Annotated in this window: 95 protein-coding genes, 3 tRNA genes, 1 other RNA gene and 4 pseudogenes (2 of these 103 cut by a window edge); 59 read left to right on the top strand and 44 right to left on the bottom strand. The window is 60.1% G+C overall.

Annotated elements, in window-relative coordinates:
* From JWU58_RS23810 to JWU58_RS23800, 3 genes are all read left to right on the top strand, one after another.
* Nucleotides 1-1,173 carry the 3' portion of an FGGY-family carbohydrate kinase gene (locus JWU58_RS23810; RefSeq protein ID WP_206421074.1) on the top strand. The gene continues 378 nt to the left of window position 1, outside the view, so only the last 1,173 of its 1,551 coding nucleotides appear in the window; its start codon lies off the left edge, out of view; it ends in the stop codon at nucleotides 1,171-1,173.
* A 158-nt stretch (nucleotides 1,174-1,331) separates the two neighbouring features.
* Nucleotides 1,332-1,577: a FitA-like ribbon-helix-helix domain-containing protein gene (locus tag JWU58_RS23805; protein WP_122699393.1), complete on the top strand. Its 246-nt coding sequence runs from the start codon at nucleotides 1,332-1,334 to the stop codon at nucleotides 1,575-1,577.
* Nucleotides 1,574-1,993: a type II toxin-antitoxin system VapC family toxin gene (locus JWU58_RS23800; RefSeq protein ID WP_160767809.1), complete on the top strand. Its 420-nt coding sequence runs from the start codon at nucleotides 1,574-1,576 to the stop codon at nucleotides 1,991-1,993. Before JWU58_RS23805 ends, JWU58_RS23800 begins: the two co-directional genes overlap by 4 nt.
* 417 nt (nucleotides 1,994-2,410) lie before the next feature.
* On the opposite strand, the pseudogene JWU58_RS27635 reads toward JWU58_RS23800, so the two are convergent.
* From JWU58_RS27635 to JWU58_RS23755, 11 genes and pseudogenes are all read right to left on the bottom strand, one after another.
* Nucleotides 2,411-3,007, bottom strand: a pseudogene (locus JWU58_RS27635) (methyl-accepting chemotaxis protein); the annotation flags it as partial.
* 261 nt (nucleotides 3,008-3,268) lie between these two features.
* Nucleotides 3,269-3,415: pseudogene (locus JWU58_RS27630) on the bottom strand (HAMP domain-containing protein); the annotation flags it as partial.
* A gap of 117 nt (nucleotides 3,416-3,532) precedes the next feature.
* Nucleotides 3,533-4,297, bottom strand: a pseudogene (locus JWU58_RS27625) (methyl-accepting chemotaxis protein); the annotation flags it as partial.
* Between the two features lie 180 nt (nucleotides 4,298-4,477).
* On the bottom strand, nucleotides 4,478-5,065 hold the full coding sequence (locus tag JWU58_RS23790; RefSeq protein WP_206421072.1) for a GNAT family N-acetyltransferase: 588 nt from the start codon (nucleotides 5,063-5,065) through the stop codon (nucleotides 4,478-4,480).
* Between the two features lie 484 nt (nucleotides 5,066-5,549).
* Nucleotides 5,550-5,938: a transfer-messenger RNA gene (ssrA, locus tag JWU58_RS23785) on the bottom strand.
* A gap of 98 nt (nucleotides 5,939-6,036) precedes the next feature.
* Nucleotides 6,037-6,315, bottom strand: coding sequence for a hypothetical protein (locus JWU58_RS23780; RefSeq protein WP_076565773.1), 279 nt, complete (start codon nucleotides 6,313-6,315; stop codon nucleotides 6,037-6,039).
* A 129-nt stretch (nucleotides 6,316-6,444) separates the two neighbouring features.
* Entirely contained in the window at nucleotides 6,445-9,255 is a 2,811-nt protein-coding gene (locus tag JWU58_RS23775) for an FAD-binding and (Fe-S)-binding domain-containing protein (protein WP_206421071.1), read from the bottom strand.
* Nucleotides 9,252-9,923, bottom strand: a complete 672-nt coding sequence (locus JWU58_RS23770; RefSeq protein WP_206421070.1) for a LutC/YkgG family protein — start codon at nucleotides 9,921-9,923, stop codon at nucleotides 9,252-9,254. Before JWU58_RS23770 ends, JWU58_RS23775 begins: the two co-directional genes overlap by 4 nt.
* A complete protein-coding gene (locus JWU58_RS23765; protein ID WP_041477924.1) occupies nucleotides 9,920-11,377 on the bottom strand; it encodes a LutB/LldF family L-lactate oxidation iron-sulfur protein in 1,458 nt (485 codons plus the stop codon). The genes JWU58_RS23770 and JWU58_RS23765 overlap by 4 nt, the downstream gene beginning before the upstream one ends.
* Entirely contained in the window at nucleotides 11,374-12,198 is an 825-nt protein-coding gene (locus JWU58_RS23760; protein WP_016771777.1) for a (Fe-S)-binding protein, read from the bottom strand. The genes JWU58_RS23765 and JWU58_RS23760 overlap by 4 nt, the downstream gene beginning before the upstream one ends.
* Before the next feature lie 149 nt (nucleotides 12,199-12,347).
* Complete coding sequence (locus tag JWU58_RS23755) at nucleotides 12,348-14,042, bottom strand: lactate permease LctP family transporter (protein WP_016771776.1); 1,695 nt, start codon at nucleotides 14,040-14,042, stop codon at nucleotides 12,348-12,350.
* Nucleotides 14,043-14,305: 263 nt separating this feature from the next.
* Here JWU58_RS23755 and JWU58_RS23750 point away from each other — a divergent pair, with 263 nt between their 5' ends.
* The gene (locus JWU58_RS23750; RefSeq protein ID WP_206421069.1) at nucleotides 14,306-15,073 is read left to right on the top strand and encodes an FCD domain-containing protein; all 768 of its coding nucleotides are present in this window, start codon (nucleotides 14,306-14,308) and stop codon (nucleotides 15,071-15,073) included.
* 135 nt (nucleotides 15,074-15,208) lie between these two features.
* Here the strand turns inward: JWU58_RS23750 and smpB are convergent, their stop codons facing one another.
* Nucleotides 15,209-15,691 (bottom strand): SsrA-binding protein SmpB, encoded by a 483-nt coding sequence (smpB, locus tag JWU58_RS23745; protein WP_007953781.1) that lies wholly within the window; start codon nucleotides 15,689-15,691, stop codon nucleotides 15,209-15,211.
* A gap of 119 nt (nucleotides 15,692-15,810) precedes the next feature.
* Between smpB and JWU58_RS23740 the strand changes: the two genes are divergently transcribed.
* From JWU58_RS23740 to JWU58_RS23730, 3 genes are read left to right on the top strand one after another with little or no spacing between them, the layout of a single operon-like run.
* Nucleotides 15,811-17,214, top strand: a complete 1,404-nt coding sequence (locus JWU58_RS23740; RefSeq protein ID WP_016771774.1) for a sodium-dependent transporter — start codon at nucleotides 15,811-15,813, stop codon at nucleotides 17,212-17,214.
* Between the two features lie 7 nt (nucleotides 17,215-17,221).
* On the top strand, nucleotides 17,222-17,656 hold the full coding sequence (locus JWU58_RS23735) for a type II toxin-antitoxin system RatA family toxin (protein WP_016771773.1): 435 nt from the start codon (nucleotides 17,222-17,224) through the stop codon (nucleotides 17,654-17,656).
* On the top strand, nucleotides 17,649-17,963 hold the full coding sequence (locus JWU58_RS23730; protein WP_016771772.1) for an RnfH family protein: 315 nt from the start codon (nucleotides 17,649-17,651) through the stop codon (nucleotides 17,961-17,963). The genes JWU58_RS23735 and JWU58_RS23730 overlap by 8 nt, the downstream gene beginning before the upstream one ends.
* 61 nt (nucleotides 17,964-18,024) lie before the next feature.
* Here the strand turns inward: JWU58_RS23730 and JWU58_RS23725 are convergent, their stop codons facing one another.
* Nucleotides 18,025-18,552, bottom strand: coding sequence for an outer membrane protein assembly factor BamE (locus JWU58_RS23725; protein WP_016771771.1), 528 nt, complete (start codon nucleotides 18,550-18,552; stop codon nucleotides 18,025-18,027).
* 97 nt (nucleotides 18,553-18,649) lie between these two features.
* Here JWU58_RS23725 and fur point away from each other — a divergent pair, with 97 nt between their 5' ends.
* Nucleotides 18,650-19,054, top strand: a complete 405-nt coding sequence (fur, locus tag JWU58_RS23720) for a ferric iron uptake transcriptional regulator (protein WP_016771770.1) — start codon at nucleotides 18,650-18,652, stop codon at nucleotides 19,052-19,054.
* A 76-nt stretch (nucleotides 19,055-19,130) separates the two neighbouring features.
* Here the strand turns inward: fur and recN are convergent, their stop codons facing one another.
* Nucleotides 19,131-20,804: a DNA repair protein RecN gene (gene recN, locus JWU58_RS23715; protein ID WP_206421068.1), complete on the bottom strand. Its 1,674-nt coding sequence runs from the start codon at nucleotides 20,802-20,804 to the stop codon at nucleotides 19,131-19,133.
* A 240-nt stretch (nucleotides 20,805-21,044) separates the two neighbouring features.
* Here recN and grpE point away from each other — a divergent pair, with 240 nt between their 5' ends.
* The 8 genes from grpE to JWU58_RS23675 all read left to right on the top strand — a co-directional run bounded on the left by grpE (nucleotide 21,045) and on the right by JWU58_RS23675 (nucleotide 31,518).
* Nucleotides 21,045-21,611, top strand: a complete 567-nt coding sequence (grpE, locus tag JWU58_RS23710; RefSeq protein ID WP_039759570.1) for a nucleotide exchange factor GrpE — start codon at nucleotides 21,045-21,047, stop codon at nucleotides 21,609-21,611.
* Nucleotides 21,612-21,713: 102 nt separating this feature from the next.
* A complete protein-coding gene (gene dnaK, locus JWU58_RS23705) occupies nucleotides 21,714-23,630 on the top strand; it encodes a molecular chaperone DnaK (protein ID WP_042608859.1) in 1,917 nt (638 codons plus the stop codon).
* A gap of 297 nt (nucleotides 23,631-23,927) precedes the next feature.
* A complete protein-coding gene (gene dnaJ / locus JWU58_RS23700; protein WP_016771767.1) occupies nucleotides 23,928-25,052 on the top strand; it encodes a molecular chaperone DnaJ in 1,125 nt (374 codons plus the stop codon).
* Nucleotides 25,053-25,061: 9 nt separating this feature from the next.
* Entirely contained in the window at nucleotides 25,062-25,865 is an 804-nt protein-coding gene (gene dapB, locus JWU58_RS23695) for a 4-hydroxy-tetrahydrodipicolinate reductase (RefSeq protein WP_123443366.1), read from the top strand.
* A gap of 258 nt (nucleotides 25,866-26,123) precedes the next feature.
* A complete protein-coding gene (gene carA / locus JWU58_RS23690; protein WP_016771765.1) occupies nucleotides 26,124-27,260 on the top strand; it encodes a glutamine-hydrolyzing carbamoyl-phosphate synthase small subunit in 1,137 nt (378 codons plus the stop codon).
* 124 nt (nucleotides 27,261-27,384) lie between these two features.
* Nucleotides 27,385-30,606, top strand: a complete 3,222-nt coding sequence (carB, locus tag JWU58_RS23685) for a carbamoyl-phosphate synthase large subunit (RefSeq protein WP_016771764.1) — start codon at nucleotides 27,385-27,387, stop codon at nucleotides 30,604-30,606.
* Between the two features lie 2 nt (nucleotides 30,607-30,608).
* Complete coding sequence (greA, locus tag JWU58_RS23680; RefSeq protein ID WP_038861135.1) at nucleotides 30,609-31,085, top strand: transcription elongation factor GreA; 477 nt, start codon at nucleotides 30,609-30,611, stop codon at nucleotides 31,083-31,085.
* A gap of 28 nt (nucleotides 31,086-31,113) precedes the next feature.
* Complete coding sequence (locus JWU58_RS23675; protein WP_130927366.1) at nucleotides 31,114-31,518, top strand: MFS transporter; 405 nt, start codon at nucleotides 31,114-31,116, stop codon at nucleotides 31,516-31,518.
* A gap of 9 nt (nucleotides 31,519-31,527) precedes the next feature.
* Here JWU58_RS23675 and JWU58_RS23670 read toward each other — a convergent pair whose 3' ends face one another.
* Nucleotides 31,528-31,836 (bottom strand): YhbY family RNA-binding protein, encoded by a 309-nt coding sequence (locus tag JWU58_RS23670; protein ID WP_016771761.1) that lies wholly within the window; start codon nucleotides 31,834-31,836, stop codon nucleotides 31,528-31,530.
* Between the two features lie 101 nt (nucleotides 31,837-31,937).
* On the opposite strand from JWU58_RS23670, the gene rlmE reads away from it, so the two are divergent.
* From rlmE to JWU58_RS23590, 16 genes are all read left to right on the top strand, one after another.
* Nucleotides 31,938-32,567, top strand: a complete 630-nt coding sequence (gene rlmE / locus JWU58_RS23665) for a 23S rRNA (uridine(2552)-2'-O)-methyltransferase RlmE (protein WP_016771760.1) — start codon at nucleotides 31,938-31,940, stop codon at nucleotides 32,565-32,567.
* 202 nt (nucleotides 32,568-32,769) lie between these two features.
* On the top strand, nucleotides 32,770-34,677 hold the full coding sequence (ftsH, locus tag JWU58_RS23660; RefSeq protein WP_016771759.1) for an ATP-dependent zinc metalloprotease FtsH: 1,908 nt from the start codon (nucleotides 32,770-32,772) through the stop codon (nucleotides 34,675-34,677).
* An 8-nt stretch (nucleotides 34,678-34,685) separates the two neighbouring features.
* Nucleotides 34,686-35,537 carry a dihydropteroate synthase gene (folP, locus tag JWU58_RS23655; protein ID WP_206421067.1) on the top strand — a complete coding sequence of 284 codons (852 nt, stop codon included), beginning with the start codon at nucleotides 34,686-34,688 and terminating at the stop codon, nucleotides 35,535-35,537.
* A 16-nt stretch (nucleotides 35,538-35,553) separates the two neighbouring features.
* Nucleotides 35,554-36,891, top strand: a complete 1,338-nt coding sequence (gene glmM, locus JWU58_RS23650; protein WP_130887754.1) for a phosphoglucosamine mutase — start codon at nucleotides 35,554-35,556, stop codon at nucleotides 36,889-36,891.
* A gap of 65 nt (nucleotides 36,892-36,956) precedes the next feature.
* The gene (tpiA, locus tag JWU58_RS23645; RefSeq protein ID WP_056782873.1) at nucleotides 36,957-37,712 is read left to right on the top strand and encodes a triose-phosphate isomerase; all 756 of its coding nucleotides are present in this window, start codon (nucleotides 36,957-36,959) and stop codon (nucleotides 37,710-37,712) included.
* A gap of 4 nt (nucleotides 37,713-37,716) precedes the next feature.
* Complete coding sequence (secG, locus tag JWU58_RS23640) at nucleotides 37,717-38,100, top strand: preprotein translocase subunit SecG (protein ID WP_016771756.1); 384 nt, start codon at nucleotides 37,717-37,719, stop codon at nucleotides 38,098-38,100.
* A 22-nt stretch (nucleotides 38,101-38,122) separates the two neighbouring features.
* Nucleotides 38,123-38,208: transfer RNA gene (locus tag JWU58_RS23635), tRNA-Leu, on the top strand.
* Between the two features lie 97 nt (nucleotides 38,209-38,305).
* Nucleotides 38,306-38,382: transfer RNA gene (locus tag JWU58_RS23630), tRNA-Met, on the top strand.
* Nucleotides 38,383-38,521: 139 nt separating this feature from the next.
* Nucleotides 38,522-38,980 (top strand): ribosome maturation factor RimP, encoded by a 459-nt coding sequence (gene rimP, locus JWU58_RS23625; RefSeq protein ID WP_125927170.1) that lies wholly within the window; start codon nucleotides 38,522-38,524, stop codon nucleotides 38,978-38,980.
* Between the two features lie 47 nt (nucleotides 38,981-39,027).
* Entirely contained in the window at nucleotides 39,028-40,509 is a 1,482-nt protein-coding gene (gene nusA, locus JWU58_RS23620; RefSeq protein ID WP_024011569.1) for a transcription termination factor NusA, read from the top strand.
* Nucleotides 40,510-40,536: 27 nt separating this feature from the next.
* The gene (gene infB, locus JWU58_RS23615) at nucleotides 40,537-43,065 is read left to right on the top strand and encodes a translation initiation factor IF-2 (protein WP_206421066.1); all 2,529 of its coding nucleotides are present in this window, start codon (nucleotides 40,537-40,539) and stop codon (nucleotides 43,063-43,065) included.
* A 159-nt stretch (nucleotides 43,066-43,224) separates the two neighbouring features.
* Nucleotides 43,225-43,626, top strand: coding sequence for a 30S ribosome-binding factor RbfA (rbfA, locus tag JWU58_RS23610; RefSeq protein ID WP_016771753.1), 402 nt, complete (start codon nucleotides 43,225-43,227; stop codon nucleotides 43,624-43,626).
* Nucleotides 43,627-43,630: 4 nt separating this feature from the next.
* Nucleotides 43,631-44,548 (top strand): tRNA pseudouridine(55) synthase TruB, encoded by a 918-nt coding sequence (gene truB / locus JWU58_RS23605; protein ID WP_024011571.1) that lies wholly within the window; start codon nucleotides 43,631-43,633, stop codon nucleotides 44,546-44,548.
* A gap of 143 nt (nucleotides 44,549-44,691) precedes the next feature.
* The gene (gene rpsO / locus JWU58_RS23600; RefSeq protein WP_016771751.1) at nucleotides 44,692-44,961 is read left to right on the top strand and encodes a 30S ribosomal protein S15; all 270 of its coding nucleotides are present in this window, start codon (nucleotides 44,692-44,694) and stop codon (nucleotides 44,959-44,961) included.
* Nucleotides 44,962-45,165: 204 nt separating this feature from the next.
* The gene (gene pnp / locus JWU58_RS23595; RefSeq protein WP_024011572.1) at nucleotides 45,166-47,271 is read left to right on the top strand and encodes a polyribonucleotide nucleotidyltransferase; all 2,106 of its coding nucleotides are present in this window, start codon (nucleotides 45,166-45,168) and stop codon (nucleotides 47,269-47,271) included.
* Between the two features lie 291 nt (nucleotides 47,272-47,562).
* Nucleotides 47,563-47,635: transfer RNA gene (locus JWU58_RS23590), tRNA-Thr, on the top strand.
* Nucleotides 47,636-47,654: 19 nt separating this feature from the next.
* Here the strand turns inward: JWU58_RS23590 and JWU58_RS23585 are convergent.
* The gene (locus JWU58_RS23585) at nucleotides 47,655-47,996 is read right to left on the bottom strand and encodes a type II toxin-antitoxin system HicB family antitoxin (RefSeq protein WP_016771749.1); all 342 of its coding nucleotides are present in this window, start codon (nucleotides 47,994-47,996) and stop codon (nucleotides 47,655-47,657) included.
* Nucleotides 47,993-48,244 (bottom strand): type II toxin-antitoxin system HicA family toxin, encoded by a 252-nt coding sequence (locus JWU58_RS23580; RefSeq protein WP_081489836.1) that lies wholly within the window; start codon nucleotides 48,242-48,244, stop codon nucleotides 47,993-47,995. Before JWU58_RS23580 ends, JWU58_RS23585 begins: the two co-directional genes overlap by 4 nt.
* A 355-nt stretch (nucleotides 48,245-48,599) precedes the next feature.
* Here JWU58_RS23580 and JWU58_RS23575 point away from each other — a divergent pair, with 355 nt between their 5' ends.
* Nucleotides 48,600-48,899 carry a DUF6388 family protein gene (locus tag JWU58_RS23575; protein WP_024011573.1) on the top strand — a complete coding sequence of 100 codons (300 nt, stop codon included), beginning with the start codon at nucleotides 48,600-48,602 and terminating at the stop codon, nucleotides 48,897-48,899.
* 87 nt (nucleotides 48,900-48,986) lie between these two features.
* Here the strand turns inward: JWU58_RS23575 and nadC are convergent, their stop codons facing one another.
* On the bottom strand, nucleotides 48,987-49,835 hold the full coding sequence (gene nadC, locus JWU58_RS23570; RefSeq protein ID WP_016771747.1) for a carboxylating nicotinate-nucleotide diphosphorylase: 849 nt from the start codon (nucleotides 49,833-49,835) through the stop codon (nucleotides 48,987-48,989).
* Nucleotides 49,836-50,101: 266 nt separating this feature from the next.
* Here nadC and JWU58_RS23565 point away from each other — a divergent pair, with 266 nt between their 5' ends.
* From JWU58_RS23565 to JWU58_RS27615, 5 genes and pseudogenes are all read left to right on the top strand, one after another.
* Complete coding sequence (locus tag JWU58_RS23565; protein WP_206421065.1) at nucleotides 50,102-52,279, top strand: DUF1631 domain-containing protein; 2,178 nt, start codon at nucleotides 50,102-50,104, stop codon at nucleotides 52,277-52,279.
* Between the two features lie 64 nt (nucleotides 52,280-52,343).
* Nucleotides 52,344-52,904, top strand: coding sequence for a 1,6-anhydro-N-acetylmuramyl-L-alanine amidase AmpD (gene ampD, locus JWU58_RS23560; protein ID WP_125927175.1), 561 nt, complete (start codon nucleotides 52,344-52,346; stop codon nucleotides 52,902-52,904).
* A complete protein-coding gene (gene ampE, locus JWU58_RS23555; protein ID WP_076565795.1) occupies nucleotides 52,901-53,740 on the top strand; it encodes a regulatory signaling modulator protein AmpE in 840 nt (279 codons plus the stop codon). The genes ampD and ampE overlap by 4 nt, the downstream gene beginning before the upstream one ends.
* Before the next feature lie 243 nt (nucleotides 53,741-53,983).
* Nucleotides 53,984-55,075 (top strand): annotated as a pseudogene (locus tag JWU58_RS27620) (methyl-accepting chemotaxis protein); the annotation flags it as partial.
* The gene (locus JWU58_RS27615; RefSeq protein ID WP_371915159.1) at nucleotides 55,052-55,981 is read left to right on the top strand and encodes a methyl-accepting chemotaxis protein; all 930 of its coding nucleotides are present in this window, start codon (nucleotides 55,052-55,054) and stop codon (nucleotides 55,979-55,981) included. The pseudogene JWU58_RS27620 and the gene JWU58_RS27615, both read left to right, overlap by 24 nt.
* Nucleotides 55,982-56,105: 124 nt before the next feature.
* On the opposite strand, the gene JWU58_RS23545 is transcribed toward JWU58_RS27615, so the two are convergent.
* Nucleotides 56,106-56,882, bottom strand: a complete 777-nt coding sequence (locus JWU58_RS23545; protein ID WP_125917895.1) for a TatD family hydrolase — start codon at nucleotides 56,880-56,882, stop codon at nucleotides 56,106-56,108.
* A gap of 3 nt (nucleotides 56,883-56,885) precedes the next feature.
* Entirely contained in the window at nucleotides 56,886-57,881 is a 996-nt protein-coding gene (cra, locus tag JWU58_RS23540) for a catabolite repressor/activator (RefSeq protein WP_024011578.1), read from the bottom strand.
* A gap of 305 nt (nucleotides 57,882-58,186) precedes the next feature.
* Here cra and ptsP point away from each other — a divergent pair, with 305 nt between their 5' ends.
* From ptsP to JWU58_RS23520, 4 genes are all read left to right on the top strand, one after another.
* Nucleotides 58,187-61,048, top strand: a complete 2,862-nt coding sequence (gene ptsP, locus JWU58_RS23535) for a phosphoenolpyruvate--protein phosphotransferase (protein WP_206421064.1) — start codon at nucleotides 58,187-58,189, stop codon at nucleotides 61,046-61,048.
* Nucleotides 61,048-61,989: a 1-phosphofructokinase gene (gene pfkB, locus JWU58_RS23530; RefSeq protein ID WP_206421063.1), complete on the top strand. Its 942-nt coding sequence runs from the start codon at nucleotides 61,048-61,050 to the stop codon at nucleotides 61,987-61,989. The genes ptsP and pfkB overlap by 1 nt, the downstream gene beginning before the upstream one ends.
* 11 nt (nucleotides 61,990-62,000) lie before the next feature.
* A complete protein-coding gene (locus JWU58_RS23525; protein WP_122747375.1) occupies nucleotides 62,001-63,734 on the top strand; it encodes a PTS fructose-like transporter subunit IIB in 1,734 nt (577 codons plus the stop codon).
* Between the two features lie 172 nt (nucleotides 63,735-63,906).
* Nucleotides 63,907-65,448, top strand: coding sequence for an alkaline phosphatase D family protein (locus JWU58_RS23520; RefSeq protein WP_206421062.1), 1,542 nt, complete (start codon nucleotides 63,907-63,909; stop codon nucleotides 65,446-65,448).
* Nucleotides 65,449-65,566: 118 nt separating this feature from the next.
* On the opposite strand, the gene JWU58_RS23515 is transcribed toward JWU58_RS23520, so the two are convergent.
* Together JWU58_RS23515 and JWU58_RS23510 are read right to left on the bottom strand one after the other, a co-directional pair.
* Nucleotides 65,567-68,095, bottom strand: a complete 2,529-nt coding sequence (locus JWU58_RS23515) for a PepSY domain-containing protein (RefSeq protein WP_206422221.1) — start codon at nucleotides 68,093-68,095, stop codon at nucleotides 65,567-65,569.
* 235 nt (nucleotides 68,096-68,330) lie between these two features.
* Nucleotides 68,331-70,646, bottom strand: a complete 2,316-nt coding sequence (locus JWU58_RS23510; RefSeq protein ID WP_206421061.1) for a TonB-dependent receptor — start codon at nucleotides 70,644-70,646, stop codon at nucleotides 68,331-68,333.
* A 207-nt stretch (nucleotides 70,647-70,853) separates the two neighbouring features.
* On the opposite strand from JWU58_RS23510, the gene JWU58_RS23505 reads away from it, so the two are divergent.
* Nucleotides 70,854-71,534: a Fe2+-dependent dioxygenase gene (locus JWU58_RS23505; protein WP_206421060.1), complete on the top strand. Its 681-nt coding sequence runs from the start codon at nucleotides 70,854-70,856 to the stop codon at nucleotides 71,532-71,534.
* Entirely contained in the window at nucleotides 71,531-72,280 is a 750-nt protein-coding gene (locus JWU58_RS23500; RefSeq protein WP_206421059.1) for a tetratricopeptide repeat protein, read from the top strand. Before JWU58_RS23505 ends, JWU58_RS23500 begins: the two co-directional genes overlap by 4 nt.
* A gap of 164 nt (nucleotides 72,281-72,444) precedes the next feature.
* Here JWU58_RS23500 and JWU58_RS23495 read toward each other — a convergent pair whose 3' ends face one another.
* The 5 genes from JWU58_RS23495 to JWU58_RS23475 all read right to left on the bottom strand — a co-directional run bounded on the left by JWU58_RS23495 (nucleotide 72,445) and on the right by JWU58_RS23475 (nucleotide 77,668).
* The gene (locus JWU58_RS23495) at nucleotides 72,445-73,608 is read right to left on the bottom strand and encodes a type III PLP-dependent enzyme (protein ID WP_125917903.1); all 1,164 of its coding nucleotides are present in this window, start codon (nucleotides 73,606-73,608) and stop codon (nucleotides 72,445-72,447) included.
* A 635-nt stretch (nucleotides 73,609-74,243) separates the two neighbouring features.
* Nucleotides 74,244-75,401: an osmoprotectant ABC transporter ATP-binding protein OsmV gene (locus JWU58_RS23490; protein ID WP_016771732.1), complete on the bottom strand. Its 1,158-nt coding sequence runs from the start codon at nucleotides 75,399-75,401 to the stop codon at nucleotides 74,244-74,246.
* The gene (locus JWU58_RS23485) at nucleotides 75,398-76,051 is read right to left on the bottom strand and encodes an ABC transporter permease (protein WP_206421058.1); all 654 of its coding nucleotides are present in this window, start codon (nucleotides 76,049-76,051) and stop codon (nucleotides 75,398-75,400) included. The genes JWU58_RS23490 and JWU58_RS23485 overlap by 4 nt, the downstream gene beginning before the upstream one ends.
* Nucleotides 76,052-76,064: 13 nt before the next feature.
* Nucleotides 76,065-76,958, bottom strand: a complete 894-nt coding sequence (locus tag JWU58_RS23480; RefSeq protein WP_016771730.1) for a glycine betaine ABC transporter substrate-binding protein — start codon at nucleotides 76,956-76,958, stop codon at nucleotides 76,065-76,067.
* 20 nt (nucleotides 76,959-76,978) lie between these two features.
* The gene (locus tag JWU58_RS23475; protein ID WP_166554532.1) at nucleotides 76,979-77,668 is read right to left on the bottom strand and encodes an ABC transporter permease; all 690 of its coding nucleotides are present in this window, start codon (nucleotides 77,666-77,668) and stop codon (nucleotides 76,979-76,981) included.
* 357 nt (nucleotides 77,669-78,025) lie between these two features.
* Here JWU58_RS23475 and JWU58_RS23470 point away from each other — a divergent pair, with 357 nt between their 5' ends.
* The 3 genes from JWU58_RS23470 (at nucleotide 78,026) to JWU58_RS23460 (ending at nucleotide 82,088) form a co-directional block, all read left to right on the top strand.
* Nucleotides 78,026-79,609: a peptide chain release factor 3 gene (locus JWU58_RS23470; RefSeq protein ID WP_016771727.1), complete on the top strand. Its 1,584-nt coding sequence runs from the start codon at nucleotides 78,026-78,028 to the stop codon at nucleotides 79,607-79,609.
* 925 nt (nucleotides 79,610-80,534) lie between these two features.
* Nucleotides 80,535-81,665 (top strand): MFS transporter, encoded by a 1,131-nt coding sequence (locus JWU58_RS23465; RefSeq protein WP_241196138.1) that lies wholly within the window; start codon nucleotides 80,535-80,537, stop codon nucleotides 81,663-81,665.
* Between the two features lie 159 nt (nucleotides 81,666-81,824).
* Nucleotides 81,825-82,088, top strand: a complete 264-nt coding sequence (locus tag JWU58_RS23460) for a hypothetical protein (protein ID WP_071174375.1) — start codon at nucleotides 81,825-81,827, stop codon at nucleotides 82,086-82,088.
* Between the two features lie 207 nt (nucleotides 82,089-82,295).
* Here JWU58_RS23460 and JWU58_RS23455 read toward each other — a convergent pair whose 3' ends face one another.
* From JWU58_RS23455 to JWU58_RS23420, 8 genes are all read right to left on the bottom strand, one after another.
* On the bottom strand, nucleotides 82,296-83,276 hold the full coding sequence (locus tag JWU58_RS23455; RefSeq protein ID WP_016771723.1) for a peptide ABC transporter ATP-binding protein: 981 nt from the start codon (nucleotides 83,274-83,276) through the stop codon (nucleotides 82,296-82,298).
* Nucleotides 83,276-84,244: an ABC transporter ATP-binding protein gene (locus JWU58_RS23450; protein WP_016771722.1), complete on the bottom strand. Its 969-nt coding sequence runs from the start codon at nucleotides 84,242-84,244 to the stop codon at nucleotides 83,276-83,278. The genes JWU58_RS23455 and JWU58_RS23450 overlap by 1 nt, the downstream gene beginning before the upstream one ends.
* A gap of 10 nt (nucleotides 84,245-84,254) precedes the next feature.
* Nucleotides 84,255-85,181, bottom strand: a complete 927-nt coding sequence (locus JWU58_RS23445) for an ABC transporter permease subunit (protein WP_016771721.1) — start codon at nucleotides 85,179-85,181, stop codon at nucleotides 84,255-84,257.
* Nucleotides 85,182-85,192: 11 nt separating this feature from the next.
* Nucleotides 85,193-86,203: an ABC transporter permease subunit gene (locus JWU58_RS23440; RefSeq protein WP_016771720.1), complete on the bottom strand. Its 1,011-nt coding sequence runs from the start codon at nucleotides 86,201-86,203 to the stop codon at nucleotides 85,193-85,195.
* A 73-nt stretch (nucleotides 86,204-86,276) separates the two neighbouring features.
* Nucleotides 86,277-87,872, bottom strand: a complete 1,596-nt coding sequence (locus tag JWU58_RS23435; RefSeq protein WP_073473823.1) for an ABC transporter substrate-binding protein — start codon at nucleotides 87,870-87,872, stop codon at nucleotides 86,277-86,279.
* A 77-nt stretch (nucleotides 87,873-87,949) separates the two neighbouring features.
* The gene (locus JWU58_RS23430; protein WP_206421056.1) at nucleotides 87,950-89,365 is read right to left on the bottom strand and encodes an OprD family porin; all 1,416 of its coding nucleotides are present in this window, start codon (nucleotides 89,363-89,365) and stop codon (nucleotides 87,950-87,952) included.
* A 176-nt stretch (nucleotides 89,366-89,541) separates the two neighbouring features.
* Nucleotides 89,542-91,140 carry an ABC transporter substrate-binding protein gene (locus tag JWU58_RS23425; protein WP_024011591.1) on the bottom strand — a complete coding sequence of 533 codons (1,599 nt, stop codon included), beginning with the start codon at nucleotides 91,138-91,140 and terminating at the stop codon, nucleotides 89,542-89,544.
* A gap of 299 nt (nucleotides 91,141-91,439) precedes the next feature.
* Nucleotides 91,440-93,065, bottom strand: coding sequence for an ABC transporter substrate-binding protein (locus tag JWU58_RS23420; RefSeq protein ID WP_016771716.1), 1,626 nt, complete (start codon nucleotides 93,063-93,065; stop codon nucleotides 91,440-91,442).
* A 1,181-nt stretch (nucleotides 93,066-94,246) separates the two neighbouring features.
* On the opposite strand from JWU58_RS23420, the gene JWU58_RS23415 reads away from it, so the two are divergent.
* Nucleotides 94,247-94,609 carry a DUF6124 family protein gene (locus JWU58_RS23415; protein ID WP_206421055.1) on the top strand — a complete coding sequence of 121 codons (363 nt, stop codon included), beginning with the start codon at nucleotides 94,247-94,249 and terminating at the stop codon, nucleotides 94,607-94,609.
* Between the two features lie 197 nt (nucleotides 94,610-94,806).
* Here JWU58_RS23415 and JWU58_RS23410 read toward each other — a convergent pair whose 3' ends face one another.
* Nucleotides 94,807-95,523 (bottom strand): SIMPL domain-containing protein, encoded by a 717-nt coding sequence (locus JWU58_RS23410; protein WP_137215511.1) that lies wholly within the window; start codon nucleotides 95,521-95,523, stop codon nucleotides 94,807-94,809.
* Nucleotides 95,524-95,774: 251 nt separating this feature from the next.
* Here JWU58_RS23410 and JWU58_RS23405 point away from each other — a divergent pair, with 251 nt between their 5' ends.
* The 4 genes from JWU58_RS23405 to JWU58_RS23390 all read left to right on the top strand — a co-directional run bounded on the left by JWU58_RS23405 (nucleotide 95,775) and on the right by JWU58_RS23390 (nucleotide 100,347).
* Nucleotides 95,775-97,037 (top strand): ATP-binding protein, encoded by a 1,263-nt coding sequence (locus tag JWU58_RS23405; protein ID WP_016771713.1) that lies wholly within the window; start codon nucleotides 95,775-95,777, stop codon nucleotides 97,035-97,037.
* A complete protein-coding gene (locus JWU58_RS23400; RefSeq protein ID WP_003221630.1) occupies nucleotides 97,030-97,590 on the top strand; it encodes a response regulator transcription factor in 561 nt (186 codons plus the stop codon). Before JWU58_RS23405 ends, JWU58_RS23400 begins: the two co-directional genes overlap by 8 nt.
* Before the next feature lie 96 nt (nucleotides 97,591-97,686).
* Nucleotides 97,687-99,414, top strand: a complete 1,728-nt coding sequence (locus tag JWU58_RS23395) for an ABC transporter ATP-binding protein/permease (RefSeq protein ID WP_016771712.1) — start codon at nucleotides 97,687-97,689, stop codon at nucleotides 99,412-99,414.
* 186 nt (nucleotides 99,415-99,600) lie between these two features.
* Nucleotides 99,601-100,347, top strand: coding sequence for a FadR/GntR family transcriptional regulator (locus JWU58_RS23390; RefSeq protein WP_024011597.1), 747 nt, complete (start codon nucleotides 99,601-99,603; stop codon nucleotides 100,345-100,347).
* Nucleotides 100,348-100,351: 4 nt separating this feature from the next.
* Here JWU58_RS23390 and JWU58_RS23385 read toward each other — a convergent pair whose 3' ends face one another.
* Nucleotides 100,352-100,699 (bottom strand): hypothetical protein, encoded by a 348-nt coding sequence (locus JWU58_RS23385; protein ID WP_016771710.1) that lies wholly within the window; start codon nucleotides 100,697-100,699, stop codon nucleotides 100,352-100,354.
* A 192-nt stretch (nucleotides 100,700-100,891) separates the two neighbouring features.
* Nucleotides 100,892-101,272, bottom strand: coding sequence for a hypothetical protein (locus JWU58_RS23380; protein ID WP_016771709.1), 381 nt, complete (start codon nucleotides 101,270-101,272; stop codon nucleotides 100,892-100,894).
* 298 nt (nucleotides 101,273-101,570) lie between these two features.
* Between JWU58_RS23380 and kdgD the strand changes: the two genes are divergently transcribed.
* The 5 genes from kdgD to JWU58_RS23355 all read left to right on the top strand — a co-directional run bounded on the left by kdgD (nucleotide 101,571) and on the right by JWU58_RS23355 (nucleotide 108,124).
* Nucleotides 101,571-102,482 carry a 5-dehydro-4-deoxyglucarate dehydratase gene (gene kdgD / locus JWU58_RS23375; RefSeq protein WP_016771708.1) on the top strand — a complete coding sequence of 304 codons (912 nt, stop codon included), beginning with the start codon at nucleotides 101,571-101,573 and terminating at the stop codon, nucleotides 102,480-102,482.
* Nucleotides 102,483-102,553: 71 nt separating this feature from the next.
* Complete coding sequence (locus tag JWU58_RS23370; protein ID WP_016771707.1) at nucleotides 102,554-103,999, top strand: aldehyde dehydrogenase family protein; 1,446 nt, start codon at nucleotides 102,554-102,556, stop codon at nucleotides 103,997-103,999.
* Nucleotides 104,000-104,099: 100 nt separating this feature from the next.
* Complete coding sequence (locus JWU58_RS23365; RefSeq protein ID WP_051600602.1) at nucleotides 104,100-105,461, top strand: MFS transporter; 1,362 nt, start codon at nucleotides 104,100-104,102, stop codon at nucleotides 105,459-105,461.
* 11 nt (nucleotides 105,462-105,472) lie between these two features.
* A complete protein-coding gene (gene garD, locus JWU58_RS23360; RefSeq protein ID WP_016771706.1) occupies nucleotides 105,473-107,026 on the top strand; it encodes a galactarate dehydratase in 1,554 nt (517 codons plus the stop codon).
* A 156-nt stretch (nucleotides 107,027-107,182) separates the two neighbouring features.
* On the top strand, nucleotides 107,183-108,124 hold the full coding sequence (locus tag JWU58_RS23355) for an AEC family transporter (RefSeq protein ID WP_123443388.1): 942 nt from the start codon (nucleotides 107,183-107,185) through the stop codon (nucleotides 108,122-108,124).
* A 100-nt stretch (nucleotides 108,125-108,224) separates the two neighbouring features.
* Here the strand turns inward: JWU58_RS23355 and JWU58_RS23350 are convergent, their stop codons facing one another.
* From JWU58_RS23350 to gatC, 6 genes are all read right to left on the bottom strand, one after another.
* Nucleotides 108,225-108,605 carry a carboxymuconolactone decarboxylase family protein gene (locus JWU58_RS23350; protein WP_206421054.1) on the bottom strand — a complete coding sequence of 127 codons (381 nt, stop codon included), beginning with the start codon at nucleotides 108,603-108,605 and terminating at the stop codon, nucleotides 108,225-108,227.
* Complete coding sequence (locus JWU58_RS23345; protein WP_277425675.1) at nucleotides 108,602-109,678, bottom strand: calcium/sodium antiporter; 1,077 nt, start codon at nucleotides 109,676-109,678, stop codon at nucleotides 108,602-108,604. The genes JWU58_RS23350 and JWU58_RS23345 overlap by 4 nt, the downstream gene beginning before the upstream one ends.
* Before the next feature lie 31 nt (nucleotides 109,679-109,709).
* Nucleotides 109,710-110,081 (bottom strand): septal ring lytic transglycosylase RlpA family protein, encoded by a 372-nt coding sequence (locus tag JWU58_RS23340; protein ID WP_024011604.1) that lies wholly within the window; start codon nucleotides 110,079-110,081, stop codon nucleotides 109,710-109,712.
* 218 nt (nucleotides 110,082-110,299) lie between these two features.
* Entirely contained in the window at nucleotides 110,300-111,745 is a 1,446-nt protein-coding gene (gene gatB, locus JWU58_RS23335; RefSeq protein WP_016771702.1) for an Asp-tRNA(Asn)/Glu-tRNA(Gln) amidotransferase subunit GatB, read from the bottom strand.
* 10 nt (nucleotides 111,746-111,755) lie between these two features.
* Nucleotides 111,756-113,207, bottom strand: a complete 1,452-nt coding sequence (gatA, locus tag JWU58_RS23330; RefSeq protein ID WP_024011605.1) for an Asp-tRNA(Asn)/Glu-tRNA(Gln) amidotransferase subunit GatA — start codon at nucleotides 113,205-113,207, stop codon at nucleotides 111,756-111,758.
* A 16-nt stretch (nucleotides 113,208-113,223) separates the two neighbouring features.
* Nucleotides 113,224-113,511 carry an Asp-tRNA(Asn)/Glu-tRNA(Gln) amidotransferase subunit GatC gene (gene gatC / locus JWU58_RS23325; protein ID WP_024011606.1) on the bottom strand — a complete coding sequence of 96 codons (288 nt, stop codon included), beginning with the start codon at nucleotides 113,509-113,511 and terminating at the stop codon, nucleotides 113,224-113,226.
* Nucleotides 113,512-113,722: 211 nt separating this feature from the next.
* Here gatC and mreB point away from each other — a divergent pair, with 211 nt between their 5' ends.
* A complete protein-coding gene (mreB, locus tag JWU58_RS23320; protein ID WP_002555108.1) occupies nucleotides 113,723-114,760 on the top strand; it encodes a rod shape-determining protein MreB in 1,038 nt (345 codons plus the stop codon).
* A gap of 140 nt (nucleotides 114,761-114,900) precedes the next feature.
* Nucleotides 114,901-115,343: the beginning of a rod shape-determining protein MreC gene (gene mreC, locus JWU58_RS23315; protein WP_083387093.1), read on the top strand. It continues 661 nt past the right edge of the window; the window shows 443 of its 1,104 coding nt (coding positions 1-443); the start codon lies at nucleotides 114,901-114,903; the stop codon falls past the right edge of the window.

Genomic DNA, 115,343 nt, shown 5'->3' with positions numbered 1-115,343 from the left:
CAAGCGACGGTGGATTATTTCCGCGCCCAGGCCGAGGCCAACTGGATCGCCCGGCATCAGCCCGAAGTGTGGGCGGCGACCGATAAGTTTCTGCTGCTCTCGGGCTTTCTCACTCATCGCCTGTGCGGGCGCTTCGTCGATTCCGTCGGCTGCTGCGTCGGTTATCTGCCCTTCGACTTCAAACGGCTTAAATGGGCGGCGCCGCGCGACTGGAAATGGCAGGCACTGGCGGTGCGCCCGGAGCAGTTGCCGAGCCTGCACAAACCCGGCGAAACCCTCGGCTACATCACGGCCGAAGCCGCCCGCCACACCGGCATTCCCGAAGGCCTGCCGCTGATTGCCGCCGGCGCCGACAAGGCCTGCGAAGTGATCGGCTCCGGCGTGGTCGATGCGCGCACCGTGTGCCTGTCTTACGGCACCACCGCGACCATCACCAGCACCCGCTCGCGTTACCTGGAAATCGTCCCGCTGATCCCGCCGTATCCCTCGGCCGTGCCCGATCAGTACAACTGCGAAGTGATGATCTATCGCGGCTACTGGATGGTCAGCTGGTTCAAGAACGAATTCGGCCTGCGCGAGATGCAGCAGGCAAAAGCCCAGGGCATCGAACCGGAGCAACTGTTCGACGCGCTGGTCAACGCGGTGCCGCCGGGCTCGATGGGTTTGATGCTGCAACCCTACTGGTCACCGGGCATCCGCGAACCGGGCGTGGAAGCCAAAGGCGCGATGATCGGCTTCGGCGACGTACACACCCGCGCACACATCTACCGAGCCATTCTCGAAGGCCTGGCCTACGCGCTGCGCCAGGGCATGGAGAACATCGAACGACGCTCAAAGGTCTCGATCAAACGCCTGCGCGTCGCCGGCGGCGGCTCACAAAGCGACGCCGCCATGCAACTGACCGCCAACATCTTCGGCCTGCCGGCAGAACGCCCGCATGTATATGAAGCGTCCGGGTTGGGGGCGGCGATATGCTGCGCGGTGGGGTTGGGACTGCACAAGGATTTCCCATCGGCCATTGCGGCGATGACTCGGGTGGGGGCGGTTTTCACACCGCAGCCTGAGGCGCAGGAGGTTTATGAGCAGTTGTACAGAGAGGTGTATTTGCGCATGTACCGGCAGCTCAAACCGCTGTACCAAAGCATCCGCAAAATCACCGCGTATCCCGAATAGTCCTGACACCCTAGACCCCTGTGGGAGCGAGCAGGCTCGCTCCCACAGGGGTATTGCGGTGTGCCAGTGCTGACGATGCCGCTCGGCGGGCCTGACTCCAATCAAACCTGAATATGCTAGCCTGCAATCGATGATTTCATTGATTGCAGGAGGGCGACATGGCCAGCATCACCATTCGAAACCTTGACGAGAAGCTCAAGGAGCAGTTGCGCATTACCGCTGCACACAACGGACATTCCATGGAAGAAGAGGCTCGGCTGATTCTGGGCCGAGCGCTCACCACGGTTGATCGTGCCGGAGGGCTCGGCAGTCGGATTCACCAGCGTTTCAGCGCCGAGGGCGGAGCCGACCTCGATCTGCCTGCGCGTGCAGAAAAACCGCTCGGGGTGGATTTTTCTGAATGATAGTGCTCGATACCAACGTTCTATCCGAATTCATGCGCATCGAACCCGAGGCTCAAGTGTTGGCTTGGGTGGATGCGCAACCGGCCATGGACCTGGCCATCAGCGCAATCACCGTGGCGGAGATACTGCACGGCATCGCTCGATTACCTTCCGGCAAGCGCAAACAAAAACTCCAGGCCCACGCTTTGGCAATGTTTGAAGAGGATTTTGCCGGGCGGATTTTGCCATTCGATGCCCACGCAGCCGTCGAGTACGCGACGCTGGTAGCCGATGCAGAGGCGAAGGGGCGGGGGATTGCAATGGCCGATGCGCAAATCGCGGCCATCTGCCGAGGCCACGGAGCCGCGATTGCTACGCGCAATGTCCGGGATTTCGAGTTTTCCGGGATTGAAGTGATCAATCCGTGGCAGGTCTGAAAATCTGCTCTGTCATTCAAACCGCATTCGCGAGCAGGCTCGCTCCCACAGGGTTTTGCGGTGTGATCAAAATCCAGCGTGGCACACAAATCCAAAGGTGGGAGCGAGCCTGCTCGCGAAGGCGGAGTGTCAGGCAATGTTGATTTGGCTGATCCACCGCCTTCGCGGGCAAGCCCGCTCCCACAAGGGATCTGCGGTGTGCTCAAAATCCGGTGAGTCACACAAATCCAAATGTGGGAGCGAGCTTGCTCGCGAATGCGGAGTGTCAGGCAACATGGATTTGATTGACCCACCGCCATCGCGGGCAAGCCCGCTCCCACAGTTATCGAGGTGAACACATCAACAGTGCTCGACCACGAAAACCTGTGGGAGCGGGCTTGCCCGCGATTCGATTTCAGCTTCAGCGCAAGACTAACGTCAAACGCGGAAATGGCTGACCATCTGCTGCAACTGACCACCCAACCGCGCCAGTTCAACACTCGACGCTGCCGTCTCATCACTCGCCGCTGCGGTCTGCTCGGACACGTCACGGACGTTGATGATGCTGCGGCTGATCTCTTCGGCCACGGCGCTTTGCTGTTCGGCAGCGGCGGCGATCTGCTGGTTCATCGACTGGATGTTCGACACCGTGCGGGTGATGTTTTCCAGCGAGGCGCCGGCCTTGCGCGTCAGGGCGACGCTGCTGTCGGTCAGCGCGCGGCTGTTGTTCATCACTGCCGAAACCTGCTGGGTGCCGTTCTGCAGACCGGCGACCAGACCTTCGATTTCCTCGGTGGATTTCTGCGTGCGTTGAGCCAAACCGCGCACTTCGTCAGCAACCACAGCAAATCCACGCCCGGCTTCACCGGCACGCGCTGCTTCGATCGCGGCGTTGAGTGCGAGCAGGTTGGTCTGTTCGGCGACAGCCTTGATCACGTCCATGACGCTGCCGATCTTGTCGCTTTCCTGTTGCAGCACGCTCATCGCTTCGGTCGAACGCACCACTTCGCTGGCCAGACGCTCGATCTGTGCGATGGCCTCATTCACCACCTTGTCACCTTCACGGGCCTCGCCGTCCGCAGCAGCGGCGGCTTGCGACGCTTCTTCGGCGTTGCGCGCAACTTCCTGCACGGTGGCAGTCATTTCGTGCATGGCGGTGGCGACCTGATCGGTCTCGACTTTCTGGCTGTTCACACCGGCGCTGGTCTGCTCGGTCACGGCCGACAACTCTTCAGCGGCGCTGGCGATCTGAGTGACGCCGTCGCGGATGCCACTGATCAAATCACGCAGGGTCACGCCCATGCGCGCAATGCCTTGCTGCAACACGCCGAGTTCATCGCGACGGGTAACGGTGACATTCTGGGTCAGGTCGCCGCTGGCGATGCGCTCGACCACGGCCAGGGTTTCCTGCAACGGACGGGTGATCTGACGGGTGATGATCACTGCTGCAATCACGCCAACCAGCAGCGCCAGCAACGTGCTGATCAACTGGAAGGTGCGCGCCTGGGCGCTTTCAGCATCACGGCGATCGAGCTGAATCTGGTACAGCTGCTCGCTCAGGGCGACGATGGTGTTGCCCTGATCGGTCATTTCCTTACGCGCCTGCACCGCATCGGTGTTGGCGTTCTTGTACGCCATCAACGCGCCGCGATAGCTGGTCAGCGCGGTTTCCAATTGGCGCAAGGCATCCTGCTGAGTCGCGGCAAATTGCGCATTCAGTGGCTTGAGGCTGGCGATGGCCGCGTCGATCTGGCCGACGGCTTTCTGCTCGGTCTCGGCGTTGCTGGTCGCGGTGTAACCACGCACTTCATAGCGCGCGAGGATGAACGCTTCCTTCGCCGCAGTAACCGCCTGGAACTGCTCGAAACGCTGATCGCTCAACTCCAACTGCTGCACGCGCTGGCTGATCGATTCGATCAGGTTGTAGGCGGTCTGGGCGTTGGCGCTCATGGTGTCGCGCGCGCTGTTGCCGGTGCGATAGGCGTTGCGCATTTTGTTCAGCGAGGTCTGGTATTCAGCGATGGTCGCGGCCTGCTGCTTGAGCAGTTTGACGTTCTCCGGACTCTTGAATTTGCTGATCAACGCCTGCTGCTGAGCGGCGAAACTTTCCAGGGTGGTCTGCACATTCTGCGCGGCGGTTTCGTCGCCATTGGTCAGCATGTATTGCAGGCGCACCACGCGCAGTTTGGTCAGGCCGGCGTTGAGCTGGGTGATATCGCTCATCCAGTTGCTGCGGTCGATCAGGCCGCCGAGACTGGTCCAGCCGGTCAGCGCCAGAACGCAGGTCAGGGCCAGCACCAGGCCGAAGCCCAGGCCGAGTTTCATGTTCACGCTGATGTTACCGAACCAGCTATTCATGCAAATCCTCCAGAAACGTTGGGTTTCTTGGTCGTCAGTTAAGCTGGAAGATTGTTGTTCTTTTGAGCCAGCAGGGGTGTTAGCAGGTCTGTATCGGCCGCAAACCCGAGAGCTGAAAGGATTTTTGTCTGACAGGTTTCGCGCAACTCAACCGAGGCGCCGCGACCAGCGCTGATCCGGCGCCTCGAACCCCGGATTGACCAGCGCCGTCAGCACATGATCCTGCCAACGCCCGGCAATGTTCAGATACGCCTTCGCATAGCCCTCACGCTCAAAACCCAAACGCTCAAGCAACCGCGCACTGCGCTCATTGCCCGGAATGTAATTGGCCATGATCCGATGCAGATTCTGCACATCGAACATATAACCAATCCCCGCCTCCAGCCCCTCCTGCATCAAACCCTGCCCCTGATGCGCCTCATCGATGTGATAACCCAAATAACACGCCTGAAACGCCCCACGAATAATCCCGCTGAAATTGCACGCCCCGATCATCTGCTGACCGTCCGCCGACAGCAGCGCGAAATGCATGGCTAACCCGGCTTCGAAAGCACTGGCCTGGATCTCGAGGCGACGGCGGATGTTGGCGGTGGAGAAGTAATCGGTGGTGCGGATGGGCGACCAGCGCGCCAGGTGCCGCTGGTTGCGTAGGTAGAACGCGCTTTCGAGCTCGGCTTGATCGGGAGAGAGGATCGCCAGGGTCAGGCGCGGGCAGGGCAGGGATAACAGCGGCATCGAACGCTCCTTGGCGAGGGATCTGCTGGCAGAGTCGCGCATATGCTGGGGAGCGGCAAGATATGGAGAAGCCGAGGCGAAAAAAAGCCCGCTAGGAGCGCGGGCGAACCGTAGTTTCTTGAATGAGCGGGGGGATTTTATCGGTTCGCGGGACGGAGTGCGGTGAAGAAAAATTCATCGTGCTGGGCGGTGGGCTCGACGTGTTTGTTGACGGGAATATACCAATCACCAGATGCGACGAAGCCCGCATTGGGCGGGCTCTGTCGTTGAGGGTCGATGGGCCTCGAACCGTTGGTTCGGACTCGTAACTGAAGGCCGTCGCCGCCGGTCAATATGTATTCCGAAATTTCAGTCAGTGGGCTTGGAATACATTTCAAAATGGATCTGCCTGAAACGCTGTGGAGCCCAATAGCCCTGAAACCCCCGTATTTACTGGATTTCAGGCACAAAAAAAGACGTCCGTGGACGTCTTTAGATGATGAAGTGGTGGAGCCGGGGGGATTTGAACCCCCGTCCGCCAGTACTCCGCTGTCGGTACTACATGCGTAGCCGTGTCTATTAAGTTAACCCTCAGCGACCCGACGGGCAGGGTGCTTTGGGCGAGTTGTGTAAGTTTTAGCCGCTTCGTCCACAACGTACTGCACGGCGATTCTGTTCTATATGACAATCATTTCGGGTTTACAGACATCCCCTGATGATTGCTGGACCCGAAGGTACCAGGAGCATTGTCAGCTGCAATTAAGCAGCGAGAGCAACACCGTATTGGTCGTCATTGGCAACTATAAGTAGTTGCAACAGTGGATTTACGACTTCTGTTACCAAGTCGGCATGCACCTAGAGTTTCGCAACCGGCGTCGAATCCTAAACGGCCCCGAACTCATTGCCCGGTGAATCTGTTCGGGCAACAAGCGTGCACAGTGTACGTCAAAACGCTTGGCAGGCCAACCCGCAGGTTGGCCCGTCAGCATGGATCAGTTGTTGGTGCCGGTCGATTTACGCAGTTCCACGATGGTTTGCGAGGTTTCGGCAACGCAGTCGTCGATTTTGCCTTCGGCTTTCAGCGCTTGGGCCTTGCTCACGCTGGTTTCGGCGCGCTGGCTCAATTCCGGATTCGCCGACAACTGCCCTTTGGCGTTGTTGATTGTCTGGATGTTGGCATCGCACAGATCGGCAGGCTTGTCTGCGGCGAACGAAGTGGACGCCATCATCGAGGCAGTAACGAACAGACCTAACAGTACAGAACGCTTCATGTGTATCTCCTTGAACTGAGGGATCCAGGCTTCGCTGACCGCTGGGCGAGCCACCGAATGGAGGAAAAGCCCCGATTTGTCGGGGCCTGTTCTGTGGATTGCCGTCTCGCTCAAGAGTTCTATTTTTTTTCAGACGGCCTTTGCGCGTGTCACCCGATCCACCAGATAAACCAGTCCGTGGTAGTTGATGCCACCGTGCTGGGTGAGGCCGATTTCGCACGTGCGGCTGGTGGAAATGCCCTCGTTGCAATGCTGCACGGCGTCCTTGAGCGTACGCAGTGAATGGCTGTTCAGCTCCGGTGTGGTGAAGCCTTTGTCGCCGGCAAATCCGCAGCAATGTATGCCTTCAGGAATCACCACGGTGTTGCTGCATTTGCGCGCCAGATCGATCAGCGCCTGGCTTTCGCCCAAGTGTTGAGTGCTGCAGGTCACGTGGACGGCAATCGGCGCTTCCTGGGGTGTGAAGTCCAGACGATCCAGCAGATGCGTACGGATGAAGCGCACCGGATCGTACAGATCCAGTCGTGTTTCGCCGATGTCCTGAACCAGTCGCAACGTACACGGGCTGGTGTCGCAATAGATCGGATCGAGGCCGCCGCGACTGGCGTGGAGCAGGGCGCTGATCAGTTCCTGGCGCTTGTGCTCGGCCTGTCCGACGTAGCCCTTGGCGGCGAACGGCTGACCGCAGCAGAGGTTGTCCTGATTGTCGGGGAAGACTACCTGGTAACCGGCCTTTTCCAGCAGACCACGAGTTTTGTCGTACAGCGACATCTGTTCTTTGTCGCCCGCCGCCGGGCCCATGACCCGCGATACGCAAGCTGCCAGATAAACCACACGCGGGCGCTCGTCCGAAACGCTCGGGCTGAAGCGAATGGCTTTTTCCGGCTGGGGCATGGCGTTGGTCCACAACGGCACCTGGCCTTTGGACAAGCGCGTCAGCGTCGCCGACAACTTCGCCAGACGCGGTGCGCCGAGCATCATCCGCGCACCGTTGGCGACGTGCAGGGTGAAGCGCGCGCCTTGCAGGGTCTTGGCGAAATTTCCTTCGATCCAGTCAGCGGTTTTCTGATGCGTGGCGTGTCGGCCACGGAGCTTTTTCACCAGTTCGCCGGTGTTGATGCCTACAGGGCAGCGTTGCGCGCACAGGCCGGTCGCGGCGCAGGTGTCGATGCCTTGGTAGTCGTAGGCTTTTTCCAGTTCGGTGGTGTCGACGCCGGCGCGTTTTTTCGCCTGGATATCGCGCCAGATGACGATGCGCTGGCGCGGGCTCAAGGTCAGGCCTTTCGATGGGCAGACCGGTTCGCAGAAACCGCACTCGATGCACTTATCCACAATCTCGTCCGCCGCCGGCAGCGGTTTCAGGTGCTTGAGGTGGATCTGCGGATCTTCGCTGAGCACCACGTCCGGATTGAGAATGCCGTTGGGGTCGAGCAGGCGTTTGAGCTGCCACATCAGTTGATAGGCGTCGCTGCCCCATTCCAGCTCCACGAACGGCGCCATGTTGCGCCCGGTGCCGTGTTCGGCCTTCAGCGAGCCGCCGAACTCCACGGCGACCAGTTGCGCGACATCGTCCATGAACGCTTGGTAGCGTGCGATTTCTGCCGGGCTGTTGAAGCCTTGGGTGAAGACGAAGTGCAGATTGCCTTCCAGTGCGTGTCCGAAAAGGATCGCTTCGTCGTAGGCATGTTTGTCGAACAGCTCGATCAGGCGATTGACGCCGATGGCCAGTTGTTCGACCGGGAAGGTCACGTCTTCGATAATCACCGTGGTGCCGGTTTTGCGCACGGCGCCGACGGCGGGGAAGGTGTCTTTGCGGATGGCCCAGAGGCGGGCGTTTTCCACCGGATCTTCGGTGAAGTCGACCTGCTTCTCGACGGGGAAATCGCGCAGGGACGCCATGATTTGTGCCCGTTGTTCCTGCAGCAATGTCGACGAAGCGGCGCGGGATTCGATGAGCAGCGCGCAGGCATTTTCCGACAGAAGCTGTACGAAAGCGGGCATGCCTTTTTTGTCCTGCACCGAGCGCAGACTGCGTCGGTCGAGCAACTCCACCGCTGACACTGGTTGGCTTTTCAGCACGGTCACCGCGTTGCAGCAGGTTTCGACATCAGGGAACACGATCAGCGCCGAGGCCTTGTTCGGGTGATCGATGACGGTGTCGTAAGTCACCGCGCTGATGAAACCGAGCGTGCCTTCGGAGCCGACCAGCAGGTGGCTCAGGATATCCACAGGCTCGTCGAAATCCACCAGGGCGTTGAGCGACAGGCCGGTGGTATTTTTCAGACGGTATTTGTGGCGGATTCTTGCGGCCAGTTCGGCGTTGGCGCGGGTCTCGCGACCTAATGTCGCCAAGCGTTCGAGCAGGTCGCCGTGGCTGGAGCGAAATGCCGCGACGCTGGCAGGGTCTTCGCTGTCGAGGCGCGTGCCGTCGGCCAGCACCAAGCGAATCCCGGCCAAGGTGTGATAGGTATTCTGCGCAGTACCACAGCACATGCCGCTCGCGTTGTTGGCGACGATGCCGCCGATCTTGCAGGCATTGATCGACGCCGGATCCGGGCCGATCTTGCGCCCGAACGGTGCCAGCCAGGCATTGGCCTGCGCGCCGATCACGCCCGGTTGCAGGCGGATCTGCGTGCCCTGGCCGCGAATCTCGCGGGCGTTCCAGTTATCCCCAAGCACGATCAGCACGGAATCGCTGATCGCCTGCCCGGACAGGCTGGTGCCGGCAGCGCGGAAGGTCACCGGCACCTTGTCGCGCTGGGCCAGTTGCAGCAACGCCACGACTTCGTCTTCAGACTCGACGCGGATCACCAGTTTCGGAATCAGCCGATAGAAACTGGCGTCGGTGCCAAAGGCCAGGGTCGACAGCGGGTCGTCGAAGCGCCGGTCTGCTGGAATCAGTTGCTCGGCATCACGCAGGAAAGCAGCAGGAAGATTCATTGATCCTCCAGAATCAGCACGACCAGATCTTTCGGGCCATGCGCGCCATACGCCAGGACCTGTTCAATATCGGCAGTCTTCGACGGGCCGGAGACCAGCAGCGCGTTGGTCGGCATGCCTTGCGCCCATTCGAATTCCTGTTGCACCTGATAGAAGTTGTCGCGGATTTCGCTAGCCTTGAGCAGGGCGAAATGCACCGGCGGCACCAGGCTCATCAAGCGCGGTTCCTCACGGGTAGGCCAGATGATCAGGCTGCCGGTTGCGGCGATGGCACCGAGGGTGCCAGTGAGGCTGGCCGGGGTGTCGTTGAACAGCTCGGCTTTCCACTCTTCCATTGGCCGGTCGTAGGACTTCAGTTCTGGCAGCTCGGGATTGTTCGCCCAGTGCTGGGTGATGCGTTGCCCGTGAGTTGTTGTCGGAGCGATCAGCAGGCTCGGCAACTGGCGGTCACGCAGCAGTTGCGCCAGTAATGCCGGCCACTCGGCGCCCGAGGTCAGGTGGATTTCGGTGTGCACCGCCTCCATCAGTTTGCGCAGTTGCGGGATGCGTTGCTCGGCGCTGTAGGTGTAGGGCTGGGTGACCAGATCGACATCGAAGTTGTCGGCAATTGGCGTGGTGCCGGTCAGACTTTTCCGCAGTTTGCCGAGGATATTTTGCTTGGCGCTCATCGACGCTCTCCCTGTTTGGCCAGATGCTCGCGGGCCATGTCATGCAACGAACGCGCGGCCGGTTTTGGCGCGCTGTGGTTTTGCGTCCATGGGCCGACATTGCTCGGCGTAAGGGCGCGCAGGCGCGTGGCGAAAAAAGCGAACAAGCGGTACAGCGTCGGCGAGCTGTTGAGTCTGGCCCAGGCGTTCCAGATGAAGCGCTCCTTGCGCGAATACTTGCTGCCCTGGCCGCGCATCACCTGATTCGGTGCGTCCGGGGCTTTGACGTTTTCCTCGCGCAGACGGCGCAGGATCGCCGGGATCGGAATTTTCACCGGGCAGACTTCACCGCAGGCGCCGCACAGTGAGGACGCGCTCGGGTGGTCCGGGACCTTGGCCAGGCCGACCATGTGCGGGGTGATGATTTTGCCAATCGGCCCCGGGTAGACCTCGCCATAAGTGTGGCCGCCGACGCGGGTGTAAACCGGGCAATGATTCATGCAGGCGCCGCAGCGGATGCAGTTCAGGGTCTGGCGCAATTCACTGTCGGCGAAAGCCTGGCTGCGACCGTTGTCGAGCAGGACCAGATGCACTTCCTGCGGGCCATCGAGTTCGTGTTCCTTGCGCGGGCCGGAGATCATGTTGACGTAAGTGGTGATCGGAATGCCCAGCGCCGAGCGCGTCAGCAGTGACAGCAGCGGCACCACGTCGCGCAGGTTTTCCACGACTTTTTCGATGCCGGTGACGGCGATATGCACCGGCGGCACGGTGGTGGTCATGCGCCCGTTGCCTTCGTTTTCCACCAGCAGCAGGGTGCCGGTTTCGGCGACGGCGAAGTTGACGCCGGAGACGCCGATGTCGGCTTCGAAGAATTTCTGCCGCAGGACCCTGCGACCGATCTGAATGAGTTGGTCAACGTCCTTGGTGTATTCCACGCCAAGTTTGTCGTGGAACAAGGACGCGACCTGACCGGCATTCTTGTGGATCGCCGGCATAATGATGTGTGAAGGCTTCTCGTGGTCGAGCTGGACGATGTACTCCCCCATGTCGGACTCCAGACATTCAATGTCCCGAGCCTCGAGGAAATGGTTCATCTCCATCTCTTCGCTGACCATCGATTTGCCCTTGATCACTTGCCGCGCCTCGTGAGCGCGGATGATCGACAGGACGATGCCATTGGCCTCGTCCACCGTTTCCGCCCAGTGCACTGTCACACCGTTGCGGGTCAGGTTCTGTTCCAGTTGCTCGAGCAGGTCGGGCAACTTGGACAGCGCGCGGGCCTTGATCGAATTGCCCAGTGCGCGCAAGTGTTCTCTTTCGTGGGCATCGCTGAAAGCCGCTGCCCGCTTGGTCATCAGTGAATCCATGGCAGTGCGGAAGTTGTTCCGCAGCTGCTGATCACCCAGGGCATTGTGTGCCCGGGTGCGGAAATCTTCTTCTACGGCGACCGTAGGAATAATCGTCGAGGTGCTCATTGCGCACCTCCGGTTCGCTGCCAGAGGAAGCTCGCCAGATGTTGCCCGCGCAACGCTTGCTGCTGTTTCTCCAGAGCGCCGTTGATGTTCATCAAACAGCCGCAGTCGGCACTCAGTACCTTGTGCGCGCCGGACTCCTTCAGCGCGCGGGTCTTGTCAGCCACCATCGCGCCGGAAATGTCTGGCATACGGACGCTGAATGTCCCACCGAAGCCACAGCATTCGCTTTCGTGGTCGTGATTAACCCGCTCCACGTTGCTCAACTGCGCCAACAACTCGCGGCCGTGCAGGTGGGTGTTCATTTCGCGGCGTGCCGAACACGAGGTGTGCAGCGCGACTTTCACCGGTTCGCCGCTGTCCTTGAGCTGCACCTTGCAGACGAACAGCAGAAACTCGGCCAATTCATAGGTGCGCGCTGCGAGCGCCTGCACCTGTTTCAACGTCTCCGGCTCGTCCTTGAACAAGTCGGCGTAATGCTCGCGCAGCATGCCGGCGCAGGAACCCGACGGCACCACCACCGGATAATCGCCGGCAAACAACGCCAGTTGCGAGCGCGCTACCGTCCGCGCCTGCTCGGTGTAGCCTGAGGTGTAGGCCGGTTGGCCGCAGCAGCTCTGCCCTTGCGGATACTCGACCCGAATCCCTTCGCGCTCCAGCAGATGGATCGCGTCCATCCCGGCTTCGGGGTAGAACAGGTCGACCACACACGTGCCGAACAGGTAGACCCGCGACGGTTTCTCGCTGGGGTATTGCCGAGGTTCGGGCAGTGGCGGTGCCACGCGGGTCGCGTTCGGCACAGCGTTGTAAAAAAGCTCGCTCATCAGGCGTGTCTCCGGGGAGGCCCGGTTATCCGTCTGCTGCGGCTGCCGAATATAAAGCGCATTGCTTTCAGCAGCCTTACAGACCCGGTGGTGAATTGCTGACGCCGGATCACGGGCCGGCGTCGGTTATTTCCATACTTCTTGTAGTCTTAGTGCACCAGCATGCCGGTGAACCAGTAGGCCTGAGCCAAGGTGATCAAACCGACAATCGTTGCAAAGAATAGGCTGTGCTTGAGGGTGAAGCGGAACAGATCCGATTCCTTGCCGACCAGACCGGTCGCGGCGCAGGCCACGGCGATCGATTGCGGCGAGATCATCTTGCCGGTCACGCCGCCGCTGGTATTGGCCGCCACCAGCAAAGTGTCGTTGACGCCGATCTGGTGTGCGGTGGTCGCTTGCAACGAACTGAACAGCGCGTTCGACGACGTATCCGAACCGGTGAGGAACACGCCCAGCCAACCGAGGAACGGCGAGAAGAACGGGAACGCGGCGCCAGTACCCGCCAGCACCAGGGCCATGGTCGACGACATGCCGGAGTAGTTGGTGACAAAGGCGAACGCCAGCACCATGCCGATCGACAGGATTGGCCAGCGCAGTTCGTAGAAGGTCTCTTTCAAAGTGGTCAGACCAGTTTTGAAATTGATCTTCAGCACCAGCATCGAAATCAGCGCGGAGAAGAAAATCGCCGTGCCGGTGGCGGAAATCGGATCGAGCTTGAACACCGCTGGAATGGCAGTCGGATTGGCCACGATCGGCGCAGTCTTGATCACCAGTTGATCAAGGTGCGGAATCGCGAAGTTGAACACCCAGCTGTACATCGAGCCGCCGGCAGCGAACATGGCTTTGAAAGGCTTCAGCGTCCAGATCGTCACCAGCACAGTGAGGATCAGGAACGGCGACCACGCCTTGAAAATTTCCCCGAGGCTGTAGGGCGAAGCCACGGTGGTGCGCTTCTGGCCGAAACCGCCGACGCTGGCGCTGACCACCGAAGCGGACACGGCGCCAACGATGTGCTGGCCGGCGGCGCGACGTGGTTGCCAGACCTTGAGGAATAGGGTCAGGGAAATCAGGCTGGCCAGTGCCGAGGTGATGTCCGGCAGTTCCGGGCCGATGAAGTTGGAAGTGAAGTATTGGGTGATGGCGAAACTCAGACCTGCCACCAGCGCGGCCGGCCAGGTTTCGCGCACACCGCGCAGGCCGTCCATCATGAACACCAGCCAGAACGGTACGAACAGCGACAGCAGTGGCAGCTGGCGACCGGTCATGGCGCCGATCTTGAAGGCGTCGATGCCAGTGACCTGGCCCGCCACGATGATCGGAATCCCCAGCGCGCCAAATGCCACCGGCGCGGTGTTGGCGATCAGGCACAGGCCGGCGGCGTACAGCGGATTGAAGCCCAGTCCTACAAGGAGTGCGGCAGTAATCGCGACCGGCGCGCCGAATCCGGCAGCACCTTCCAGAAATGCGCCGAAGCAGAAACCGATCAGCAACACCTGCAAGCGCTGGTCATCGGTGATCGACAGGACCGAGCTGCGGATGACCTCGAACTGACCGCTTTTTACCGTCAGTTTGTAGAGGAACACCGCTGCGACAATGATCCAGGCAATCGGCCACAGGCCATAAGCGAAACCGTAACCAGCGGCGGCGAAGGCCATGTCCACTGGCATCTGGAAGGCGAAAATCGCCACGGCAATCGATAGCGCGAGGGTGATGCTGCCGGCCACATGGCCTTTGAGACGGAACACCGCCAGGGCAAGAAAGAAGAACACGATGGGAATGACGGCCGCGAGAGCGGAGACGCCAAGACTGCCGAGCGGGCTGTAGAGCTGTTGCCAGGTTTGCATGGTGGGGTGGCCCCTAATTGTTGTTGGTCAGGCACTGTAAGCAATCTTGGATAATTGGTAAGACCAATTTACAAGCGCTGTCGGCTAGGGTAAAAGCCTTGGTGGCGGTGTGTCAATTTGCCGCTCTGAAACTTTCGTCGAAGATGCGGTGCAGAGCGCAACTGATCCGCCTTGGCGAAGTGGTGTCTGGCAGGTGTCGGCGGCGCGCGGATAGGCCAGAATAGACACCCCGGCGAGCGGTCGGGATCGTGGAGAAATGAGTTATGGGCTTTGATCAGATACGTCAGCGCCGTTTGTCTGACGATATTGTCGAGCGCCTCGAAGGGATGATCCTTGAGGGCACGCTGAAGTCGGGCGAGCGGTTGCCGGCCGAGCGCACGCTGGCCGAACAATTTGGCGTATCACGCCCGTCGTTGCGCGAGGCGATTCAGAAACTGGCGGCCAAAGGCTTGCTGGTCAGTCGCCAGGGCGGCGGCAATTATGTGGTGGAGAGCCTGGGGTCGACGTTCAGCGATCCACTGCTGCAATTGCTTGAAAGCAATCCCGAAGCGCAACGTGATTTGCTCGAATTCCGGCACACCCTGGAGGCATCGTGCGCCTACTACGCCGCATTGCGCGCCACCGATGTTGATCGCGAGCGCCTGACCGCTGCGTTCGAAGAGCTGCAGGATTGCTACTCGCGTCACGAAGAAGTCAGCCGGGCGGAAGAGGGTGCGGCGGATGCGAAGTTTCATCTGGCGATTGCAGAGGCCAGCCATAACGCGGTGTTGCTGCACACGATTCGCGGCTTGTTCGATCTGCTCAAGCGCAACGTCGTGACCAACATCGGCGGCATGTACAAGCAGCGTACGGAAACCCGCGACATGCTGATCTCGCAGCATCGAGAATTGTATCTGGCGATTATCGAAGGGCGTGCCGAGCAGGCGCGGGAAGTGTCCAGCCGACATATTTTGTATGTGCAGGAGGTGCTGGAAGAGGTGCGTCAGGAGGTGCAGCGCATGGCTCGGGCGGAGCGGCGCAAGGGGATGTAGTCAGTTAGTTCTGCAAACGATCGTTCCCACGCTCTGCGTGGGAATACAGCAATGGACGCTCTGCGTCCGCATTGTGACGCGGAGCGTCACGGGATGCATTCCCACGCAGAGCGTGGGAGCGATCAGGGTGGAAAACTAATCTTCCTTGCCCTTGTTGCGCACCGCACGCTGCAATTCACGACCGGCATCGCGCTCGCGCTCGGTATCACGCTTGTCGTATTCCTTCTTGCCCTTGCCCAGAGCGATCTCGCACTTGACCATGTGCTTGCTCCAGTACCAGGACAGGCAGACGCAGGCGTAACCCTTTTGCTGCACGGCGGCGGCGAGCTTGTCCAGCTCGCGGCGGTTGAGCAGCAGTTTGCGTGTGCGCACCGGGTCGGCGATGACGTGAGTGCTTGCGGTCATCAACGGCGTGATGTGGCTGCCGAGCAACCATGCTTCGCCATCCTTGAGCAGCACATAGCTGTCGACCAGCTGCAACTTGCTCGCCCGCAGACTTTTTACTTCCCAGCCGGCCAGGACCAGACCAGCCTCGAACTTGTGCTCGATGAAGTAATCGTGTCGCGCCTTTTTGTTCTGCGCGATGGTCCCTGTTGGGTGTTTCTTCTGTTTAGCCATAGGGGCGGCATTATATGGAGTTGTTAGGCTGTCGGCTACGGTGTTGCTGCGTGCTTGAGCAGGTTGAGTGAATCCCGGACAATGCGGCCTCTTTTTCTAACGCTTGGGCGTGATAAACGATGTCGACAGACAAGGTTTCTGTCCACGGCAGTTGGGCTAGCCGCTGGGTATTCATACTCGCCGCGACCGGTTCGGCCGTGGGACTGGGTAGTATCTGGAAGTTCCCCTACATGGTCGGGGTCTACGGCGGCGGTGCCTTTGTGCTGATGTTCCTGGCGTGCATCGCGCTTATCGGTGTCCCGGTCATGCTCGCGGAAACCCTGATCGGCCGGCGCGCCCGGCAAAGTCCGGCGAATGCCCTGAAGGTGTTGGCACTGGAAGCCGGGCACTCGGCGAAATGGTCGTGGGGCGCGTTTGCCGGGATGATCACGGCCCTGCTGATTCTTTCTTTCTACAGTGTGGTCGGCGGCTGGTCGCTGGATTACATCGTCGACATGGGCCGTGGCGATTTCCAGGGCGCGACGGCCGATCAGGTCGGCGCCTATTTCGGCAATGTCATCTCCAATCCATGGCGCCTGACACTTTGGCACACGATTTTCATGCTGCTGTCGGCCTTCGTGATCGCCAAAGGCGTGGTCGCCGGGCTTGAACGCAGCCTGCGAATCATGATGCCGCTGCTGTTCGTGATGATTCTGGTGCTGCTGGGTTACAGCATGACCACCGGGCATTTCATGGAAGGCGTGCATTTCATGTTCGACTTCCACCCGGAAAAAGTCCTCGACGGCCTGCTGCCAGCGATGGGGCACGCGTTCTTTTCGCTGAGCGTCGGCGTTGGTTCGATCATGATCTACGGCGCCTACATGCCGAAGAACACCTCGCTGTCGGGCACGGTGGTCGGCGTTGCGCTGCTGGATACTTTCGTATCGCTGGTGGCCGGTCTGGCATTGTTTCCAATTGTATTTGCTGCTGGCTTGAACCCAAGCGAAGGCCCGGGGCTGATGTTCGTCAGCCTGCCGTTTGCTTTTGGTAACGTCTTTTTCGGCCAGTTGATGGGCGTGGTGTTCTTTGTGCTGGTCGCGGTGGCTGCCTGGAGTTCGGCTATTTCGCTACTCGAACCGATGGTGGCTTACCTGGTTGAACGCACTAAAATCAGCCGCATCTGGGTGACGTTCTGGCTGGCGTTCACCTGCTGGTTCGTTGGTCTGGGCACGGTGTTTTCTTTCAATATCTGGAAGGAAGCCAAGTTTTTCGTGAACGAAGGCGGGGCGTTCAGCCTCTATCAATGGGGTGCGCAGAGCGGTCTCGACTTCTTCGGCGTGATCGATTTCTTCACCTCGCGGATCATGTTGCCCCTTGGTGGCTTGTGTTTCGTGCTGTTCGCGGGATGGGTAATGGGGCGTGAAGCGGTGCGGGATGAATTGTCCATCCGTAACCCGGTTCTATTTGCCCTGTCCCTGTTCTTGATGCGCTACGTGGCGCCTATCGGCATTCTTGTAGTCTTTGCCGCTCAGCTCTGGAAGTAACGCTTACATGACGACACATATCCAACGATCCGCGCTCCTGCCGTACCCGGCGCAGTTTCTCTACGACCTGGTCAACGACGTCGCGCGTTACCCGGAGTTTCTGCCGTGGTGCTCGGAGGCTGAAGTGCTGGAAAGCTCCCCGGAACACATGCGCGCCAGTGTCGGCGTAGCGAAGGGCGGCCTCAGTCAGCATTTCGTCACGCGCAATACGCTGGTGCCGGGGCAGTCGATCGAGATGAATCTTGAAGAAGGCCCGTTCACTCAGTTGCACGGCATCTGGGTATTCAAGGCGCTGAACGAAAAGGCCTGCAAGATCAGTCTGGATCTGTCGTTCGATTATGCCGGGCCGTTGGTGCGCGCTACGTTGGGCCCGCTGTTCAATCAGGCGGCTAACCAGCTGGTGGATGCTTTCTGTCAGCGCGCCAAGCAGATGCATGGTTAAGCCGGTGATCGAGATAGAAGTCGTGTACGCGGCGGTTGATCGCCAGGTTCTGCGTGCGATCAGCGTCGCTGAAGGAGTCAGCGTTCGGGCGGCGGTGCACGCATCGGGCATCGCGGCCGAGTTTCCTGAGCTGAATCTGGCGCAGTGCCCGCTGGGGATTTTTGGCAAGGTCGTGGCTGACGCGGATTCTCGCCCTGTTCAGGCGGGCGACCGGATCGAAATTTATCGACCGCTGCTGGCTGATCCCAAAGAAGTTCGACGTTTGCGCGCGGCCAAGGCTGCCGAGGCCAAAGCACGTAATTCTTGATCAGACCAAACGGCAGGCAATAAAAAACCCGGAATGTCCGGGTTTTTTATTGCCTCGCCTATTACTGCGGCGAGGTGTCCAGCGGCTCTGGCGTCGGAACCGGTACGGTTTCCACACCATCGACGTCCTTTTGGATCTGATCCAGCAAGGAGCCCGGTTTGGCTGGTTTTTCAGCTTCTGGCTTGTCGGCGTTTTCAGCAGGCGCGGTCACGGTAGTACCGCTGTCCTTGCCGAGAATGGCTTCATCACGGCTCACGCCGGGCATGAAGTCACCGGACAGGCTGACAAGTTGGTCGTTGGAATTGAAGATAACGCTGATTCGTTCCTGCTGGCGTTCACCGCCACCCGGTTGCAGGCTGTACAGATAATCCCAGCGATCGGCATGGAACGTGTCGGCAAGCAGAGGGTTGCCCATGATAAACCGTACTTGCGGCCGGGTCATTCCCGGGCGTAACTGGTCTATCATGTCCTGCGTGACGACATTGCCCTGCTGGATGTCGATTTTGTAAACCCCGGGGAATGAACAACCGGCGAGTGCGAGCAGTCCCACAAAGGTGAAACTGGTTAGCAAGAGCTTGGTGTTTTGCATCGGTGGGCGACTTCCACTATCTTGGCTGGGACAACGTAAACGCCGATCATACCCGCATTAAGAGAAGCTGCGAAGCAGCATCGCGAGAAAGCTGACCATGGTTGAAAATAGCGAACTACGCAAAGCCGGCCTCAAAGTGACCCTGCCACGGGTCAAGATCCTGCAAATGCTCGACTCTACCGAGCAGCGCCACATGAGTGCCGAGGACGTCTACAAGGCGTTGATGGAAGCTGGTGAGGACGTTGGTCTGGCCACGGTTTACCGTGTTCTGACCCAGTTCGAAGCGGCCGGCCTCGTGGTCCGCCACAACTTCGACGGCGGCCACGCGGTCTTCGAACTGGCTGACGGTGGCCACCATGACCATATGGTCAACGTGGAATCGGGTGAAGTGATCGAATTCTTCGACGAAGAAATCGAAAAACTTCAGAAATCGATCGTCGAGAAGCATGGCTTCGAAATGGTTGATCACAACCTAGTGCTGTACGTGCGCAAGAAAAAGTAAGCATGTCGCGCGAATTTCACATTCGCGAAACGAGCGAAGGCGACCCAAGGGTCGCCTTCGTGCTTTCTACTATTTGTTACGCCTTGGCGGTCACCACCATTTTTTTCGCGTGAGCCAGGGATTCCTTGGTCAGATCGATGCCGCCGAGCATGCGCGCGACTTCTTCGATGCGCTCGTTCTTTGTGAGCTTGGCGACAGCGGTGTGAGTCGCCTTCTCGTCGCGAACCTTGTGCACGAACAGATGCTGATGCCCTTGCGCCGCCACTTGCGGCAAGTGCGTCACGGTCAGGACCTGGCCGCGATCACCGAGACGGCGCAGTAACTGGCCGACAATCTCGGCAGTCGGGCCGCCAATACCTACGTCCACTTCGTCGAACACCAGGGTCGGCACGCGGGAGGTCTGGGCGGTAATGACCTGAATCGCCAGACTGATCCGCGACAGCTCACCACCGGAGGCAACTTTTGCCAGCGCCTTGAGCGGTTGACCGGGGTTGGCGCTGACCAGCAGTTCGACCTGTTCCAGCCCGTTCGGCAGCAACTCGTCGCTGCTGTTGGCTTTCAGTTCGATGGAAAAGCGGCCGCCGGGCATGCCCAGGCGCTGGATTTCCTGCTCCACCGCACTGGCGAGACTGCCGGCCGCCTGATGACGAAGGTCGCTCAGCTCGCGGGCTTTCTCTTGGTAGTGGCGGGCGTAGGACGCCAGTTCTTCACCCAGGCGCTCGACGGATTCATCATTGGCGTTGAGGGTTTCGATTTCATCCAGCAGCTTCTGCTGCATCTCGCCGACTTCGGTCGGCTGAATCCGGTGTTTGCGCGCCAGGGTGTAGATCGCGTCGAGACGTTCTTCCTGGTATTGCAGCCGAGCCGGGTCGGCATCGAAGTTATCGAGGAAACGGTTGAGTTCGCCGACTGCTTCTTCCACCTGAATCTGCGCGCTGGTCAGCAGACTGCTGGCTTCACCCAGCGCACCCACCGAACTGTTCACGCTGGACAGACGATTGAGGCTGGCGGTCAGCGCATTCAGCACATTCCCGGAATCGCTTTCGCTGCATTGCTCGACCACTTGCCGGCAAATGCCCAGCAAGGTTTCGGCGTTGGTCAGGTTCTTGTGTTCCTGCTCCAGTTGCTCCAGTTCGTTTTCGCCGAGACCGAGGTTTTCCAGTTCTTCGAGCTGATAGCTGAGCAGTTGATGGCGTGCGCGTTGTTCGTCGCCAGAGTTGGAAAGGCGCTCCAGTTCCTGGCGAGTCTGGCGCCAGCGCTGTGCGGCCAGTTGCACCTGACGCGCCAGATCGGTCGCGCCGGCGTATTCGTCGAGCAGGCGGCGATGGGTGTCGGTCTTCAACAGCGACTGATGTTCGTGCTGGCTGTGGATATCGATCAGCAGCTCGCCGAGGGCTTTGAGGTCGCCAAGCGGGCAGGGCGTGCCGTTGATATAACCGCGCGAACGACCTTCCGAGGTGATGACCCGGCGCAGGATGCACGGCCCGTCGTTTTCCAGATCGCGCTCGGCCAGCCAGGCGCTGGCTTCGGGGATATCAGCAAGATCGAAGGTGGCAAGAATGTCGGCTTTGTCAGCGCCCGGGCGAACCACGCCGCTGTCGGCGCGATCACCCAGGGTGAGGCCCAGGGCGTCGAGCATGATCGACTTGCCGGCGCCGGTTTCCCCTGTGATCACGCTCATCCCGCGATCAAGTTCGAGATCGAGATTTTCAACGATGGCGTAGTTATGTACGGACAGGTGCACCAGCATAAAGGCAGCTCCCAGGCTTGAGGTCTGGTTATTTATACAGTGTTTTGTTCAGGCCTGACAATGCCCGCCTTTAGCTCGATTTGCTTGATCAGAAAGTTTTCTTAGCGCATTCAAGAATGAGTATTCAGCACTTTTTTGTAGGGACAATTGTTTTCAGCCCTTGAAGCCTGATTTTGCGGCCCCATATATCGGGGCAGAAGCGCGAGTCAGGCTCGCGGACGAAATTGAAAGGAGAATTCTATGGCTGACGAACAGACAGTAGATACGCAAAACCCAGATGCCAATCAGGCGCCCGAAGGCTCGGGTGACGACCTGGCGACCCGTGTGCAAGTGCTCGAAGAGCAATTGGCCGCCGCGCAGGATCAGTCTCTGCGTGTTGCTGCCGATCTGCAGAACGTTCGCCGCCGTGCCGAGCAGGACGTCGAGAAGGCGCACAAGTTTGCCCTGGAAAAATTCGCCAGCGACCTGCTGCCGATCGTCGACAGCCTGGAGCGCGGCCTTGAGCTGTCGAGCCCGGACGACGAAAGCATCCGCCCGATGCGCGAAGGTATCGAGCTGACCCTGAAAATGTTCCACGACACCCTCAAGCGCTACCAGCTTGAAGCGATCGATCCGCATGGCGAACCGTTCAACGCCGTTCACCATCAGGCGATGGCCATGCAGGAAAGTGCCGACGTCGAGCCGAACAGCGTGTTGAAGGTTTTCCAGAAGGGCTACCAGCTCAATGGTCGCCTGCTGCGCCCGGCGATGGTCGTGGTCAGCAAGGCGCCGGCACCGGTTTCGCCTTCGATTGACGAGCAGGCTTGAAATCAGCCGCAAGGCCCCCATTTAGAAGTCAAGCGTTTAAGTGCTACCGCAGTCAGCCACCACTGCTGCGGCAACAAAATCCAAAGTTTCGGGAGAGTGAACATGGGCAAAATTATCGGTATCGACCTGGGGACTACCAACTCCTGCGTCTCCGTGCTGGAAAACGGCAAAGCCAAAGTTATTGAAAACGCTGAAGGCGCGCGTACCACGCCGTCGATCATCGCTTACGCCAACGATGGCGAAATTCTGGTAGGTCAGTCGGCCAAGCGTCAGGCTGTAACCAACCCGCACAACACCCTGTACGCGGTAAAGCGTCTGATCGGTCGTCGTTTCGACGAAGAAGTTGTGCAGAAAGATATCCAGATGGTCCCTTACAAGATCGTCAAGGCTGACAACAACGACGCCTGGGTAGAAGTGAACGGCCAGAAAATGGCACCGCCACAAATCTCGGCTGAAATTCTGAAGAAGATGAAGAAGACCGCCGAAGACTACCTCGGCGAGGCAGTGACCGAAGCGGTGATCACCGTTCCGGCTTACTTCAATGACAGCCAGCGTCAGGCCACCAAAGACGCCGGCCGCATCGCGGGTCTGGACGTAAAACGTATCATCAACGAACCAACCGCAGCCGCTCTGGCTTACGGTATGGACAAGGCCAAGGGCGATCACACCGTGATCGTTTATGACCTGGGTGGCGGTACCTTCGACGTTTCCGTGATCGAGATCGCTGAAGTTGACGGTGAGCACCAGTTCGAAGTGTTGGCCACCAACGGTGACACCTTCCTCGGCGGTGAAGACTTCGACATTCGTCTGATCGACTACCTCGTTGACGAATTCAAGAAAGAAAGCGGCATGAACCTCAAAGGTGACCCGCTGGCGATGCAGCGTCTGAAAGAAGCCGCTGAGAAAGCCAAGATCGAGCTGTCGTCCGCTCAGTCGACCGACGTCAACCTGCCGTACATCACTGCAGACGCGACCGGTCCTAAGCACCTGAACGTGAAGATCTCGCGTGCCAAGCTCGAAGCACTGGTTGAAGACCTGGTTCAGCGCACCATCGAACCTTGCCGCATTGCCATGAAAGACGCCGGTATCGACGTCAGCGCGATCAACGACGTGATTCTGGTCGGTGGTCAGACTCGTATGCCGCTGGTACAGAAGCTGGTTACCGATTTCTTCGGTAAAGAAGCACGTAAAGACGTCAACCCGGACGAAGCTGTTGCCATGGGTGCTGCGATTCAGGGCGCTGTTCTGGCCGGTGACGTGAAAGACGTACTGCTGCTCGACGTCAGCCCGCTGACCCTGGGTATCGAAACCATGGGTGGCGTGATGACCGCGCTGATCGAGAAAAACACCACGATTCCTACCAAGAAATCGCAAGTGTTCTCGACTGCCGACGACAACCAGGGCGCTGTGACCATTCACGTTCTGCAAGGTGAGCGCAAGCAAGCCGCACAGAACAAATCGCTGGGCAAGTTCGACCTGGCCGACATTCCACCAGCTCCACGTGGCGTGCCGCAGATCGAAGTGACCTTCGACATCGACGCCAACGGCATCCTGCACGTCGGCGCGAAAGACAAGGCTACCGGCAAGACCCAGTCGATCGTGATCAAGGCCAACTCCGGTCTGTCCGACGAAGAAATCGAGCGCATGGTGCGTGACGCCGAGGCGAATGCCGAGGAAGACCGCAAGTTCGAAGAGCTGGCCGCTGCCCGTAACCAGGGTGACGCACTGGTGCACTCGACTCGCAAGATGATCGCTGACGCGGGCGACAAGGTCACCGCCGAAGAGAAGACTGCAATCGAAGCTGCTGTGGTTGCGCTGGAAGCCGCCGTCAAAGGCGACGACAAGGCTGCCATCGAAGCCAAGGTTGAAGAGCTGTCGAAAGTCTCCGCTCCGGTTGCTCAGAAGATGTACGCCGAACAGGCTCAGCCAGCTGATGGCGCGGCCCCGCAAGGCGAATCGGCTGAGAAGGCTGACGATGTTGTCGACGCCGAGTTCGAAGAAGTCAAAGACCACAAGTAAGTTGTTGGTCGCCCGGTTGACTGCCTTGCGGCGGTGACTGGTAGGATGTCGCCGCGCGGGAGCTTGCCTCCCGCGTTGGCGTATCTGGAATACGTGAATTTTTACAGCATGCGACACCGTTCGGATGTTGGCGGTATGGCCGGGAATGCTCCTGCTTTTCGCGCCGCAGATACCGCATCAATCAAGACCAGGATCGTTGAATTGACGTGAGTTGGGTCCGGGCCTTAATGGGGGCTCAACGAGTTTGGCGAGGCTCAGGAGGGGTTTGCCGAACGTCCTTAAGAGTGCAAAGAACTTATGGCAAAGCGTGACTATTACGAAGTATTGGGTGTCGAGCGGGGCACGAGCGAAGCGGACCTGAAGAAGGCCTATCGCCGCCTGGCCATGAAGCACCACCCCGACCGTAATCCCGGCGACAAAGCTTCGGAAGAAGCATTCAAAGAGGCCAACGAGGCCTATGAAGTGTTGTCCGACGCCAGCAAGCGCGCGGCATACGATCAGTACGGTCATGCCGGCGTTGATCCGAGCATGGGCGGCGGCGGTGCCGGTTTCGGTGGTCAGAACTTCTCGGACATCTTCGGCGATGTCTTCAGTGATTTCTTCGGTGGCGGTCGCGGCGGTGCCCGTGGCGGCGCTCAGCGTGGCAGCGATCTGCGCTACACCCTGGAGCTGAATCTGGAAGAAGCGGTGCGCGGTACGTCGGTGAATATCCGCGTTCCGACACTGGTCAACTGTAAGCCGTGCGATGGTTCCGGCGCCAAGAAAGGCTCGTCGCCGACGACGTGCCCGACCTGCGGCGGCATCGGTCAGGTGCGCATGCAGCAGGGCTTCTTCTCGGTGCAGCAGACCTGCCCGCGCTGCCATGGCCAGGGCAAGATCATTTCCGATCCGTGCGACTCCTGCCACGGCGACGGTCGTGTCGAAGAGTACAAAACCCTGTCGGTCAAAGTGCCTGCCGGTGTTGATACTGGCGACCGTATTCGTCTGTCCGGCGAAGGCGAGGCGGGTACTCAGGGCGGGCCTACTGGCGACCTGTACGTTGTGATCAATGTGCGCGAACACGACATCTTCCAGCGTGACGGCAAGCATCTGTTCTGCGAAGTGCCGATCAGCTTCGTCGACGCTGCACTGGGCGGCGAGCTGGAAATTCCGACCCTCGACGGTCGCGTCAAACTGAAAATCCCCGAAGGCACGCAGACCGGCAAGCAGTTTCGCGTACGCGGCAAAGGCGTTGCGCCAGTGCGTGGCGGCGGTGCCGGCGACCTGATGTGCCGTGTCGCTGTGGAAACGCCGGTCAACCTCAACCGTCGTCAGCGTGAACTGCTGGAAGAATTCCGCAGTTCCCTGGCCGACGACAACAGCCACTCGCCGAAAACCACCGGTTGGTTCGACGGTGTGAAGCGTTTCTTCGGCGATTTGTAAGGAGTCGGCATGCGACGTATTGCAGTGATGGGCGCCGCCGGGCGCATGGGCAAGACCCTGATTGAAGCGGTGCAGCAGACGCCGGGCGCCGGTCTGACGGCGGCGGTCGATCGTCCCGACAGCACGCTGGTTGGTGCGGATGCCGGTGAGCTGGCAGCGCTGGGCCGTATCGGCGTGCCGCTGTCAGGTGATCTGGATCGTGTGGTCGAAGAGTTCGATGTGCTGATCGACTTCACTCACCCGACCGTGACCCTGAAGAATCTCGCGTTCTGCCGCAAACACGGCAAAGCGATGATCATCGGCACCACCGGTTTCAGTGTTGAAGAGAAGCAATTGCTGGCCGATGCGGGCAAGGACATTCCGATCGTCTTCGCCGCCAACTTCAGCGTCGGCGTCAACCTGTGCCTGAAGTTGCTCGACACCGCCGCGCGCGTACTGGGCGACGATGTCGATATCGAGATCATGGAAGCCCATCACCGGCACAAGGTCGATGCACCGTCCGGTACGGCTGTGCGCATGGGTGAAGTGATTGCCGATGCCCTGGGGCGTGATCTGAAGAAGGTCGCGGTCTACGGTCGTGAAGGCCAGACCGGTGCGCGTGAGCGTGAAACCATTGGTTTCGCCACCGTGCGTGCTGGCGACATCGTTGGTGATCACACCGTGGTGTTCGCTGCCGATGGCGAGCGCGTCGAGATCACCCACAAGGCATCGAGCCGCATGACCTTCGCCAAGGGCGCGGTGCGTGCGGCGCTGTGGCTGGACGGTCGCGAGCCGGGCCTGTACGACATGCAAGACGTGCTCGACCTGCGTTGAGTCGTTGCTGAACCCGGCGCTAACGTCCCGTTTTGCGCCGGTTTTTACCGCTTGGCGACGACCTGTCGCATTCTCCGGCCTTTAAGGCTCTTTAGCGGTGGACCAAAAACGCCCTTTTCTGTAAGCTACAGCTTTAGTGTGTCCACTAAAAGCGCGCAGAATAATTTCAGTGAAGAAGCGGGGTGACGTGTCCATACGTCACTCCGCTTTTTTACAACCTGCGATTGCCCTTTCATGCGTTATTTACGGGAGGTCTTCTTGACTAAGCCAGCCATACTCGCCCTTGCTGATGGCAGCATTTTTCGCGGCGAAGCCATTGGAGCCGACGGTCAGACCGTTGGTGAGGTGGTGTTCAACACCGCAATGACCGGCTATCAGGAAATCCTTACCGATCCTTCCTACGCCCAACAGATCGTTACCCTGACTTATCCGCACATCGGCAACACCGGCACCACGCCGGAAGACGCCGAGTCCGACCGCGTCTGGTCCGCTGGCCTGGTCATCCGTGACCTGCCGCTGGTAGCGAGCAACTGGCGTAACACGATGTCCCTGTCCGATTACCTGAAAGCCAACAACGTGGTGGCAATCGCCGGTATCGACACCCGTCGCCTGACCCGCATCCTGCGTGAAAAAGGCGCTCAGAACGGCTGCATCATGGCCGGCGACAACATCTCCGAAGAAGCAGCCATCGCCGCTGCGCAAGGCTTCCCGGGCCTGAAGGGCATGGACCTGGCGAAAGTCGTCAGCACCAAGACCCAATACGAATGGCGTTCGACTGTCTGGGATCTGAAAACCGACAGCCACGCGACCATCGAAGCTTCCGAGCTGCCATATCACGTGGTCGCCTACGACTACGGCGTCAAGGTCAACATCCTGCGCATGCTGGTCGAGCGCGGCTGCCGCGTCACCGTAGTGCCTGCGCAGACTCCAGCCGCCGATGTGCTGGCGCTGAAGCCGGACGGCGTGTTCCTGTCCAACGGCCCTGGTGATCCGGAGCCATGCGACTACGCGATCCAGGCGATCAAGGAAGTGCTGGAAACCGAGACGCCGGTATTCGGCATCTGCCTCGGCCACCAGTTGCTGGCTCTGGCCTCCGGCGCCAAGACCCTGAAAATGGGCCACGGCCACCACGGTGCCAACCACCCGGTGCAGGATCTGGACACAGGCGTGGTGATGATCACCAGCCAGAACCACGGTTTTGCGGTAGACGAAGCCACCCTGCCAGCCAACGTGCGCGCGATCCACAAATCGCTGTTCGACGGCACCCTGCAAGGCATCGAGCGCACCGACAAGAGCGCGTTCAGCTTCCAGGGTCACCCTGAAGCGAGCCCGGGCCCGAACGATGTTGCGCCACTGTTCGACCGCTTCATCAACGAGATGGCCAAGCGACGCTAAGCGTTCGCCTTGAGACTGTAGAGAGAAGCCCTCGAGGGCGGCCCCGGTTCCGGCGGCCCCTTCGGGACTTCAGAAATCGATCAAGACGGCTTGCCGACTGACCTGCGGATTTGAGTGACAAACCATGCCAAAACGTACAGACATTAAAAGCATCCTGATTCTCGGCGCTGGCCCGATCGTGATCGGCCAGGCCTGCGAATTCGACTACTCCGGCGCCCAGGCCTGCAAAGCCCTGCGCGAAGAGGGTTACCGCGTCATCCTGGTGAACTCCAACCCGGCCACCATCATGACCGACCCGGACATGGCCGACGCCACCTATATCGAGCCGATCAAATGGCAGACCGTGGCCAAGATCATCGAAAAAGAGCGTCCGGACGCCGTACTGCCGACCATGGGTGGCCAGACCGCTCTGAACTGCGCACTGGATCTGGAGCGCGAAGGCGTTCTCGAGAAGTTCGGCGTAGAGATGATCGGTGCCAATGCCGATACCATCGACAAGGCTGAAGACCGTTCGCGTTTCGACAAGGCGATGAAATCCATCGGCCTGGCGTGCCCGCGTTCCGGCATTGCCCACAGCATGGAAGAGGCCAACGCGGTTCTCGAAACCCTCGGTTTCCCGTGCATCATCCGTCCGTCCTTCACCATGGGCGGCACCGGTGGCGGTATCGCTTACAACCGTGAAGAGTTCGAAGAAATCTGCGCCCGTGGTCTGGACCTGTCGCCGACCAAAGAGCTGCTGATCGACGAATCGCTGATCGGCTGGAAAGAATATGAAATGGAAGTTGTCCGCGACAAAAAGGACAACTGCATCATCGTCTGCTCGATCGAAAACTTCGACCCGATGGGCGTGCACACCGGTGACTCGATCACCGTAGCTCCTGCGCAAACCCTGACCGACAAGGAATACCAGATCCTGCGTAACGCCTCCTTGGCGGTACTGCGCGAGATCGGCGTCGAGACCGGCGGTTCGAACGTGCAGTTCGGTATCTGCCCGAACACTGGCCGCATGGTCGTGATCGAAATGAACCCGCGTGTTTCGCGCTCCTCGGCACTGGCTTCGAAAGCCACCGGTTTCCCGATTGCCAAGGTCGCGGCCAAACTGGCTGTGGGTTACACCCTCGACGAGCTGTCGAACGACATCACCGGCGGCAAGACCCCGGCGTCCTTCGAGCCGTCGATCGACTACGTCGTCACCAAGCTGCCACGCTTCGCCTTCGAGAAATTCGCCAAGGCTGACGCGCGCCTGACCACGCAAATGAAGTCGGTCGGCGAAGTCATGGCCATCGGCCGGACCTTCCAGGAATCCCTGCAGAAAGCTCTGCGCGGTCTGGAAGTCGGCGTTTGCGGTCTGGACGAGAAGCTCGATCTGAGCAACCCGGACAGCATGAGCGTGCTCAAGCGCGAACTGACCGTGCCGGGCGCCGAGCGTATCTGGTACGTGGCGGACGCCTTCCGCGCCGGCCTGTCGGTCGAAGACATCTTCGGCATGAACATGATCGATCCGTGGTTCCTGGTGCAGATCGAAGACCTGATCAAGGACGAAGAGAAGGTCAAGACCCTCGGTCTGTCCTCGATCGACCGCGACCTGATGTTCAAGCTCAAGCGCAAAGGCTTCTCCGATCAGCGTCTGGCCAAGTTGCTGGGCGTGACCGAGAAAAACCTGCGCACGCATCGTCAGAAGCTGGAAGTGTTCCCGGTCTACAAGCGCGTTGACACCTGCGCCGCCGAATTCGCCACCGACACTGCTTACCTGTACTCGACCTACGAGGAAGAGTGCGAGGCAGCGCCGTCGGGCCGCGACAAGATCATGATTCTGGGCGGCGGTCCGAACCGTATCGGCCAGGGCATCGAGTTCGACTACTGCTGCGTTCACGCTGCTCTCGCCCTGCGCGAAGACGGCTACGAAACCATCATGGTCAACTGCAACCCGGAAACCGTTTCCACCGACTACGACACTTCCGACCGTCTGTACTTCGAGCCGGTAACCCTGGAAGACGTACTGGAAATCTGCCGCGTCGAGAAGCCGAAAGGCGTGATCGTCCAGTACGGCGGCCAGACTCCGCTGAAACTGGCTCGCGCCCTGGAAGCTGCTGGCGTGCCGATCATCGGCACCAGCCCTGACGCCATCGACCGCGCCGAAGACCGTGAGCGCTTCCAGCAAATGGTCGAGCGCTTGAACCTGCGTCAGCCCCCAAACGCCACTGTGCGCAGCGAAGATGAAGCTGTTCGCGCTGCGGCGAAGATCGGTTATCCGCTGGTGGTTCGCCCGTCCTACGTGTTGGGCGGCCGTGCGATGGAAATCGTATACAAAGAAGACGAACTCAAGCGCTATCTGCGTGACGCGGTGCAAGTGTCCAACGACAGCCCGGTGCTGCTCGACCACTTCCTCAACTGCGCCATCGAAATGGACGTGGATGCGGTCTGCGACGGCAAAGATGTAGTGATCGGCGCGATCATGCAGCACATCGAACAGGCGGGCGTTCACTCCGGTGACTCCGCGTGCTCGCTGCCGCCGTACTCGCTGCCGGCGCACATCCAGGACGAGATGCGCGAACAGGTCAAGAAAATGGCTCTGGAACTGGGCGTTGTCGGCCTGATGAACGTTCAGTTGGCCTTGCAGGGCGAAGATATCTACGTCATCGAAGTCAACCCGCGCGCCTCGCGTACCGTGCCGTTCGTTTCCAAGTGCATCGGTGTTTCCCTGGCCATGATCGCCGCGCGCGTGATGGCCGGTAAGACCTTGAAGGAAATCGGCTTCACCAAAGAAATCATCCCGAACTTCTACAGCGTTAAAGAAGCGGTGTTCCCGTTCGCCAAGTTCCCTGGCGTTGACCCGATCCTCGGCCCAGAGATGAAGTCGACCGGTGAAGTAATGGGCGTCGGCGACACCTTCGGTGAAGCATTCGCCAAGGCGCAGATGGGCGCCAGCGAAGTGCTGCCGACCGGCGGTACCGCGTTCATCAGCGTGCGCGATGACGACAAGCCACTGGTTGCAGGCGTGGCCCGTGATCTGATCAACTTGGGCTTCGAAGTGGTCGCCACTGCCGGCACTGCCAAGCTGATCGAAGCCGCAGGCCTGAAAGTGCGCCGCGTGAACAAGGTGACCGAGGGTCGTCCACACGTGGTCGACATGATCAAGAATGACGAAGTCACGCTGATCATCAACACCACCGAAGGTCGTCAGTCGATCGCCGATTCGTACTCCATTCGTCGCAATGCCCTGCAGCACAAGATTTACTGCACCACCACTATCGCTGCGGGCGAAGCGATCTGCGAAGCGCTGAAGTTCGGTCCGGAAAAGACCGTGCGCCGCTTGCAGGATCTACACGCAGGATTGAAGGCATGAGCATAACCAAGTACCCAATGACTGTTCAGGGCGCTCGCGCCCTGGAAGAGGAGCATGCTCACCTGACCAAGGTCGTCCGTCCGAAGCTCAGCCAGGACATCGGTACGGCCCGCGAGTTGGGTGACTTGAAGGAAAACGCTGAATACCATGCTGCCCGCGAACAGCAAGGCATGGTCGAAGCGCGTATTCGTGACATCGAAGGCCGGATTCAGAACCAGGTCATCATCGATGTCACGACCATTCCTCACACCGGTAAAGTGATTTTCGGTACTACCGTCGAGATCGCCAACGTCGAGACTGATGAAAGCGTCACTTACCACATCGTGGGTGAGGATGAGGCTGACTTCAAACTCGGCAAGATCTCTGTCGGTTCGCCGCTGGCCCGCGCCTTGATTGGCAAGGAAGAGGGTGACGTTGTCGCCGTCAAAACGCCAAGCGGCGTGATCGAGTACGAGATTGTCGAAGTTCGTCACATCTGAAAGAAGGCGCCCGCTGCATGCGGGCGCCATGCTTTGGCAACTGACCCAGATGCTTTGGGTCGGTGGCCTATGGTTGATTCATATCGGTTTGCAGCCGGCGTTGGGCCAGATCGGCCTGGCGCCGCTGTTGATCGACGAAGTGGCCAGTGCATTCGAAGTGCTGGTGGTGGGGTTCGCCGCTCTGTGCGTGATCTTTCAGGCTTTGGTGCTGGTACAGGCCGAGGGCCTTGCCAGTCTATGGCGGGATTTTCGCGGGCAGGTGCTGTTGATGGCGTTGTACGCGTGCGCGATGTATGTCGCCGTGCGTGTCGGCTGGCCGGATGCGCAGCGCTGGCAGGTATTCAGTTATCTGGTACTGGGATTTTCCGGGTTGGTGCTGGTCATGCAGCCGGTGCCGGGATGGAGTGGCAGGGTGCGCGAAGCACACCCTTGACCCTGCACATCACTTGAAGCGATGAACGTTCGACAGCTGCTTGTTGGCGCTGAAGTTCTTGCGGTAGACCAGAGCCATCTTGCCGATGACCTGAACCAGGTCCGCTTTGCCGACCTTGCACAGCTCGGCGATGTGCGCCAGGCGCGACTCGCGATCGAGGATATTGAGCTTGATCTTGATCAGCTCGTGATCGGCCAAGGCGCGTTCAAGTTCGGCTAAAACACCTTCAGTCAAACCGTTGTCCGCTACCGTCAACACTGGTTTGAGGTGGTGGCCGATGGATTTGTACTGTTTCTTCTGCTCTGGAGTGAGCGGCATAATCTGACCCTTTCGTCTGGATTCTGTAAAATGGCGGCCATTTTACCCGAGGGTTCGTGGATCCGCCCAACTAATCACGACCCTAATCATCGAGGTGCCCAATGGCGCGTTCCAAGACAAGCCTTGGTTGGCTGAAAAGACATGTCAACGATCCTTATGTGAAGCAGGCGCAGAAGGATGGCTACCGCTCGCGTGCAAGTTACAAACTTCTGGAGATCCAGGAAAAATACAAACTCATCCGTCCGGGCATGAGCGTGGTCGACCTCGGCGCCGCGCCGGGTGGCTGGTCCCAGGTGACCAGTCGGTTGATCGGCGGTCAGGGTCGTCTGATCGCTTCGGACATCCTGGAAATGGACAGCATCCCAGACGTGCATTTTATCCAGGGCGACTTCACGGAGGACTCGGTGCTCGCTGAAATCCTGGAGGCCGTGGGTAATTCGCAGGTTGACCTTGTGATTTCCGATATGGCCCCCAATATGAGTGGTACGCCCGAAGTGGACATGCCCAAGGCCATGTTCCTGTGTGAGCTGGCGCTGGACCTGGCGGAACGGATCCTCAAGCCCGGTGGCAATTTCGTCATCAAGATTTTTCAGGGCGAAGGGTTTGACGTTTATCTGAAAGATGCTCGGAAGAAATTCGACAAGATCCAGATGATCAAGCCAGACTCTTCCCGTGGCAGCTCCCGTGAGCAGTACATGCTGGCCTGGGGTTATCGCGGCGGTGATGCGTAAAACAAGGTTTTTCGGCGGGGCGATAGGTTTTTCATATTTCGCTCTGCAGGCATAAGCGAATATTGTGTAGAAAGTGTTTCACAAAGGGTTACAGACGGCGCCTGCCAGAGTTGTAGGTAATGTAGTAAGTTAGGCCGGTGAATATCATGCGAAGCGCGCGCCAGTAGCGGAGCTTGCTTCAGAGGGTAGTTAATTGAACGATATGGCAAAGAATCTGATCCTGTGGTTGATCATCGCGGCAGTCCTGGTGACGGTGATGAACAACTTCTCCAGCCCTAACGAGCCGCAGACCCTCAACTATTCCGACTTCATCCAGCAGGTCAAGGATGGCAAGGTCGAGCGCGTAGCCGTTGACGGCTATGTGATTACCGGCAAGCGCACCGATGGCGACAGCTTCAAGACCATTCGTCCGGCAATTCAGGACAATGGCCTGATCGGCGATCTGGTCGACAATCACGTTGTGGTTGAAGGCAAGCAGCCTGAACAGCAAAGCATCTGGACTCAGCTCCTGGTGGCCAGCTTCCCGATCCTGGTGATCATCGCGGTGTTCATGTTCTTCATGCGCCAGATGCAGGGCGGCGCCGGTGGCAAGGGCGGGCCGATGAGCTTCGGCAAGAGCAAGGCACGCCTGCTCTCCGAAGATCAGGTGAAAACCACTTTGGCTGACGTTGCCGGTTGCGACGAAGCCAAGGAAGAAGTCGGCGAGCTGGTCGAGTTCCTGCGTGATCCGGGCAAGTTCCAACGTCTGGGCGGGCGTATCCCGCGCGGCGTGCTGATGGTCGGCCCGCCGGGTACCGGTAAAACCTTGCTGGCCAAGGCGATTGCCGGCGAAGCGAAAGTGCCGTTCTTCACCATTTCCGGTTCCGACTTTGTCGAAATGTTCGTCGGTGTCGGCGCGAGCCGCGTCCGCGACATGTTCGAGCAGGCCAAGAAGCACGCCCCTTGCATCATCTTCATCGACGAAATCGATGCCGTAGGTCGCCATCGTGGCGCCGGCATGGGTGGCGGTCATGACGAGCGTGAGCAGACTCTCAACCAGTTGCTGGTAGAGATGGACGGCTTTGAAATGAATGACGGCATCATTGTTATTGCTGCGACCAACCGTCCGGACGTACTCGACCCTGCGCTGCTGCGTCCGGGCCGTTTCGACCGTCAGGTAGTCGTCGGCTTGCCGGATATTCGTGGTCGCGAGCAGATTCTGAAAGTGCACATGCGTAAAGTACCAATGGGCGACGACGTTGCTCCGGCAGTGATCGCACGTGGTACTCCGGGCTTCTCCGGTGCTGACCTGGCCAACCTGGTCAACGAAGCGTCGTTGTTCGCTGCTCGTAGCGGCAAACGCATCGTCGAGATGAAAGAGTTCGAGCTGGCGAAAGACAAGATCATGATGGGCGCCGAGCGCAAATCCATGGTCATGTCCGAGAAAGAAAAGCAGAACACTGCTTACCACGAAGCCGGCCACGCCATCGTTGGTCGCGTCGTGCCTGAGCATGATCCGGTCTACAAGGTGTCGATCATCCCGCGCGGTCGTGCGCTGGGTGTGACCATGTTCTTGCCGGAAGAAGATCGCTACAGCCTGTCCAAGCGTGCGCTGATCAGCCAGATCTGCTCGTTGTACGGTGGCCGTATCGCTGAAGAAATGACCCTGGGCTTCGACGGTGTGACCACCGGTGCGTCCAACGACATCATGCGTGCAAGTCAGATTGCCCGGAACATGGTGACGAAATGGGGCCTGTCGGAAAAACTCGGTCCGCTGATGTATGCCGAAGAAGAGGGCGAAGTGTTCCTCGGTCGCGGCGGTGGCGGCCAGGCTGCCAGCTTCTCCGGCGAGACCGCCAAGCTGATCGATTCCGAAGTGCGCAGCATCATTGATCAGTGCTACGGCACCGCCAAGCAGATCCTCACGGATAACCGTGACAAGCTCGATGCCATGGCTGATGCGCTGATGAAGTACGAAACCATCGATGCCGAGCAGATCGACGACATCATGGCCGGCCGCACACCTCGCGAACCTCGCGACTGGTCGGGTGGCACCGGTACGCCTCCGCCGCCTGTCGTGCAGGACGAGCGTCCGGAAAAACCGATTGGCGGTCCGGCTGCTGACGTTTAAGGCTTGAAATGACTTCTGTACAGTCCCTGACCCGGTTGCCTTGCGGCAACCGGGTTCTTGATTTGGCCCAGACGCATGTCATGGGCATTCTCAATGTCACTCCTGATTCCTTTTCCGACGGCGGCCGCTACAGCCAGCTCGATGCGGCTTTGCGCCACGCAGAAGCCATGGTGCTGGCAGGTGCGACGCTGATCGATGTCGGCGGCGAATCGACCCGGCCAGGCGCGCGAGCGGTTTCTCCTCTGGAGGAGCTTGAGCGCGTCGCGCCGATTGTCGAGCTGATCAATCGCGAGCTGGATGTCATCATCTCGGTCGATACTTCCACCCCGGCAGTCATGCGCGAAACCGCACGGCTCGGTGCCGGCCTGATCAATGATGTGCGTTCGTTGCGTCGCGATGGTGCGCTGGATGCGGCGGCGGCGACAGGGTTGCCGGTCTGTCTCATGCATATGCTCGGCGAACCGGGGGATATGCAGGACAATCCGCGGTATCAGGATGTCACTCGCGAGGTCGGTGAGTTTCTCGCCGAACGCATGGACCAGTGCGCGCAGGCGGGCATTCCTGCCGAGCGGATCATTCTCGATCCCGGCTTCGGCTTCGCCAAAACCCTGCAGCACAATCTAAGCTTGTTCAAGCACATGGAGGCCCTGCATGCGCTGGGTCGACCTTTGCTGGTAGGTGTTTCGCGCAAGAGTATGATTGGCCACGCTTTGAATCGTCCCGTGGGCGAACGTCTGCATGGCGGCCTGGCGCTGGCAGCGCTGGCGTCGGTCAAGGGCGCGCGGATATTGCGCGTCCACGATGTGCCGGAAACTGTCGATGTAGTGCGAATGATCGCGGCAGTAGAATCAGCCGAATAAGAATGATGGAGCACTTATGAGCAAGAAATATTTTGGTACCGACGGCATTCGCGGTCGCGTAGGTGAATACCCGATCACACCTGACTTCATGCTCAAGCTCGGCTGGGCGGCTGGCATGGCTTTCCGCAAGATGGGTGCCTGCAAGGTGCTGGTCGGCAAGGACACGCGGATCTCCGGCTATATGTTCGAATCGGCACTGGAGGCGGGCCTGACCTCGGCGGGTGCCGATGTGATGCTGCTCGGCCCGATGCCGACACCTGCCATCGCCTATCTGTCGCGCACTTTCCAGGCAGAGGCCGGGATCGTGATCAGTGCATCGCACAACCCGCATGATGACAACGGCATCAAGTTCTTCTCCGGCAAAGGCACCAAGCTGCCGGATGAATTGGAATTGATGATCGAAGAGTTGCTCGATACGCCGATGACCGTCGTCGAGTCGAGCAAGATCGGCAAAGTCTCGCGAATCAATGACGCATCGGGTCGCTACATCGAGTTCTGCAAAAGCAGTGTGCCTACCGGGACCAGTTTCGCCGGTCTGAAAATCGTCATCGATTGTGCGCACGGTGCCACTTATAAGGTTGCACCGAGCGTCTTCCGTGAGCTGGGTGCCGAAGTCGTCGTGCTGTCTGCTCAGCCGAACGGGCTGAACATCAACGATAACTGCGGTTCCACGCATATGGGGCCGTTGCAGGCCGCCGTTCTGGCTGAACATGCGGACCTGGGTATCGCCTTCGATGGTGATGGTGATCGGGTATTGATGGTCGATCACACCGGCACCATCGTTGATGGTGACGACCTGCTGTTCATCATTGCTCGCGATCTGCATGAGCGTGGCAAGTTGCAGGGTGGCGTCGTCGGTACATTGATGAGCAATCTTGGTCTCGAGCTGGCCTTGGCGGATCTGTCGATCCCGTTCGTTCGCGCCAATGTCGGTGACCGCTACGTGATTGCCGAACTGCAAGAGCGCAACTGGCTCGTTGGCGGGGAAAACTCCGGGCATGTGGTCTGCTTCAACCACACCACCACGGGCGATGCGATCATCGCGGCTCTGCAGGTGTTGATGGCTCTGAAATCCCGCAACGAAGGTTTGGCGCAAACGCGGCAGGCTTTGCGCAAGTGCCCTCAGGTGCTGATCAACGTTCGCTTTGGCGGCGGTGAAAGCCCGCTGGAGCATCCGGCTGTCAAGGAAGCCAGTGCCCGTGTCACTCAGGCGATGGCGGGGCGCGGTCGCGTGCTTCTGCGCAAGTCCGGCACAGAGCCTCTGGTGCGCGTAATGGTCGAAGGCGAGGACGAAAACCAGGTTCGCGGCTATGCCGAAGAGCTGGCAAAACTGGTAACCGAAGTTTCTGCCTGATACGGCTTGCAAGCCATGATTGTGTTGGGTAACATCTGCGCCCACTTTGACCGACGAGGTACAGCATGCGTCGCCCTATGGTAGCTGGTAACTGGAAGATGCACGGTACCCGCGCCAGCGTCGCTGAGCTGATCAACGGCCTTCGTCATCTGGCCTTGCCAAGCGGTGTTGATGTCGCGGTGTTCCCGCCTTGCTTGTATATCAATCAAGTGATTGATGGCTTGAAAGGCAAGTCGATTTCGGTCGGCGCGCAGAATTCTGCGGTGGAAGCCATGCAAGGTGCGTTGACTGGTGAGATTGCTCCCAGCCAACTGGTGGATGCAGGTTGTTCCCTGGTGCTTGTCGGGCACTCCGAACGCCGCCAGATTATGGGCGAGCGAGACGGGATGCTGAATCGCAAGTTCGCAGCGGCACAGGCATGTGGCTTGACTCCGGTGTTGTGTGTAGGGGAAACCCTCGAGCAGCGCGAAGCCGGAAAAACTCTTGAAGTTGTCGGGCGTCAGCTGGGCAGCATCATCGAGGAGCTGGGTGTTGGTGCCTTTGCCAAGGCAGTGATTGCATACGAGCCGGTCTGGGCCATTGGTACCGGGCTGACTGCAACGCCGCAACAGGCTCAGGATGTGCATAAAGCCATTCGCGAGCAGTTGGCGGCAGAGAATTCTGAAGTCGCACGAGGTGTGCGGCTTCTATACGGCGGCAGCGTGAAGGCGGCCAATGCGGTCGAACTGTTCGGCATGCCGGATATCGATGGGGGGCTCATTGGTGGAGCTTCCCTGAATGCAGATGAGTTCGGTGCGATCTGTCGCGCCGCGGGAAACTGAAAAAATGCTGGAAACAGTCGTAGTCGTTTTTCATCTGCTGGGTGCATTGGGCGTAGTTGCTCTGGTTTTGCTGCAGCAGGGTAAGGGTGCGGACGCTGGCGCGTCTTTCGGAGCAGGTGCTTCAAATACTGTGTTCGGAAGCCAAGGTTCCTCTACCTTTCTTAGTAAGTTTACTGCTATACTTGCCGCCGGTTTCTTCATAACCAGCTTGGGGTTAGGTTACTTTGCTAAAGAGAAAGCTCATCAGCTGACTCAAGCAGGTCTTCCAGATCCAGCAGTGTTGGAAGTACCTAAGCAACAACCGGCTTCTGATGATGTCCCGGTGCTTCAAGAGCAAAAGTCGGCTACTCCAGCGACTGACGTGCCTCCAGCTCAAGAGCAGAAGTAAGAAGAGTTCCAAGCGTAGTATCGCCGAGGTGGTGGAATTGGTAGACACGCAACCTTGAGGTGGTTGTGCCCATAGGGTGTAGGGGTTCGAGTCCCCTTCTCGGTACCAATTAGTCAGGAGAGCCCGCTGTTGCGGGCTTTCTTGCAGGTGGAAGGTTACATTGACCCTAAAAGGGATCGGTCGTATACTTCCGCCCCAGCTTTGTCGCGGGGTGGAGCAGTCTGGTAGCTCGTCGGGCTCATAACCCGAAGGTCGTCGGTTCAAATCCGGCCCCCGCAACCAGTTTAAGGAGCCCCTTTTAAGGGGCTTTTTGTTAGCTGGATACTTTCAACGCCGCTGTTCGACGGCGTTTCAAGGATGGGCGTTATGCCCATTTTTTTATTTTGCAAAGCATGCACATATCATGCACTAGGGGGTTCAGGTGTCGAGCAAGCTAGAAGAGTTGCAGGCCTTGCTGGCCCCGGTGGTCGTGGCCCTGGGCTATGAATGCTGGGGTATCGAGTTTTCGGCTCAGGGTCGTCACTCGATGTTGCGCGTTTATATCGATAAAGAGGGTGGCGTGCTGGTGGACGATTGCGCCATTGTCAGCCGTCAGATCAGCGGTGTTCTGGATGTTGAAGATCCTATCTCCGTTGAATACACCCTTGAAGTTTCCTCGCCTGGCATGGAGCGCCCGCTGTTCACTCTTGAGCAGTTTGCCCAATTTGCCGGTGAACAAGTGAAGATCAAGCTGCGCTCGCCTTTCGAAGGTCGACGCAATTTTCAGGGCCTTCTGCGCGGTGTAGAAGAGCAGGACGTCGTGGTGCAGGTAGAAGACCACGAGTTCCTGTTGCCGATCGATATGATCGACAAGGCCAACATTATTCCCAGTTTTGACTGAGACGCGGATCCCGCGGATCCAATGGCTTGCGAAAGGCGAGGCGTACGATGAGCAAAGAAGTACTGCTGGTTGTTGAGTCGGTATCCAATGAAAAGGGTGTACCGGCAAGCGTAATTTTTGAAGCGCTGGAGCTGGCTCTGGCCACTGCTACCAAAAAGCGTTTTGAAGACGAAGTGGACCTGCGTGTGGAAATCAACCGCCACACCGGTTCCTACGAAACCTTCCGTCGCTGGACGGTCGTCGAAGAGAATGATCTCGACGATCCGGCCATCGAGACCTGGCCAAGCAAGGTTGCCGAAACGCATCCTGGTGCCAAGGTCGGTGACGTCGTCGAAGAGAAAATCGAATCCATCGAATTCGGCCGCATCGCTGCACAGACTGCCAAGCAGGTCATCGTGCAGAAAGTTCGCGAAGCCGAGCGCGCTCAAGTGGTCGACGCCTATCGCGAGCGCCTGGGAGAAATCATCTCCGGCACCGTGAAAAAAGTCACCCGCGACAACGTGATCGTCGATCTGGGCAACAATGCTGAAGCGTTGCTGGCCCGTGAAGACATCATTTCTCGCGAAACCTTCCGTGTCGGCGTGCGTCTGCGTGCGCTGCTCAAGGAAATCCGCACCGAGAACCGCGGCCCGCAGCTGATCCTGTCGCGTACCGCGCCGGAAATGCTGATCGAGCTGTTCCGTATCGAAGTGCCGGAAATCGCCGAAGGCCTCATCGAGGTCATGGCCGCCTCCCGTGATCCGGGTTCGCGAGCCAAGATCGCCGTCCGCTCCAAGGACAAGCGCATCGACCCACAAGGTGCCTGCATCGGTATGCGCGGTTCGCGCGTCCAGGCGGTATCGGGTGAGTTGGGCGGTGAGCGTGTTGATATCGTGCTGTGGGACGACAACCCGGCCCAGTTCGTCATCAACGCCATGTCCCCGGCCGAGGTTGCGGCAATTATCGTTGACGAAGATGCCCATGCCATGGACATCGCCGTTGGCGCAGACAATCTGGCTCAGGCCATCGGTCGCGGTGGTCAGAACGTGCGTCTGGCCAGCCAGTTGACTGGCTGGACCCTGAACGTGATGACCGAATCGGACATCCAGGCTAAGCAGCAAGCAGAAACCGGCGACATCCTGCGCAACTTCATCGACGAGCTGGAAGTCGACGAAGAACTGGCTCAGGTGCTGGTAGATGAAGGCTTCACCAGCCTGGAAGAGATTGCCTACGTACCGGTGGAGGAGATGCTCAACATCGACGGCTTTGACGAGGACATCGTCAACGAGCTTCGTGCTCGCGCCAAGGATCGCTTGTTGACCAAAGCCATCGCTACTGAGGAAAAGCTGGCAGACGCCCATCCGGCCGAAGACCTGCTCTCGCTTGAGGGTATGGACAAGGATTTGGCGATGGAACTGGCGGTGCGCGGCGTAATTACCCGCGAAGACCTGGCCGAGCAGTCTATTGACGACCTGCTCGACATCGACGGCATTGACGATGATCGTGCCGGCAAGTTGATCATGGCCGCCCGAGCCCACTGGTTCGAGTAATTAGGCGCGGCCTGAGGAGAGAAGTGCATGACGCAAGTCACGGTGAAACAACTGGCCGATGAGGTCAAAACACCGGTAGAGCGCCTGTTGCAGCAGATGCGTGAGGCAGGTCTGCCGCACACCGCCGCCGACGAAAATGTGACTGACAGTGAGAAGCAATCCCTGCTGACTTACTTGAAGAGCAGTCACAAGGCGAAAGTGGAAGAACCACGCAAGATCACGCTGCAGCGTAAAACCACCAGCACCCTTCGTGTGGCTGGTAGCAAGAGCATCAGCGTTGAAGTTCGCAAGAAGAAAGTTTTCGTACAGCGCAGCCCGGAAGAAATCGAAGCCGAGCGCAAGCGTGAACTGGATGAGCGTCGCGCAGTAGAAAATGCTGCCCGTCAGAAGGCTGAAGAAGAAGCCAAGCAACGCGCCGAAGAAGAAGCGCGTCGCCAGCCTGCTGCTGCGCAAACCGCTGCCAGCGACGCCGTTGCGGCGCCGGCTGCTGCTGCCGAACCTGTTCGCGAAAGCGCACCGGTGGCTGCTGCTCCTGCGCCATCGGCTGACGTTCGCAACAAGCAGAACGAACAGCGCCGTCCGGACAAACCACGCGCCGACGACAACAATCGTCGCAGCGGTGGTGGTGATGGCGAGCGCAAAAACGCTCCGCATCGCGCATCGGTCAAAGAAAAAGCCCCGGCGCCACGTGTGGCGCCACGCACTACCGACGAAGAAAGCGATGGCTTCCGTCGTGGTGGTCGCGGCAAGGCCAAGCTGAAGAAGCGCAACGCCCACGGTTTCCAGAGCCCGACCGGCCCTGTCGTGCGTGACGTGCAGATCGGCGAGACCATCACGGTTGGCGATCTGGCCAACCAGATGTCGGTCAAAGCGGCTGAAATCATCAAGTTCATGTTCAAACTGGGTACTCCAGCGACCATCAACCAGGTGCTTGATCAGGAAACTGCTCAACTGGTAGCCGAAGAACTGGGCCACAAAGTGACCCTGGTCAGCGACACCGCTCTGGAAGATTCCCTGGCCGAGTCCCTGAAGTTTGAAGGTGAGTCGTTCTCCCGTGCACCAGTCGTGACCGTAATGGGCCACGTTGACCACGGTAAGACTTCCCTGCTCGACTACATCCGTCGTGCCAAGGTAGCTGCTGGCGAAGCCGGCGGTATCACCCAGCACATCGGTGCATACCACGTTGAGACTGATCGCGGCATGGTCACTTTCCTCGATACCCCGGGTCACGCTGCGTTTACCGCAATGCGTGCCCGTGGTGCCAAGGCGACCGACATCGTGATCCTCGTGGTTGCAGCGGACGACGGTGTGATGCCGCAAACCATCGAAGCGGTTCAGCATGCGCAGGCAGCTGGCGTGCCGCTGGTGGTAGCAGTGAACAAGATCGACAAGCCGGGCGCCGATCTCGATCGCATCCGCAGCGAGCTGTCGGTTCACGGCGTGACTTCCGAAGACTGGGGTGGCGACACACCATTCGTTCCGGTTTCGGCGAAGATGGGTACTGGCGTGGACGAGCTGCTTGAAGCCGTTCTGCTGCAGGCCGAAGTTCTCGAACTGAAAGCTACTCCGTCGGCTCCTGGCCGTGGTGTGGTGGTTGAATCGCGTCTCGACAAGGGTCGTGGCCCAGTGGCAACCGTGCTGGTTCAGGACGGTACGCTGCGTCAAGGCGACATGGTCCTGGTCGGTTCGAACTACGGCCGTGTACGTGCCATGCTCGACGAGAACGGCAAGCCAATCAAGGAAGCCGGTCCATCCATCCCTGTCGAGATCCTCGGCCTGGACGGTACCCCGGACGCTGGCGACGAGATGAGCGTGGTTGCCGACGAGAAGAAAGCCCGTGAAGTGGCTCTGTTTCGTCAAGGCAAGTTCCGCGAAGTCAAACTGGCTCGCGCTCACGCCGGCAAGCTGGAAAACATCTTCGAAAACATGGGTCAGGCCGAGAAGAAGACGCTCAACATCGTCCTCAAATCCGACGTCCGTGGTTCGCTGGAAGCGTTGAACGGTGCCTTGAATGGCCTGGGCAACGACGAAGTACAAGTGCGCGTCGTGGGTGGCGGTGTCGGTGGTATCACCGAATCCGACGCCAACCTGGCACTGGCTTCCAACGCTGTACTGTTCGGCTTCAACGTGCGTGCCGATGCCGGCGCTCGCAAGATCGTCGAGCAGGAAGGTCTGGATATGCGTTACTACAACGTGATCTACGACATCATCGAAGACGTCAAGAAAGCCCTGACCGGCATGCTCGGCAGCGATGTTCGCGAGAACATCCTGGGTGTGGCCGAAGTGCGTGACGTGTTCCGTTCGCCGAAATTTGGCGCGATCGCCGGTTGCATGGTGATCGAAGGTGTCGTGCACCGTAACCGTCCGATCCGTGTACTGCGTGAAGACATCGTTATCTTCGAAGGCGAGCTGGAATCCCTGCGCCGCTTCAAGGATGACGCTTCCGAAGTACGTGCCGGCATGGAATGCGGTATCGGCGTGAAGAGCTACAACGACGTCAAAGTCGGCGACAAGATCGAAGTCTTCGAGAAGGTTCAGGTTGCTCGCAGCCTCTGACTCGCGCACTTCAAGGGCCACGATGGGCCGTAGCATGCAAATGCACGGCACAGCGTCCGGACTCTAAACGCAACGCCCGGTCTGGCTTTCGTCAGGCCGGGCGTTTGCCGCTTTCAGACCTTGCGGGTTTCACCGCTGGGCAGTAACAGGTAACAAATCATGGCAAAAGAATACAGCCGTACCCAACGTATCGGCGATCAGATGCAGCGCGAGCTGGCGCAACTGATCCGTCGCGAAGTCAAAGATCCGCGCGTCGGTCTGGTCACCATCACTGCTGTGGAAGTGTCCCGTGACGTCGGTCATGCGAAGATTTTCATCACCGTGATGGGGCAGGACAACGCTGAAGACATCGCGCAAAGCATCAAGGTGCTCAATGCCGCCGCAGGCTTCCTGCGCATGCAGTTGGCCCGCGAAATGAAGCTGCGCAGCGTGCCGCAATTGCACTTCCACTACGACGAATCCGTCGTGCGTGGCGCGCACCTGTCGGCATTGATCGAGCGCGCCGTGGCTGAAGACAATCAGCACGTTGCCGCTCCAGCACCTGAAGACACCAAGGAGTAATTCGGTGGCTCAGGTCAAACGTATCCGTCGTAACGTCAGCGGCATCATCCTGCTCGACAAGCCGTTGGGGTTCACCTCCAACGCTGCCTTGCAGAAGGTGCGCTGGCTGCTCAATGCCGAGAAGGCCGGGCACACCGGCAGCCTCGACCCTTTGGCCACCGGTGTGTTGCCGCTGTGCTTCGGCGAGGCGACCAAGTTCTCGCAATACCTGCTCGATTCCGACAAGGGCTATGAGACTCTGGCGCAACTGGGCAAGACCACCACCACGGCCGATGCCGAAGGCGAGGTTTTGCAGGAGCGTCCGGTGACCGTTGGTCGCGCCGATGTCGAAGCGGTTCTGCCGAAATTTCGCGGGCAAATCAGTCAGATACCGCCGATGTACTCGGCACTCAAGCGTGATGGCCAGCCGCTGTACAAACTGGCACGTGCAGGCGAAGTAGTGGAGCGCGAACCGCGTTCTGTTACTATTGCGCGCTTGGAATTGCTGGCCTTCGAAGGCGATACTGCGCGGCTTGCGGTGGACTGCAGCAAAGGCACCTATATTCGCACCCTGGTGGAGGATATCGGTGAGCAACTCGGTTGTGGTGCGTACGTCGCAGAACTGCGTCGGACCCAGGCCGGGCCTTTCACCCTGGCGCAGACCGTGACCCTCGAAGAGCTGGAAGCGGTACATGCCGAAGGCGGCAACGAAGCGGTCGATCGCTTCCTGATGCCATCGGACAGCGGCCTGCAGGATTGGCCGTTGCTGCACTTTTCCGAAGCGAGTGCGTTCTACTGGCTCAACGGCCAGCCGGTACGTGCCCCGGATGCGCCGAAGTTCGGCATGGTGCGGGTACAGGATCACAATGGTCGTTTCATCGGTATCGGTGAAGTGAGCGAAGACGGGCGCATCGCGCCGCGTCGCTTGATTCGGTCAGAATGACCGGAACCGGTCTGCGTTAAGCGGGCCGGCGAGTGTGGCTGTTAACAGGCATGGTCACTACTCATTTATAGATACAGGGATTTGTCCCTGGCCTGTTGAAGCTGTTTCCCTGAAACAGTTTCCTGATAAGGAAGGATTGCCTCATGGCTCTCGACGTTCAAGAAAAAGCTCAAATCGTTGCTGACTACCAGCAAGCTGTTGGTGACACTGGTTCGCCAGAAGTGCAGGTTGCACTGCTGACCGCCAACATCAACAAACTGCAAGGTCACTTCAAGGCCAACGGTAAAGATCACCACTCCCGTCGTGGTCTGATCCGCATGGTTAACCAGCGTCGCAAGCTGCTGGACTACCTGAAAGGCAAGGACGTAAGCCGGTACGCCGCGCTGATCGCTCGCCTGGGTCTGCGTCGCTAATCAGCGATTGCGCTATGAGGTTGGTGGTCTGTCGGGCGTCAGCGGTTTTCCGCTGGCGCCTTGCAGGCTCCCAGCCTCAAGTTTTATCTGCAGCATGGCTTTACCTGTAGCACCCGGACAATTGCCATCGGGCCGATTCCCGAGATTGCCCAAGAATTCGCAAGAAACCGTTTCCCCCAAGAGCCACAAAGAAGGTAGGACACCGTGAACCCGGTAATCAAAAAATTCCAGTTCGGTCAATCGACCGTTACCCTCGAGACAGGCCGTATCGCCCGTCAGGCCTCCGGCGCAGTATTGGTCACCGTTGACGACGACGTTAGCGTGTTGGTGACTGTTGTCGGTGCAAAGCAAGCCGATCCGGGCAAGGGCTTCTTCCCTCTGTCCGTTCATTACCAGGAAAAGACTTACGCCGCCGGTAAGATCCCTGGCGGTTTCTTCAAGCGTGAAGGCCGTCCTTCCGAGAAAGAAACCCTGACTTCCCGACTGATCGACCGTCCGATCCGTCCGCTGTTCCCAGAAGGCTTCATGAACGAAGTGCAGGTTGTCTGCACCGTCGTTTCCACCAGCAAGAAGACCGATCCGGACATCGCTGCGATGATCGGTACCTCGGCTGCCCTGGCCATTTCCGGCATTCCGTTTGACGGCCCGATCGGCGCCGCTCGCGTGGCTTTCCACGAAAGCACCGGCTACCTGCTGAACCCGACTTACGAGCAGCAGGCCGCTTCGAGCCTGGACATGGTCGTTGCCGGTACTTCCGACGCCGTGCTGATGGTTGAATCGGAAGCCAAAGAGCTGACCGAAGACCAGATGCTGGGCGCGGTACTGTTCGCTCACGACGAATTCCAGGTTGTGATCAACGCAGTTAAAGAACTGGCTGCCGAAGCCGCCAAGCCAACCTGGAACTGGGCTCCTGCGCCAGAAGCCACCGAACTGCTGGGCGCTATCCGTGCCGAGTTCGGCGAAGCGATCTCCCAGGCTTACACCATCACCATCAAGGCCGACCGTTACGCTCGCCTGGGTGAGCTGAAGGACCAGGTGGTTGCCAAGCTGTCCGGTGAAGAAGGCCAGCCAAGCGCTGCTGAAGTCAAAGCAGCCTTCGGCGAAATCGAATACCGCACCGTTCGCGAAAATATCGTTAACGGCAAGCCACGTATCGACGGTCGCGACACCAAGACTGTACGTCCGCTGAACATCGAAGTTGGCGTTCTGCCGAAGACTCACGGTTCGGCACTGTTCACCCGTGGCGAAACCCAGGCGCTGGTTGTGGCAACACTGGGCACCGCCCGTGACGCGCAACTGCTGGACACCCTGGAAGGCGAAAAGAAAGACCCGTTCATGCTGCACTACAACTTCCCGCCGTTCTCGGTAGGCGAGTGTGGTCGCATGGGTGGCGCCGGTCGTCGCGAAATCGGTCACGGCCGTCTGGCCCGTCGTTCGGTTTCGGCCATGCTGCCAGCCGCTGACGTGTTCCCGTACACCATCCGCGTGGTGTCGGAAATCACCGAATCCAACGGTTCGAGCTCGATGGCTTCCGTGTGCGGCGCTTCCCTGGCACTGATGGACGCTGGTGTACCGATGAAGGCACCGGTGGCCGGCATCGCCATGGGTCTGGTTAAAGAAGGCGAGAAGTTCGCCGTCCTGACCGACATCCTCGGCGACGAAGATCACCTGGGCGACATGGACTTCAAGGTAGCCGGTACCGCCAAAGGCGTTACCGCACTGCAGATGGACATCAAGATCAAGGGCATCACCGAAGAGATCATGGAAATCGCTCTGGGCCAGGCCCTTGAAGCGCGCCTGAACATCCTCGGCCAGATGAACCAGATCATTGGCCAGTCGCGTACCGAACTGTCGGCCAACGCTCCGACCATGATCGCAATGAAGATCGACACCGACAAAATCCGTGACGTTATCGGTAAAGGTGGCGCGACCATCCGTGCGATCTGCGAAGAAACCAAGGCTTCGATCGACATCGAAGACGACGGCTCGATCAAGATCTTCGGCGAAACCAAGGATGCCGCAGAAGCTGCTCGTCAGCGCGTTCTGAGCATCACTGCAGAAGCCGAGATCGGCAAGATCTACGTCGGCAAGGTTGAGCGCATCGTCGACTTCGGCGCATTCGTCAACATCCTGCCGGGCAAGGACGGTCTGGTGCACATCTCGATGCTGAGCGACGCTCGCGTAGAGAAAGTCACCGACATTCTGAAAGAAGGTCAGGAAGTGGAAGTGCTGGTACTGGACGTGGACAACCGCGGCCGTATCAAGCTGTCCATCAAAGACGTGGCAGCTGCCAAGGCTTCGGGCGTTTAATCACCCCAACGCTTTAGCGCAATGAAGATGCCCCCGCCGTGCAAACGGCGGGGGCATTTTTTTATCTGAAATAAAGCAATGGTGGCGAGGGGATTTATCCCCGTTCGGCTGCGAAGCAGTCGTAAAACCAGACACTGCCGACCGCCTGAAACACCGAGGTGCCAGATTCACGGCCGCTTCGCAGCCCAACGGGGATAAATCCCCTCGCCACAAATGTGGTTCTCAAAAGAAAACCATCAGACAACCCACAAATTTGCCGCAGCTCGAGACCGGTGCTAGGTTTAGCCCACCGCCCGTGTAGCTCAGCCGGTAGAGCAGCGCACTCGTAACGCGAAGGTCGCAGGTTCGATTCCTGTCTCGGGCAAAAATTTTCGCCTTCGGTTTTATGCGTGGTGTTGGAGGTATTCGTTCAATGCTTGACGTGTCAGATCATTCAACGACACATTTTGACGGGTTGCCGCCAGAGCCGCTGCTAAATGCAGATCGTGACCGATGCGAACATTGAACGATCCTTTGCATGGGATTTCAGGCTTCTGCCCGAGCTGCTCACAGGTTTGTAAATAGTCATCTACCGCCTCGCGAAAGGCTGCTTCCAGTTCAGCCACCGTTTGTCCTTCATAATTAACCAGCGCCCTGATGAAAAGGAGTTTTCCGAACAGGCACTTATCTTCCGTGCTCGCCTCGATAGAGCCAACATAGCCTTTGTAGTGCAGCTGGGAACTCATGGAATCAGGCCTCCTGTTTTCAGTTGCTCGATAATCTGGCGTCTTGCGTATGTTTTGATTTCATTTCCGGGATGTGGCTTGTGCAGGTTGATTAATGCGCTCGGATTCCCGTTGTCGAATTTGATCCTGCTACCGGATCCTTCTAGCTGAGAGTAACCAAGACGCGCCAACAGAGTGACAAGCTCGGACCATGTGAATGCGCTTCGGCCGTTGACTAGTTTGGCGAGAAGTTTTTCAGTCTTTGACATGCTGGCCTATGATTGCAACTGAATATAGTTGCCTGTTTTTGGGCGGTCAATGTGAAGGTTTCGTTCGCCTTGACCATCAAAGGCGATGGCGAGGATTTATACGCAGTGAATTTCGCGCATGGAAACAGGAAACTGTAACCAAGCGCATACCACCCTTCATTTCATTCCCCCGGTTGCACTGGCTTGCGTCTCTGTTAGGATTCCTTCGTACCAGACAAGCAAGCACCGTTGTTTTCAGATGATCCACGAATGGTCCTGAAGGCCAGGAAAAACCGAGCTTCCAATGGCTTCCTGCGTCAGAGAGATCCTTGATGATCCAGATCCATCCTCCATTCCTAAGATCAGCGAGAACCCCATGACTGAATTGACCCAAGAGCAACGCCACGAACAAGCGCTGGAAAAATACCTTCTGGATGTGCCGGACCTGAAGGAAGAGATCAAGGACCTGAGTCCCGATGATCAGAAAGACCAGATCCAGTGGGCCTTCGAAGACGAAGCCGAAGCGCAGGGCTTGCAGCCGTGGGAGCTGACCCTCAAGTACACGAGCACGCCGGAGGAGTTCGAGGCGCAGCGCCTCGTGCTGCACAAGGAAGCGGCGGAAGTCTTGGGTGTCGAGTGGGAAGAGTACTGCGAGATGAATAATCTCGTCGTATAAGAGCAGCTGTGAGCTTCTAGCTACAAGCTGCAAGTCAAAGCAGAGTCGCTTGGCTTGTAGCTTGTAGCTTGTAGCTTGCCGCTGCGTCTAGAGGCTCAGTCGCATCGACAGATCCACCGCTTTGACATCCTTGGTCATCGCACCGATCGAAATGTAATCCACGCCCGTTTCGGCGATCGGCAGCAGCGTGCTTTCGTTGATGCCGCCGCTGGCTTCCAGTTTCGCTTTGCCGGCGGTCAGGCGTACCGCTTCGCGCATGTCGTCCAGGCTCAGTTCGTCGAGCATGATGATGTCGGCGCCGGCTTCCAGCGCCTGCTTCAGCTCTTCAAGACTTTCCACTTCGATCTCCACCGGTTTGCCCGGGGCGATCTTGTGTGCGGCGGCCACGGCTTCGGCGATGCCACCGCTGGCGGCGATGTGGTTTTCCTTGATCAGGAAGGCGTCGTAGAGACCGATGCGATGGTTGTGGCAGCCGCCGCAGGTTACGGCGTATTTCTGTGCCAGACGCAGGCCGGGCAGGGTTTTGCGGGTGTCGAGCAACTTGACCTGCGTCTCGCCGACGAAGTCTGCCAGGTACTGCGCGCGCGTCGCCACGCCAGACAGCAACTGCAGGAAGTTCAATGCGCTGCGTTCACCGGTCAGCAGTGAGCGAGCCGGGCCTTCGAGGTGAAACAGCGGCTGATTGGCTTTGACCCGCTGGCCGTCGACCACTTGCCAATGCACCGCCACGCGCGGATCGAGCTGGCGAAACACCGCATCGACCCACGCGGTGCCGCAGATGACGGCGTCGTCACGGGTGATGATGGTGGCTTTGGCCAGGCGTTCGGCCGGGATCAGTTGCGCGGTGATGTCGCCGCTGCCGACGTCTTCGAGCAACGCACGGCGCACGTTATTTTCGATTTCGGCGGTCAGATCGGCGAGACGTAGATTCGGCATAACGGACTCCACAAACAAAGTGGTTCGATTATAGGGGCAGGGCGCGAGCCAACCCAAGGCGAGAACGTGCGTGCCTGGCGCATCTGGTCGATTTCCTGCGCTGAGTGCGAGGTGTATGGCGTATAGGGGAAACCCTGAGGCCTATAGCATCGCCGGCCTCTTTTGCCAGATAATCCGCCTTGTATTTGACGTCATGGCTTTGACGAACGACTCCGCTGGGGCAGTGTCGAAAGCGACGAACCGAATCACCGTTCCAGGAGGCTTGGATGCGCAACGACGGGAAAGTGGTGCCTTTGCACCGGGCGACTGCCGATTTGGCGGACCACTCGCCGCTTGCCCGCTTGCCGGTGATTCTGCTGCAGGTTCGCGACAAGGCTGCGCAGCAGCTGCGCCACGATTTGCAGGAGCTGTTCGATAACGCCGACGACACGCTGTTCGAAATGGCCGACCGGGCGCGTAACGACGTCGATCAGAACATCTTTTTCGAAGCCATGCGCGACCTGCGCCTCAAGCGCAAGAATATCGAGCGCGGCTTTCTGGAACTGTTCTTTGAAGCCTTCGCCGGCCTTACCCAATACGATCCCGCCGCCAACACCCTGCCACGCACGCCGGTGCTCGAAGAGTCGGCGCCGCGCACCGATGCCATGGAGCGTACCGTCGCCGTGCAGACCATGGTCAGTCGCGTGCTCAAGCGCGACGGCTTCGCTCTCGATCAACTGACCGCACGCTTCAGCTCGATGCTCGGCAAGCGTCTGGACGATCAGCACAACCCGCTGAGTCCGGCGATGCTCTGCGAATATTTCCTGCAGGCCGGGCGTAACCTCGGCGTCGAGATCAAGGTCAAGCTGATCCTGCTCAAGCTGTTCGAACGCTATGTGCTGGCTGACACCGAGCAGCTGTATGGCGAGGCCAATCAGCTGTTGCTCGCCACCGGCGTGTTGCCACATCTGAAGCCCGCCGTGGCTCGTCGCATGGTCGAGCCTGCGGACAGCGACACATTGATTGAAGATCTCGACGAGCCGCCAGCGGACGAAGGCATCGAGCAAGTGTTCGCCGCGATGCAGCAATTGCTCGCCCAGGTGCGCGGCCGCGTCACACCGACCCTGGAGCCCGGCGCCCCGGCGCATCCGATCAACACCCGCGACCTGCTGCGGTTGTTATCGCACTTGCAGCAATACGTACCGGCGCTTGAGGCCCAGGAGGATTTCGATCTGCGCCATCAGCTCGAACAATTGCTGACCCGGGTCAGCGTCAGAAGTGGCCGCTCCCGCGTCGTCGCGACTGCTGACGAAGATGTGATCAACCTGATCGCCATGGTCTTCGACTGCATCCTCGACGATCGCAACGTGCCTGACGCGCTCAAGGCGCTGATCGGCCGATTGCAGATTCCGATGCTCAAGGTCGCCGTGCTGGACAAGAGTTTCTTCAGCCGCAGCACGCACCCGGCGCGGCGCCTGCTCAACGAAATCGCCGAGGCCGCAATGGGCTGGAGCGATTGCGACGGCGCTGAGCGCGACAGCCTCTACGTGCGCATCGAGCAAGTGGTGCAGCGTTTGCTGAGCGAGTTTGTCGACGACCCGGCGATCTTCTCCGAACTGCTCGCCGACTTCCTCGCCTTCACTCAGGAAGAACGCCGTCGCACTGAACTGCTGGAACAACGCTTGCGGGACGCCGAGGAAGGCCGGGCGAAGGCCGAGCTGGCTCAGCGGCGTGTCGCGCAGGCGTTGCAACAGGCGCTACTGGGCAAAGTGCTGCCGGCGACGGTGGTGAGTTTCGTCCAGCAGGCCTGGAGCAAAGTGCTGTTGCTAACCTGCCTCAAGCACGGCGATCAGTCCGCCGAATGGCACGCCGACGTGCAGACCATGGAACAGTTGGTCTGGAGCGTGCAGCGCCATGACGACGGCGAATCCAGCCTGCGCCTGCTGGCACTGGTCCCGGGTTTGCTCAAGTCACTGCGCGATGGCCTGAGCAGCACCGCGTTCGACCCGTTTGCCACCAGCGAATTTTTCAGTGAGCTGGAGGCTCTGCACGTACGCGTGCTGGAGCGTTCCGACGATGCCGATCACAGCGCCATGCCGCTGATCGAAGTCACGCCCGAGGTCTTGCAGCACAGCGCCGACCAGGCAGCAGCCACCCCGGCGCCGCGCCTGGCGCAAGACGCTGCCGGTCTGTCTCAGGTCGAGCAGTTGCGTGTGGGCCACTGGGTGGTGTTCGACGCAGACGACGAACAGAGCTTGCGTTGCAAACTCGCCGCGATCATCGAAGAGACCGGCAAATATGTCTTCGTCGACCGCACCGGGACGAAGGTGCTGGAGCACAGCCGCACCGACCTCGCCTTGGCTTTCAGCCGTGGCGCCGCGCGTGCGCTGGATGACACCTTGCTGTTCGACCGCGCACTGGAATCGGTGCTGGGCGACCTGCGGCGACTCAATCGCGGCAAGTGATCGCGCGGCGGGGGCGGATCGCGGCATACTGGGCGCCCACATGGTCGGCGTTGAAGGAATCGGTATGCAGTTGGATCCCGCGAGCGGGTGGTGTCATGGCGTGCAGATCTGCCCGTCGCCCAACTTCAATGAGCGCCCGGCGGGCGAAGTGTCCCTGTTGGTCATCCACAACATCAGCCTGCCGCCGGCGCAATTCGCCACGGGCAAGGTGCAGGAATTTTTCCAGAATCGTCTGGATGTCACCGAACACCCGTACTTTGCAGGCATCGCTGACCTGCGCGTCTCGGCGCATTTTCTGATCGAACGTGACGGCAAGGTCACCCAGTTTGTCTCTTGTCTTGCGCGGGCGTGGCATGCAGGCGTTTCAGTGTTCGAGGGTCGTGAAACCTGTAACGATTTTTCCGTCGGCATCGAGCTGGAAGGCACCGATGATCTGCCGTTCACCGACGAGCAATATCGCGCGTTGACTGCGCTGACCCGGCAGTTGCAGAAACGTTTTCCGGCGATCACCGCTCAGCGTATCTGTGGCCACAGCGATATCGCTCCGGGGCGCAAGACCGATCCGGGACCAGCATTCGACTGGGCACGCTACCGCGCAGCCCTGGCAAAAGAGGAAGGACAATGAGTTTTCTGGTGTTACTGCTGGCGGTGTGGATCGAGAAGTTTTCGGCCCTGCGCCATCGGCTTCAACGCGACGGCGGATGGATCCGCGAACTGCACAAACTCGAAAACAGCAAACGGCTGGCCAGGCAACCGTGGCTGGTGCTGACGATTCTGGTGCTGTGCCCGGTGGCGTTGCTGGCGCTGTTGCTGCTGGTGCTGGAACCGGTGGCGTACGGTCTGCTGGCGCTGCCGGTGCATTTGCTGGTGGTGATTTACAGCCTCGGGCGTGGCGACCTGCTCGGCGGCCTCGGACCGTTCCGCGACGCCTGGCGCCGTGAGGATCTGCAAGCGGCGGCCCACGTGGCCAAGCGCGACCTGGACATCTGCGCCGACAGCGGCGAGCAATTGCTTGAACAAGTGCAGGGGCATCTGCTGTGGCAGGCCTATCAGAGTTTTTTTGCGGTGATCTTCTGGTACTTCCTCCTCGGTCCGGTGGCGGCATTGGCCTATCGCTTGCTGGCGCTGGCCGAAGAGCACGGCAGCAATCCGGCGCTGGTCGAGCGTGCTGCGCAGTTGCGTCATGCCTTCGATTGGGTGCCGGTGCGTTTGCTGGCGGCGAGTCTGGCCTTGGTCGGCAACTTCGTCGCGGTCAGCCGGGTGATGCTGCATGAGCTGCTGAACTGGAACATCAGCGCTGCGCAGTTGATCAACAAGGTCGGCCTGGCAGCCGGGGAAGTTCCACCGCCAGTGGTCGGCCCGGACGGCATCAACACCCTCGATTGCCTGTGGGAACTGCTGCTGCGCGCGGCGGTGCTGTGGTATGCCGGGTTTGCCTTGTGGACGGTTCTGGTTCACTGATAAGCCAGCGTGAAACTCATTGTGGCGAGGGGATTTATCCCCGATGGGCTGCGTCGCAGCCCTGAAAACCCTGTTCCACCATGCATCAGTAACCATAAGTTACAAAACCTCCCGCCGATTTACGCTATACAGAGATAGCGCCCGATAGTGGCTATCTGCTGTCGTCCCGCGCCTGCCAATAAAAACAAGAAAAACCAAGGGAGACTTCCAGTGAAGAGCTTGCTCTATCCCGCCGTCTCGCTGATGAACCGTCTGAGCTTCGGCATGAAGTTCAGCCTGATCAGCGTGCTGTTCCTAGTGCCGATGCTGGTGACCAATTTCTATCTGGTACGCGACTCCTATCGCGAATTTCAGGGCACTCGCGTCGAACTGCGAAGCCTCGACCTGTTGGGCAGCAGCCTGACCCTGCGCCGGGATCTGGAAACCCTGAACAATCTGGTGCAGATTGACGTCACCCTCGGCCAGTCCGGCAAGGCCGGCAATGTCGAAGCGCAGATCCAGACGCTGGAGCAGGCTGTGCTCGCGCGCCTCGAAGGGCTGACGGCGATGACCGAAGATCCCGAGCAGATCAAGCAGTTCGAGGCCAAGCGCGATGAAATGATCGCCGCGTTCAAGGCCCAGCAGGCGGAGAGCTCGCTGCAAAGCAAAAGCGCGTTGATCGGCAAGTTGCTGGCCAGTGCGCAGATTTTCAGCCAGATCATCACCAGTCAGGCCGGGTTGAGCCGCGACAACCAGAGCGACATTCGTCAGCTCAGCGAACTGGTCACGCTGATTACCCCCAGTGTCACGCAAACCCTCGGCGAAGGCCGGGCGATGGGTTCGTATTCGTTGGGCCAGGGCTTTCTCAACAGTTCCTCGAGCACGCGTTTTGACGAGTTGTTGGTGCAGCTCGAAAAACTCCAGGCCGAGTACGCCCTGAAACTGCAAGACGCCCTCGGCTCCAGCAACGCCGCACGCGAATCCCTTAGCGCGCAGGCTGACACCAGCAAGGCTTCGCTCAAGCAGGCCAGCGAGCTGTTCGAAGAACAAGTGGTGATGGCCGACACCCTCGATGCGCCGTGGCAGGCATTCTACGATCAGGTCACCGGGCTGATGGAGCACACCTACCAGCTCAATCAGGCCACGCTGAAATTCCTCGACAACCAGTTGCAGCAGCGACTGGCGCAGAACCGCACGCACATGATTCTGCAAGCCTCGGCGCTTTCGGTGGTGTTCGTGCTGATTTTCTATCTTTATGGCGGTTTCTACGCCTCGACCCGGACCACCCTGAAAAGCCTGGGCGCGATGATGGACAAGGTCGCGGCCGGTGACATGACCGTCAACTTCAAGGCCAGCAGCCGCGATGAGCTGGGCGAGTTGGGCGAGGTGTTCAACGGTACGGTGAAGAAGATTCACGACTTGATCGAACGCGTGGGCCACACCGTTGGCGAAGTCGAGCGACAGGCCGGGCAGGTGGAGAGCGTGTCGGCGCAGAGCAATCAGGCCGTGGCCGGGCAGCGCTCGCAAATCGAACAAGTGGCGACGGCGATGAACCAGATGTCGGCGACCTCAATGGAAGTCGCGCGCAGTGCTGCTGCGGCGGTGAGCAGCGCCCACAGCGTCAATGACGAAACCCTCAGCGGGCGCGGGCTGGTGGAATCGCAACAGGGCAGCATTGCCGCGCTGGCCAGCGAAATCGATCAGTCGGTGCTGGTGATCAATCAACTGGCCAGCGACAGCCAGTCGATCAGCCGTGTGCTTGAGGTGATCAAGAGCATCGCCGAACAGACCAACCTGCTGGCGCTCAACGCCGCTATCGAAGCGGCGCGAGCCGGCGAGCAGGGGCGCGGCTTTGCCGTGGTCGCAGATGAAGTGCGCACGTTGGCCAAGCGCACCCAACAATCGACCGAAGAAATCGAGCAGATGATCGCCAAGCTGCACGGTGGCGTCGGCGCGGCGGTGAAGGCCATGGGCGTCAGCCATCAGATGGCCAACGGCACGGTGGGCCAGTCGGAGAAGGTCCAGCAGGCGCTGGAGAACATTCTTGGCGCGGTGGGCATGATCGTCGACCAGAACCAGCAAATCGCCGCTGCCGTCGAACAGCAGACCGCCGTGGCCCATGACATCGACCAGAACATCGTCGAAATCAACCGCGCCGGCGAACGCACAGCACAAGGCGCACACCAGACCGAAGATGCCAGCCGTGCGCTGTCGGCGCAGGTGGTTGAGCTCAAACAACTGATCAGCGCGTTTCGTGTCTGAAAGGCTGGAACCGGATCAAAAATGTGGGAGCGAGCCTGCTCGCGAAGGCGGTGGGTCAGACATTGACGATGTCACTGCCAGATTGCTTTCGCGAGCAGGCTCGCTCCCACAGGGGATGGCGGTGTTACCAGCCGAAGACTTCGCAGCAGTTGGCGGTGCTGGCGTTGGCCAGTTGTTCAGGCGTGATATTCATCAGCTCGGCCAGCGCCGCACAAATCGCCGGCAGATGCGCCGGGCTGTTGCGCTGGCCGGGGAACATGGCGGGGGCCATGTCCGGTGAGTCGGTTTCCAGTACCACTGATTGCAGCGGCAGTTCCGGCAGCACCCGATGCATGCGCAGCGCCTGCGGCCAGGTCGGTGCGCCGCCAAGACCCAGTTTGAAACCGAGCTTGAGGTATTCCCGCGCTTCTTCGCGGCTGCCGGCGAAGGCGTGGATGATGCCGGCGCGTTTGAGTTTGAAGCGCTTGAGCGTGGCGATCACCGCTGCGTGGCTGCGGCGTACGTGGATCAGCGCCGGCAACCCGAAGTCCGCCGCCAGTTGCAGCTGCGCTTCGAACAACGCCTGTTGCTGTTCGCGATCGAGGTTTTCGATGAAGTAATCCAGGCCGATCTCGCCCACCGCACACAACTGCCGATGTCCGCGCAAGCGCGTCAGCCAGTCCCCCAGCGCATGCAAATCTTCGGGGCGATGCTGATCGAGAAACACCGGGTGCAATCCGAACGCCGCGTACAGGTCGGCATCGCTCTGCACCAGATCCCACACCCGTTGCCAGTTGCCCTGATGCACGCCCAGCACGACGATGCGCCGCACGCCGAGAGCGCGGCTTTCGGCCAGCAACTCGGCGCGATCGGCGTCGAAGTCTGGGAAGTCGAGGTGGGTGTGGCTGTCGATCAGCTCCACGCTTCAGTCCCGATGAATACGCTGCTTGAAGGTCCGCGCGATGGCTTGCACGCCCGGTTGGTAGTCATCCTGCTCGACGGCGGCCAGGGCCAGTTCCAGGGCCTTGTCGGCGATCAACTGGTGTTGCTGGGACATGGCGTTGACCGGCAGCGGCAGGAAATCCAGCAACTGCGTGTCGCCGAAGGTGCCGAGGCGCAGCGGCCGCGATTTCAGCGGGAAATCATGCAGCGCATCGAACACGCCTTGCAGCAGCACGTAGGAGGTGGTCACCAGCGCGTCAGGCAAATGCCCCAGCCGCTGCAGGAGTTCTTCCATCAATTGCTTGCCGCACTCGCGGCTGAACGACTCGGCGTGCTCGACCAGCACCTCGCCTTTGAAATCGTTGAGCGCTGCGCGGAAACCGGCGGCACGTTCCTGGCTGATGCTCAGCTCCGGGCGTGCGCCGAGCAGCACGATCTGCTTTGGCTGCGGATCGAGCAGACTTTGAGTCAGATGCAGGCTGGCCTCGCGGTCGTCGCTGATCACCGAGCAGAAATGCTCCGGCTCCATGACCCGGTCGATGGCGATGATCGGCAGACCCTTGGCCTGCAACTGGCGATAGCTGTCATCACCGGCCGGCAGGCAACTGGCGACGATCAGCGCATCGCAGCGACGCGCGCGGAACAGTTGCAGCAACTGGCGCTCGCTGTCCGGCGCATCGTCGGAGCTGGCGATCAGCAATTGATAACCGCGCGCCCGTGCGCCTTGTTCGAGCAACTTGGCGATCCGCGCGTAACTGGGGTTTTCCAGATCCGGCAGGATAAAGCCCAGGGTGCGCGTGTGCCGACTGCGCAGGCCGGCCGCTTGCGGATTGGGCGTAAAGCCATGCAGATCGACCACCGCGCGCACGCGCTCGACGGTCGCGTTGCTGATGCGTTGCTGTTCGGCCTTGCCGTTGATGACGTAGCTGGCGGTGGTGACGGAGACGCCGGCCAACCGCGCGATATCACTGAGTTTCAACCCGGTATTTCCTTGTTTTTTCGAGCATGCCGCGACATTTTCGCCAATCCTACCCGATAAGGGCAGTCGACTTATTGCCTGGGCAGATCCGACCAGTTGGACTTCAAGGATGAGACATTATCGAGTAACGTGCCGATCAATCTAGATTAAACGTTTCAGCAAGCGTATTTTCTACGTTTTAGACGCCTTTGGACGGTCCTGCCGTGAAACCGCCAAAACTGCCGCTGAAAAGCGCGGCAGAGCGCCTAAGCTGTGAACCATTCAAAACAATACCTGGCGTTGAACTGCGCCAAAAAGGAGATCGCATGCTCGAGCTCACTATAGAGCAGATATCCATGGGCCAGTCGGCCGTGGATAAACCCGCTGCCCTGCAATTGCTGGCCAGTCATCTGGTCGCCGACGGTCTGGTTGCCGACGGCTACCTCGCCGGCCTGCAGGCTCGGGAAGCCCAGGGCTCGACCTTTCTCGGTCAAGGCATCGCCATTCCCCACGGCACCCCGGAAACCCGCGATCAGGTATTCGCCACCGGCGTGCGCCTGATGCAGTTTCCCGACGGCGTCGACTGGGGCGATGGCCAGATCGTTTATCTGGCGATCGGCATCGCGGCGAAATCCGACGAACACCTGCGCCTGCTGCAACTGCTGACCCGCGCCCTCGGCGAGACCGATCTGGGCCAGGCCTTGCGTCGCGCCAGCTCCCCCGAAGCGCTGCTTAAACTGTTGCAAGGCGCGCCGCAGGAACTGGCGCTGGATGCGCAGATGATCGGCCTCGGCGTGTCGGCCGACGATTTCGAAGAACTGGTCTGGCGCGGCGCACGTCTGCTGCGTCAGGCCGATTGTGTGAGCAACGGCTTTGCCGGCGTGTTGCAGCAAGTCGAAGCGCTGCCACTGGGCGACGGCCTGTGGTGGTTGCACAGTGAGCAGACCGTGAAGCGTCCGGGGCTGGCGTTCGTCACCCCGGACAAACCGATGCGCTACCTCGGCCAGCCGCTCAGCGGTCTGTTTTGCCTCGCCAGTCTGGGCGAAGCGCATCAGGCGTTGCTCGAGCGTTTGTGCGCGTTGCTGATCGAAGGTCGCGGCCACGAACTGGGCCGCGCCACCAGCAGCCGCAAAGTTCTCGAAGTGCTCGGCGGTGAACTGCCGGCCGACTGGCCGAGTGCACGTATTGCCCTGGCCAATGCCCATGGTTTGCACGCACGACCAGCGAAGATTCTTGCGCAACTGGCGAAGAGTTTTGATGGCGAAATCCGCGTGCGCATCGTCGACAGCCAGGACAGCGCCGTGTCGGTGAAGAGCCTGAGCAAACTGCTCAGTCTCGGCGCCCGCCGCGGTCAGGTGCTGGAGCTGATCGCCGAGCCGAGCATCGCCGCCGATGCCTTGCCGGCCCTGCTCGGGGCGATTGAAGAAGGCCTCGGTGAGGAAGTCGAGCCGCTGCCGGCCGTGAGTCAGCAGCGCGAAGTGATCGCCGACATCGCCGAAGTATTGATCGCGCCGGCCTCCGGCAGCCTGTTGCAGGCGATTCCTGCCGCACCGGGCATCGCCATCGGCCCTGCGCACATTCAGGTGCTGCAAGCCATCGATTACCCGTTGCGCGGCGAATCTGCCGCGATCGAGCGCGAGCGCCTCAAGCAAGCGCTGAGCGACGTGCGCCGCGACATCCAAGGCTTGATCGAACGCAGCAAGGCCAAGGCGATTCGCGAGATTTTCATCACTCACCAGGAAATGCTCGACGACCCGGATCTGACCGACGAAGTCGACACCCGCCTCAAGCAAGGTGAAAGCGCCGAAGCGGCGTGGATGGCGGTGATCGAAGCCGCCGCCAAACAGCAGGAATCGCTGCAGGACGCTTTGCTCGCCGAGCGTGCCGCCGATCTGCGTGACATCGGTCGCCGGGTGCTGGCGCAGCTGTGTGGCGTGCAAACCGCGAACGAACCTGAGCAACCGTACATTCTGGTGATGGACGAAGTCGGCCCGTCCGATGTCGCGCGCCTGGATCCTGCGCGAGTGGCAGGGATTCTCACCGCGCGCGGCGGTGCTACCGCGCACAGCGCCATCGTCGCCCGCGCGCTCGGTATTCCAGCACTGGTCGGCGCGGGTGCAGCGGTGCTGTTGCTCGAGCCGGGCACGCCGCTATTGCTCGACGGTCAGCGTGGCCGTCTGCATGTCGACGCCGATGCCGCGACCCTCAAGCGTGCCGCTGAAGAGCGCGACACCCGCGAGCAACGCCTGAAGATCGCCGCCGAACAACGCCATCAACCGGCACACACCACCGACGGCCACGCCGTCGAAGTGTTCGCCAACATCGGCGAAAGCGCAGGCGTGACCAGCGCGGTGGAGCAGGGCGCCGAAGGCATTGGTCTGCTGCGCACCGAACTGATTTTCATGGCCCACCCACAGGCACCGGATGAGGCGACCCAGGAAGCCGAATACCGTCGCGTGCTCGATGGTCTGGCCGGGCGGCCGCTGGTGGTGCGCACGCTCGACGTCGGCGGCGACAAACCGTTGCCGTATTGGCCGATCGCCAAGGAAGAAAACCCGTTCCTCGGCGTGCGCGGCATTCGCCTGACTCTGCAGCGGCCGCAGATCATGGAAGCGCAACTGCGCGCCTTGCTGCGCTCGGCTGACAACCGTCCGCTGCGGATCATGTTCCCGATGGTCGGCAGCGTCGAAGAGTGGCGCCAGGCCCGTGACATGACCGAGCGTCTGCGCTTGGAAATTCCAGTCGCCGATCTTCAGCTGGGGATCATGATCGAGGTGCCGTCCGCCGCATTGCTCGCGCCGGTACTGGCCAAGGAAGTCGACTTCTTCAGCGTTGGCACCAACGACCTGACCCAATACACCCTGGCCATCGACCGTGGTCACCCGACCCTGTCTGCACAAGCGGACGGCTTGCACCCGGCGGTCCTGCAACTGATCGACATCACCGTGCGCGCCGCCCATGCACATGGCAAATGGGTGGGTGTCTGCGGCGAGCTGGCGGCTGATCCGCTGGCGGTGCCGGTGCTGGTCGGCCTCGGTGTCGACGAACTCAGCGTGTCCGGGCGCAGCATTGCCGAAGTCAAGGCGCGCATCCGTGAACTCAGCCTGACCCAGGCGCAAACCCTCGCTCAACAGGCCCTGGCCGTGGGCAGCGCGAATGAAGTGCGCGCATTAGTGGAGGCCCTGTAATGGCCAAGATTCTCACCCTGACCCTCAACCCGGCACTCGACCTCACCGTCGAGCTGTCACGGCTGGATGCCGGTCAGGTCAATCGCAGCGAGGAGATGCACACCCACGCTGCGGGCAAAGGCGTCAACGTCGCCCAGGTGCTGGCGGATCTCGGCCATCAGGTCACCGTCAGCGGTTTTCTCGGCGAAGACAATCAGCAAGCGTTCGAGACCCTGTTCGCCAAGCGTGGTTTTGTCGACGCGTTCATCCGCGTGCCGGGCGAGACGCGCAGCAACATCAAAGTCGCCGAACAGGACGGGCGCATCACCGACATCAACGGGCCTGGCCCGGTGGTTGATGCAACGGCGCAGCAAGCCTTGCTTGATCGCTTGCAGCAGATCGCACCGGGGCACGATGCAGTGGTGGTCGCCGGCAGTCTGCCGCGCGGCGTCACGGCGCAGTGGTTGCGCGAGCTGATTGAACGGTTGAACGCGCTCGGCTTGAAAGTCGCCCTCGATTCCAGTGGTGAAGCCTTGCGCGTCGCGTTGCAGGCCAGCCCCTGGCTGATCAAGCCGAACACCGAAGAATTGGCCCACGCACTTGGCTGCGAAGTGGTCTCGCCGATCGCCGAAGCACAAGCCGCCGCACGTTTGCACGGCCAAGGCATCGAGCACGTGGTGATTTCCCACGGCGCTGACGGGGTCAACTGGTTCAGTGTCGGCTCGGCCCTGCATGCCTCGCCGCCGAAGGTCAGCGTGGCCAGCACGGTTGGTGCCGGCGATTCATTGCTGGCCGGCATGCTCCACGGTCTGCTCAGCGCCGACACCCCCGAGCAAACCCTGCGCACCGCCACCGCGATTGCGGCAATGGCGGTGACCCAGATCGGTTTTGGCATCAACGACGCTGCGCAACTGGCGCAGCTCGAACAGGGCGTGCGCGTGCGCCCCCTGACAGAACAATAAGAGGGTTTGTGATGAAGTTAGCCATTGTTACGGCTTGCCCGAACGGCATGGTTACCAGTGTGCTGTGCGCGCGTCTGCTCGATGCAGCGGCGCAGCGTCAGGGCTGGAGCACCAGCGTTGAAGTGGTCGATCCGGCACACCCGGAACGCGAATTGTCGGCGGCGACCATCGAAGCCGCCGAGTGGGTCTTGCTGGTCACCACTGGCGCGGTGGACATGAGCCGGTTTGTCGGCAAGCGCGTGTTCCAGATCGCTCCGGCGCAGGCCTTGCAGGATGTCGAAGCGGTGCTGCGTCGCGGTGCCGAAGAGGCCGAAGTCTACGTCGCCAGCGCAGTCGAACCGGCGATTGACGCGCCACGTGCGCCACGCATCGTCGCCATCACGGCCTGCCCGACCGGCGTCGCCCACACCTTCATGGCCGCCGAAGCGTTGCAGCAGACTGCCAAGCGCCTGGGCTATGAATTGCAGGTCGAAACCCAAGGCTCGGTGGGCGCGAAAACCCCGCTCAGCGCAACGGCTATCGCCGAGGCTGACGTGGTGCTGCTGGCGGCGGATATCGACGTCGCCACCGAGCGTTTCGCCGGCAAAAAGATCTATCGCTGCGGCACGGGCGTAGCCCTGAAGCAATCCGAAGCGACCCTGAAAAAAGCGCTGGCCGAAGGCGCAGTGGAAAGTGCGGCAAGCGACGGCAAGGCCCCGGCCAAGTCGGAAAAAACTGGCGTCTACAAGCACCTGCTCACGGGTGTGTCGTACATGCTGCCAATGGTGGTGGCGGGTGGTTTGCTGATCGCGTTGTCCTTCGTGTTCGGCATCACCGCGTACAAGGAAGAAGGCACGCTGGCGGCGGCACTGATGCAGATCGGCGGCGACACCGCGTTCAAGCTGATGGTGCCGCTGCTCGCCGGTTACATCGCCTACTCGATCGCCGACCGCCCGGGTCTGGCGCCGGGGATGATCGGCGGCTTGCTCGCAGGCACTCTGGGCGCCGGATTCATCGGCGGGATCATTGCCGGTTTCATCGCCGGTTATGCCGCCAAAGCCATCGCCCGCTATGTGAAATTGCCGCAGAGCCTGGAAGCGCTGAAGCCGATTCTGATCATCCCGTTACTGGCCAGTCTGGTCACCGGTCTGGTGATGATTTACGTGGTCGGCAAACCGGTCGCCGGCATGCTCGCCGCGCTTACGCAGTTCCTCGACAGCATGGGCACCACCAACGCGATTCTGCTCGGCGTGTTGCTCGGCGGCATGATGTGCGTCGACCTCGGTGGGCCGATCAACAAGGCTGCCTATGCGTTTTCGGTGGGGCTGCTTGCCTCGCAGAGTTACGCACCGATGGCCGCGACCATGGCCGCCGGCATGGTGCCGCCGATTGGCTTGGGCATCGCCACCTTCATTGCCCGGCGCAAGTTCGCCCAGACCGAGCGCGAGGCCGGCAAAGCGGCCTTCGTGCTCGGTTTGTGCTTCATCTCCGAAGGGGCTATTCCGTTCGCTGCGAAAGATCCGCTGCGGGTGATCCCGGCGAGCATCGCTGGCGGCGCGCTGACCGGCGCCTTGTCGATGTACTTCGGCTGCAAACTGATGGCGCCGCACGGTGGCTTGTTCGTGCTGGCGATCCCCAATGCGATCAACCATGCGCTGCTGTATCTGCTGGCGATCGTCGCGGGGAGCCTGGTCACGGCGGTCGTGTATGCGCTGCTCAAACGGCCTGAGGCTGTCGAGTTAGCGCTGGAACCGGCCAAGGCTTAGCTGACGTCGCAAAACCTGTGGGAGCGAGCTTGCTCGCGAAAGCGGTGTGTCAGCGAAAAAAATTTCGACTGATAGGTACCCTTCGCGAGCAAGCTCGCTCCCACATGGTTAAGGGTGTCATGGCGAGTTCATATAGGCATGCTTAAGTTTTCCCTTTTGCAGGGAGAACACCATGAGCGATTTCAATCTCGGTCGGCGTCGCGTCATGCAAGCGGTCGGCGCCGGGCTGTTGCTGCCGGGGCTGGCGCCGGCGGTGATTGCCTCGGTCAAGGATCGTCCGCAGCTCACCGACGGCGTGCAGTCCGGCGACCTGCTCGGCGACCGCGCGATGATCTGGAGTCGCAGCGATCGCCCGGCGCGCATGGTGGTCGAGTGGGACACCGGCAGCCTGTTCGGCAACCCGCGCAAATTCGTCTCGCCACTGGCCGATGCGCGCAGCGATTTCACCGCCCGCGTTGAGCTCACCGGCCTGCCGGCCAATCAGGCGATCTTTTATCGCGTGCACTTCGAAGATGCGCAGAGCGGCGTCGCCAGCGAACCATGGTTCGGCCATCTGCGCAGCGTGCCGACGGCCAGGCGCGACATCCGTTTTGTCTGGAGCGGTGACACCGTCGGCCAGGGCTTCGGGATCAACCCGGACATCGGCGGCATGCGCATCTACGAAGCCATGCGCCTGCGCCTGCCGGACTTCTTTATCCACAGCGGCGACACCATCTACGCCGACGGCCCGGTGCCCGCGCAACTGACCACCGAAAGCGGGCGCATCTGGCGCAATATCACCACCGAAGCCAAGAGCAAAGTCGCGCAGACCCTCGACGATTATCGCGGCAACTATCGCTACAACCTGATGGACGAAAACATCCGCCGCTTCAACGCCGAAGTGCCGCAGATCTGGCAGTGGGACGATCACGAAGTGGTCAACAACTGGTCGCCGGGCAAGCAGCTGGATGAGCGTTATCAGGAGAAAGATATCCACAAGCTGGTCGGCCGCGCGCGGCAGGCGTGGCTGGAATATGCGCCGATGCGTTTGCAAGCGGCGGACGGCGGCGGGCGGATTTATCGCAAGCTCAGCTACGGACCGATGCTCGACGTGTTCGTGCTGGATATGCGCAGCTATCGCGAAGTCAACGACGACAACTTGGGCGCGGCAAAACCGTTTCTCGGCCGTGAGCAACTGGACTGGCTCAAGCGTGAATTGCAGGCGTCGACGGCGCAGTGGAAAGTCATCGCCGCCGACATGCCCATCGGCCTTGGCGTCCCGGACGGCGAGGTCAGCCTGGGCGTTGCGCGTTGGGAAGCCGTGGCCAACGGCGACCCCGGCGCGGCGCAGGGGCGTGAACTGGAAATTGCCGAATTGCTCGGATTTTTACGTGCGCAGCAGGTGCGTAATTTCGTGTTTCTGACGGCGGACGTGCACTACTGCGCGGCGCATCACTATCATCCGGACCGCGCGGCGTTTCAGGATTTCGAACCGTTCTGGGAATTTGTCGCCGGGCCGCTGAATGCCGGCAGTTTCGGGCCGAATCCACTGGACAAGACGTTCGGGCCTGAGGTGGTGTTCGAGAAAGCACCGCCCGCACAGAACACCTCACCGTTTGCCGGGTTTCAGTTTTTTGGTGAGGTGAATATTGAAGCGCAGAGCGGGGAGATGAGCGTGGTGTTGCGGGATCTGGATGGCATCGCTGTTTTCGAACAAACACTCCAACCGGTCTGAGCAACGCGTCCCCTGTGGGAGCGAGCCTGCTCGCGAAAGCGGACTTACAGCCAACACCAATGTTGACTGTTAAATCGCCTTCGCGAGCAGGCTCGCACCACAAGGGGATGGTGTTGGGTCAGTAAACATCCCGGCGATAGCGGCCCTGTTCGATCAGGCGTTCGACTTCGGTGCTGCCGAGGATATCGTTGAGGGCCTGGTCGACGCCTGAGGCCATACCTTGAAGGCTGCCGCAGATATAGATGACGGCACCATCTGCCAACCACTTCTTCAATTCATCCGCCGACTCACGCAAGCGATCCTGCACATAAATCTTCTCAGCCTGATCGCGGGAAAACGCCAGATCCAGCCGCGCTAGATCACCATTGGCCAGCCACTCTTCCAGCTCGGCGCGGCAGAGGAAGTCGTGCTCGCGGTTGCGTTCGCCGAACAGCAGCCACTGCCGTTGCTGGCCGTCGGCAATGCGTGCCTTGAGCAGGCTGCGCAGGCCGGCCAGGCCGGTGCCGTTGCCCAGCAGGATCATCGGCACGGGTTCGTTCGGCAGATGGAAACCGCTGTTGCGCCGCACGCGCAGGCTGATGCTGCCGCCCACAGGCGCATGCTCGGTGAGCCAGCCGGAGCCGATGCCGAGGCTGCCGTCGTTGTGCTGTTCCTGGCGCACGATCAGTTCCAGCACGCCGTCAGCGGCAATCGAGGCGATCGAGTATTCGCGCATCGCCAGCGGCACCATCGCGTCGACCAGCGACTGCGCATGCAAACCGACCAGATGCGCGCGGTGTTCGGGCAATTGCCGTGAGGCGAGGGCCACTTCCAGTGGTTCGTCGATGCCGTTGACCTTCACCGGGGTTTCGCCACGAATGCCGAGGCCGTCGAGGAAATGTTCGATGGCCCACGGGCAATTGCGTGGCAGCACTTCGACCAGGTCACCGGCGAGCCAACTGCGGGTGTCCGGGGCTTTGAGGCCGAGCAGGTAGACCGGCGCGCCGCTGCTGTCGGGGTTCATCAGTTCGCGACGGACCAGCGTCCAGTTGTCGTAGCTCGGTGCTTGCCAGGTTTCGCTCGGCGCCTGTCCGGTGAGCTGGCCGAGTTGGGTTTGCCAGTGACGCAGCGCGTAAGGATCGCCGCTGTCGACTTCCACCGGGGCGAACAACGTCTTGCCGCCGTGTTCGCCGAGCCATTGATGCAAGCGCTTGGCGAAGCCGCAGAAGTGCGCGTACTGCCGATCGCCGAGGCCGAGCACGGCGTAGTTGAGGCTGTCGAGTGTCGAAGCCTTGGCCAGCACTTTGCGTTCGAAACCACGGGCGCTGTCCGGCGCTTCGCCGTCGCCGAAGGTGCTGACCACGAACAAGGCGTTGTTCGACTCACGCAGATCCTGTTCGCTCAGATTGGCCAGCGGCTGCACGTTGACCGGCAATCCGGCGGCCTGCAATTGTCCGGCGGTCTGCCACGCCAGTTGTTCGGCGAAACCGCTCTGGCTGGCGAAACCGATCAGCCATGCCGAAGCATCGGCGGACGGTTGTGCGAGACCTTGGCGGGCATCCTTGATCTGCTTTTTCTTGCGTCGACGGTCCAGATACAGCAGCCAGCCAGTGATGAAAAACAGCGGCATGCACACCGCCGCAATCGTCACGATGATGCGCCCGACGAGGCCGAAGTAGCTGCCCACGTGCAGCGCATAAATGCTGGTCAGCAGTTGGGCCTTGAAGCTTTTGTCGGCATAGCGGTCGACGCGTTTGACCACTCCGGTGGCCGGATCGAGGGTGATCTGGTTCAGCGCGCGGTCATGGGGCGAGCTGTCGAGCAGGTAGAACACCGTCGCCGGCTGGCCGGCCACCGCCGGCATGCGAATGTTGTACGCGGCCAGACCCGGGCCGGCAGCGCTGTAGATGCTGCTCCACATCGCCGCGTAGTCGGCGGTCGGTGCCGGGCCTTCCGGCGCCGGGCCGCGACCGCCGCGTACGCGTTCGTTTTGCGGCGCGTCGGAAAGCAGTCGGGTTAGGCCTTTGTTGTACCACTCGTACGACCATGACAAGCCGGTCAACGCCAGCAGCAGATAGACTAAAAGGCACCAGGTGCCGGCCACCGAGTGCAGATCCCAATTGAACGCGCGGCCCTTCTTTTTCCAGTCCAGGGTCAACCACACGCGCCAGCTGTTCCATTGGCGCGGCCAACGCAAATACAGGCCAGAGAGACAGAAGAACAACAGCATCAAGGTGCAGGCGCCGGTGATGTTGCGCCCGGTATCGCCCATGGCGAGGAAGCGGTGCAGTTGCAGCATCAGGCCGAAGAAATCTTGACCGGTGGCGTCGCCCTTGAACTCGGCGGTGTACGGATCGAAGTAGCGCATTTCGCCACGCCGTTCGCCCTTGGGCGGAGTGAAGAATACCCGTGCGGCGTGACCGCTGTCGGTCTCGACCCAGAGCATCGCGACTTTCTTGCCGGAGGCGGCTTCGATGCGCTCCACCAGTTCCACTGGCGGCAGCACGCCGGCGACCTGCTTTTCCACCTGCAGAACGGACGGATTCAGCGCGCGCAGGATCTCGTCCTGAAACGAATAGGCCGCGCCGGTGATGCCCATCAGAGCCAGCACCAGCCCTGCGGTGATGCCAAAAAACCAGTGCAACTGGAACAGGGTTTTCTTCAACACGTCACTCGCCGTCCGTTCGAAAATTGTCATCACGGCGCGCATTATGCCGTGGGTTATCAAGAAGCGTTTTGCGTAACACACAAAAGCCCCGTTCAACTGAATGAACGGGGCCGAGCCTCGCGGCACATTCCCTGTAGGAGCGAGCCTGCTCGCGAAAGCGGTGTGTCAGTCAGCATCAATGTTGCTGAAAGATTGCCTTCGCGAGCAGGCTCGCTCCCACGGATTTTCACATCGATCAGAAGTGAAAATTGGTGCTCAACAGCGCCGTGCGGCCCGCCGCCTGGTTGGCGAAGTGGGTCGAGAAGGCTTTGTCGTAATAGGTTTCGTCGGTCAGGTTCTGCACGTTGAGTTGCAGGTCGACGTTCTTGGTCAGCTTGTAGGCCGCCATCGCGTCGTAACGCACGTACGAATCGACCATCGTCGTGTTGGCGACACTGCCGTAGACGTCGTCGACGTAGAACGCGCCACCACCGATCGTCAGCTTCGGCGTGACCTGATACGTGGTCCACAGGCTGGCGCTGTTTTTCGGTGTGTTCGGCAGATCGTTGCCGTCGTTGGCACGACCCAGCGGGCCACCGTCAACCTGTTCGCTGTCCATGAAGGCGTAACCGGCGAACACCTGCCACTTGTCGGTGATCTTGCCGCTGGCCGACAGTTCAAAGCCTTGTACGCGGGTCTTGCCGGCGTTCTCGTACGAACTGGTATCGACTTGCACGCGAGCGTTTTCCTTCTCGGTGCGGAAGATGTCGGCGGTCAGCGACAGGCGATCATTGAGCAGATCCCACTTGGTGCCGATCTCGTAGTTCTTGGTGGTTTCCGGCTCCATGTCGCTGCTCAGCAGGTTGCCGCTGCGATCCGGGGTGCCGCCCAGCGGGTTGCCTTCCTGACCTTCGCCCAAAGTGTTGCCCGGCGGCGTCGCCGAGGTCGCATAAGAGGCGTAGATGCTGCCGTTTTCCGCCGGCTTGTAGACCACGCCGAACTGGCCGGTGACGAATTCGCTGGTGTCATCACCCTTGGAGGTGGTGCGGCCTGCGGCGTTGTAGGTTTTGTAGTCGGTGTCGAAGTGGTCGTAGCGCAGGCCCATGTTCACCAGCCATTGCTCGGACAACTCCAGCGTGTCGAACACGTACAGCGCGTAGGTGTCGGCCTGGGTGTCGGTGCCGGCGTAGTTGCGCGAGATTGCGCCGTTCCACGGATCGTTCGGATTCGGGTTCGACAGCGAGGTGCAGTTGTAACCGCTGGCGGCGCCGATCAGGCCCGGGTTGCAGTTGGTGGTGACAGCGCTGGTGCGCGGCGTGGTGTCGGTGTTGACGTTGTACGAGGATTTCTCGCTCTGCTCACGGGTGTATTCGACACCGGTGGAGAAGCTGTTCTTGAAACCGGCCACGTAGAAGGTGCCGAACAGGTCGGTCTGGTTGGTGGTGGTTTCGGTGTTGCTCACCCGCGTGTTGGCCCGACGCCAGACGCTGCCGTTGTTGACGTTGCCCTTGCTGTCGTCCGGCTGGGTGAGGATGTAATCCTGCATGCTGCTGCCGTGGCGCAGGGTGTTCTTGATGGTCAGCGCATCGTTCAGATCGTGCTCGATGGCAAACGTCGCGGTGTCGGTGCGGCCCTTGCGAAAATCACGATCCAGACCGTAGAAATTGTCGTGATCGCCACCGGCGTACGGCTTGTCCGGGTTGGAGTTGGTGCGTGCGGCCGAACCACCGGTTGGGATGGTGTACGGGATGCCCGAGTCCGGGGTGTCGTTGCTTTCCAGATGGTAGTAGTCGAGGTTTACACGGGTATCGGTGCCCAGGCCGAAGGCCAGCGACGGCGCGATGCCCCAACGGTCGTAATCGACTTTGTCGCGACCGGCGACGTTGCTCTCGTGGCTCATCAGGTTGAGGCGGCCGGCAGCGCTGTCGCTGAACTGGTAGTTGCCGTCGAGGGTGTAGCGCTGGGTCTGGTCGGAGCCGTAGGTGAAGCCGCCGTCGAACGAGTTGCCCAGGTGCGCTTTCTTGCTCACCAGATTGATGCTGCCGCCGGCCGCGCCACGACCGCCAATCGCCGAGTTCGGGCCTTTGCTGACTTCGATGTTTTCCACGGCGAAGATCTCGCGGCTCTGCGAACCGGTGTCGCGCACGCCGTCCAGATACGTGTCGCCCTGGGCGTCGAAGCCGCGAATGAACGGACGATCGCCCTGCGGGTTGCCGCCTTCACCGGCGCCGAAGGTGATGCCCGGCACGGTGCGCAGCGCGTCCTGCATGTTCAGCGCGCCGGTGTCCTTGAGCACTTGTTGCGGGATGACGGTGACCGAGCGCGGCGTGTCGACCAGCGGCGCGGTGTACTTGGGCGAGGAGGCTTTTTCGACCTGGTAGGACGTCGAGTCCTGGGCTTCGCCGGTGATGGCGGTGGCGTCCAGGGCGATGGCGTTGCCGGACGCTTTGCTGTCGGTTTTTTCCGCCGCGAAGACCATCTGCCCAGCGGAGCCGGCGGTGATTGCGACACCGATTGCCGAGGCGAGCAGACGTGGTGAACTGACCGGTAATTGTGCGTGTTGACGTGCCATTTTTATTCCCCTCCCCAAGGATTTGAGGCGGCGGAATATAGGGTAAACAGGTATTCGTATCAATTGCGAAACATTGTTATTCGCATTGAATTTACATTCTTTACAATTTGCCCTTACGGTTTCTGCCCGTTCATTCGTCTTGCGGGTTTTACACGGTCAATAAGAATCAATACCATTGCCGCCTTCTTGCCATCAGGTGACATCGCCATGCTGCTGCACATTCCCGGGCTGTTCGCAAAAGACGAAGTGCAGCGCATCCGCCAGGCCCTGGAGCAAGCGGATTGGGCCGACGGCAAGATCACCGCCGGCTTCCAGTCGGCCAAGGCCAAGCACAATCTGCAACTGCCCGAAGGCCACCCGCTGGCGAAGGAAATCGGCGCGGCGATGCTTGAGCGGTTGTGGAAAAATCCGCTGTTCATGTCTGCCGCACTGCCACACAAAGTCTTCCCACCGCTAGTGAACTGCTACACGGCCGGCGGCAGTTTTGATTTCCACATCGACAACGCCGTGCGCCAGCCCAAGGGCAGCATCGAGCGGGTGCGCACCGATCTGTCGGCGACGCTGTTTTTCAGCGAGCCGGAGAATTACGACGGCGGCGAACTGGAGATTCAGGACACCTACGGCACTCAGCGCGTGAAGCTGCCAGCCGGCGACATGGTGTTGTATCCGGGCACCAGTTTGCACAAGGTCAATGCGGTCACACGTGGTGCGCGCTATGCGTCGTTTTTCTGGACGCAGAGCCTGGTGCGCGAAGACAGCCAGCGCGCCTTGCTGTTCGAAATGGACGGGGCGATTCAGCAGTTGACTCAGGACGTCCCCGATCACCCTTCGCTGATCCGCCTCACCGGCACTTATCACAACTTGCTGCGGCGTTGGGTCGAGGTATGAGTTTCCAGCTACGCCGAGAGGAAGTTCTCGATGCGGCCGGGTTGGCGGCAATGCTTGAAGAAAGCCCGGCCCGCGCTGCGCAAGCGATTTTGCTCGCGGCGGGCGAGGGTGAGGTTGAAGCGCAGGCGCTGCTTGGGCAGATCCTGCTGGACGGTCAGGGCATCGCGCAGGATCAACCGCTTGCATTGCGCTGGTTCGGCATCGCCGCCGGGCGCGGACATCTGATGGCGCGCAATATGCTCGGGCGTTGTCATGAGCATGGTTGGGGTTGTGCGGCGGATGCCTCGGTGGCGGCGCAGCATTATCGAATCGCTGCCGAGTCGGGGCTGGACTGGTCGATGTACAACCTGGCCAACTTGCTGGCGACCGGGCGCGGGGTGACGGTTGATCATCAGCAAGCGCTGGCGTTGTATCGGCGCGCGGCTGAGTTGGGCCATGCGAAATCGATGAATCTGCTGGGGCGTTATCTGGAGGAAGGGCAGGTGTGTCCGGCGGATCCGCTGGCGGCGCGCGAGTGGTATCGGCGTTCGGCCGAGGCAGGGGATTTTCGTGGGCAGTTCAGTTATGCGGCGGTGTTGGCGGCTGAGGGACGGGTTGATGAAGCGGTCGATTGGCTGGAGAAAGCCTTGGCCACCGGCAATCTGAATTTCCTGCGGGTGGCGAGTCAGACGCTGGCGAGCGCTACGGATCCCAGAATCCAAGCCATGGCCGATCAATATTCCCAACGCTACGCGCAATCCCTGTAGGAGCTGCCGCAGGCTGCGATCTTTTGCCTTTGATTTTTTAAAAGCCAGATCAAAAGATCGCAGCCTGCGGCAGCTCCTACATGGGATTTGCGGACACAAAAAAGCCCATGACACGTCATGGGCCTTTCACTTGCAGCTAGCAGCTCGAAACTTGCCGCTGCCTTTTAAACGTAAAACGACTTCAGCGGCGGGAAGCCATTGAACTCGACCGCGCTGTAACTGGTGGTATACGCACCGGTCGACAACCAGTACAGACGATCACCAATCGCCAGGTTCAGCGGCAAGCCGTACTTGTAGTTCTCGTACATGATGTCGGCGCTGTCGCAGGTCGGGCCGGCGATGACGACTTCTTCCATCTCGCCTTTCTTCTCGGTCCAGATCGGGAACTTGATCGCTTCGTCCATGGTTTCGATCAGGCCGGAGAACTTGCCCACATCGGTATACACCCAGCGCTCGACGGCAGTGCGCGACTTGCGTGCAACCAGTACAACTTCGCTGACCAGAATACCGGCGTTGGCAATCAGCGAACGGCCCGGCTCGAGGATGATTTCCGGCAGGTCATCACCGAAATCTTCCTTGAGGAAGCGGATGATTTCTTCGGCGTAGGTTTCCAGGCTGTTGGTGCGGGTGATGTAGTTGGCCGGGAAGCCGCCGCCCATGTTGATCAGCTTGAGTTGGATGCCGTCTTCTTCTTTCAGACGTTCGAAGATCACTTTGACCTTGGCGATCGCCGCGTCCCAGACACTGATATCGCGCTGTTGCGAACCGACGTGGAACGAGATGCCGTATGGCACCAGACCGAGGTCGCGAGCGAGGATCAGCAGGTCCATGGCCATGTCGGTCTGGCAGCCGAACTTGCGCGACAGTGGCCAGTCAGCGGTGGTCGAGCCTTCAGTGAGGATGCGCACATAGACTTTCGAACCCGGTGCAGCCTTGGCGATGTTGCGCAGGTCGGCTTCGGAGTCGGTGGAGAACAGACGCACGCCCTTCTCGTAGAAGTAGCGGATGTCCTTGGATTTCTTGATGGTGTTGCCGTAGCTGATACGGTCCGGGCTGACGCCGCGATCCATGACTTTGTCCAGCTCGTAGATCGAGGCGATATCGAAGCTCGAACCCTTGTCTTTGAGCAGGTCGATGATCTCGACGGCCGGGTTGGCCTTGACCGCGTAGTAGACCTTGGCGAATTCGAAACCGGCGCGCAGGTCATCGTAGGCCTGGGCGATCATGGCGGTGTCGATCACCACGAACGGGGTTTCCTGTTTGTCGGCGAACGCCTTCATTTTGTCGAATGTAGCGCGCGCGAAATAGTCTTCGACCTGGATCGACATGCTTGGTGCTCCTATGGGCAAACTCGTAAAAACAATGGGTGCATGAACGCCCTCCGTATCCCCACTTTGGTTCGCCTACTTCCCAAGGCATGTCGCCGAAAGCAAAAAGGCCCAGAGATGTGCAGCTATCCCTTGGCCTTGCTGTCTCGTCGTCAGTACTTGAGCCGGATGGATCGTTTCCAGCATGGACGTTCGGCGCGAACTTTAGGGCGTGAGGGGCGCGAGATCAACTAAAAATGTCGCGTTTTTGCACGCTTCTGACGTGCGTCGCGTTCATCACTCCTTCTACCCGACCGAGATGACGGGCAGATGTTCCCGGTGAATTTTCGAGTGTTAAACATATCTGCACGTTCGTGGCTTTTGTCGGCTAGATCGCAGGTAAGTGTGATAGCGGCAACATCGGCGACGTTGGCGTCGAGAGAGGGTGTTGAAGGGGGATTTGGACCTTGAAGAGGCTGAATTGACGACGCGCTTGCAGGAGAGGCTGTTGAGATTCTTTGTCACCCTGTGAAGATCAACGAAATCACGCAATCCTGTGGGAGCGAGCTTGCTCGCGAAGGCATTTTCACAGTCGACATCGTTGTTGACCGACATTTCGCTTTCGCGAGCAAGCTCGCTCCCACAGGGTCTGTAATTTAGGCGACGACGGTCTCAGCCGGCGAGACGATACTGGTCTTCATCCCCCGCGAACGTCCCGAGCTGAGGTATGCCGCGATCGATTCCTGCGTCACTTCACCGAGGAATACCCGTTCGGCATCCATCACCGGCAGCCAGGCGCGGTTGAATTCGTACATGCGCGACAACAGGATGCGCAGGTGCTCGTCGTACGCCGCCGTGGCGTTGAACTCACGCAGGAATTGCGCGCAGGTGCCGGTCTGGCGATGCAGGTCGCGACGGCGCACGTAACCCAGCGCCTTGTTCTCGGCGCAGGTGACCACGACGTAGCGACGGTCATGCTCGTCCATCAATTCCAGCGCGTCGGCCACTGGCGTTTCCGGGCTCACCGACGGCGCGTTGTCCGCCGCGTCTTCGGCCTTCACCAGCAACAGGCGTTTGAGGGTGCTGTCCTGGCCGACGAAGTTGCTGACGAAGTCATCCGCCGGATGCGCCAGCAGGGTGTCCGGGTGGTCGATCTGCAGCAGCTTGCCGGCGCGGAAAATGGCGATCTTGTCGCCCAGCTTGATCGCTTCGTCGATGTCGTGGCTGACCATGATCACGGTCTTGTTCAGCGCGCGCTGCATCTCGAAGAATTCGTTCTGGATCATCTCGCGGTTGATCGGGTCGACCGCGCCGAAGGGCTCGTCCATCAACAGCAGCGGGGCGTCAGCCGCAAGCGCACGAATCACGCCGATACGCTGTTGCTGACCACCGGACAATTCACGCGGGTAGCGATGCAGATACTGCTTGGGCTCAAGCTTGATCATGCTCATCAGTTCGCGGGCGCGGTCGTGGCATTTCTGTTTGTCCCAGCCGAGCAGTTTCGGCACCACGACGATGTTCTCTTCGATGGTCATGTTCGGGAACAGACCGATCTGCTGAATCACGTAGCCGATGTTGCGGCGCAGGGTCACTTCGTCGAGATCGGTGGTGTCTTCGCCGTTGATCAGGATCTTGCCCGAGGTCGGTTTGATCAGGCGGTTGATCATTTTCAGCGTGGTGCTTTTGCCGCAACCCGATGGCCCGAGGAACACGCAGATCTCGCCTTCATTGACGGTCAGGCTTACCGAGTCCACGGCTTTGACATCTTTGCCGTTGCTTTGGAAAGTTTTGCTGAGGTTTTGAAGTTCGATCATTTGAGGAGTCCTTTTGGAGTCAACGAGCGTTGCAGCCATTGGAGAAACAGGTCGGCGAAAATCGCCAGAAGACTGACCAGCAGCGCGCCGACAATAAGCATCGACATGTCACTGCGGCTGATGGAGGCGAGGATCAACACACCGAGGCCGCCGGCGCCGATGGTCGCGGCGATGGTCATTACGCCGATGTTCATCACCACGGCGGTGCGCACGCCAGCAAGAATCACCGGCACCGCGATCGGCAGTTCGACCATGCGCAGGCGCTGGCCGAAGGTCATGCCGATGCCGCGCGCGGCTTCGCGGATGCCCGGCTCGACGCCGGTGAGGGCGAGGTAGGTGTTGCGCATGATCGGCAGCAGTGAATAAAGGAACACGGCAGTGATCGCTGGCAGTGGCCCGAGGCCCTGGCCGAACTTGGAGTAGAACGGCAGCAGCAGACCGAACAGGGCAATCGACGGCACGGTCAGCAGCACCGTGGCGCTGGCTTGCAGCGGGCCGGCCAGGGTGGGAAAACGCGTCATCAGGATGCCCAGCGGCACGCCGATGACGATCGCCAGGGTCACGGCGGTGCCGACCAGAGTGATGTGCTGCCAGGTCAGGTGCATCACCTGCTGCCAGTCGAGATGGGAAAAGGCGTTCAGGAATTCCATGACTTCTCCTCTCTTAATTCAATGGGTGCTGGCGCAGGAAATCGGCGGCAACGGACGATGGGCTCTCGTGGTCGACGTCGACCCGCGCGTTGAGCTGGCGCATGGTTTCGTCGTCGAACAGTTCGGCCAGCGGCTTGAGTTGTTCGGCCAGTTTCGGGTTGGCATCCAGTGTGGCCTGACGCACCACGGGAGCGGCGGTGTAGTCGGGGAAGTAATGCTTGTCGTCTTCCAGCAATTTCAGGCCGAAGGCGTTGAGACGGCCATCGGTGGTGTAGACCAGACCGGCAAACACCTGACCGTTGCGTAGCGCGGTGTAGACCAGGCCGGCGTCCATCTGGCGGATGTTCTTGCGGGTCAGGTTCATGTCGTAGAGCTTGACCATGCCGTCGAGACCGTCGGAGCGGTTGGCGAACTCTGTATCCAGCGCCACCAGGTGGTTGGTCTTGGCCTCGGCGCGCAGCACTTCGTTGAGCTGGCTGATATTGCCGATCTGCGGGTATTGCTCGGCGACTTTTTTCGGCAAAGCGAGGGCATAGGTGTTGCTGAATTTCGACGGCGTCAGCCAGACCAGGCCTTTTTTCGCGTCGAGTTCTTTGACCCGGGCGTAGGATTGCGCGCTGTCGAGTTTCTCTGTGACGTGGTTGTAGGCCACCAGCGACACGCCGGTGTATTCCCAGAGCAGGTCCAATTGGCCACTTTCGTGGGCGCTGCGCGCGAGGTTGCTGCCCAGACCGCCGGTGATCTGCGCGTCGTAGCCTTTGCTGCGCAGGTATTGCGCGGTGATTTCGGCGAGCAGGGTCTGCTCTGTGAAGACCCGGGCGCCGAGGCGGATGACCGGTTTTTCAGCGGCTTGCGCGATTCCTGCGAACAGCAGGACGCAGCCTAAGATCAAGCTAAGTCGTTTCATAAATATTCCTTCGCAAAGCCTTAAGACGGGCGCAAACCGCGTTCCAGCCAGAGACGGCTGGCGAGGGTGACGACGCCATCGAGCAGCAAGGCCAACAGCGCGGTGCACGCGGCGCCGAGCAGCAGTTGCGGCTGATTGTTCAGGGCGATGCCGGGGAAGATCAGGCTGCCGAGGCTGTTGGCGCCGATCAGGAACGCCAGCGGCGCGGTGCCGACGTTGATTGCCAGCGCGACACGCACACCACCGACGATGATCGGCACGGCGTTGGGCAATTCGACTTTCCACAGCACTTGGCGCGGGGTCATGCCGATGCCGACAGCCGCTTCTTTCAGCGAGCCCTGGACGTTTTTCAGGCCTTCATAGGTGTTGCGCACGATCGGCAACAGTGAGGCGAGGAACAGCGCGAAGATTGCCGGCCCACTGCCGATGCCGAGGATGCCCAGCGCGATCGCGAGCACGGCCAGCGGTGGCACGGTGTTGCCGATATTGAATATCTGCATGAAGCGTTCGGCGCGGCCGACCATGCTCGGGCGGCTGAGGAAGATACCGGCGGGGATGCCCACGACAAGGGCGGCCAGCATGGAAGCGAGGACGAGAATCAGATGAGCTTGCAGGTAAAACAACAAATCGTCGCGGTAGTGTTCGATCGTGTTGATGCCGATCCAGTGGACCAGCAGGGCCAGGAGCGCGATCACCACCGCACCTCCCATCAGCCCTTTGCCATAGCGGATAGCCACAGGCGGACTCCTTTTTTTGTAGTCGGCGAGCGCTGCTCCGCGTGGCAAGCCATTCCTGGCTGCCGGAGTCAGCGTTCGCGAAAAGTAGCCGTTTTCCAGCACCGGCCAAGCGGTGCGAAAGCGAGCCATGAGCGCAGCCTCGTCAGGCTAACTTGCTGATTTTTCAGCCCCTGACGAAAGTTCGTAACAGGGGATGGACGTCTCCGTGCTTTAAAAGGTTCCCATCTGCGGCAGCATTTGGCCACCCTTAATGTGCTCAACGGTTCGGTTATTGCAGCGAGTTGGGCTATAATCGCGGCCCTTTTTTGAATCACCGCCAGGCGATTTCCCATGACCCAACAGGCCGCCGAAGTCGCGAAACGCCGCACTTTCGCCATTATTTCCCACCCCGATGCCGGTAAAACCACGATCACCGAAAAGCTCCTGTTGATGGGCAAGGCGATTGCAGTGGCCGGTACGGTGAAATCCCGTAAATCCGATCGCCATGCGACATCCGACTGGATGGAGATGGAGAAACAGCGGGGTATTTCCATTACCACGTCGGTCATGCAGTTCCCCTATCGCGAACACATGATCAACCTGCTCGACACTCCGGGCCACGAAGACTTCTCCGAAGACACCTACCGCACCCTGACAGCGGTGGACTCGGCATTGATGGTGCTCGACGGCGGTAAGGGTGTTGAGCCTCGGACCATTGCGCTGATGGACGTCTGCCGTCTGCGTGACACGCCGATCGTCAGCTTCATCAACAAGCTCGACCGTGACATCCGCGACCCGATCGAACTGCTCGACGAGATCGAAGCCGTTCTGAAAATCAAGGCTGCGCCGATCACCTGGCCGATCGGTTGCTACCGGGATTTCAAGGGCGTGTATCACCTGGCCGACGACTACATCATCGTCTACACCGCCGGTCACGGTCACGAGCGCACCGAAACCAAGATCATCGAGAAACTCGACTCCGACGAGGCGCGCGCGCACCTGGGCGACGAGTACGAGCGCTTCATCGAACAGCTGGAACTGGTGCAGGGCGCCTGTCACGAATTCAACCAGCAGGAATTCCTCGACGGCCAGTTGACCCCGGTGTTCTTCGGTACTGCACTGGGCAACTTCGGTGTCGACCACGTGCTCGATGCTGTCGTCGATTGGGCGCCGCGTCCGCTGGCCCGTGTGGCCAACGAGCGCACCGTCGAGCCGGTCGAAGAGAAGTTCTCGGGCTTCATCTTCAAGATCCAGGCGAACATGGACCCGAAACACCGCGACCGCATCGCCTTCATGCGTATCTGCTCGGGCAAGTACGAAAAAGGCATGAAGATGCGCCACGTGCGTACCGGCAAGGACGTGCGCATCGGCGACGCCCTGACGTTCTTCTCCTCCGAGCGTGAGCAACTGGAAGAGGCCTACGCCGGCGACATCATCGGTCTGCACAACCACGGCACGATCCAGATCGGCGACACCTTCAGCGAAGGCGAAGTCCTCGGTTTCACCGGTATTCCGCACTTCGCCCCGGAACTGTTCCGTCGCGTGCGTCTGCGTGATCCGCTGAAATCCAAGCAGTTGCGTCAGGGCTTGCAGCAGTTGGCGGAAGAGGGCGCGACGCAGGTGTTCTTCCCCGAGCGCAGCAACGACATCATTCTCGGCGCCGTCGGTGTGCTGCAGTTCGATGTGGTCGCCAGCCGTTTGAAAGAGGAATACAAGGTCGAGTGCTCGTATGAGCCGATCACCGTGTATTCGGCGCGCTGGATCGAGTGTGACGACAAGAAGAAGCTTGAGGAATTTTCCAACAAGGCGGTGGAGAACCTCGCGCTGGATGGCGGTGGTCACCTGACTTACCTGGCGCCGACGCGGGTGAATCTGGCGTTGATGGAAGAGCGCTGGCCGGATGTGAAGTTCCGCGCGACGCGGGAGCATCATTAAGGTTTGAGGTGTTTTTCTGAAAGCCCCTGAGGTGTAGGCCTTGGGGGCTTTTTTATGGGCTGCCGGTTTTGGTCTTGGCGGCCGTTGGGCCGACCAGGCTGTTGGGGTTTTGGGTGAATATCCGTTGCTGCGGGTGCTGCGGCTGGCGGTTTCGCCCTTACGGCGAGTCACCTTTTTCAAACGCCGGAGTGCCGGCCCAGCAAAAAGGTAACCGAAAAGGCTTGCTCCTACGTTCGGCCCTCGCAGGCTCGGGTTCCTTCGCTCCGGGATCGATCCGGGCGCAGCGGCTACGGTTTGCTTCGCTGCACCTCCTTCCGCTGTGTTCGACTTCGTCGAACGGTCGCTACGCTCCCACCCCCGGATCAATCCCTCCACTCAGCCTTCCGACGTCGCCGGTGGATCAAGATCAAGAGCACTCGAGCTTGCGCTCATTGTTGAGTGGTGCGGCTTCGCCGCGGGCAGCTGCGCTGCTTTGCTTTTCTGTGGGAGCGAGCCTGCTCGCGATGGCGGCCTGACAGCCGACCTGTTTCTTGAGGTCGTCCCCAATCCAATTGTGGGAGCGAGCTTGCTCGCGAAAGCGGCCTGATAGCCGGCCTGTTTCTGAGGAGGTACGCGGTCAAATTGTAGGAGTGAGCCTGCTCGCGAAGGCAATCTGCGAGCCGACGATTTTCTGTTTGATGCACTCAATCCAATTCGGTTGTTGAAGACTGCGAGCCTGAAAAGCAAGGTCAAAAGTTCTCAGCCTGCGACATTTCCTACAGCGTGTTGTAGGGCGGATCCTTTTTTCCGTGTTTTGGATGTGCTGGTATGCGACAACCGCCATGTTGACCGGTAGTGTTCCAGTCCCTGCAAGTCGTTTGAAGAGGTCAATGGAGTGACGAGTCGGCTGAATCCCCTGTTGCTTCTTAAAGGCTATTTCACCCCCATGGCCTGGGTCCTCGCGGCGCTGTTGTTCATCAACCGCCTCAGCGCCATGGTCAAGCTGTTCATGGCGCTGTACCTGCGTCAGGAGCTGGGCCTGGCGATTGAAACCGTGGGTTGGTTGCTTTCAGCCTATGGCGCCGGGTTGCTGGTCGGTTCGATGCTCGGTGGTTGGCTCAGTGATCATGTGCGCACGGCGCGGCTGACGGCGGCGCTGTTTTTCGTTTCGGTGTGGGTGTTGATGCTGTTGGGGCTGGTGACGCAGGTGCCTTGGCTCGCCGGTTTGCTATTGCTTAGCGGTGTCATCGATGGGGCGATTCGGACGTTGCATCAGCGGCTGATCATGGAGTATTGCGAAGTCGCGCAACGTTCCCGTGCGCAGGCTCTGAGTCGGGTGGCGCGTAATCTGGGCATGGCCGCTGCCGGGGTGGCCGGTGGGGTGTTGGCGCAGGCGGATTTTCGTTGGGTGTTTTTTGTCAGTGCGGCGATGACGATGCTGGCGTTGCTGTGGTTCGTGCGTACGACGTGGCGGCGGCCGGTGCTGGTGGTTGAAGACGAATCGATCGATGGCTCAAGCCTGCCGTATCGCGACAAGCCGTTCCTCTGGCTGCTCGCGGCGACGGCCGTGCTCGGCATTGCGTTCGACACGGTCTACAGCACACTGGGCAATTATCTGCGTGATTACTACCACCTGAGCACCGAAGCGATCGGCTGGCAGTTCGGGCTCAATGCGCTGTTGGTGATCGCTTTGCAAATCCCGCTGTCGCACTCGGTCGAGCGTTGGGGCTCGCGTTGGCAAATGCTCGTCGGCAGTGTGCTGTTGGCCTGCGGATTGGGCATGTTGCCGTTCGGTTCCGGCTTGGCTTTTGTCTGTCTGTCGACGCTGATGTGGACGCTGGGCGAGGCGCTGTTCATGCCGCCGTTGAATGTACTGGCGATGCAGTTTGCCCAGAGCGGCAAGAGCGGTCAGTACTTCGGGCTGTTCTTCATGAGCTGGAGCGCCAGCGCGTTGTTGTCGCCGGTGCTCAGCGGTCAGCTGTATGGCCAGTTTGGCGGGCACAGTGTCTGGCTGATGAGCGCACTGCTGGTGCTGATCTCCATTCCACTGACCTGGCAGGCTACGCGCGGCGCTTAGCTGATTCGGTTATCAGGGTTATTCGAAAGCAATCTGGCGGTCGATGGCATTTCTGCCTGCGCGGTCGCGTCCTAAGTGGTGAGCCGGTCGGATCGCAACTAGATTTCACATCGAGCCAGTCCGGCAAGCATGTCTTAGCGCAACAGGATGGAGTCGGCCATGAAAAGCAGATTGCTACGGGTTTTGATGTTGTTGAAAGTGATGGTGATGCTGTCCCTCGGCACCGCAACGGCGTGGGCCGAGTGCGAGGATCACGAATCTCAGGCGTTTAACGGCCAGGTAGGGCATAGCGGCCTGATGCTGGCCAAGTCCGAGTCGGAACCGGGGGATATGAATCAGGGTGGCAGCGCCGATGACGACGACTCGACCACGGACGATCCGGATACCGATGACCCGGATGACGAAGGCGATAGCCAGACATAGATCGCCGGGCAAAGAAAAACCCCTTCGGCCTCGACTGATGCGCAATCGAGGTGGAAGGGGTTTTGTTATCGCATGAATTCCTGAATCAACACGAACTCCCTGTGGGAGCGAGCCTGCTCGCGAAAGCGTCATTTCAGTCGACAATGTTGGTGACTGTTACACCGCATTCGCGAGCAGGCTCGCTCCCACATGAGATATTTCGTGGGCCTACGCCGCGCCGTCGAGAAACTGCTCGGCGTAGTGGCAAGCCACCTGCCGATTATCCAGTTCACGCAGCAGCGGCTCTTCCGTGGTGCAACGCTCGGTGGCGTACGGGCAGCGCTTGTGGAAAGCACAGCCCGGTGGCGGGTTCAGCGGGTTGGGCAGTTCGCCGACGATCTTGATTTTCGGCTTGTTCGGGTCCGGGTGAATCGTCGGGGTCGCCGATAGCAGGGCCTGGGTGTACGGGTGCAGTGGGCGTTCGTAGATGTCGTTTTTCGGGCCCAGTTCCACCGGGCGGCCGAGGTACATCACCATCACGTCATCAGCCACGTGCTGCACCACCGCGAGGTTGTGCGAGATGAACACGTAGGCGGTGTTGAACTCCTGCTGCAAATCCATGAACAGGTTCAGCACCTGGGCCTGAATCGACACGTCCAGCGCCGAAGTCGGTTCGTCCGCGACCAGCACTTTCGGTTGCAGCATCATTGCCCGCGCCAGAGCGATACGCTGGCGCTGACCGCCGGAGAACATGTGCGGATAGCGCTGGTAATGCTCAGGGCGCAAGCCGACCTGCTTCATCATCGCCTGGACTTTCTCGCGACGCTCGGTGGCTGACAACTTGGTGTTGATCAGCAGCGGCTCGGCCAGTTGATCACCGATTTTCTGCCGTGGGTTCAACGACGCGTACGGGCTCTGAAACACCATCTGCACGTCTTTGCGCAGTTGCTTGCGCTCGGCCTTGTCGGCGCCGGCAACTTCCTGACCGGCGATCTGCAGCGAGCCCGACGACGGCTCTTCGATCAGCGTCAGGGCGCGGGCGAGAGTGGATTTGCCACAGCCGGATTCGCCTACCACGGCAAGAGTCTTGCCGGCTTCCAGTTCGAAAGACACGCCGTTGAGCGCGCGTACGGTGGCGTGGCCCTTGAACAGGCCACGGGAGACTTCGTAGTGACGGGTCAGGTCGCGGGCGGTAAGTACGACGGCCATTACGCCACCTCCTGGTTCAGCGGGTAGAAGCAGCGGGCGAGGCTGTTGGCTTTCGGATCAAGGCCCGGACGCTGGGTGCGGCAGTTGTCCTGCACGTACGGGCAGCGCGGCGACAGCAGGCAACCCTGCGGACGGTCATAACGGCCCGGGACGATGCCCGGCAGAGTCGACAGACGTGAGGCGCCGAGGCTGTGCTCGGGAATCGCCTTGAGCAGCGCTTCGCTGTACGGGTGCGCCGGGATGTCGAACAGTTGCGGCACCTGACCGACTTCCACAGCTTGACCGGCGTACATCACGCAGACGCGCTGGGCGGTTTCCGCCACGACCGCGAGGTCGTGGGTGATCAGCACCAGGCCCATGTTCTGCTCTTTCTGCAACGCCAGCAGCAGATCCATGATCTGCGCCTGAATCGTCACGTCCAGCGCGGTGGTCGGTTCGTCGGCGATCAACAGTTTCGGCTCGCCGGCAATCGCCATGGCGATCGCGACGCGCTGGCTCATACCGCCAGACAGTTGATGCGGGTAGGCGTCCATGCGGCTGGCGGCGCCCGGGATCTCGACTTTTTCCAGCAGTTCGATGGCACGCTTGCGCGCTTGCTTGCCGGACATTTTCAGGTGCAGGCGCAGCACTTCCTCGATCTGGAAACCGACGGTGTAGCTCGGGTTCAGCGCGGTCATCGGGTCCTGGAAGACCATCGACAGGTCTTTGCCGACGATCTGCCGACGCTGGCGGTTGCTGAGTTTGAGCATGTCCTTGCCGTCGAAGCTGAGCGAGTCAGCGGTGACGATGCCGGGATGCTCGATCAGGCCCATCAGCGCCATCATGGTCACGGATTTACCCGAACCCGACTCGCCAACGATGGCCAGCACTTCGCCTTTGTCGACTTTCAGGTCGAGGCCGTCGACCACCGGGGTCGCGGTCTTGTCGCCGAAGCGGACGTTGAGATTCTTGATTTCTAGCAGTGACATTTGAATCTCCTCAGGCGGCGTTCTTGAGTTTCGGGTCCAGCGCATCGCGCAGGCCGTCGCCCATCAAGTTGATTGCCAGCACGCTGAGCAAAATGGTCAGACCAGGCAGACTTACCACCCACCAGGCGCGTTCGATGTAGTCGCGGGCCGAGGCCAGCATGGTGCCCCACTCAGGGGTTGGCGGTTGTACGCCGAGGCCGAGGAAGCCCAGTGCAGCGGCATCGAGAATCGCCGAGGAGAAGCTCAGGGTCGCCTGCACGATCAGCGGCGCCATGCAGTTGGGCAGCACGGTGATGAACATCAGGCGCGGCAGACCGGCACCGGCCAGACGCGCGGCGGTGACGTAGTCGCGGTTCAGTTCGCCCATGACGGCGGCACGGGTCAGACGCACGTAGGACGGCAGGGAAACCACAGCAATCGCGATCACGGTGTTGATCAGGCCAGGGCCGAGGATGGCGACGATCGCCACGGCCAGCAGCAGCGACGGCAGGGCGAGCATGATGTCCATCAGACGCATGATGGTCGGGCCGACCACTTTCGGGAAGAAACCGGCAAACAGACCCAGCAGGATCCCCGGAATCAGCGACATCACCACCGACGACAAGCCGATCAGCAACGACAGGCGCGAACCCTGGATCAGACGCGACAGCAGGTCACGGCCGAGTTCATCGGTGCCGAGCAGGAACTGCATCTGCCCGCCTTCGAGCCACGCCGGCGGCGTCAGCAGGAAGTCACGGTATTGCTCGCTCGGATTATGCGGCGCGACCCACGGCGCGAAGATCGCGCAGAAGATGATCAGCAGCATGAACAGCAGGCCGGCAACGGCGCCCTTGTTCTTCGAGAACGCTTGCCAGAATTCTTTGTACGGCGATGGGTACAGCAGGCTTTGATCCACGGCGGACGTGGCGGTGGCTACTGAGGATGTTGGAGTGCTCATGGGTATTGACCTCAGCGCTGATGACGGATGCGTGGGTTGGCAAAGCCGTAGAGGATGTCCACCACGAAGTTGACCAGAATCACCAGGCAGGCGATTAACAGGATGCCGTTTTGCACCACCGGATAGTCCCGGGCGCCGATGGCTTCGATCAGCCATTTACCGATGCCGGGCCAGGAGAAGATGGTTTCGGTCAGGACCGCACCGGCCAGCAGCGTGCCGACCTGCAGGCCGACTACGGTCAGCACCGGAATCAGCGCATTGCGCAGACCGTGCACGAACACCACGCGCGACGGCGACAGGCCTTTGGCCTTGGCGGTGCGGATGTAGTCTTCGCGCAGCACTTCGAGCATCGACGAACGGGTCATCCGCGCGATTACCGCCAGCGGAATGGTACCGAGCACGATGGCCGGCAGGATCAGGTGATGCAGGGCGTCGAAGAACGCGCCGACGTCATCGGCCAGCAGCGTGTCGATCAGCATGAAGCCGGTTTTCGGCTCGATGTCATACAGCAGGTCGATGCGCCCGGAGACCGGGGTCCAGCCCAGGCTCACCGAGAAGAACATGATCAGGATCAGGCCCCACCAGAAGATCGGCATCGAATAGCCCGCGAGGGAGATGCCCATCACCCCGTGGTCGAACAGCGATCCTCGTTTGAGTGCCGCGATCACCCCGGCCAGAAGCCCGAGGATGCCAGCGAACAGCAGGGCGGCCATGGACAGTTCCAGAGTCGCCGGGAAAAGAGAGGTGAACTCGGTCCACACACTTTCACGGGTACGCAACGACTCACCGAGATCGCCCTGGGCCAGTTTGCCGATGTAATCCAGATACTGGGCATACAGCGGCTTGTTCAGCCCCAGGCGTTCCATTGCCTGAGCGTGCATTTCGGGGTCGACCCGACGTTCGCCCATCATCACTTCCACGGGGTCGCCCGGAATCATGCGAATCAACGCGAAAGTCAGCAAGGTGATGCCGAAAAACGTGGGGATCAACAACCCCAGTCGGCGCGCAATAAAACTAAACATCTTGTGTGGTACCTCATCAGCCGGTTAGGCGTGTCCGGCGTCCCTCAGGTAAGGGACGCCGGGCGTTTCTTATCTACTTCACCTGGGTGGTGGCGAAGTTATTAGTGGTGAGAGGGCTGATGTGGTAGCCCTCTACATTGTTGCGCATTGCAGTGAACATCCGAGTATGGGCCATGCTGATCCATGGCTGGTCCTGATTAAACAGCACTTGGGCCTGTTCGTAGAGCGCGGCGCGTTCGGCCGGATCTACTTTAGCCCGCGCTTCATCCAGCAGTGCCTGGAATTTCTCGTTGCACCAGCGTGCGTAGTTTTCGCCGTTCTTGGCGGCCTCGCAACTGAGCATAGGCGTCAGGAAGTTATCCGGGTCGCCGTTGTCGCCCGCCCATCCGGCCGAGACCATGTCGTGCTCGCCGGCCTTGGCGCGCTTGAGCATCTCGCCCCATTCCATCACGCGGATGTCGATCTTGATCCCGACTTTCGCCAGGTCAGCCTGCATCATTTGCGCGCCGAGCATCGGGTTGGGGTTGGTCGGACCGCCGCCGTTACGGGTGAACAGGGTGAAGGTAGTGCCTTCCGGAACCCCGGCTTCCTTGAGCAGGGCACGTGCCTTGTCGAGGTCGCGTGGCGGGTTCTTCAGGTCATGGTTGTAGCCGAGCAAGGTCGGCGGGTACGGGTTGACCGCTACCGAAGCGTTGCCTTTGCCGAACAGCGCGTTGACGTAGGCTTCCTTGTCGAACGCGATGTCGATGGCTTTGCGCACGCGCACGTCGCTCATGTACTTGTGCTGGGTGTTCATGGCGATGTACGAAACGGTCATCGCGTCCAGCTCGTCGACTTTCAGCTTGCTGTCTTTCTTGATGCTCGGGATGTCATCCGGTTTCGGATACAGCGCGATCTGGCACTCGTTGGCCTTGAGCTTTTGCAGGCGCACGTTGTTGTCGGTGGCGATCGCCAGGATCAACGCGTCGGCCGGTGGCTTGCCACGGAAGTAATCCGGGTTGGCCTTGAAACGCACCTGCGCATCCTTGGCGTAACGCTGGAAGATGAACGGGCCGGTGCCGATCGGCTTGTTGTTCAGATCGCCAGTCTTGTTGGCCTTGAGCAACTGGTCGGCGTATTCGGCCGGGTAGATCGACGAGAACGCCATGGCGATGTCAGCCAGGAACGGCGCTTCGCGACGGGTCAGGGTGAACTTGACCGTATTGTCGTCGACTTTTTCTACGCTTTTGAGCAGTTCCTTGAAGCCCATGCTTTCAAAGTAGGGGAAGCCCACGCTCGACAGTTTGTGCCACGGGTGATTCGGGTCCAGTTGACGCTGGAAGCTCCAGACCACGTCGTCGGCGTTCATGTCGCGGGTCGGCTTGAAATATTCGGTGGTGTGAAACTTGACGCCTTTGCGCAGGTGGAACGTGTAGGTCAGGCCGTCCTCGCTGATGTCCCACGACTCGGCAAGTGCCGGGATCACTTCAGTGGTGCCGGGCTTGAAATCGGCCAGGCGGTTGAAGATGGTTTCGGCCACAGCGTCCGCCGTGACTGCAGTTGTGTACTGGACCATATCGAAGCCTTCCGGGCTGGCTTCGGTGCAGACCACCAAGGGTTTGGCCGAGGCGCCAACGGCGACACTCAGCAACGCAGCCGCGATGGCCGCACGTAGGGGAAGCATTTTCATCGATAACCCTCTGCAATCGGTTGAAGACAGAAAACCGAACGGCCGACTCATCATGAGTCAGCCGTCGGTTGGCGTTTTTACAGAATGTTGAACGGGATGGTGGTTACGAGACGGAACTCGTTGATGCTGCCGTCAGCCTGGTTTTCGCTGGCACGGTGAGCGGTGTAAGTGCCGCGAATGGTCGTGGCCTTGAGCGGGCCGCTCTGTACTGCGTAGGTTGCACCTACGCCGTATTCATAGTGGTGCTCGCCATCCATCGCCTGCACGCCATCGTAGCCGCCACCCTTGTAGTGAGTGCCGTCGATGCCCCAGCCGCGTGCCTGGTAGATGTTGAATTTCAGGCCTGGTACACCGTACTCAGCCATGTTGAGACCGTAGGAAACCTGGAAGGACTTCTCGTTCGGGCCGTTGAAGTCCGAGAGCAGGGAGTTGGCCAGGTAGATACCGTTGGTTTCGTGCAAGTAGTCGAAGTACTCGTTACCGTTCACTTCCTGGTACGAGAATGTCACGGTGTGGGCCTGATGAGTCAGGCCAAACGACAGCGAGTAGGTGTCGTTGTCGATGTCGCCGAGCAGTTTTTTGCCTTCGTCGACGGTCTTGTAGTAGTTCAGACCGGTGGTCAGGCTCAGTACCGAGCTGTCACCCAAAACGTGGGTAGCGCCGAAGTAGTACTGGTTCCACAGGTCCTCGGCCTGGGTGCCCCACAGGCTGGTGGTCAGGCTGGCGAACGGCTGGTAGGAAATACCGGCGGTGTTGACGTGATCGGCTTCAGCGTTGATGTCACCGTATTCGGAGCGGAACTTGCTCAGGCTTTCTTCGGTACGTGGCGAAACGCGGTCGAAGGTTGCGACGTCGAACGCCAGGTTGTTCAGCTCTTCGCTGTGGATCGCGATACCTTCGAAGCTCGATGGCAGCGGACGGTTACCGATCACGTCGACTTGCGGGCTGCTGAAGTTCATGCGGCCGGCGGTCAGGGTGGTGTTGGAGATGCGCGCCTTGACGTTGGCCAGGCCCAGCTTGCTCCACTGGCCGACAGCGTCACCGCCTTCGCGGGTCAAGGTCCGGTTGTTGCCTGGGCCTGGGCGAGTGCCTGGAGCGCCGCCGTTGTTTGCGGCGAGGTTCTCGCGGTCGCGCTCAAGGGCGATCGCGTTGTAAGCAGCCACTTCGGTGCTGAAGCCGACAGTACCTTCGGTGAAGCCCGAGTTGTACTTGATGATCGTGCCTTGGACCCAGTTGATCCGGCGATCGGTTTCGGTGGACTGGCCATTCTTGCGGTAAGCGAACTTGCCGCCACGCTTGAGTTGTTCGTTGGCGTACCAGTTACGGGTCGAACCGCTGATCGATTGCCCTTCGAGGAAGCCGGTGGCTTCGGCCTGGGCGCTCTTCTCGTTGACGGTCACCGGAGTGAACGCCTGGCTCTGGGTTTCCGCATAAGCCGTGGCGGTGATGCTGCTGATGGCCAGGGCCAGTATCGCGGTGCTGCTCAGTTTCATGGGTGAAGCTCCTTTACTTTCTTTTTATCCCGGCTTTTTTTGGTATGCCGGTTATTGGTTTAGAACTCGTTCACACATCGCAAACGTTTGCAATAAGCCGGATTGGCGAATTTAGGCAAAGCGCTTGCGTGAGGGGAGTAGACGGCTCCCCTCAGCATTGCGGCTAATCGGTTGGTTTAATCGATACTGACACCCGAGAACACGTTGCGGCCGAACGGGCTGACTTTGAACCCTTCGACCCGGGTGCTTAACGGCTGGTTGACCGTCGAGTGGGCGACAGGCGTGATCGGCACTTGCTGTTTAAGCAATTGCTGGGCCTGTTTATAAAGCACGGTGCGCTGGTCGCGGTCGGTGACGACCTTGGCCTGTTTGATCAGCTTGTCGTACGCCGGATCGCACCACATGGAGTAGTTGTTGCCACCGATGGCGTCGCAGCTGTACAGCGTGCCCAGCCAGTTGTCCGGGTCCCCGTTGTCACCGGTCCAGCCGATCAGGCTGACGTCGTGCTCGCCGTTCTTGGTGCGCTTGATGTACTCGCCCCATTCGTAGCTGACGATCTTCACTTTCAGGCCGATCTTGGCCCAGTCGGACTGGAGCATTTCGGCCATCAGCTTGGCGTTCGGGTTGTATGGACGCTGCACCGGCATCGCCCACAGGGTGATCTCGGTGCCTTCTTTCACGCCGGCGGCCTTGAGCAGTTCCTTGGCTTTTTCCGGGTTGTAGGCAGCGTCCTTGATGGTGTCGTCGTAGGACCACTGGGTCGGTGGCATGGCGTTGACGGCCAGTTGGCCTGCGCCTTGATAAACAGCGTTGAGAATTCCCTGTTTATTCACCGCCATGTCCAGCGCCTGACGCACTTCCAGTTGATCGAATGGCTTGTGGCGCACGTTGTAGGCGATGTAGCCGAGGTTGAAGCCCGGCTTGGAAATCAGTTGCAGTTTCGGGTCGGCCTTCAGTGCTTCAACATCGGCAGGGCGCGGGTGCAGGGTGATCTGGCACTCGTTGGCCTTGAGCTTCTGCACGCGTACCGAAGCGTCGGTGTTGATCGCAAAAATCAGGTTCTTCAGCTTGACCCGGCTCGGATCCCAGTACTGCGGGTTGCCGGTATAGCGGATGTTCGAGTCTTTCTGGTAGCTCTTGAATACGAACGGCCCGGTGCCGATCGGCTTCTGGTTGATGTCGCTCGGCTTGCCGTCGGCCAGCAGCTTGTCGGCGTATTCGGCAGACAGAATCGAAGCGAAGCTCATCGCGATGTTCTGGATGAACGCCGCATCGACGCTGTTGAGCGTGAACTCCACGGTCAGCGGCCCGGTCTTCTCGACCTTGGCGATGTTCTTGTTCAGGCTCATCCCGTTGAAGTACGGAAACTCGGTGGGGTAGGCCTTGCGGAACGGTTGTTGCGCATCGAGCATGCGAGTGAACGTGAACACGACATCGTCAGCGTTGAAATCGCGGCTCGGCTTGAAGTAAGGGGTTGTATGAAATTTCACGCCTTCACGCAGGTGAAAGGTGTATTTCAGGCCATCTTCGGAAATGTCCCACTTGGTCGCCAGGCCCGGTACGACATTGGTCGCGCCTTTTTCGAACTCGACGAGGCGGTTGTACAGCGGCTCGGCGGCGTCGTTGTCGGTGGCCGTCGTGTATTGCGCGGTATCGAAACCCGCCGGGCTGCCTTCCGAGCAAAACACCAGGCTGTCGCTGGCGGCGTAGCTTGCAGACGTGGCGGCCAACAGGCCGGCGCCCAACAGTGCGGAAAAAATCAAGGTATGGCGCATGACGCTCCCTCTTTTTAGTGTTGTGCAATGCGTCAGGGTCCCTATCCCGGGACTTTCTGGTCGCATTGAGCTCAATCCAATACGTACGGCAAAACCGGTGGCCCACGCAGACACTGGTCAGTACGCGACGGTAGGCACCGTGCCTCTGGCAGTAAATACGTAATTGCCTTAATGCTCGTAGGAAAAGTCGACGCGCCTATACCGAAGCAATCATCTGCGGCGGATTTGGGTGTAGGCCTTTTCCTTTTTTCCGGTAGATAAAGCAACGGCGACGTCAGAAACGCCGCCGTTGCAATGTCTTACTTGCTGACGCTGACGCCGTAGAAGGAATTCAGGCCAAATGGGCTGATCTTGAAATCCTGCACGTTGGCGCGCATGGGTTGATACACCGTCGAGTGAGCGATAGGTGTCATTGGAACTGCATCTTTGAGGACGTGTTGCGCCTGTTTGTACAGCTCGGTGCGCTTGCCCTGGTCGGTAGTGCGTTTGGCTTCTTTCACCAGGCCGTCGAACTTCTTGTCGCACCACTTGGAGAAGTTGTTGCCGCTCAGCGAGTCGCAGCCGAACAGAACGTTGAGCCAGTTGTCCGGATCACCATTGTCACCGCTCCAGCCAATGATCATGGCCTGGTTCTCGCCACCTTTGGAGCGCTTGATGTACTCGCCCCACTCGTAGCTGGTGATCTTCACTTTCAAGCCGATCTTGGCCCAGTCGGACTGGAGCATTTCAGCCATCAGTTTGGCGTTCGGGTTGTACGGACGCTGAACCGGCATCGCCCACAGGACGATCTCGGTACCTTCCTTGACGCCGGCTTCCTTGAGCAGCTGTTTGGCTTTCTCAGGATCGTACTTGGCATCCTTGATGGTGGTGTCGTAGGACCACTGGGTCGGCGGCATGGCGTTGACCGCCAGTTGCCCCGCGCCCTGGTAAACCGAATCGATGATCTGCGGCTTGTTCACGGCCATGTCCAGTGCCTGGCGCACGCGCAGGTCAGCCAGTGGGTTGGCCTCGTTGCTGCCCTTGACCTTGTCCATCACGTTGTAAGCGATGTAGCCGAGGTTGAAGCCGGCCTGATCCGGCATCTTCAGCGACTTGTCTTCTTTCAGCGCTTTCAGATCGGCCGGACGCGGGAACAGGGTGACCTGGCACTCGTTCTTCTTCAGCTTCTGGATACGCACCGATGGGTCGGTAGTGATGGCGAAGATCAGGTTGTCGATCTTCACGTCTTCAGGTTTCCAGTAATCCTTGTTGCCGGTGTAACGGATGTTCGAGTCTTTCTGGTAGCTCTTGAACACGAACGGGCCGGTGCCGATCGGCTTCTGGTTGATGTCGGCGGCTTTGCCATCCTTGAGCAGTTGGGCCGCGTATTCGGCGGACTGCACGGACGCGAAGCTCATGGCCATGTTCTGGATGAACGCGGCATCGACTTCTTTCAGAGTGAACTTGACGGTGTGGTCGTCGACTTTATCGATCTTGGTGATGTTGGTGTCCATCCCCATGTCGGTGAAGTACGGGAATTCGGTCGGGTACGCCTTACGGAACGGGTCGTCCTTGTTGATCATGCGGTTGAACGTAAACAGCACGTCGTCGGCGTTGAATTCACGAGTCGGCTTGAAATACGGGGTGGTGTGGAACTTGACGCCTTCGCGCAGGTGGAAGGTGTAAGTCAGGCCATCATCGGAAATGTCCCACTTGGTCGCCAGGCCAGGAATCACGGCGGTGCCGCCGCGCTCGAACTGGGTCAGGCGGTTGAACATGGTTTCGGCTGAGGCGTCGAAGTCGGTTCCGGTGGTGTACTGGCCTGGATCAAAACCGGCCGGGCTCCCTTCGGAGCAGAACACCAGGTTAGTCGCAGCGGTGGCGAAAGGTGCGGAGGCTAACAAGCCTGCGCCGACTAGAAACGGAATGACCGCGTGTTTAAGCATGTTGGCCTCATGATTTGTTGTCATTTTTTAGTTGTGAGGTACGACCTCGTGAGTCGTGCCTGCGGATACTTATGCAGGCCCCATACCCAATGCAAGATCCAGAGCGGTCGGCGGCGTTAAACGGTGGCACGAACGTACCTTAATGTCGCATCCGTATAACTTTTGACGCATTTGACCGTTTTCGGGTGGTTTTTGCGGTGCATTCTGGGCACTGAAATGGTGCGCCGGTCTTGTTCTGTGCGCTTGGTTGGGGCTTGGTGTTACTTATTTATACCCTTGGGGATGGGCAGGGTTGAGGGGTTTTTGGGGTGGGCTTGGGTGGGGTGAATTGGGGCAGGGATTGGGGAGTTTTACTTGGTGCAACTGGGGTGTTTCGATTGGTGGCACCTTGGCGGCCTTTGGGCCGACCAGGCTCTTGGGTTTTGGGTGTATATCCGTTTCTGCGAGTGTTGCGGATTGCGGTTCCGCCCTTACGGCGGGTCACCTTTTTCAAACGCCGGAGTGCCGGCCCAGCAAAAAGGTAACCGAAAAGGCTTGCTCCTACGTTCGGCCCTCGCAGGCTCGGGTTCCTTCGCTCCAGGACTGATCCGGGTGCAGCGGCTACGGTTTGCTTCGCTGCACCTCCTTCCGCTGTGTTCGACTTCGTCGAACGGTCGCTGCGCTCCCACGCCCGGATCAATCCCTCCACTCAGCCTTCCGACGTCGCCGGTGGATCAAGATCAAAAGCGGTACTCGAGCTTGCGCTCATTGTGGAGTGGGGCGGCTTCGCCGCGGGCAGCTGCGCTGCTTTGCCTTGGCTTTTGTAGGAGTGAGCCTGCTCGCGATGCGGCACGTCCAGGCCCCCGAGGACTTGAGTTTGTTTAATTCCGATGCCAAATAACCCGAACCTTCCCACAAGGTTTTCAGGTTGTCCGTCGGACGTCCGCTCTCTAGGCTTGGGTCGTCGCTGGTTGTTCAGCGATCGGGTGTGAGAACCCGACATTCATAGTCATTCAGTGCCCAGATCCGCATAATTGCCGCCAGCAAGTTTGCTGCCTGCAAGTGCGTTATGGCGGCTCTGTGCGGGCGGGCTTATGTCCGGCCGGGTGCCTATGACCGGTTTTCTCACCCCGCACAAAGCTGCCACCTCTTCGCCGTGTGAGAAACGGCATCGAGATGGCTCAACCTCATAGGTGAAGCGCATGACCAAACCAGTCCCCGACCCACCCGAAGAAACCTCAACCCCCCTTGAAGCCGCGCTGCGCGCCGACGATCTCGCGAAGAACCGCGAAGCCATCAAGCGTGCCCTCGATTTCTACCTCTGCCCTGCACCCAGCAAACCCCATCCACCCAGCACGATGTTTCTGATCCAGCCCGACATCGACACCGAAAGTCTGCTGGCTCATGCCTGTGAATCCCTCGCGTCAGCCAACACCCTGGCCAGCGATTTCGCCGATCAGCTCGGCCGTCCCCAGCGCAATACGGCGCTGGCGATTCAGCAGATCATCATGCTGGCGGAGCTGGCGGTGAATCGGGCGCTGGATCGGGTTGATCCGCGTACGTAATCAGTCAGGGCCACCGCGTTATCGTTTTTCGCGGGCAAGCCCGCTCCCACAGGGTTATATGCAATTTTCAAAACACTACAAAACCTGTGGGAGCTGGCTTGCCAGCGAAAGCGGTGGATCATTCACTACAAAACCCGGGCACAAAAAAACCGGCAACCATTTACTGATTGCCGGTCCTTCATTCAGCCAAGCTTAAATCACTGCATCAACACTTCAATCGAGCCATCGGCGGTCATGCTGACCTGGCTGGTGCCGGCTTCAACTTCAGGCGTCACCGGCGCGGAATCCATGGCTGCGGCTTTCATCATCATGGGCGCGCGCAGGTACGGTTGTGGGTATCCGTTGCTGTTGAGGTTCAGGTTGACGATTTTATAACCCTTGCCGCCCAGGGCGTCGGTGGCCAGTTGGGCGCGGGTCTTGAAGGCGGTGACCGCTTCTTTGAGCAACTGGTCTTCGCTGGCCTTGCGGGTCGGGTCGGCGATGGCGAAGTCCATGCCGCCCATTTTCAGCTCGGTCAGCAACTCGCCGGTGAGTTTGGACAGGGCGGCGAAGTCGGTGCTTTCCAGGCGCAGTTCGGCGCGTTCGCGCCAGCCGGTGATCTTCTGGCCTTTGGTGTCGTAGATCGGATAGCTGTTGCGGCTGCCCGTGCGCAGGGTGATGTCTTTGACTTGTTTGGCCTGGGCGGTGGCCTTGTTCATGGTAGTGCTGATGGCGGCGGCGAGTTTGGCCGGGTCGGTGTTCTGCTCTTCGGTGTAGAGCGTCACGATCATCTGGTCGCGGGCCACTTCCTGGCTGACTTCGGCGCGCAGGGAAATCTGGTTGTAGTGCAGCTCATCGGCGGCCAGCGCCGGGAGGCTGGCGACGCTGCCGACGGTCAGGGCGAGGAGGGCGGCGCTGCGGCGAAATGTGTGCATGAAGGCTCCTTGAATGAGGCGCAGAGGGCGCTGCGTGAGCCATCAGACTCTATAAAGCAGCTGCAAGTTGCAAGCTTCAAGCTGCAAGTAAAGGCAAGAGCAAGAACTGCGGCGCTTTTGATCTTGCTTGCCGCTGGAAGCTTGCAACTTGCAGCTGCTCTCCTGTGGTCGTTTGCCGCACTTTCGCCTCTGAACCCCGCGCCTTGGTTATACTCCGTGCGATCCGCCTGGAGCGCTCATCAGGAGAGCTCATGCTCGCCCCCGTACAACTGACTTCCGCCACTCGCCAGAACCTCTGGCGGCTGACTTTCATCCGCACCCTGGTGCTCGCCGCGCAGGCCGGGTCCGTGGGCCTGGCCTACTGGCTGCAATTGTTGCCTTTGCCCTGGGTGCAATTGGCGATGACCCTGGGCTGTTCGATTCTGCTCTGCGTGTTCACTGCCGTGCGCCTGCGCACATCGTGGCCGGTGACCGAGCTTGAGTACGCGCTGCAACTGGCCTGCGATCTGGTGATTCACAGTGCGCTGCTGTATTTCTCCGGCGGTTCGACCAACCCGTTCGTTTCCTATTATCTGGTGCCGCTGACGATCGCGGCGGTGACCTTGCCGTGGCGTTATTCGGTGATTCTGTCCGGCATCGCGCTGGCGCTGTACACGCTGATGCTGACGCGTTTCTATCCGCTGGAAACCCTGCCGGTCGCCCGTGAGAATCTGCAGATTTACGGCATGTGGCTGAGCTTTGCCCTGGCTGCTGCGGTGATCACCTTCTTCGCCGCGCGGATGGCTGAAGAGTTGCGCCGGCAGGAAGAGTTGCGCGCGATTCGCCGGGAGGAGGGGCTGCGTGATCAGCAGTTGCTCGCCGTCGCGACCCAGGCCGCCGGTGCTGCGCATGAATTGGGCACACCGCTGGCGACCATGAGCGTGCTGCTCAAGGAAATGCAGCAGGATCACCCCGATGCGTTGCTGCAGGACGATCTGAAAGTGCTGCAGGATCAGGTCAAGCTGTGCAAGGAAACCTTGCAGCAACTGGTCCGCGCCGCCGAGGCCAACCGGCGTCTGGCGGTGGAGATGCAGGACGTCACCGACTGGCTCGACGAGGCGTTGAACCGTTGGCACCTGATGCGCCCGGAAGCCAGTTACCGCTTCCAGCGTCTCGGCCAGGGTGCGGTGCCGCGCATGGCGCCGCCGCCGGATCTGACCCAGGCTTTGCTGAATCTGCTCAACAACGCAGCCGACGCCTGCCCGGAAAATCTCCAGGTGACGCTGGACTGGGACGCAGAGACTTTGACCATCAGCATTCGCGACCACGGCGCCGGTGTGCCGCTGGCCATCGCCGAGCAGATCGGCAAACCGTTTTTTACCACCAAGGGCAAAGGTTTCGGCCTGGGCCTGTTTTTGAGCAAGGCCAGCGTGACACGCGCCGGCGGCTCAGTGAAACTCTATAGTCATGAGGAAGGCGGCACGCTCACCGAGCTGCGCCTGCCCCACGGCGCCCGAGGAGACCAACATGAGTGACGAAATCCAAGTCGAAGGCGAAGAACTGCCGCATCTGCTGCTGGTCGACGACGACGCGACCTTCACCCGCGTCATGGCCCGCGCCATGGCCCGCCGCGGCTTTCGCGTCAGCACTGCCGGTTCTGCGGAAGAAGGCCTGACCATCGCCCAGGCCGATCTGCCTGATTACGCCGCGCTGGACCTGAAAATGGACGGCGATTCCGGTCTGGTCCTGCTGCCCAAGCTGCTGGAGCTCGATCCGGAAATGCGCGTGGTGATCCTCACCGGTTATTCGAGCATTGCCACAGCGGTGGAGGCGATCAAGCGTGGCGCCTGCAACTACCTGTGCAAACCCGCTGATGCCGACGACGTGCTGGCCGCGCTGCTGTCCGAGCATGCCGACCTCGACAGTCTGGTGCCGGAAAACCCGATGTCGGTCGATCGTCTGCAATGGGAGCACATCCAGCGCGTGCTCACCGAGCACGAAGGCAACATTTCCGCCACGGCCCGCGCGCTGGGCATGCACCGCCGCACCTTGCAGCGCAAATTGCAGAAGCGTCCGGTTCGTCGCTGAACCTGCGCTGAACGACTATCGCCAGCCCTCGCGATAAATCGCGCCGATCATCTATGATCGGCGCGTGTCCGTTCTTTTTACTATCGAGCCTTATCCATGAATCAGAACGCTGAATATTCCGCGGTCAACGATGCTGTGCGCGGGCAGTTTTTTCGCAAAGTCTGGGCGATGACCACGCCTTACTGGCGCAGCGAAGAGAAGGGCAAGGCCTGGACGTTGCTGATTGCCGTAATTGCGCTGACGCTGTTCAGCGTAGCGATCTCGGTGTGGATCAACAGTTGGTACAAGGATTTCTACAACGCTTTGCAGAGAAAGGATGAAGCCGCGTTCTGGCAGCTGATCCTGTATTTCTGCGGCATCGCGACTGTGGCGATTCTCGGCGCGGTGTATCGCTTGTATCTGACGCAGATGCTGACGATCCGCTGGCGGGCGTGGCTTACCGAAAAGCACTTCAAGCGCTGGCTAGACCACAAGAATTACTATCAGCTGGAGCAGGGCGGTTATACCGATAACCCCGACCAGCGGATTTCCGAAGACCTCAACACTTACACCGCCAACACCCTGAGCCTGGGCCTCGGGCTGCTGCGCACGATTGTCAGTCTGGTGTCGTTCTCGATCATTCTGTGGGGCGTGTCGGGCAGTATCGAAGTGTTCGGCATCGAAATTCCCGGCTACATGTTCTGGTGTGCGCTGTTGTATGCAGCGGTCGGCAGTTGGCTGACGCATTTGATCGGTCGCCGTCTGATCGGTCTGAACAACAAGCAACAACGCTTCGAAGCAGACCTGCGTTTTTCCATGGTCCGCGTGCGTGAGAACGCGGAAAGCATCGCCTTGTACAACGGCGAACCGAATGAGAACCGCCGCCTGAGCAACCGCTTCGGGCTGGTCTGGCACAATTTCTGGGACATCATGCGCGTGTCCAAGCGCCTGACGTTCTTCACCTCCGGTTACGGTCAGATCGCAATCATTTTCCCGTTTGTCGTCGCCGCGCCGCGCTATCTGTCCGGCAAGATCGAACTTGGCGAGCTGATGCAAATCAACTCGGCGTTCGGCAACGTGCAGGAGAATTTCAGCTGGTTCATCACTGCGTATTCGGACTTGGCCGCTTGGCGCGCCACCTGTGATCGTCTGCTGAGTTTCCGTCAGGCCATGAGCGACAACGAACAACGCACCCCGGCCATCGACGTGCAGAATCAGGGCAGCGACTTGCAGGTGCACAACCTCGGCCTGGATCTGGCCGATGGTCGTCACCTGCTGACCGACGCCGACATGACCGTTGAGCCGGGTGAGCGCGTGATGCTCAGCGGCCGTTCCGGCAGCGGAAAGTCGACACTGCTGCGGGCGATGGGGCATTTGTGGCCGGCGGGGCACGGCAATATTCGTTTGCCGGCGGCGCGTTATCTGTTCCTGCCGCAGAAGCCTTATCTGCCGATCGGCACATTGCGTGAAGCGCTGAGTTATCCACAGCCGGGCGATACCTACGCGCCGGAGCGTTATGCACAGGTGCTGGAAACCTGTCGTCTGCCGCACTTGGTTGGGCGGCTGGATGAAGCCAATCACTGGCAGCGCATGCTTTCACCGGGCGAGCAACAACGCCTGGCCTTCGCCCGCGCGCTCCTTTATGCACCGCAATGGCTGTACATGGACGAGGCTACATCGGCGATGGATGAAGAGGACGAGGCGACCTTGTATCAGGCGTTGATCGACGAGAATCCAGGGCTGAGCATTGTCAGCGTCGGTCACCGAAGCAGTTTGAAACGATTCCATCCACGGCATGTGCGGATCGACAGCGGTCGTCTGGTCGAACAGGCCATAACTGTCTGAACACTCACCTGTGGGAGCGAGCCTGCTCGCGAAGGGGCCATCTTGGTCGACGAATCTGTCGTCTGAACCACCGCTTTCGCGAGCAGGCTCGCTCCCACAGTGGGGTAATGTGATCTGCCCGGTGATCGTACAACTCGCTTGAGCTATGATGGCGCCAAGCCGAATTTTCGAGACAAGATGCAGACCATGGAAAAGCTGATCGACACCCCGCGCCTCCCCCGCAAGCGCCGCAGCCTCGCCCAGGAATTGGTGACGGTGTTGAGCGAGCAGATCCGTGATGGCCTGCTCAAGCGTGGCGACAAATTGCCCACCGAGTCGGCGATCATGGAAGCCCATGGTGTCAGCCGCACCGTGGTCCGCGAGGCGATTTCCCGTCTGCAGGCCGCCGGTCAGGTGGAAACCCGCCACGGCATTGGCACCTTTGTTCTCGATACGCCAAGCCCGAGCGGTTTCCGTATCGATCCGGCCACCGTGGTCACCCTGCGTGACGTGCTGGCGATTCTCGAATTGCGCATCAGCCTCGAAGTCGAATCCGCCGGCCTCGCCGCGCAGCGCCGCAGCCCCGAGCAACTGGCAACCATGCGCGCCGCCCTCGACGCCTTGAACGAAAGCGCCTCGCATGCCAGCGATGCGGTGTCGTCGGACTTCGCTTTCCACCTGGAAATCGCCCTGTCCACCGGCAACCGCTACTTCACCGACATCATGACGCACCTGGGCACCAGCATCATTCCGCGTACCCGGCTGAACTCGGCGCGTTTGGCTCATGATGACCAGCAGCACTACATGGGCCGCCTGAGCCGCGAGCACGAGGAAATCTACGACGCGATTGCCCGTCAGGATTCCGATGCTGCGCGTGCGGCGATGCGCCTGCACCTGACCAATAGCCGTGAGAGACTGCGCCAGGCCCATGAAGAGGCGCAGGCGCAGGGTTAGCTCATTATTCCAGGATGACGTGCAAATTTATTGGAGGAACCGGGAAGGGACCATCATTTAAGTAACACCAGAATCTTGAGGGCGTGAAGTCGAACTTTTCTTTCTCAATCGGAAAGACGAATTCCTTTTCACGATTTTCTTCAGTCACAAAGATCGAGGAAATCCAAGGGGTTATTTGAAACAGCTCAAAAGTGATCTTATCGCCAACCTTGTATGCAGGATTCCAGGGCACGATGCCGTGGGCAGGGCCTTCGAGCTTGGTAGTGTCAAGGATTAGACTGCTCTCCCCAATGCGATAAGCCTCTCTAAATGTAGGATAGTAAGGGTGTTCTTCCGATTCGGTTGAAGCCATCTCTGAATTCCTTTTTTAAAAAATGATTAAGCCATGACTCGAATCACGGCATGGTTAGGGGACTCATCACCTACGTCACCATTAGGGGCAAGAATTGATCGGCTGACACCTGTAAGAACTACCAGTACGGACGAACGGTCGACCTGCCGCTGGGTTGCGTCTGACCGTCCATGACGTGGCGCGTCAATAGAGTCAGGGTTCAATTCGCATCCTCAGTGGTTGAGAATACGGCTCCATACTCGACTCATCGCGGAACTTGTAACGCAGCTCCACCTCGCGGTTCAGGTACGGTTGAAGCGCCTCTTTCGGCAGTTGCACCTCGATGTCGAACAGCTTCTCCATTTCATCCTCGGCGTCGTCCCAAGCGCCAGCGTCCACCTCATCACCTTCCCATTGGGGTTCTTCTCCATCGCTGCCGAGGATCGCGTAGACGCTCCAGTTCGCCTCGAAATCGCTGGAATCCGGCACCTGCACGGTGAGGATGTCCGGCAATTGCGAGAGCTGAAGTGTCACGCAGCCGTCTTGAGCCGGGGCGGCATGGGTGAGGGTGGGGGCGGCAAAATGCATCGACATAGCGGCTTCCTTTGAGTGGTCCGCCACGATCCTTCGTGGCAGTCGACGTACTTTACGAGCCGCTGGTCTCCTCAGGATTAAACGAATCCAGACCAGATATTTCCGCGAGCAAATGCTTCAAGGACGGGCCTTCCAGCGATTTCCAGAAGCATAAGCAGTGATTTTGTCGGACAAAAAAGCCCTGCCAACGATGAAATGCAGTTGACGGTTATTTTTTAAGTTGTACGATGACCTACAACTTCGGCGAAGGCTGAACGGTCCACTCACAATAAAACGTTGCTACCAGGGTGTTCGAATAATGAATCCACAAGAACTGAAGTCCATCCTCTCTGCCGGCCTGCTGTCTTTCCCGGTGACCGATTTCAACGCGCAGGGCGATTTCAATCGCGCGGGCTACATCAAACGCCTGGAATGGCTGGCTCCGTATGGCGCTTCGGCTCTGTTCGCCGCCGGCGGCACCGGTGAGTTCTTCTCCCTGGCCGCCAGCGAATACTCGGAAATCATCAAGACTGCCGTCGACACCTGCGCAACCAGCGTGCCGATCCTCGCCGGCGTCGGTGGTTCGACCCGCCAGGCCATCGAATACGCTCAGGAAGCCGAGCGTCTGGGCGCCAAAGGCCTGCTGCTGCTGCCGCACTACCTGACCGAAGCGAGCCAGGACGGTGTTGCCGCCCACGTTGAGGCCGTGTGCAAATCGGTGAAGATCGGCGTGGTCGTCTACAACCGCAACGTTTGCCGCCTCAACGCGCCGCTGCTGGAACGTCTGGCCGAGCGCTGCCCGAACCTGATCGGCTACAAGGATGGCCTGGGCGATATCGAGTTGATGGTGTCGATCCGTCGCCGCCTCGGTGATCGGTTCAGCTACCTGGGTGGTTTGCCGACCGCCGAAGTCTACGCCGCTGCCTACAAGGCGTTGGGCGTGCCGGTCTACTCCTCGGCGGTGTTCAACTTCATCCCGAAAACCGCGATGGACTTCTACCACGCGATCGCTCGCGAAGATCACGCCACCGTCGGCAAGATCATCGACGACTTCTTCCTGCCGTACCTGGACATCCGCAACCGCAAGGCCGGTTACGCCGTGAGCATCGTCAAGGCAGGTGCAAAAATCGCCGGCTATGACGCAGGTCCGGTGCGTGCGCCGCTGACCGACCTGACCGGCGAAGAGTACGAAATGCTCGCCGCGCTGATCGACAAGCAAGGCGCGCAATAAACGAGAAAAGCGAGGCCGCTGAGCAATCAGCGGCTTTTTGCGTGAAGGCTTTTAGAGTTGAGGGCTGCCCTGTGACAACTGCAAAACGCTACGACAACTACATCAATGGCGAATGGGTCGCCGGTGCCGATTACTCGGCCAACATCAACCCGTCCGAACTCAGCGACACCATCGGCGATTACGCCAAGGCTGACCTGACCCAGGTCAACGCCGCCATCGACGCTGCTCGCGCTGCGTTCCCGGCGTATTCCACTTCGGGCATTCAGGCCCGTCACGATTCGCTGGATAAAGTCGGCACGGAAATTCTCGCCCGTCGCGAAGAGCTCGGCACGCTGCTGGCCCGTGAAGAAGGCAAGACCCTGCCGGAGGCGATCGGTGAAGTGACCCGCGCCGGCAACATTTTCAAATTCTTCGCCGGTGAATGCCTGCGCCTGTCCGGTGACTACGTGCCGTCGGTACGCCCGGGCGTCAACGTCGAAGTCACCCGTGAAGCGCTGGGCGTGGTCGGTCTGATCACGCCGTGGAACTTCCCGATTGCCATCCCGGCGTGGAAAATTGCTCCGGCCCTGGCCTATGGCAACTGCGTTGTGCTCAAACCTGCCGATCTGGTGCCGGGCTGCGCCTGGGCGCTGGCGGAAATCATTTCCCGCGCGGGCTTCCCGGCCGGTGTGTTCAACCTGGTAATGGGCAGCGGTCGCGTGGTTGGCGAGGCGTTGGTCAACAGCCCGAAAGTCGACGGCATCAGCTTCACCGGTTCGGTGGGCGTGGGTCGTCAGATCGCGGTCAACTGCGTTTCGCGCCAGGCCAAGGTGCAGCTGGAAATGGGCGGCAAGAACCCGCAGATCATTCTCGACGACGCCGACCTCAAGCAAGCGGTCGAGCTGTCGGTGCAGAGCGCGTTCTACTCCACCGGCCAGCGCTGCACAGCGTCGAGCCGTCTGATCGTCACCGCCGGCATTCACGACAAGTTCGTTGAAGCGATGGCCGAGCGCATGAAGTCGATCAAGGTCGGCCACGCGCTGAAAGCCGGCACCGACATCGGTCCGGTGGTTTCCCAGGCGCAGCTTGAACAGGACATGAAGTACATCGACATCGGCCAGTCCGAAGGTGCACGTCTGGTCAGCGGCGGTGGTGTGGTGACTTGCGACACCGAGGGCTACTTCCTCGCGCCAACCCTGTTTGCCGACAGCGAAGCGTCGATGCGCATCAGCCGCGAAGAAATTTTCGGCCCGGTGGCCAACATTGTTCGTGTGGCCGATTACGAAGCTGCGCTGGCAATGGCCAACGACACCGAATTCGGCTTGTCGGCCGGCATCGCCACCACCTCGCTGAAGTACGCCAACCACTTCAAGCGCCACTCCCAGGCCGGGATGGTGATGGTCAATCTGCCGACCGCCGGTGTGGATTACCACGTACCGTTCGGCGGGCGTAAAGGCTCGTCCTACGGCTCCCGTGAGCAGGGCCGCTATGCACAAGAGTTCTACACGGTCGTGAAGACCAGTTACATCGGATCGTAACCCCGCTGCACCCGCGCCGGGCCATCGCCTGAGGCCCTGCGCGGCACAAGACCAAAGAATGTTTTACCCGCATAAAAATAATCAGTGGGAGTACATCTGCATGCAATCCTCCAAGCCGACTCACGTCCGCTATTTGATCCTGCTCATGCTGTTTCTGGTGACCACGATCAATTACGCCGACCGTGCCACGATCGCCATTGCCGGCTCCAGCCTGCAAAAGGACCTTGGCATTGACGCCGTCACCCTCGGCTACATCTTCTCCGCATTCGGTTGGGCCTACGTCGCCGGGCAAATTCCCGGTGGCTGGCTGCTCGATCGCTTCGGCTCGAAAAAAGTCTATGCCCTGAGCATTTTCACCTGGTCGCTGTTCACCGTGCTGCAAGGCTTCGTCGGTGAATTCGGCATGTCCACGGCAGTGGTTGCGCTGTTCATGCTGCGTTTCCTCGTGGGCCTGGCGGAAGCGCCATCGTTCCCCGGCAACGCGCGCATCGTGGCGGCGTGGTTTCCGACCGCTGAACGCGGCACCGCTTCGGCGATCTTCAACTCGGCGCAATACTTTGCCACCGTGCTGTTCGCGCCGTTGATGGGCTGGATCGTCTACAGCTTCGGCTGGGAGCACGTGTTCATCGTCATGGGTATCCTCGGTATCGTGTTCTCGCTGGTGTGGCTGAAAGTCATCTACAGCCCGCGCGAACACCCACGGGTCAACGAGGCCGAGTTCAAGCACATCGCTGACAACGGCGGCATGGTCGACATGGATCAGAAGGGCAAGAAGTCCGACGGTCCGAAGTGGGATTACATCCGTCAGCTGCTGACCAACCGCATGATGCTGGGCGTGTATCTGGGCCAGTACTGCATCAACGGCATCACCTATTTTTTCCTGACCTGGTTCCCGGTGTATCTGGTGCAAGAGCGTGGCATGACCATTCTCAAGGCCGGTTTCATCGCTTCGTTGCCGGCGATCTGCGGCTTTATCGGCGGCGTGCTCGGCGGGGTGATTTCCGACTACCTGCTGCGCAAGGGCCATTCGCTGACTTTCGCTCGCAAGGCGCCGATCATCGCCGGTCTGCTGGTGTCGAGCAGCATCGTCGCGTGCAACTATGTTGAAGTGGAATGGATGGTCGTGGGCTTCATGGCGCTGGCATTCTTCGGCAAAGGCGTGGGTGCACTGGGCTGGGCGGTGGTTTCCGACACTTCGCCGAAACAGATCGCCGGTCTGAGCGGTGGCCTGTTCAACACCTTCGGCAACATCGCTTCGATCACCACGCCGATCGTCATTGGCTACATCATCAGCTCCACCGGCTCGTTCAAGTGGGCGCTGGTGTTTGTCGGCGCCAACGCATTGGTCGCGGTGTTCAGCTATCTGGTGATCGTCGGCCCGATCAAGCGGGTGGTGTTGAAAGAGCCGCCAGCCAAGGGCGGCAATGAAGCCACCGGCAATTTGTCTCAAGCGCATTCCTGAGGAGCGGCGTCATGCAGTTGATTGAACATTCCGACTCGCCGCGCTACATCCGCCTGCACGAGCGGGACAACGTTGTAGTGGTGGTCAACGATCAGGGCGTACCGGCCGGTACCGAGTTCGCCGACGGCCTGGTCACCCTGGATTTCGTGCCGCAGAGCCACAAAGTCACTCTGGAGGATATTCCCGAAGGCGGCCCGGTGATTCGTTACGGGCAGATCATCGGCTATGCGTTGCAGCCGATCCGTCGTGGCAGTTGGGTCAAGGAAGATCAACTGCGCATGCCGACCGCGCCGCCGCTGGACAGCTTGCCGCTGTCCACCGATGTGCCGGATGCGCAGGCACCGCTGGAAGGCTTCACGTTCGAGGGTTATCGCAACGCCGACGGCACCGTCGGCACGCGCAACATTCTCGGCATCACCACCACCGTGCAGTGCGTCACCGGCGTGCTCGATCACGCGGTCAAGCGCATCAAGGAAGAGTTGCTGCCGAAGTACCCGCACGTCGACGACGTGGTGGCACTGACCCACAGTTATGGCTGCGGTGTGGCGATTACCGCGACCGACGCCTACATCCCGATTCGTACCGTGCGTAATCTGGCGCGCAACCCGAACCTGGGTGGCGAAGCACTGGTGATCGGTCTGGGCTGCGAGAAATTGCAGGCCGGGCAGGTGATGCACGAGGACGATGCCTCGGTGGATCTCAGCGATCCGTGGCTGTACCGCTTGCAGGATTCCAGTCACGGCTTTACCGAAATGATCGAACAGATCATGGAACTGGCCGAAGTGCGTTTGAAGAAACTCGACCAGCGCCGTCGCGAAACCGTGCCGGCCTCCGAGCTGATTCTCGGTATGCAGTGCGGCGGCAGCGATGCGTTCTCCGGGATTACCGCCAATCCGGCGCTGGGTTATGCCTCGGACTTGCTGTTGCGCGCGGGGGCGACGGTGATGTTTTCCGAAGTCACCGAAGTGCGCGATGCGATCTATCTGCTGACGTCGCGGGCGCAAACGCAAACCGTCGCCGAAGAGCTGGTACGCGAGATGGACTGGTACGACCGTTACCTGGCCAAGGGCGAAGCCGATCGCAGCGCCAACACCACGCCGGGCAACAAGAAGGGCGGGTTGTCGAACATTGTCGAGAAGTCGCTGGGCTCGATCGTCAAGTCCGGCAGCAGCGCGATCAATGGCGTGCTCGGCCCGGGCGAGCGCTTCAAGCACAAGGGCCTGATTTTCTGCGCGACGCCGGCCAGCGATTTTGTCTGCGGGACGCTGCAACTGGCGGCGGGGATGAACCTGCACGTGTTCACCACCGGTCGCGGCACGCCTTACGGGCTTGCCATGGCGCCGGTGGTCAAGGTCTCGACGCGGACCGAACTGGCGCAGCGCTGGCCGGATCTGATCGACATCGATGCCGGACGCATTGCCACCGGGCGCGCGACCATCGAAGAACTCGGCTGGGAGTTGTTTCACTATTACCTGGATGTTGCCAGTGGCAAGCAACAGACCTGGGCGGAGAAGCACAAGCTGCACAACGACATCACCTTGTTCAACCCGGCGCCGATTACCTGAGACCGCGTCATCGTTCTTCGCGAGCAGGCTCGCTCCCACAGGGATATGCATTGCAAATGTGGGAGCGAGCCTGCTCGCGAAAGCGATCTGCCAGACGCCGAAGGACTTGTGGCTTATCATTAGCCCCCTATCGACGCTCACCCAAGGCTCTCCGGCATGCTGGCAATCTTTCTTGAAACCCTGAACATCACCGCGCCGGTGTTTGCCATGCTGTTTCTCGGTGTGCTGCTCAAGCGCATCGACTGGATCAACGACAACTTCATCCACACCGCCTCGTCGCTGGTGTTCAACGTGACCATGCCGGCGCTGCTGTTCCTCGGCATCCTTCACGCGGATCTGCACGCCGCGCTGCAACCTTCGCTCCTCATCTACTTTTCCCTTGCCACCCTGGTGAGTTTCGCCGTGGCCTGGGGCTGGGCGATTTTCAAATGTCCGCGTGAAGATCGCGGCATCTACACTCAGGGCGCGTTTCGCGGCAATAACGGCGTGATCGGCCTGGCACTCGCGGCAAGCATGTACGGCGATTACGGCATTTCCCTCGGGGCAATTCTCGCGGCGCTGGTGATCCTGTTCTACAACACGCTGTCGACCATCGTGCTGGCGGTGTACAGCCCGGTGATCAAGTCCGATCCGTGGAGCATCTGCAAAAGCGTGTTCAGCAACCCGCTGATCATCAGCGTGATTTCGGCGGCGCCTTTTGCTTACTTCAAGATCGGACTGCCGGGCTGGCTGGAAACTTCCGGCCAGTATCTGGCGCAGACCACGTTGCCGCTGGCGCTGATTTGTATCGGCGGCACGCTGTCACTGGCGGCGTTGCGCAAGAGCGGCAAGATGGCGCTCAGCTCCAGCCTGGTGAAGATGGTCGGTCTGCCGTTACTGGCGACACTGGGGGCATGGCTTTGGGGCTTTCGCGGGGCGGAACTGGGGATTCTGTTTCTCTACTTTGGCAGCCCGACGGCGGCGGCAAGTTTCGTCATGGCCCGGGCGGCGCAGGGCAATCATGAGCTGGCAGCGGCGATTATCGTGATGACCACGTTGATGGCGGCGATTACCACCAATGTCGGGATCTTTGTGTTGCAGTGGGGTGGGTGGATCTGATCAAGGATTTGCGGTGTCTGGCAGGGCCTCTTCGCGAGCAGGCTCGCTCCCACAGGGAAACGCATTGCAAATGTGGGAGCGAGCCTGCTCGCGAAGGCGGTCACTGCGGTTTCTGGTAGCTGTCGATCACTTCCTGCGCCGCGCGAAACGCATCGATCGCCGCAGGTACGCCGGCATACACCGCGCAATGCAGCAGGGCTTCGCGAATCTCCTCCACCGTGCAGCCATTGTTCAACGCGCCGCGTACGTGGCCCTTCAACTCCTGCGGACACTTCAACGCGGTCAGCGCGGCGAGGGTAATCAGGCTGCGGGTTTTCAGCGACAAACCTTCGCGATTCCACACCCCGCCCCAGGCGTGTTCATTGACGAAATCCTGCAACGGCTGTGAGAACTCGGTGGCGTTGCCCAGGGCGCGATCAACGAAGGCATCGCCCATGACCTGACGACGGATTTCAACCCCGGACTGCTTCGACTCGCTCATGGCACATCTCTCTTGTGGTGTTGGCGACGCCAGGCGCGGATCGACGTGAACAGCAGAAACGTCAGCAGCGCCGGCAGGACATAAAACAGCATCAAGCGCTCGAGTTTGCCGGCCAGCGGCATGCCGGTGGTGAACGACACCACATGCAGCCCGTAGACCAGATACAAACCGAGCAGCAGCAAGCCTTCGGCCCGGGTAACGCGGTAGCCGGAATAGAACACCGGCAAGCACAGCGCCGCGACGCCGAGCATCACTGGCAAGTCGAAATCCAGCGCGTTGGGGGAGACGGAAAGCGGCGTCGGTGCGAGTAGGGCGGTCAGCCCGAGCACCCCGAGCAGGTTGAACAGGTTGGCGCCGATCACGTTGCCCACGGCAATGTCGCGCTGCCCGCGCAACGCAGCGATCAGCGAAGTCGCCAGCTCCGGCAGCGAAGTGCCGACCGCGACCACGGTCAGGCCGATGACCCGTTCGGACAGGCCCAGGTCGGTGGCCACGACCACGGCGGCGCCGAGCAGCAAACGCCCGGCGAATACCAGCATGGCCAGGCCAGCGAGAATCATCAGCACACTGATCAGCCAGGATTGCTGCGTTTCGGTGGGTCGTTCTGTATGAGGTCGCGTCGAGTGTCGCGACTGGCGGAACAACAAGCCAAGGTACAGCGCCAAGGCCCCGAGCAGCAGGACACCGTCGAAACGTCCGAGGTCTTTATTCCAGGCGAGGATGAATACCAGCAGGCTGGCGCCGATCATCAGCGGGATATCGAGGCGCACCAATTGCCGCGACACGCGCAGCGGGATGATCAACGCCGACAGGCCAAGGGTTACGAGGATGTTGAAGATGCCGCTGCCGGCCACGCTGCCGACGGCGATGTCCGGGTTGTCGGTCAGCGCCGCTTGCAGGCTCACGGTCATCTGCGGCGCGCTGCTGCCGAGGGCGACGATGGTCAGGCCGATGATCAACGGACGCACGCGCAGGCGCTCGGCCAGACGCACGGCGGCGCGCACCATCAGCTCGGCGCCGATGAGCAAAAGAACCAGGCCGCTGAGCAATTCGATGACGTTGATCAGCGGCAGATCGGCTAGTCCGAAAATGGTCAGCGCTCCATCAGTCGAGGGCCTGCACGCGAACCCGTGCGGTGCCGCTGCGCAGCATGCCGATCTCATCGGCGGCCTCGCGTGACAGATCGATCAGCCGGCCACGGGTGTGCGGGCCACGGTCATTGATGCGGACCACGACTGATTCATCGTTTTTCAGGTTGGTGACCTTCACCCGCGTGCCGAACGGTAACTGGCGGTGGGCGGCGGTCAGGGAATGCTGGTTGAACGCTTCGCCGCTGGCGGTGCGTTTACCGTGATGTTTGGCTCCATAGTAGGAGGCGACGCCGGTCTGGTCGTAACCGTGCGGGTCGATGGTGTCGGTACTGGCGCAACCGGCCAGCAGGGAGAGCAGGGCGCTGCTCAGCAACAGACGCTTCATTCAAAGGTATCCCGGATCAAATGTAGGAGTGACCTGTGGCGAGGGGATTTATCCCCGTAGAACTGCGCAGCAGTCCCAAAACTGAGAACTCGGTTTATCTGGTGCAAATCAAGCTCAGCAATTGGGGCCGCTTCGCGGCCCAACGGGGATAAATCCCCTCGCCACAGGTCCCTTCCACAGGGGATGGAGCCAGGCTTTGGATCTGGCTCCATTGGTGGTCAGCCTTCGAGCTTGCTTTTCAGCAGTTCGTTCACCTGCTGCGGGTTGGCCTTGCCTTTCGAGGCTTTCATGGCTTGGCCGACGAAGAAGCCGAACATCTTGCCGCGTTTGGCTTCGTCTGCCGCGCGGTACTGTTCGACCTGTTCGGCGTTGGCCGCGAGCATTTCATCGAGCACGGCGGAGATCGCGCCGGTGTCGGTGACTTGCTTGAGGCCGCGCTTCTCGATGATCTCGTCAGCACTGCCTTCGCCGTTGGCCATCGCTTCGAACACCACCTTGGCGATCTTGCCGGAGATGGTGTTGTCCTTGATGCGCTGCAGCATGCCGCCCAGTTGCTCGGCGGAGACTGGCGAGTCTTCGATGTCCAGGCCCTGCTTGTTGAGCAGGCTGCCCAACTCGACCATCACCCAGTTCGCCGCCAGTTTCGCGTCGCCACCGATGGCTGCGACTTTCTCGAAGTAATCCGCCTGTTCACGGCTGGTGGCCAGCACGTTGGCGTCGTAGGCCGACAGACCGAACTGGCTCTGGAAGCGTTCGCGCTTTTGCGGTGGCAGTTCCGGCAGGGTGGCACGCACTTCACCGAGGAACGACTCTTCGATAACCACCGGCAGCAGGTCCGGATCGGGGAAGTAACGGTAGTCGTTGGCTTCCTCTTTCGAACGCATCGGACGGGTCTCGTCCTTGTTCGGATCGTACAGGCGGGTCTGCTGGATCACTTTGCCGCCGTCCTCGATCAGTTCGATCTGACGCTGGATCTCGGAGTTGATTGCCTTCTCGATGAAACGGAACGAGTTGACGTTCTTGATCTCGCAGCGAGTGCCGAACTCGACCTGGCCTTTCGGGCGCACCGAGACGTTGCAGTCGCAACGCAGCGAGCCTTCGGCCATGTTGCCGTCGCAGATGCCCAGGTAGCGCACCAGCGCGTGGATCGCCTTGACGTAAGCCACGGCTTCCTTGGCGCTGCGCATGTCCGGCTCGGAGACGATTTCCAGCAGCGGCGTGCCGGCACGGTTCAGGTCGATGCCGGTGGCACCGTTGAATTCTTCGTGCAGGCTCTTGCCGGCGTCTTCTTCCAGGTGCGCGCGGGTGATGCCGACGCGTTTGACCGTGCCGTCTTCCAGGGCGATGTCCAGGTGGCCTTTGCCAACGATCGGCAATTCCATCTGGCTGATCTGGTAGCCCTTGGGCAGATCCGGGTAGAAGTAGTTCTTGCGGGCGAACACGTTGTGCTGGCCGATCTCGGCGTCAATCGCCAGACCGAACATCACCGCCATGCGCACCGCTTCCTGGTTGAGCACCGGCAGCACGCCGGGCATGCCCAGGTCGATCAGGCTGGCCTGGGTGTTCGGCTCGGAACCGAAGGTGGTGGAACTACCGGAAAAGATTTTCGACCGGGTGGTGAGCTGAGTGTGAATCTCCAGCCCGATCACGACTTCCCATTGCATGTGTGTCTCCTCAGAAGCCGGTTGGGGTGCGGGTGTGCCAGTCAGTGTTGAGCTGATACTGGTGCGCAACGTTGAGCAAACGGCCTTCCTGGAAGTACGGCGCGAGCAACTGCACGCCCACCGGCAGACCGTCGACAAAACCGGCCGGCATCGACAGGCCCGGCAGGCCGGCGAGGTTGGCGGTGATGGTGTAGACGTCTTCCAGATAGGCAGCGACCGGGTCGCTGTTCTTCGCGCCGAGTTTCCACGCCGGGTTCGGCGTGGTCGGGCCGAGGATGATGTCGACTTCATTAAAGGCAGCCATGAAATCGTTCTTCACCAGACGACGAATCTTCTGCGCTTTCAGGTAGTAGGCATCGTAGTAACCGGCGGACAGCGCGTAGGCACCGACCATGATCCGGCGCTGTACTTCGGCGCCGAAGCCTTCGCCTCGGGAGCGCTTGTACAGGTCGATGAGGTTTTCCGGGTTTTCGCAGCGGTGGCCGAAACGCACGCCGTCGAAACGCGACAGGTTGGAGGAGGCTTCTGCCGGGGCGATCACGTAGTACGCAGGAATGGCGTGCTGCATGTTCGGCAGGCTGATTTCCTTGATCACCGCACCGAGCTTCTGCAACTGCTGGATGCTGTTCTGGATCAGCTCGGCAATGCGCGGGTCGAGACCGGCGCTGAAGTATTCCTTCGGCACGCCGATGCGCAGGCCTTGCAGCGACTCGCCGAGGCTGGCGGAGTAATCCGGAACCGGCTCATCGATGCTGGTGGAGTCGTTCGGGTCGAAGCCGGCCATGCCTTGCAGCAGAATCGCGCAATCTTCGGCCGTGCGCGCCAACGGGCCGCCCTGATCGAGGCTGGAGGCGTAAGCAATCATGCCCCAGCGCGAAACGCGACCGTAGGTCGGCTTCAGGCCGGTGAGGTTGGTGAATGCTGCCGGCTGGCGGATCGAACCGCCGGTGTCGGTTGCGGTGGCGGCAGGCAGCAGGCGAGCGGCCACGGCGGCGGCCGAGCCACCGGACGAACCGCCCGGCACGTGTTCCAGGTTCCACGGGTTTTTCACTGCGCCGTACCAGCTCGACTCGTTGGCCGAACCCATGGCGAATTCGTCCATGTTGGTCTTGCCCAGGGTCACGGCGCCGGCAGCGGCCAGTTTCGCAACGACAGTGGCGTCATACGGGGCTTTGAAGTTGTCGAGCATCTTCGAGCCGCAGCTGGTGCGGATGCCCTGGGTGCAGAACAGATCCTTGTGGGCGATCGGCGCGCCGAGCAGGGCGCCGCTCTCACCGTTGGCCCGGCGTGCATCGGCGGCTTTCGCCTGCTCGATGGCCAGATCCTCGGTGAGGCTGATGAAACTGTTGAGCTGCGGATCGAGCTGGGTAATACGCGCCAGCAGGACTTTGGTCAGCTCTTCGGAGGAAAACTTTTTATCGGCGAGACCGCGGGCGATCTCGGCCAGAGTCATTTGATGCATTGCAGGCTCTTTCCCTTTAGTCGATGACTTTCGGAACCAGATACAGGCCGTTTTCGACCGCTGGTGCGATGGACTGGTAGGCCTCGCGATTATTCGTCTCGGTCACCACGTCGGCGCGCAGGCGCTGACTGGCTTCCAGGGGGTGGGCCAGCGGCTCGATACCGTCGGTATCAACGGCCTGCATTTCGTCGACCAGCCCGAGAATGCTGTTGAGGGCGGAAGTAATGTGCGGAAGATCGGCATCGTTGAGGCCAAGGCAGGCCAGATGCGCGATTTTTTCCACGTCGGAGCGTTCTAGCGCCATCGGGATTCTCCAGTGGAAAACAGAACGGACGGCGTCCGTGTGTTAGATTGTCGGAACACTACCGCACTTCTACGGTCATAAGGCCGCGATTGTGGGGCTTGGTGCACAGAAAAGCGGCCAATTTAACATATTGGCGCCTTGCCCAAAATCCCTGTCGTTGTTAGAGTTTGCCGCACTTTTTTACCCACGCGTTGCCTAGGGTCCCTTTCCCATGTTCAAGAAACTGCGTGGCATGTTTTCCAGCGATCTTTCCATTGACCTGGGCACTGCCAACACCCTTATTTACGTGCGCGAGCGCGGTATCGTCCTGAATGAGCCATCGGTTGTGGCCATTCGGACACACGGTAACCAGAAAAGTGTCGTCGCTGTCGGCACCGAGGCCAAGCGCATGCTCGGCCGTACGCCGGGCAACATTGCTGCCATTCGTCCGATGAAGGACGGCGTGATCGCCGACTTCAGCGTCTGCGAAAAGATGCTGCAGTACTTTATCAACAAGGTTCACGAAAACAGTTTCCTGCAGCCCAGCCCTCGTGTGCTGATCTGCGTTCCATGCAAGTCCACCCAGGTTGAGCGTCGTGCCATCCGTGAATCGGCCCTTGGCGCCGGTGCCCGTGAAGTGTTCCTGATCGAAGAGCCGATGGCTGCTGCGATCGGTGCCGGCCTGCCGGTTGAAGAAGCGCGCGGTTCGATGGTCGTGGACATCGGTGGTGGTACCACGGAAATCGCCCTGATCTCCCTGAACGGTGTGGTTTACGCCGAATCCGTTCGTGTCGGTGGCGACCGTTTCGACGAAGCGATCATCACCTACGTGCGCCGCAACTACGGCAGCCTGATCGGTGAATCCACCGCTGAGCGCATCAAGCAGGAAATCGGTACGGCCTACCCGGGCGGCGAAGTACGCGAAGTCGATGTTCGCGGTCGCAACCTGGCCGAAGGCGTTCCACGCGCATTCACCCTGAACTCCAACGAAGTGCTCGAGGCTCTGCAAGAGTCGCTGGCAACCATCGTTCAGGCGGTGAAAAGCGCGCTGGAGCAATCGCCGCCGGAACTGGCTTCCGACATCGCCGAGCGTGGCCTGGTGCTGACCGGTGGTGGCGCGCTGCTGCGTGACCTCGACAAGTTGCTGGCTCAGGAAACCGGTCTGCCGGTGATCGTTGCCGAAGATCCGCTGACTTGCGTTGCTCGCGGCGGTGGCCGTGCGCTGGAAATGATGGATAAGCACACCATGGATCTGCTTTCGAGCGAATAAGCTTCGAATGCAATACGTGGGTGAACGCACAGGCAGCACTTTGCAGTGCTGCCTGTTGGCGTTTATCTTCTGTCAGTCTTCATCCAGGCCGGTTTGATGCCGTATGAATAAACAGAACATTTGCCTGGGAGGAGCGGCTTATTAAACCGCTTTTCACCAAAGGCCCTTCGTTGGGCGTGCGCCTGTTGGTGCTGGCCGTGCTCGCGGTCGCGCTGATGGTGGTCGATGCACGTTTCGACCTGCTCAAGCCCGCGCGCAAGCAAGCGTCGCTGGTGCTCATGGATGCCTACTGGATCACGGACCTGCCCGGCCGCTTGTGGGAAGGGGTCGCCAGTCAGTTCGGCAGCCGCACCGAGCTCGTCGCCGAAAACGAAAAACTCAAGACCGAAAACCTGCTGTTGCAGGGGCGCATGCAAAAGCTCGCGGCCCTGACCGAGCAGAACGTTCGGTTGCGCGAGTTGCTCAATTCCTCTGCATTGGTCAATGAAAAGGTCGAAGTGGCCGAGCTGATCGGCATGGACCCCAACCCCTTCACCCATCGCATCATCATCAACAAAGGTGAGCGCGACGGCGTGGTGCTCGG

The sequence above is a fragment of the Pseudomonas atacamensis genome (assembly GCF_017167965.1).
GTDB classification, from domain to species: Bacteria; Pseudomonadota; Gammaproteobacteria; order Pseudomonadales; family Pseudomonadaceae; genus Aquipseudomonas; species Aquipseudomonas atacamensis.
This window is presented reverse-complemented; position numbering and strand designations above follow the sequence as displayed.

Coding starts and splice junctions, on each gene's coding strand:
- ampD (WP_125927175.1), top strand. CDS start 52,344: ATGCAGTTGGATCCCGCGAGCGGGTGGTGTCATGGCGTGCAGATCTGC.
- JWU58_RS23500 (WP_206421059.1), top strand. CDS start 71,531: ATGAGTTTCCAGCTACGCCGAGAGGAAGTTCTCGATGCGGCCGGGTTG.
- JWU58_RS23380 (WP_016771709.1), bottom strand. CDS start 101,272: ATGTCGATGCATTTTGCCGCCCCCACCCTCACCCATGCCGCCCCGGCT.
- JWU58_RS23510 (WP_206421061.1), bottom strand. CDS start 70,646: ATGGCACGTCAACACGCACAATTACCGGTCAGTTCACCACGTCTGCTC.
- JWU58_RS23495 (WP_125917903.1), bottom strand. CDS start 73,608: ATGTCGATCCAGGTCGAAGACTATTTCGCGCGCGCTACATTCGACAAA.
- JWU58_RS27615 (WP_371915159.1), top strand. CDS start 55,052: ATGACCGTCAACTTCAAGGCCAGCAGCCGCGATGAGCTGGGCGAGTTG.
- JWU58_RS23390 (WP_024011597.1), top strand. CDS start 99,601: ATGGAAAAGCTGATCGACACCCCGCGCCTCCCCCGCAAGCGCCGCAGC.
- rbfA (WP_016771753.1), top strand. CDS start 43,225: ATGGCAAAAGAATACAGCCGTACCCAACGTATCGGCGATCAGATGCAG.
- JWU58_RS23800 (WP_160767809.1), top strand. CDS start 1,574: ATGATAGTGCTCGATACCAACGTTCTATCCGAATTCATGCGCATCGAA.
- JWU58_RS23790 (WP_206421072.1), bottom strand. CDS start 5,065: ATGCCGCTGTTATCCCTGCCCTGCCCGCGCCTGACCCTGGCGATCCTC.
- JWU58_RS23750 (WP_206421069.1), top strand. CDS start 14,306: ATGGGCTTTGATCAGATACGTCAGCGCCGTTTGTCTGACGATATTGTC.
- JWU58_RS23365 (WP_051600602.1), top strand. CDS start 104,100: ATGCAATCCTCCAAGCCGACTCACGTCCGCTATTTGATCCTGCTCATG.
- JWU58_RS23450 (WP_016771722.1), bottom strand. CDS start 84,244: ATGTCACTGCTAGAAATCAAGAATCTCAACGTCCGCTTCGGCGACAAG.
- JWU58_RS23490 (WP_016771732.1), bottom strand. CDS start 75,401: ATGATCGAACTTCAAAACCTCAGCAAAACTTTCCAAAGCAACGGCAAA.
- JWU58_RS23400 (WP_003221630.1), top strand. CDS start 97,030: ATGAGTGACGAAATCCAAGTCGAAGGCGAAGAACTGCCGCATCTGCTG.
- JWU58_RS23415 (WP_206421055.1), top strand. CDS start 94,247: ATGACCAAACCAGTCCCCGACCCACCCGAAGAAACCTCAACCCCCCTT.
- tpiA (WP_056782873.1), top strand. CDS start 36,957: ATGCGTCGCCCTATGGTAGCTGGTAACTGGAAGATGCACGGTACCCGC.
- JWU58_RS23460 (WP_071174375.1), top strand. CDS start 81,825: ATGAAAAGCAGATTGCTACGGGTTTTGATGTTGTTGAAAGTGATGGTG.
- JWU58_RS23755 (WP_016771776.1), bottom strand. CDS start 14,042: ATGCAAACCTGGCAACAGCTCTACAGCCCGCTCGGCAGTCTTGGCGTC.
- garD (WP_016771706.1), top strand. CDS start 105,473: ATGCAGTTGATTGAACATTCCGACTCGCCGCGCTACATCCGCCTGCAC.
- dnaK (WP_042608859.1), top strand. CDS start 21,714: ATGGGCAAAATTATCGGTATCGACCTGGGGACTACCAACTCCTGCGTC.
- JWU58_RS23440 (WP_016771720.1), bottom strand. CDS start 86,203: ATGTTTAGTTTTATTGCGCGCCGACTGGGGTTGTTGATCCCCACGTTT.
- JWU58_RS23430 (WP_206421056.1), bottom strand. CDS start 89,365: ATGAAACTGAGCAGCACCGCGATACTGGCCCTGGCCATCAGCAGCATC.
- JWU58_RS23580 (WP_081489836.1), bottom strand. CDS start 48,244: ATGTCAAAGACTGAAAAACTTCTCGCCAAACTAGTCAACGGCCGAAGC.
- JWU58_RS23780 (WP_076565773.1), bottom strand. CDS start 6,315: ATGAAGCGTTCTGTACTGTTAGGTCTGTTCGTTACTGCCTCGATGATG.
- JWU58_RS23775 (WP_206421071.1), bottom strand. CDS start 9,255: ATGAATCTTCCTGCTGCTTTCCTGCGTGATGCCGAGCAACTGATTCCA.
- rlmE (WP_016771760.1), top strand. CDS start 31,938: ATGGCGCGTTCCAAGACAAGCCTTGGTTGGCTGAAAAGACATGTCAAC.
- JWU58_RS23505 (WP_206421060.1), top strand. CDS start 70,854: ATGCTGCTGCACATTCCCGGGCTGTTCGCAAAAGACGAAGTGCAGCGC.
- JWU58_RS23475 (WP_166554532.1), bottom strand. CDS start 77,668: ATGGGAGGTGCGGTGGTGATCGCGCTCCTGGCCCTGCTGGTCCACTGG.
- JWU58_RS23445 (WP_016771721.1), bottom strand. CDS start 85,181: ATGAGCACTCCAACATCCTCAGTAGCCACCGCCACGTCCGCCGTGGAT.
- JWU58_RS23355 (WP_123443388.1), top strand. CDS start 107,183: ATGCTGGCAATCTTTCTTGAAACCCTGAACATCACCGCGCCGGTGTTT.
- ftsH (WP_016771759.1), top strand. CDS start 32,770: ATGGCAAAGAATCTGATCCTGTGGTTGATCATCGCGGCAGTCCTGGTG.
- nusA (WP_024011569.1), top strand. CDS start 39,028: ATGAGCAAAGAAGTACTGCTGGTTGTTGAGTCGGTATCCAATGAAAAG.
- JWU58_RS23525 (WP_122747375.1), top strand. CDS start 62,001: ATGAAGTTAGCCATTGTTACGGCTTGCCCGAACGGCATGGTTACCAGT.
- JWU58_RS23395 (WP_016771712.1), top strand. CDS start 97,687: ATGAATCAGAACGCTGAATATTCCGCGGTCAACGATGCTGTGCGCGGG.
- pfkB (WP_206421063.1), top strand. CDS start 61,048: ATGGCCAAGATTCTCACCCTGACCCTCAACCCGGCACTCGACCTCACC.
- gatB (WP_016771702.1), bottom strand. CDS start 111,745: ATGCAATGGGAAGTCGTGATCGGGCTGGAGATTCACACTCAGCTCACC.
- JWU58_RS23455 (WP_016771723.1), bottom strand. CDS start 83,276: ATGGCCGTCGTACTTACCGCCCGCGACCTGACCCGTCACTACGAAGTC.
- JWU58_RS23405 (WP_016771713.1), top strand. CDS start 95,775: ATGCTCGCCCCCGTACAACTGACTTCCGCCACTCGCCAGAACCTCTGG.
- JWU58_RS23585 (WP_016771749.1), bottom strand. CDS start 47,996: ATGAGTTCCCAGCTGCACTACAAAGGCTATGTTGGCTCTATCGAGGCG.
- JWU58_RS23485 (WP_206421058.1), bottom strand. CDS start 76,051: ATGGAATTCCTGAACGCCTTTTCCCATCTCGACTGGCAGCAGGTGATG.
- JWU58_RS23675 (WP_130927366.1), top strand. CDS start 31,114: ATGCTTTGGCAACTGACCCAGATGCTTTGGGTCGGTGGCCTATGGTTG.
- recN (WP_206421068.1), bottom strand. CDS start 20,804: ATGCTGGTGCACCTGTCCGTACATAACTACGCCATCGTTGAAAATCTC.
- JWU58_RS23520 (WP_206421062.1), top strand. CDS start 63,907: ATGAGCGATTTCAATCTCGGTCGGCGTCGCGTCATGCAAGCGGTCGGC.
- kdgD (WP_016771708.1), top strand. CDS start 101,571: ATGAATCCACAAGAACTGAAGTCCATCCTCTCTGCCGGCCTGCTGTCT.
- fur (WP_016771770.1), top strand. CDS start 18,650: ATGGTTGAAAATAGCGAACTACGCAAAGCCGGCCTCAAAGTGACCCTG.
- glmM (WP_130887754.1), top strand. CDS start 35,554: ATGAGCAAGAAATATTTTGGTACCGACGGCATTCGCGGTCGCGTAGGT.
- JWU58_RS23420 (WP_016771716.1), bottom strand. CDS start 93,065: ATGCTTAAACACGCGGTCATTCCGTTTCTAGTCGGCGCAGGCTTGTTA.
- JWU58_RS23670 (WP_016771761.1), bottom strand. CDS start 31,836: ATGCCGCTCACTCCAGAGCAGAAGAAACAGTACAAATCCATCGGCCAC.
- JWU58_RS23765 (WP_041477924.1), bottom strand. CDS start 11,377: ATGAGCACCTCGACGATTATTCCTACGGTCGCCGTAGAAGAAGATTTC.
- dnaJ (WP_016771767.1), top strand. CDS start 23,928: ATGGCAAAGCGTGACTATTACGAAGTATTGGGTGTCGAGCGGGGCACG.
- carB (WP_016771764.1), top strand. CDS start 27,385: ATGCCAAAACGTACAGACATTAAAAGCATCCTGATTCTCGGCGCTGGC.
- dapB (WP_123443366.1), top strand. CDS start 25,062: ATGCGACGTATTGCAGTGATGGGCGCCGCCGGGCGCATGGGCAAGACC.
- JWU58_RS23470 (WP_016771727.1), top strand. CDS start 78,026: ATGACCCAACAGGCCGCCGAAGTCGCGAAACGCCGCACTTTCGCCATT.
- JWU58_RS23770 (WP_206421070.1), bottom strand. CDS start 9,923: ATGAGCGCCAAGCAAAATATCCTCGGCAAACTGCGGAAAAGTCTGACC.
- JWU58_RS23435 (WP_073473823.1), bottom strand. CDS start 87,872: ATGAAAATGCTTCCCCTACGTGCGGCCATCGCGGCTGCGTTGCTGAGT.
- JWU58_RS23575 (WP_024011573.1), top strand. CDS start 48,600: ATGACTGAATTGACCCAAGAGCAACGCCACGAACAAGCGCTGGAAAAA.
- JWU58_RS23760 (WP_016771777.1), bottom strand. CDS start 12,198: ATGAGCGAGCTTTTTTACAACGCTGTGCCGAACGCGACCCGCGTGGCA.
- grpE (WP_039759570.1), top strand. CDS start 21,045: ATGGCTGACGAACAGACAGTAGATACGCAAAACCCAGATGCCAATCAG.
- ampE (WP_076565795.1), top strand. CDS start 52,901: ATGAGTTTTCTGGTGTTACTGCTGGCGGTGTGGATCGAGAAGTTTTCG.
- ptsP (WP_206421064.1), top strand. CDS start 58,187: ATGCTCGAGCTCACTATAGAGCAGATATCCATGGGCCAGTCGGCCGTG.
- JWU58_RS23425 (WP_024011591.1), bottom strand. CDS start 91,140: ATGCGCCATACCTTGATTTTTTCCGCACTGTTGGGCGCCGGCCTGTTG.
- JWU58_RS23340 (WP_024011604.1), bottom strand. CDS start 110,081: ATGAAGCGTCTGTTGCTGAGCAGCGCCCTGCTCTCCCTGCTGGCCGGT.
- JWU58_RS23725 (WP_016771771.1), bottom strand. CDS start 18,552: ATGCAAAACACCAAGCTCTTGCTAACCAGTTTCACCTTTGTGGGACTG.
- secG (WP_016771756.1), top strand. CDS start 37,717: ATGCTGGAAACAGTCGTAGTCGTTTTTCATCTGCTGGGTGCATTGGGC.
- gatC (WP_024011606.1), bottom strand. CDS start 113,511: ATGGCGCTAGAACGCTCCGACGTGGAAAAAATCGCGCATCTGGCCTGC.
- JWU58_RS23730 (WP_016771772.1), top strand. CDS start 17,649: ATGGTTAAGCCGGTGATCGAGATAGAAGTCGTGTACGCGGCGGTTGAT.
- mreB (WP_002555108.1), top strand. CDS start 113,723: ATGTTCAAGAAACTGCGTGGCATGTTTTCCAGCGATCTTTCCATTGAC.
- smpB (WP_007953781.1), bottom strand. CDS start 15,691: ATGGCTAAACAGAAGAAACACCCAACAGGGACCATCGCGCAGAACAAA.
- JWU58_RS23350 (WP_206421054.1), bottom strand. CDS start 108,605: ATGAGCGAGTCGAAGCAGTCCGGGGTTGAAATCCGTCGTCAGGTCATG.
- JWU58_RS23480 (WP_016771730.1), bottom strand. CDS start 76,958: ATGAAACGACTTAGCTTGATCTTAGGCTGCGTCCTGCTGTTCGCAGGA.
- JWU58_RS23385 (WP_016771710.1), bottom strand. CDS start 100,699: ATGGCTTCAACCGAATCGGAAGAACACCCTTACTATCCTACATTTAGA.
- gatA (WP_024011605.1), bottom strand. CDS start 113,207: ATGCATCAAATGACTCTGGCCGAGATCGCCCGCGGTCTCGCCGATAAA.
- JWU58_RS23740 (WP_016771774.1), top strand. CDS start 15,811: ATGTCGACAGACAAGGTTTCTGTCCACGGCAGTTGGGCTAGCCGCTGG.
- JWU58_RS23565 (WP_206421065.1), top strand. CDS start 50,102: ATGCGCAACGACGGGAAAGTGGTGCCTTTGCACCGGGCGACTGCCGAT.
- folP (WP_206421067.1), top strand. CDS start 34,686: ATGACTTCTGTACAGTCCCTGACCCGGTTGCCTTGCGGCAACCGGGTT.
- JWU58_RS23805 (WP_122699393.1), top strand. CDS start 1,332: ATGGCCAGCATCACCATTCGAAACCTTGACGAGAAGCTCAAGGAGCAG.
- rpsO (WP_016771751.1), top strand. CDS start 44,692: ATGGCTCTCGACGTTCAAGAAAAAGCTCAAATCGTTGCTGACTACCAG.
- nadC (WP_016771747.1), bottom strand. CDS start 49,835: ATGCCGAATCTACGTCTCGCCGATCTGACCGCCGAAATCGAAAATAAC.
- JWU58_RS23465 (WP_241196138.1), top strand. CDS start 80,535: ATGGCCTGGGTCCTCGCGGCGCTGTTGTTCATCAACCGCCTCAGCGCC.
- JWU58_RS23410 (WP_137215511.1), bottom strand. CDS start 95,523: ATGCACACATTTCGCCGCAGCGCCGCCCTCCTCGCCCTGACCGTCGGC.
- JWU58_RS23735 (WP_016771773.1), top strand. CDS start 17,222: ATGACGACACATATCCAACGATCCGCGCTCCTGCCGTACCCGGCGCAG.
- infB (WP_206421066.1), top strand. CDS start 40,537: ATGACGCAAGTCACGGTGAAACAACTGGCCGATGAGGTCAAAACACCG.